Raw genomic sequence first — 115,343 nt, forward strand, 5'->3', positions numbered from 1 at the left:
CTCTTATCCTGATGAACCTCAATATTCACCAGCATTGCCCGTGACCGAGTGTGAAATGGCCGATGAGCAAGGCAATATTCTAGCAACATGGACCAGTATTGAGCCTTCTAATACTGTCGCACTTGAAATGCCTTTGGCAAAAAAACCTCAGTGAGTTAAACCATGCGTGAAAACTTAGATGATTTGGTTAAATACCTGACACCATTACTGAATAAACTCAGTAATGGTGAGATGTCTAAACTGAATAAAAAAGTCGGTGCAGATTTAAGACAGAGCCAACAGCAACGGATTGCTGCTCAACTTAACCCCGATGGTTCTGGCTATACTCCAAGACGGTTACGAGACGGCAAACGGATCCGTCGCAAAATGTTTACCAAATTACGTGCTCAACGTTATTTCAGAAACTTCTCCAATGCCGACAAAGTCAGTGTTGGGTTTTTAACTAATGTCGTTTTTGTGGCACGTATTCATCAAGAAGGTTTACGTTCTCGCGTCAGTCAAAATGGTCCTACTATTACCTACCCCAAACGTGAACTGTTGGGTTTCACACCAACTGATATTCAATTGATTGAAGACTCTGTAATGCGGCACTTAAAGACTTAACTTTGTCGCTAAAATGAAGAAGTTCTATTTGTAGTATCCCCTCTTACAAATTGCCATTAATGCAAGACACACTGCCTTAAAGCAAAGTAGGCACATGAGTGCTGAAATCCATCGTCGCTTAGAAAATTTGATCCGTTTAGGTCGAATTAAAAGCGTTACCCCTGCTAAACCTTTTCATACAGTCACTGTCGATCTAGGCGACATCGTGACTGATGAATTACGTCTATTCAATCTACGCGCTGGTGCTGATCTTAGCCATGACTTACCCAGTATCAATGAAGAGTGTGTGGTCTTTAGCCCTACAGGTGAGCTGACGCTCGGTATTGTTTTGGTGGGTTTAAATAATGAAGCCTTTCCCACTCCGTCATTGAATCCCAACATCAAATTAAGAGTCTATGAAGATGGTGCCATGATCAGCTATGACACAAGCAACCATTCCTTACAGGCAATTCTTCCCAATGGTGGTACTGCCATTCTGACCGCCACTGGAGGTATCACCGTGAATGGTGACACCACTATCAACGGAAATTTGCAGGTAAATGGCAGCACAGCAATGACTGGCAACAATACTGTAGGCGGTAGCCAACTCGTTCAAGGCAGCAGTCATTCTTCAGGTAACTTTAGTACCGAAGCCGATGTGAAAGCTGGAAGTATTAGCTTGAAAAATCATAAACATGGTGGGGTTCAAGCGGGTGGCTCTGATACAGGAGTATCCAAAACATGATGTCACGCGAAACTGGTCAAAGCCTTAATGTAATTCCCCACATCAAACAATCTATTCAGGACATTCTATTCACCCCAATTGGGAGTCGGGTTATGCGTCGTGAATATGGCTCCATGATTTTTAAACTGATTGACCAACCCTTTAATGATGCTGTCCGTCTGCAAGTCATGGCAGCCAGTGCTACAGCCATTATGACTTGGGAAGACCGAGTCAAACTGACCAGTGCCAAGTTTTCCAAAGCCGAAGATAGTCGCTTCCAGATTGACCTAGAAATGCAGCTTGTCGGTACAGATCAAACCAAGAAACTTTCTATTCCATTAAATTACGGGTCTTCGCTATGAGTGTTGATTTTTCGCAACTGATTCAACCTGACATCATCGAAGAAATTGACTTTGAAACACTGTATGCCGAGCGTCAAGAAGCGCTTATTAATCTCTGGTCAAGCGAAGAGCAGCCCACGATTCGCCAAACACTGACACGTGAAAGTGAACCTCTGGTTAAGCTGCTTCAAGAAAACTGCTATCGGGAAATGATTTTACGGAATCGGATTAATCAAGCTGCTCGTGCCCTGTTATTGGCTTATGCCACCAAAAATGATTTAGACCAACTCGGAGCTAACTTCAATGTTAAACGTCTAATAGTTTCGCCAGCCGATAACTCAACCACACCACCGACTGAAGCTATCATGGAATCAGACGATGCTTTTCGTGAACGGATTCAATTGGCTTTTGACACTCTATCTGTCGCAGGACCTGAAGCAGCATATAAGAAATTTGCCCGTGATGCCGATGGTCGTGTAGGCGATGTTTCCGTCATTTCACCACAGCCTGCATATATCACTTTAACCATTTTACAGGCGGATTCTTTAACTGGAGCAGCTTCTCCAGAGCTGATTCAAATTGTCTCAAATGCGGTGACCGCAGAAGATGTGCGTCCTATTGGAGATAGGGTCACCGTTCAGTCCGCATTCATCGTCAACTATGCCATTAATGCCAAACTCTACATTGGTAAAGACCCAGAAGCAGCAACACTGTTGCAACAAGCAATTACCAATGTGACTGCCTATGCCACTAAACAAAAGAGATTAGGCCGATCCATTCGGATGTCAGCGATTTATGCAGCTTTACATATTGATGGTGTAAATCGGGTCGAATTGATTAGCCCTACGGCAGATGTTGTATTAACCTCTGCACAAGCCTCCTATTGTACCAATATTTCAGTAACGATCGGAGGGATTGAATGAGCCAATTACTCCCCCCAAATAGCACTCAATTTGAACGAAATGTCACAGCAGTCACATCACAAAATAGCGCTTTACCTGTTGCAATCAAAACATTGGTGTCAATTGATGAGGCTCCAGATCAATTCCTGTCATTTCTAGCATGGCAATATTCGGTCGATTCATGGGACACCAACTGGCAACCCTCACTACAACGCCAACGGATTAAAAAATCATTCCGACAACATCAAATTAAAGGAACGCGTCAGGCAGTTCGTGAAGTACTGGCACAGTTTGGCTATCAGTGCATTTTCAAAGAATGGTTTGAAGCCACACCGATTGGTACACCAGGAACTTTTATCTTAGAACTGGATCTCAATGGACTGGAACTGACCGAGGACACCTATGCCGAAGTGAATCTACTTGTGAAAGATGCAAAACCTGCCAGTCGGCACCTCACCAATTTAATAATTAACGTTCAACCCATCTGTATTCCGCGAGTTGCTGTCGGCACTCATGGCGCGGAAACAGTCACCATTTATGTCGAGTAGAATATGGCAGCAACCTACAAAGGTATTTTAACCAATAACGGTAAAGCACTGATTGCCAGTGCAACCCTCAATAATAAAATCAACTATTCCCATATTGCGGTTGGGGATGGCAATGGCTCAGTACCTACGCCTTTAGAAACGCGAACTGCATTAGTAAATGAAAAAGCTCGTATCGCTCTCAATGTCGTCGAGATCAATCCAAATAACACCAATCAAATCGTCTGTGAAGCTATTATTCCTACAACTACAGGCGGTTTCTATATTCGAGAACTTGGGCTTTTCGCAGGTTCAACCATGGTGGTGAATGCCAACTATCCACCAACCTACAAACCTTTAGCCGATGAAGGTGGCGCACGTGAAATTGCGCTTAAGCTCGTTATTAATATTCAAAATGCCGATGTGATTGCATTGTACTTAGATGATTCATTAATTTACGCGACTAGAGCATGGATCGATACTAATTATATTCGTCGTAATGAATTGGTGGATAACTTGACCACCAGTGATGCAACAAAACCACTAACGGCTAAGCAAGGTAAAGCACTTCAAGACTATAAATTAGATAAAACAGAAACTGCCGTTGCTGCTACAAAACTCGCAATTGCACGTTCTGTGAGTTTTTCAGGTGCAGCAACAGGTTCATATTCTTATGATGGATCTGGAAATAGTTCTTGCATTTTAACATTGGCCAATTCAGGTGTATCAGCAAATACTTATGGCTCTGCACTTAAAATTCCGGTTATTACTGTCAATGCCAAAGGATTAGTCACCGTTGTATCTGAACAGAATCTTCAAATTGTAGATAACCTAACAACAGATGATTCAGCAAAGCCAGTCTCAGCCAAACAAGCTAAAGCACTCCAAGACAATAAATTAGATAAAAACACCGAAGCCAGTACTGATATTGCAGGTATTGTTAAACTGGTGAATGACCTTACAACTGGCGGAACAGATAAAGCTTTGACGGCTGAGCAAGGAAAACTTCTACTGGCTGGATTAACATTTTCAACAACAGAGAATGGATATTTGAAGCTACCCAATTGGATGGGGGGATTAATTATTCAATGGGGAACCATTTCTCTTGTTGCATCTAGTGGTGGAACGCTTATTCAGCCCGTAGTTTATCCAATAACCTTCCCTAATGTTGTATTACATATTTTCCCCTCTCTTAGAGAATCATCAGGTTCAAATGCAGATTCAATTTATACACAAGATAGAACAGCAACTGGATTTAAAATCGGGCAAACGGCTGGTGAAGCACATACTGCAAGTTGGTTTGCAATTGGCTATTAAGGGTAATTAAAATGATCAAATTCAGTGAAAAAAATCAAGCATTTTATGATAGCAATCTAAAGTACTCAGATTTACCTGATGATTTAGTTACTATCTCCGCTGAGCAGCATCAGATTATGTTAGATCAGATAAATGGCAGCTGTATAATTTTTTCTAATCTAACAGCATCGCCCCCACGACCTAATCAATTTCATACATGGAATGGTACAGATTGGATTGATCACCGAACAACAGAAGAAATTGAAGCTCAACGTCTAAAGCAATTCAAACCGCTCACCCGTTACCAATTCTTTCGGGCACTTCTAGAGAGTGGCTACAAATCTGCTGACATTGAAGTACAGATCCAAACCATTGAAGATGACTATCAACGTGAACTGGTCATGTTAGGTTGGCAAATGGCGACTAACTTTGTACGCACCGATGAAAGTGTCTTGCTAATGCAAAATATGTTGGGTTGGACTAGAGACCAAGTCGATGAAATGTGGTTTTATGCCTCTACTCTCTAAATTCGAATTTGTAGCATACCCTCTTACAAAACCCCACGCTTAAAACGTGGGGTTTTATATGCAAGCCTTTTGTTGAACTAGAACATCAACAAAAGGTTGCCCTATGGCATTAGATGAATATCACCACGGTGTCCGAGTTGCAGAAGTCAATAACGGTACACGTTCCATCCGAACGGTGGCTACCAGTATTATCGGCTTAATTGCAATCGCTTCAGATGCCGACGCTACGCTGTTTCCACTAAATACACCTGTGCTTGTCACCAATATCCAAAGTGTAATTGGTAAAGCTGGCGTACTTGGTACATTAAAATCTTCACTACAAGCAATTGTCGATCAGACTAACACCACCGTGGTGGTAGTCCGTGTAGATAGTGCAGAAGCCGAAGCAGAACAAAGCTCGCTTGTCATTGGCACCACCACGGCATCAGGTCAATACACAGGCTTAAAAGCTTTGCTTACAGCCAAAGCAAAACTTGGTGTCACCCCTCGCCTCATTGGTGCACCAGGACTTGATACCCAAGCTGTGACCACTGCACTTGTGAGCACTGCACAAAAGCTACGCGCATTTGCTTATGCATACGCCTATGGCTGCGAAACAAAAGAAGAAGTGGTGGCTTATCGTGAATCCTTTGCTGCCCGCGAGCTTATGCTCATCTGGCCACAGTTCATCCGCTTCAACACAGAAACCTCCCAAAATGAAGCCATTTCCCCTGTCGCCTATGCTTTGGGTCTACGTGCCAAAATCGACAACCTTACAGGTTGGCACAAAGTCATTTCCAATGTTGCAGTTAATGGCGTGGTGGGTATCAGCAAAGACGTCTGGTGGGACTTACAACAAACAGGAACCGATGCCGACTACCTCAACTCAAATGGCATCACCACACTGATCCGTGAAGATGGCTTCCGCTTCTGGGGCTCACGTACCTGCGACACTGATGGTCTATTTCCATTCGAGAACTATACCCGTACCGCGCAGATTATTGCCGACACAATTGCCGAAGCACACATGTGGGCTGTCGATAAACCATTGCATCCTTCATTAGCAAGTGACCTGATAGAAGGCATTCGCGCCAAACTCAGTGACCTAACGACAAACGGCTATCTCATGGGTGGTGAGGCCTGGTATGACGAAACCAAGAACCCAGTAGAAAACCTCAAAGCAGGCAAATTCCGTCTGTCTTATGACTACGGTCCTGTTCCACCTCTCGAAGATCTAGGTTTTTACCAAATGATCACAGACGACTACCTCGCAGATTTTGGCGCACGGATCACGGCATAACGCTGTGATTTGTCCGCCCCTTATTTGAGTAAAACACATGGGACTACCAAACAAACTTAAAAACCTGAACCTGTTTAATGATGCTGAATCATTAGTGGGTGAAATCGCTGAATGTACCCTACCCACCCTAGGACGTAACTTTGAGAACTGGCGTGGTGGTGGCATGAATGCTCCAGTCGCGATCGATCAAGGTATGTCTGAAGAGTCTATCGACTTTGAATGGAAAGTTGGTGGACTCAACCTGACCTCAATTCGTCAATACGGCATTACCTCTGCCTCTGGCGTCTTGCTGCGCTTCGCAGGTGCTTACCAACAAGATGACACGGGTGCAGTCACTCCTGTCGAAGTGGTACTTCGCGGCCGTCATGAAGAAATCAACATGGGGACACAAAAGCCAGGTGATGACACAGAGCAAACCATCAAGACCAAATGGACCTATTACAAGCTCACAGTAGACGGCAAGAAAGAAATCGAGATTGATATTTTGGCGATGAAAGAATTCGTCAATGGTGTCGACCGTTTAGAAGCGCAGCGCAAAGCCTGTGGACTGTAATGCCTTACCTACTGCATCGCATCATGCAGTAGGACTCTTTTCATATTCAGGAAATTATCAACATGACCACGCAACAACAAGCTGAAAACCTAGCTGCTATTCAAAACCCAAATGAAGCCAAATACACCCTTGAAACTCCTCTTCAAGTCGGTGGGCAAACCATTACCGAAGTCATCATTCGTAAACCAGGCACAGTGGCACTTGCGGGATTATCCCTACAAGACATTTACCGTTCTGATGTCAATGCCCTTTGCCAAATCATTCCCAAATGTGTTTGGCCACAAATCCCTCGTGAAGCCATGCCACTGATTGACCCTGTCGATCTCGGACAAATTGCAGGACACATCATCTATTTTTTGATGCCGAAGTCGCAGCGTGCAGCGACCGATATCCAGTTATAGACAGTATTCCAGATGTCATCGCTAACATCGCTCTGATCTTTCATTGGTCGCCACGAGACCTCGCAGATATGAGTTTAAGTGAATTGTTCATGTGGCACCAAAAGGCTTTAGAGCGTAACCAAACCCACGAGTAAAGGTAACACCCACCAATGTCGACCTTAAATTTACAAGTTCTTTTTGATGCAAAAGACAGAATCACAGGACCTATGAAGGCGATTATTGGGGGTTCACATGACCTCAGCAGTGCCTTCAAACAAACCCGTACCGAACTTAAAGCCTTGCAAGATCAGCAAGGCAATATCAACCGTTATAAAGAAACCCAAACGGCATTAGAAGCTACAGCCAATAAAGCAAAAGAATACCGTAGCGAGTTAAAACAACTACAAACTTTGCAGAAAAGTGGCAATACACTGACAGAAACTCAGCTCAACAAAATCAAGAATCTTGAACAAGGCATTCGTCGGCTTAAATCCACCGAAGCCACTCAACGTAGTGAATTACAGTTACACATCCAAGCCCTACAAAAGTCTGGGATGAATGTCGATAAGCTGTCCAAAGGTGTAGATCGTTTAAGTGATGAAGAAAGTGCCCTTAAAGACAAAATCCACCAAACCACAATGGAGTTAAATAAACATCGCAATGAACTAGACAAAAATAGTGAGGCTCAAAAGCGTTTTGCCAAAACCCAAGCCATCCTGCAAAAAGGTTCGGATTTCGCCAAAAAAGGCTTAATGGTCGCAGGTGTTGCAACTGCAACCATGACCGTACCTGTCAAACTGGCGATCGACTATGAATCATCCTTGGCCGATGTCAAAAAGGTTTTTAACGGCACAGCAGCCGAGTTCAAAACCATTAACAATCAAATTGTCGAAATGTCGACACGCTTGCCCATGGCAGCCAAAGATATTGCGGCTATTGTCGCAGCAGGTGCACAGTCAGGCATTGCCAATAAGGAATTGACCACCTTTGCTGAAACAGCCGTGAAAATGGGCGTCGCTTTCGATATTTCCGCAGAAGAGTCAGGTCAATCCATGGCAGAGCTACGGACAGCCTTCCGTATGTCACAAGCCCAAGTCACCACCCTTGCCGACCAGATTAACTATCTTGGCAATAACACACCTGCCGCAGCCAAAGGCATTTTGGAAATTGTGCAACGGATTGGACCTTTAGGTGAAGTGGGTGGCTATGCTGCTTCCAGTATTGCTGCACTTGGGGCAACTTTGCGAGGCATGGGCATTCAAGAAGAAATTGCCGCAACAGGGATTAAAAACACCATGCTGGCTTTGGTCGCGGGTGAGTCTGCAACGAAAGGACAAATCGCAGCCTATAAAGAACTTGGTCTAGATTACGGCAAAGTCGCAAAAGACATGCAGCAAGATGCCAATGGCACAACCCTCATGGTACTCAAGAAAATTGCGACCTTAGAGAAATACAAACAAGCTGCTGTGCTTTCCGATCTGTTCGGCAAAGAGTCTTTAAGTGCAATCGCTCCACTACTTACCAACATGAGCGCCCTAGAAAAGAATTTGGGCTTAGTGGCAGACAAAAGAAAATATGCAGGCTCTATGGAGCAAGAATATGCAGCTCGTGCAGCCACTTCTGCCAATAACATTCAATTGCTTAAAAATAGTGTCGCTGCTTTAGGTATAGATATTGGCAATGTCTTACTTCCTCCACTGAATAGCGTGATTGTTAAAGTCCGTTCATTTACCAATGATGTGCGTAACTGGGCAAAAGAAAACCCAGCTTTGGCGGCTACACTGACTAAAGTTGCCGTCGCTGGCATTATTTTATTAGGAGGTATCTCAGCCCTCGCTTTAGGCATAACCACCTTACTAGGTCCACTCGCCATTTTAAAAATGACCTTCAGTGCCCTTGGCTTAGGCTTCGGTGCTTTGGGTGCAATTTTCTCCCCTGTAGGACTCATCATTTTAGGTGTAGTTGCTGCTATCGCAGGTGCAGCCTATCTCATCTACAGAAATTGGGAGCCTATATCTGGATTCTTTACAGATATTTGGTCCACTATCAAAACTGCTTTTAATGGCGGTATTTTAGGTGTTACTGCACTCATCCTGAACTGGTCGCCTTTGGGCACTTTCTATTCTGCCTTTGCCAACGTTCTTTCATGGTTCGGTATCGATTTACCTAAGCAATTTACAGGCTTTGGTTCAATGATGATCAAAGGGTTAATCAATGGCATAGAATCCATGTTTCCAGGGCTTAAAAATATCTGGTCTAAAATCACCAATTACATGCCCGACTTCATGCGCAAGAAAATGGATATTCACTCCCCCAGCCGTGTCATGGCAGGTATGGGTGGTCATATTGTCGACGGCATTGGGGTTGGGCTAAATAACCGTACCCCTACTTTACAAACCCAGTTTAAGCAAACCCTCGGCATTTTCGATACCTCCATGCCTACTGTTGGCTCTGGTATGAAACGCCCCTTTCTAGACACCGTTGGACTCACTGAAAAACCAGTACCTGCAAAGCACCTAAATGGACAAAGTGACCGCAGCCAACAAGCCCCAAAATTTCAGCGTGTTGCTGCTATTCAAAGCCCAAAAAGTATCAGCATTACCAACAGTGACAGCATTCAAATCCACATCAATACCAGTGGACAAGGGCCTCTGCACAATGCAGCCAATGAAGTTCGCCAAGCCTTAGAGCAGCGTGATCGGCAGCGCAATGCTCAACTTCGTCGTATGTTGACCGATCGGGAGTAATACACATGATGATGGCTTTAGGATTATTCGTATTTGAACTTTCTACCGTTTCCTATCAAGAGTTACAACGTACGACCGCTTGGCGGCATCCAAGCAATAGCCGTGTAGGAAATACCCCTGCATATCAGTTCACAGGGAAAGATGAAGAAACCATTAACCTATCGGGTGTCATCTATCCTGAAATTACGGGCTATCAAAACTCGTTGGATATGCTGCGTAATATGGGAGACACAGGCAAGCAATACATTCTGATTGAAGGCACAGGCAAAATTTACGGTCTGGTGGTGATTAAGGAAGTTCAGGAAACTCGTTCCAACTTTTTCCATAATGGCGGTACCCGAAAAATCAGCTTCAGTGTTTCTCTGACCATCACGGAAGATACCACCAAGAAATTGATTGGTCCTACAGGTCAGGCATTGTTAAGTTTAGGAGGCTTATTCCTATGAGCCTCCTTCCATCAAATACAACGCCCTATTCAAACTTGAGTAACTACCCGCATGCCATTTACCGCATTACTGTGAATGACATTGATATTTCATCTACTCTTGCTTCACGCTTGATTGGGCTGACCTTGCAAGACAACCGAGGCATGGTTGCCGACAGTGTTGATCTGACTTTAGATGACAGTGACCATGCGTTAGAAATTCCTTCCGTCGGTGCTGAAATGAAAGTCTGGCTCGGTTGGTCAGATACAGGTTTAGTCTATAAAGGTGCTTATCTGGTCACAGGTGGTTCACACTCTGGTGCACCCGATGTACTCAGAATTTCGGCAGAAAGTACCGACCTTGCCGAAGCCTTTCGTCAAAAGCGAGAACGTTCTTTCCATCAACAAACTGTGGGAGAAATTTTTCAGGCATTGGCGTTTGAATATGGTCTAAAGGTATTGGTACATGCCAGTTTAAGCAGCCGCTTGGTTTCACACATCGACCAGAACGATTCCGATGCCAACATCATGACCCGCATAGCCGATGAACACGATGCCATTGCCACAGTCAAAAATAACACCCTACTTCTACTGCCTATTGGTGAAGCTCAAACCAGTTCAGGATTAAGTCTGCCCGCAGTTGAATTGGTCAGAACTGATGGTGACCAGCACAGCTATGCTTACGGTCAAAGTCACGACAAAGTGGAATGTGTGAAAGCCTATTATCACAACCCTCAAAAGGGTGAAAAACTCTATGTCATTGTGGGTAGCCATACCGACAACCCGAAAGAGATCCGCTTTATTCATCGGGACAAGAAAACTGCTGAGCTGGCTGCTTTGGCAGAGTTAAAACGTTGTAAACGCGCAGAGCTTTCGCTGTCTTATACCTTGGCAAAAGGTCGACCAGATTTACTCCCGGAACAAGAGTTTTCTTTTGTGGGTTTAAAGGCACAAATTGATGAAATTGTTTGGTTAGGCAAAACCATCACCCATGATTTAAACGAGTCTTCTGGCTATACCACTCGCATAGAGCTAGAGGTGCAATTGCCCAATGCAGATGATGTGTCTGTTTTATTTGATGACACCACTAAAATTGAGCAAGAGAAAAAAGCCAAGACTAATTCAGGGCAAAGAAAGGCGAAAAACTATAAGACCTATACAGGCGTGAAAACTTGGTACTCGGCAAAACCTAAACCACAGGTCTTAACGGTGGGTGATCAAAGCCAGCCTTTAATTTTGGTACGTACTTATAAATCTAAAAAAACCGCACAGGTGGCAATGAAGCGTGAATGGGCACGTATTCAAAAAGCCAAAGGCGCGGCATAAAAAAAGCTGCCAGTGGTTCACAGGCAGCTATAAAGAGGGTCTATTTAAAATAACGTTATTTAATACATTTATCAATATAAAAGCACTATATTTAATACTTTTATTATACAATTAAAAATATAAACCTATAAAAGGTACTTCATGGCAAATACAAGAAATCAGAACACCTGTCCGCATTGCGGTTCTAAAGTCATCATCCGTCATTCTCACATTGAAAATGCCCTTTTAAAAACCCTATACGGTCAGTGTCAAAACCTAGAGTGTGGTTGGACTGGTCGGGCGCATATGGAGTGGGCTGCCACTATTTCCCCTTCTGCTATGCCTAACCCTGAAGTCATGCTTCCCCTTGCCCCATGTGCTATTGCTAAATCAGTCGTTAGCCATGATCCACGTCAACTTCGGAGTCGTCATGGCTGACATTATTGATATCGCGCAACAACGCCAGTTAGAACAAGTTCAAATTCAACCTAAAGATTATTCAAAGCCTTCTCTTACAGAGTGTGAAGAATGCGGCAATAACATTCCACCAGAGCGTCAGAAGTATGGTGCTGTGACTTTGTGTGTGGCTTGCCAGAGTAATTTAGAACTGAAACGGAGTTTATACCGATGATGCCTTTTGCAGTACTGTTCATTGTTTTGTTTGTGGTGGCTTTGCTGGTTTTATGGATGATGCTGGATTACCAATACATTCGTATGCAAAGCATGTTGAAACAGGAATATAGAGTGATAGATCAATTAACTAATAAGGTGCGTACAAATGGATTCTAAATTTTGGGAAACAGCAATATTTTTAGTGCTTTGCATTCTGGTTTGGCGACTTCCAGAAATTATTACTGCACTTAGGTGGATGAAAGTATGTGGCTTTACCCCTTCCTAATAGGATTTCTTAGTGGTTGTATAACCGTTTGCTTATATTTCATTAATTAAAAATGATCCTCCTCATGAGGATCAAAGTTTTCATAACTCTCCCGAGCTTCTTGGTATTTTTTTGCTTCACGCCCACTTTTATCATTTGGTAAGTGCAATAAACATATTGGCATATGTCGTACTTTATAAGGATACCCACTTACATGATGCATCTGGCTTGTAACTAAACATCTTGGATTCAAACTACAATCTTCAAAATTTAAATCTTGTATTTCTGTAGCTTTAGCTTCTAGATATTCACGCCACTTTTGCATAACGGATCGTTCAGTTTCTTCTCTTCCTCGTGGTTTTATATAAATCAACATACCACCACAAGTCGCATTAGCCTCACCTTTACTATATCTTGTCGTGAGCTGCTCATACCCTCCGTATAAATACGGATTGCCATAGTTATCTTTACCACCAAATATTTTTGCTTCGCCAATCCATTTAAAAGGCTTCTGCGTTACTGAAATATCTGCATTACCATTTTTATCACTATCTAACTGAGCATCATAATTTTTAGCTCTTAGATTACTCCAGATATGCCATGAGATACCTGTTTCGCCCATAGGAAGCAAATGCTCAGTGCCATCGATCATGTCAGAAAAAATACAATCTAAGTCGTTATATAGCAGCTCTATAAAGTTTTCATATGAACTTCGAGATGCAACATTATGAAGAGATAAATCCTGTGCTTCAGGTAAATCATTAAACCCTCTCATGATACTCTCTCAATCAGACACAATAGCTCATTAGAAGGTGCAAAATATGGAAGGACTAAATCATTAAACTCTTCTTTTTCAATCTTATTTTGAGTTACAGGGTGGTAAAAATCGTTGTTTTTATATGAGATATAGATAATGTCTAAATCAAAATCATGCCAAAAACCATCACTAGCTTCGTATTGAAACTTTTGAACAATAAAATCAATATTTGGATGTGCCAAAATATATACACTATCAGCAAACTCTTGTTTCTGATTCATATTGAGCTTAGACATTTTGAATAATGCTGAAAAATTGAAGTACGATGTGTCGTCTAAATTTTTATGTAAAATTGAAAAAATAATGTTAGAACAAGTACTTTCCAATACCTGTTCTAGTTGTTTGCCTTCTATATGTTTTTTTATTCTTTCCAGATATATTTCTGAAATATTTGACTCAGAGCCTATCATAATTAGTCACTTTTTAAGTGCTCCATAATCTTATCAACACAAGCCTGAAAATTTTCAAACTGGGTAACATGATCAAGTATAGCAAGTTTAATTGGTGAAAAAGCAGATTTCTTGTACTCACCAAGCCCCATTTTAATTGTAATAATTGGGTTATCGTTACCAAATGGGTATCGTTTACTTACACCATAAAAATCCGCATCAAGTTCTTTCATCCCCTTCTCAAAGAACTCATCTTTACGCGCATCCTTTCTTAATGTCGAACTGCCAGCAGTATAGTTAAAAGCTCCATCTTCAGTTGCAAAATAATGTTTAACTACATTACCTAACTCTTCATCTTCCATTTTCTGAACGCAAGGCAACAAATTTTGAGGCGTGAAATGTTCTGAACCGAACAAACTTTGAAATAAATCTTTCAGTTGACCATATGCCTTATTCATCTCAGCATTAGTGAACTGAGAATCCAAATCAAGTCCAAGAACTAGACAACTATTTTTTAAATCAATCGCAACGAAATCAAAAACACACACTGTATGACGAACTATTTTAACAACATCAATTACTTGACTTGTTTCATCTGTATTTTCAATGTTTTCAATTAAATTTGGTACAGATGCTTTCTCAAAATAAGACCTCACATCTTTAATATAGTAAAGACTCAAACTGTCAGAAGGCTCAACCATTAAACTCATTTGACGAGGCGTATTAAGTGTTACCTCATAGTTAAAAATCGTCGTATACCCTTCATCAAGGTCTTCGCAGATATAACCATTATTATCAAAGTTTTCTTTAATTTCCAGCAACTTATCTTCTGCTAAATTAAAAATGTAAATTCGTTTGGAAGCAAGAGTCGTATGTTTATAAAGTTCAGCCTCAGAAACTCTTAAAATCTGGGTAATAGTTCTTTCAATATCACCACTCTCAAATTTTCTAACTTTTGCACAAATACTATCAAAACCTGTTGATGAACTAAGCCCTGCTTGTTGCATCAAAGAATTGAACTGAGGAAAACTATATCCCCTTTTTTTAAGTTGCTTAATATTATAAATTGCTGAATCTTTAAGGGTATCAATATCTAAATCTATCTTTTCTGGTTGATTCATAATGCTATAAATTATACTTAAGTAATTTGTTCAAATTATAGTATCTAAGTATCCCCTAAATTTCTATCACAAAAACCCAATAAAGTTTGCTTTATCACACAACCTTAGTCGTAAACATTGGACCACTCTTACAGGTATTACACCCTTTTCTTATCCCCCAAATTTATCTTGTTACGTCCAAAGTAAATGCAGAATACATTAGTCAAAAAGATCGCAAGGTAAAACATGAGATGTGCAGACGTACCCTCAATAGACTTTATGACAGTTTCAATGCCTAAACCTAAAATCATAAACAACAGCAAAAACGCCAAGAAATGATGGGTAAAAATGGCTAAACGTGAAGGTGTTTCACCGTGAGAAGTAATGAAGTAAGTGTTTGGTTTTATTAAGTACCAGATCATCAGTACTGGAACCATTAGCCAAATACCTAAACCAAACGTCAAAGCGTAAATCATGTATCAATCCTTTTAAGCAGCTTCATCTAAAGCATCACTTTCCTGCCGATCTACTTCAATCTTCTCTAATTCTAAAAACCTCATAGCCTTCCACGGTTTTATCATTGGTGAAAGAACCATCATTGCTAAAATGATACCCAACACAAACAATAGAAATTGAGATGCTACAAAAGAAAGAGGAATACCTTTTAAACTTGCACCAGTTGTAAAAGCAATATAAAAGGTTAGTACTGTTGGATATAAAGTACCAAAGCTAATCCCAAAATAAAGAAAAGTACCAAAACCATTCAAAAGCTTTATCCACCATATCTTGCAAAAACTCTTCAATTTATATGCTTTCGTACTTTCATCTTTTTCTAAGAAAAAGTTTCCAGAATCATAATAGTTCATAGCTAAACGACTATTTTTACAAGACAAAATATATTCCAATAAGTCCTTATCATGGTGTGAATACTTGAGAAGTTTATTTAGTTTCAGAACATCAAGATGATACTTAATTTGATGCTTATACTTCTTAAATGCTTCATCTTCCAACAAGTCTTCTTGGTCTTTAATTTCCTCTTTAACTCTTCGGACTTTATATTCTTGATGTTCTCGAATACTCGTCAGAATTCCAGACTTTGAAATAGAAAAGAATAAAATAATGACCGATGCAAGAACAACGATACCGATGACAACCGCTACCCCATAAGGGTTGTCGAGTATTCTTTCAATTAAGGGGTTAAGATTTAAATCTGTATTAAGGTTGGCTGCCACTTGAACCACCTGTCTTCGCATTCAAATTTTTAACTGCTTCAGTCGTTGCCTTTACCAACTCAGTTGTATTTTTCATTTGATCAGTAATAATATTACTAGTTTCCCCTTTGTCATTATTAAGCAAATCACGACCAAAATATTTCAGAGCAAGCTCTTTTCGAATCTCAACAATTTTAGGGTCTTCTGTTGAAAAACTTGCAACAAATGATGGAAATGCTTCAAGCTCTAACTTCGTCTGCTCACATTGATCCGCAATGTTTTGATATTTTGTTGATAGCTTTAGATAAAAAGTAATTAAAGTAACTGACGTGATTGCTAGTGTAATTTTAAAAAACCAGTAATCATATTGATCTAGTCCTAGTGACTTTTTTAATACTGCCGAGAACCAAACAAGAATAACGACTAAAACTATTAAAACTAAAAAAACAACCCTATAACCATATGATCTATCGCTATATTTTTTTACTGCTAAATCATAAATATCATGAGTGTTTGTATTTTTTTCCTTTTCGATTAATTGATTAAAATTTTGAATACTTTCATTCTGAAGCTCAATCTTTTTATTTAATATTTCTATATACTTACTTGACTTATAATGAAAATCTTTCAACTGTTCAATATGCAATGTTTTCTGAACACTACTGATAATTTTCTTTAAATCCTCATCAAAATAACTAATATACGAATCTAAAGCATCAAATGTTCTGAAGCTTTTTAAATTTCTTTTTTGCATATTAATAAATTCATAAAGCTCTCTTACTGTTGAATTTTCTAATTCACCTAATTCAGCAATACTATTTAAAAGCTCATCAATTTTAGAAACTATATTCTTTTTCTTTTCTTCAATTAATTCTAAACTTTCTTTTGGCTTTTCTATACTTTCATAAATTTTATAAAATAATATTTTCAAAGAGTTAATTTCTCTTTGAATTATTACATTCTCTTCCGTCCTTAACTCTTTATCTTTGAGAAAATCAAATCCCCCAGCCATCCAAAACCCCACCCAATTCATAATTTTTTATAAAGTATTGACTCACTTATAGTATCTAAGCTACTCTAAATTTACCACAGCAAAATCTGTGGTCAGGCCTAGGAAACCTGCATAATCTAACAGGCGTAAAAAAGTCCGCCCATGCGGCTATTTTTTTGCGTAAAATTCGGCTACGCCTTTTTTGGTAGGCTGGATGAGGCAGCTTCGCGCTGGCCGTTACTGTTAGAACGGTTTTCCTAGCCTTGTTCAGTCTGCCACCATTACCCTAGGAAAGTGATGGTGTCAGGTTTAAAACTTGACTAACAGGACAAGCCAATGAAAACATTCGCTTCTACGCATTCGTGCACGCAAAATAAAGTAAAAGAACACACCCCCATCGACGATCTAAACGCGTACCTCCTACGCCAAAGAAAACTCAAACACAAAAAGCTGCTGAAAAACTTTGTCGAAACCACAGTATTTATAAGCATGGCTGCTATGACCTTCTCCATTCTATTTTGGGGAGCATAGTCATGAATGAAATCATCGACATCGAACATGCCGTCTATATACAGAATGACCTTATCAAAACCGACAGCCTAAAAGTAGCCAAATACTTTAATAAAAGACATTCACACATTTTACGTGCAATAGAAAACCTAGAATGTTCACCTGAATTTGCGTCAGCCCAATTTTGGGCTCACGTGCAACCTATTCAAGCTGGAGCTGTAACACGCGATTCCAAATACTATGAAATGACCAAAGACGGCTTTATCTTTTTGGTCATGGGTTTTACTGGCGCAAAAGCAGCCCAAATAAAAGAAGCCTACATCCAAGCCTTTAACCACATGGCAACCCAACTGCAAAACCAACACATCTGTGGAGATGACCTTAAAACAGGTGCCATCGTCCAACTGGTGTCGGGCGGTCCACAACTTAGCGTCAGCCAACTCTTGACTAATGCTCAAGGCATTATCGAAACTGCCGAAGTCCTTTGGTTTCATCAGCACAAACTACAAAAGGAAATTGTGCCTATCGCCTGCCTGTGTCCTTTGGGTACGTCGCCAGTACTGCAAAACATCTGGTCGCTCATTTACGACTACGGCATAGACCAACTCAACCATAGTGCAAAGCCCAACACCATTGCGCTAAACCTCAGCCAACTTATTGCCTGCATTCCAACTTTGCCACCCAAAAAGCAACTGATGCAGCAGCTAAAAACCAGTACTGCGCCATTCCCCCAGTGTATAGACCACTCTGCCGCTGTGCGTAGCACCATTGACCGTACACTGTACCGATGCTTCGTATTCCAAGGTAGCGCAAAGCCACACAGCGCCTTGCTTATGTAGTAAATTTGAATTAGTTACATATTCATGTTGTAGTGCGACACTACAGGTCGCACTACCCTATATTTCGGTACAGATTTTTTAGAAAATAAACCCATGATCAATAGACAGGGGGAGCAATGCATTCAACAATCGAAATTAACAGCCATAAAGATATGACTGCCGAACAAATACTGGAAGAAATTCAATATCCACTTGAAAACTTAGAACACTTCCTTTACGCCATGACCAAAATGAAAATTGATGACACTTTAAAAGATGAAGAGTTTACAGCCATCATTAACACCTTGCACTATCAGGTCTTACAGATCTCTAAAGCGGTACGGAACAAATAAACAAAAACCCCAGCTTAGGCTGGGTTTTAATTTTCTAGAAAACATTAGATACGCCAATAAATTGAAAAATGCCAAATACAGGTTTAGATTATAAATTGAACAAAAAACAATCTCCCTAAAAATAATAATTCTGAGGGCTTGGGCATGACTTCATCGAATGATATGAAATTATCAGACTTAATTATGGAAAATACCCGTATTCATAGCAATGATGGGTATATTAGTCAGATTAAAAAGCAAATTACAGAATTCCCTATTTCCGACATTGTAGATGATAAGGGCAACCAATACGTTGACCTTGTTATGCAAGGTGGCGGTGTATGGGGCATAGCTTTAATTGGTTTCACTTATACCCTAGAGCAGGCAGATATTCGGTTTCTAAACTTGGGTGGAACTTCAGCAGGTGCAATTAATGCTTTATTACTTACTGCATTAGGTAAACCCTCAGAAGAGAAAAACACAGAGCTTCTAGATATTTTCGATTCTATGCAGTTAGAGAAATTTATAGATGGAGGGTTTATAGCAAGAAGTCTAGTAAAGGACTTACAAAAATATGAAGATGATCAATCTATATTCATGAAGTCTAAAATTATTTTAAAAATTTTAGGTGCCGTTGCAGCACGAAAATTATGTCCCAAGATTTTAGGCTTAAACCCAGGTCATAAATTTGAAGAATGGTTAGAAAAGACATTAAATAAAAAAGGGATTTCAACAACTAAAGAATTATTCAATAACCTACAAAACAGTAATCTTAAAATTCGAGATATTGATATTCGGAAATTTCGACCTTTCGATGAATCTCGCTTTGAAAATGACTTTAAGAACAACGTACTTGCAATGGTTACTTCTGACATCACTACTGAAAGTAAAATAGTATTACCTCAAATGGCTCCTTTGTATTGGGAAAATCCTCTAACTACTCACCCTAAAGAATATGTTAGAGCTTCTATGTCCATCCCTCTTTTCTTTGAACCAGTTAGACGTCCACAATTAAAAGAGTACCCTAAAGATTCTTGGAAGGTTTTAACGGGTTATGAAGGTCCACCACCAGAATTAGCTTATCTGGTTGATGGGGGTATTACCTCAAACTTTCCGATAGATGTCTTTCATTCACGTGACTGTATTCCCTTATGCCCTACTTTTGGTGTGAAATTAGGTGTGGACCGTGAAAAATCATTAAAAATTGATTGGATTTTGAACTTTGTCGGTGCAATGTTCGATACAGCCAGACATAATTCAGATTACAGCTTTGTATACAACAATGAAGACTACAGAAAAATTATTACATTCATAGACACTGCAAAAATATATGATCCAATTAAAGAAGCAAAAAGCTATATAGATGGTACTTACGCAAATTTGCCACCAAAAAATGAATCCCCCAAATACGGGTGGCTAGAATTCGGTATGTCCACTAAAAAGAAAGCTGCTTTGTTTGCACTTGGTGCTAAAGCTGCACGCGACTTTATTTGTGGTAATCAAGTATTTGAAGTAGACCCAAATGAAAAAGTAATCGAACCTTTTGACTGGAGAGTATATAAAGTATTAAGAGAAAGTCTTGTCGTACAAGACCCACCAGCATATAGAAAATGGAAAGATGAAATTAGACAACATTCATTATTTCCATAAATTTTGTCTTTCAAAGCGGTACGGAACAAATAAAGAAAAAACCCAGCTTAGGCTGGGGGTGGTGGTATCACTAAATTCCGTTTCTCGTGCCTATCAAAGGCTTCAGCCCATTGTTGTGAATTAAAGGCAGTTCTTATATAAAATTTACAACCGTATTTTTCATAAAAAATATCTCCAGTCCCAAATAAATTGAACAAATAGCTGTCTTGTAGCGAATTGTGTAAGCCTGGCCAAATTGGTGCTAAATAAAAAATCGAGATTTGTTCAGATGAAGACATAGAATCACGAATTAAAGTCCAAAAAAATAATTTTTCATGCTGTTGAATAGTTGCCATTCTAACCAGTTGAATTATAGAATTATAGATTGAGAAATAAGAAAAAATTTCATAATAGCTATTATTGTTATTTAAATTTATACAAGAATGCTCGAACATTTCTTTAACTTTTAAGGAGTCTAATTTATCTATATTATCCTTGTATGTGTTGAAGCATATCTTAGAATACTCTGAATTTAAAGTCGGAAATATTTCATATCCTGTTCGTGTTACTCCACTCAAATCTGTTAATTTTAGAGAGTTTAATCTTTCATTTTTATAATTTAATAATGCAAAAAATTGATTTGAAAAAAAAGTACTTCGACCCTCTTGAACTTGCACTTCATGCGTTTTCTGCGCAAACTCCATTTGTTCTAAAGTAGAACTCCTAGTTTGTTGCATCTGATTATGAGCCAATTCTTTTGCATTTGTTATCTGTTGGTCAGTCAAAATTCTAGCTTGATTTAACTGAGCATCAAGAGCATCACGTGCCTGTTGTAATTGTTCATTTGTAGCATCTTTTGCTTGCTGCAATTGCTCCGCAGTGGCATCTTTTGCTTGTTGCAATTGATCAGTCACAGCATCACGTGCATCTTTATTTGCTTGACGCTGTAAAAATACAGAATAAAGGACTATCACTAGGGTAACTGAGGTAAATAAAGTATTAAGGCTGCCGTAAATATCACCTATTGGACCCAAATCCCCAATTTTTCCTAATTCATTACTCGGCACATGCCATATATTCAATGCCCACCAATTAAAAATGGTTGGGAAAAACAGCCAAATTAAAACTAACAGTCCCGCCAGAACAACCCATAAAATTTTCATTTTATTCTTCTAAAGTTAATTATTTAAACTGATTCGCATAAGTCTCAACAAGTGAAACCAATCCCCCACGCATTTCTTCACGCGTCTGTCTGTACAGCTCTAGCAGTTTCACTTCTTCATCAGAAAGCTCACCGCTTTTAACTGGTTGTTTGCCCCACAAAATAAACGGAATGTTAAAGCCGTGGTCTTCTAGCTTGTCTAAATAGTCCGTGTTCAATGGCTCGTTATGCTTCTCAAAACGCCCAACCGAGTTCTTTTTTACCCCAAGTATTTCTGCAAGCTCGTCCTGAGTATGTATCCCCAAACGCTTCCGTTCTGCTTTTAAACGACCACCACGAGTCAATAAATCATCATTTTTCATACTTTTCCCTAAAAAAGCACTTGTAAAACACCATATTTAGTACTAAATTTAGAAACACTAAGTATCTAAGTACGATTAATGGTGATTTTCGCATGACTTCAACAAACATTCAAACAAAACCAAAGCACACAGAACTAACCCAAGTACGTTGGACTAAAAAACAGCTCAAAGCCCTAAAGAAAATTGCATTCGAGAAAGACACAAAAATTGCCATCTATATCCGTGATTTTATGGTCAAGCACCATCCCGAACTGCAAGACACCCCAAGCGACACGCAATTGTAATCAAAGCAGTTTTTATGCACATCGCATTGCTACAAAAAAGCAAAAAAGTACACAAACTCATACAGTTAAGTCGTTAAATTTTAGTGGGTCTACATGTCAAACATTCACGTTCTCATCGACGAAAAAATAAATCAGCTCTTCAGCTTTAAGCGGGTTGGAGACTGGTATCGTCAGGGAATCTGCCCCAACTGTGGTAAGAAAGAACTCTACACGCACGCAGTCAATCCACGTGTGGTCAAATGTGCCCGTCTTAACAAATGTGGCTATGAAGAACACGTCAAAGAAATCTGTGAAGACCTATTCAAAGACTGGTCTAAAGACTTCCCGCGCACCAAAGAAAACCCACATGCCGCAGCAGACGCTTACCTGCTCCATGCTCGTGGTTTAGACCCAAACCTACTCAAAGGTTCATACACCCAAGAACTATTCAGAAACGACCTCAAATATCCAAACGAAGTCACCGCAACCGTCCGCTTTAAACTGGCAGATGGCATTTATTGGGAACGCTTTATCGACCGTCCAGAACGTTTTGGTCGTCAAAAAGCAAACTTCATTGGAAAATACGAAGGTCATGCATGGACTTTAGACAAGCTTGATGCCCTGTGTAATGCACCTTCTATCTGGATTACCGAAGGTATTTTTAATGCTATTGCACTGAGTTTTAGCAAACAGCCCAGCATTGCTACGCTTTCAACCTCTAACTATCCAAGCATCATTCTCAAACAAATTGCCGACCGTTGTATCGAACTCAAAAAAGACCGTCCGCGTCTACGTTGGGCATTCGACAACGACAAAGCAGGTAAAAAGGCCATCAAGAAGTTTCACCTTCGTGCCTTACAGGAAAAATGGGACTCTACCGCAGCCCTACCGTCTGGTCAGTTAGACTGGAACGACCTTTACCAACGCGACCAACTGCATTCCGAATACCGCGACCAGTACAAACACTATGGCGAACTGCTTATCGCCGAGTCTCCAGAGCAAGCAGGCTTGCTCATTTACAATTATAAGGATGCCCGCAGAAAAACCTTCTGGTTTAACCACAACTTTCGCTTGTACTGGTTCAACCTCGACATGGACAAATACACCAAAGAACTGGAACGCATAGAAGCAGATCCAGAGCGTGATTTATTACTCGATAACCAAAAGCGTGAACTGGCTTTACAGCAATGTGCTGCCGTTTCCGAAATTTGTAATCGTCAGCTCAACCCTCTGTATTTTCAGCGCAATGAAATTACCGATGAGTCCTGGTACTACTTCCAAATTTTGGACGCAGAAAAAGAAATGAAAGCCACCTTTACTGCGGACCAAATCTCGGCAAAAGGAAAGTTTGGTCCACGCCTATTGTCAGTTCAAGTTGGTGCATGGTGGACAGGTAACGACCATCAGCTTTTAACCTTCATGAAAAACCAAACCGAGCGTTTACGTGAAGTTAAAACCATCGACTTTATTGGCTACAGCAAAGAATTTCAGGCGTACATTTTCAACAAACATGCTGTCTACAAAGGACAAGTGATTGAGATTAACGACCATGACTTCTACAAAGTCGGTCGTATTGAATTAAAGACGTTGGCAAACAGTCCAAATGTTCAGCTCAATCCCAAATCCACCTTTAAACCAACTTGGTGGAAAGACTTCTATCGTGTCCGTGGCGCAAAAGGACTCATCGCTCTGGCGTGGTGGACTGGCTCATACTTTGCTGAACAAATTCGTGCCATGCACAGCTCTTTCCCTTTTATTGAAATTGTCGGGGAAGCTGGTGCAGGTAAATCACGCCTTATCGAATTTATGTGGAAGCTCTCAGGTCGCCAAGACTATGAAGGCTTCGATGCCAACAAATCCACCAATGTTGCGGTGTACCGTAATTTCGCCCAAATCTCGAACTTGCCTGTCGTACTGATTGAGGGTGACCGCAATGACCAAAATGGCAATACCATCGGTAAACCCAAGTTTTCATGGGATGAACTGAAAGATGCCTACAACGGTCGTGCCATTCGCTCAAAAGGATTAAAAACCGCAGGGAACGAAACCTATGAGCCACCCTTTCGTGGTGCCATCATGATTAGCCAAAACACCGCTATTCAGGCATCCGAAGCGATTTTGACCCGTACCTTACACCTCTACTTCGACCGTAAAGGACAGTCACTCGAAACCAAACGCATTGTTGATGAACTCGACCGCATGAACATTGAAGATGCCTGCACTTACATGACCCATTGCCTACGTCATGAAACAGCTTTTCTTACAACCTATGCGGAAAAGCTCGATCAAATAGAAAAAGAGTTCCATAACAACGGCATTACCCATACCCGTATTGCGCTATGCCATGCCCAAGTTTCAGCACTGATAGATGCCTTGGCAAAGCACGTTTTGCACGATGTTTTAGACCTTGAAGATGTCTGTGCAGCCAAAGACATGCTGTTCGACATGGCACACGAACGCGTCAAACAGCTCAATGGAGATCACCCGTTGGTTGAACAATTCTGGGACGTTTACGAATACCTCAATTCAAGCCGTTCTAGCGACTTCTCGATTAACCATTTTGACCATGATGCACACCAAATCGCTATCAACCTAAATGAAGTCTACAAAGTTGCAGCCAAGAACTATCAGCAGCTCCCAGACATTAAAGAAATGAAGAATCTTTTAACCTCCAGCAGACGCTATAAGTTTATCGACAAAAGCCGAGTGGTCAAAAGCCACCGCTACCCTGCGGACGAAGTAAAAAACGCACTGGAAGACCGAACCCTACGCGAACACACCGTTCGCTGTTGGATATTCCAAAATCCTGCCATTTCAGGAACACCCAACTCATGAAAATACAAAACAACAGTAAATATAGAAACTTAACTCATGCAAAATTCAAAACAGTGGCACATAAGGGAGGCATAAATGGCTGAGTACGTGATTACGGTTGAAGCAGACCGAGCACCTGAAATTTTACTGGGTCAAAAACTCTTTGGTGGCAAAGTCACAGCCCTAAATTTAGGTAAACGTAAACTCGTATCTGCCTCCGAACTTGCCGAAAAATATGGCTTATCCAACACCACAGTCCGAACAAAACTGGCAACCATTAACCAGGGAACCTGTGGCAAACATTTGTATGACCCAGAACTGGCAGATGCCATGCTGTCCAAAACCTCACGTACTCATAGACGCAGAAAGGAATAAGTGAAGCCAATTAAATCACCCGCCTTGTGCGGGTTTAATTATGCCGGTTAAACGCTTCCACCAAATCATCCGCATTGGGGTTGTAATAAGTATTCACCAACACATCAATTTTCTTATGCCCAGTAATTTTGGCCAACACCTCTACAGGCAATTTACGAATCCGAACCATACGCGTAATGGCTTCATGTCGGGTATCGTGAAAATGTAGACCACTTAAACCCACCGCATCCTTTCGTCTTTCCCACATTAACCGAAAAGCATTTTCAGACTGTGGAATCACCTTTTTACCATCGTGCTTAATTAAATCCAGCAAAGCCCGTGCTTCTTCAGTCAAAGGTACATTACGAGGTTCGCCATTCTTGGTTTTTGGCAGGTGAATATGATGCTCATGCACATCTTTTTTCTGTAGCGTAATTAACTCACCCCGACGTACAGCCGTTTCCAAAGCAAACAAAAAGCCCCATGCAACATAATGCTGTGGCAAAACTGGAGTTTCCCCTACTTCATAATCCAACGCTTTCAGCATTAACTCAATTTCAGACTTATGAATACGACGCGATCGCGCTTTTGGCTTCTTCGGCTTGGTAATTAACATCCATGGGTTTTCATCGATTAGAAACAGCTCTTTTTGTGCATAAGTAAAAATAGCACTATAAAAAGAGATCTCTTTTAATAACGTATTTGCCCCAACCTCTCCAGATCGGCGGTTGCGCCAGTTGGTCAGTTGCTTTGGAGTAATATCATGCACAGACGTACCGGACAGAAAACCAAACTTTTCATCAAATATACTGACCTGACCTTTAATCCATATGCGAGAACTTTTAGATTCTTTATATTGGCCAACATGCTCGTAGTAGTGATCGACCAACTCTCTAAAGGAAAATTTAGGCTTAATGCCTTGCTCTTCTTCTCTGACAGCAATTTTAGACTCTAATATTTTTTTCGCAGCCCACTGTTCACATTCTCGACTGGTGTCACGGGTGCAAGATACACGTTTTCCATCAATTTGAAGCTGAATACGGTAAACATCGCCTCTTTTAACGGGCTTTGGCATTTTCATTGGTGTAATTCTTGGTGCATTTCTGGGGAAGTTTATTAATTATTTCTACTATTTTTTAAAATATCTAGGCAAAACAACAAAACTCAAACCATAAAAAAAGGGCTTACAAGTCGTTGAAATTGCTTGTAAACCCTTATTTTGTCTTGGTAGGCATATCCAGACTCGAACTGGAGACCTCTACGATGTCAACGTAGCGCTCTAACCAACTGAGCTATACGCCTATATGCCACGCATAATATTCAGTTTTTTTCACTTAGACAAGATCTTTCTTTTATTTTTCAACACAAATGCACAAGTTTTAAGCATTTCACCAAATTGCACTATCTCTTGTTTACTGTGCTGCGGTGCATACATAATCTTTTGATGCAATTGAGCAGTATTTTTAAATATCTGAGTATCAACTAACTCCTTTCGCTCACTAAGGCGTTGCATCCAAACAGTGATGGTTTCAAATTCCTGCTTACGTAAATCATGCTGTAATCCTTTAGAAAAATGCCAAAGTAAACGCTCAATTTCAGAGGTTCTTTTCCATCTCAGATAAAAAATAAAGAGAAAATACCCTGCTAAGAGCGATAAAATACTCAAGACCAATACCATGACCATCGTATAAGTTGAACGAATACCCAACTTCGTTAACCAACTTTGTTGTGATTCAGCATTATAGCCAACCACCTTACTTTGCCACTGATAGCTTGCATAATCGCTCCAGATTCGCATTTTTTTAAGTAAAGCATACTGCTGATAACTCACGTTAGATCTTTCGGCTCCCCAAACATTTTGTTCAGCGTCCATATAGTTTTGCATTCCAGTATCTATACGCTGTGGTGCAATAATCGCAGTCGGATCAATCCTCATCCATTTACCTTTCAACCCTACTTCTGTCCACGCATGAGCATCGAGCTGCCTTAATTCCCAACTTTTGCTATCGGGTGCTAATTCTCCCCCCTGATAACCAACGACAATACGTGCAGGTAGCCCCACATATCGCATCAATAAGGCGAAACTCGAAGCATAATGTTCACAAAAACCTTGCTTTGATTGAAATAAAAAATCATCAATGCGGTTATGCCCAAGTAATCCTGGTTGTAGGGTATATGCAAAATGTTGGTGCTTATACCAGTCTATAACGTTATAGATATATCGTTCTGGATCACGACCTGCTTGTTCAAATAATTGCTGTGCTAATTTTTGTGCACGAAGATCCAAATGCACTGGATACTCGGTAGTCATTTTACTAACCGTTAGATGATGGTTAGAAATATCCTGCAACCCACTTTTTCCTAACCATTGTAAATCTATGGGTTCATTCAACTGTACGGCTCGATTTGGCACGATACTGCCATCATTTTTTAAGGAATATTGGGGATTATTCGGAATAGATTGATCCAGCCCCATTACCCAACTGCTCTGCGGATCCGCTGCTAAATATCGATATGTAAACTGCTTGTGCTGCTCCAATCGTGTCTGATTTTCAGAGCTATAATTTTGCTGATTAAACGGGCCACTGGTCCACATTTGACCATCATAATGATCAAGCACCATAGCTCGCCAATACAATTCTGAACGTGGTGGTAGCTTCGACATATCACCCAAAATACGGAACGCTAACGCACTGGATTGGGATAATTCTGCAATATCCCCAGGTGACATGCGATCACTCATGCCTGTAACAGCTTTATTTTCAGGAATCGGGATATGCCATAACGGCGGCAGGCGCGGAAAGAATAAAAATAACAACACAAAAAAAGGAACTGCAAGTCCAATGAACTTTGCAACATGTTTTAAATCCTGCTGAAACCCACCTCTTATTCTATCTTGGTGCTGAAAACCTGCGGTTTGAAGCCGATATAGCCCCATAAAACTACTAACTAAACAGGCAAGTACAATACTTGCCATCCAAACGGATTGACTAAATAAAAACGAACTCGCAGCCACAAATAAAGCAAAATTGAAAATAATAATGACATCACGTGTATTTTTAATTTCTAAGGCTTTTGCAAATAGAAACGCGGTTAATATAGCCACTCCCGCCTCTACACCAATAAAAGTACGATAGCTAAAATAAATGCAGGCAAGTGCTGTGAGCACCCCCAAACCTGTCCCTAATTTTGAAAATGCTTGTAATTCGGTTTGTCCAAAATGAATAGACAAAGTTACAATCGTAATCAGTAGAAGTACCGAAAGCATGATTGGCAAATACACAGCTTGAGCCATCAAAATTAAACTCAAGCTCAATAAAATGGTCAATTTAACAGATGAGTTCACTGTATTTTTCATTATTTAAGCCTGTGCCAGCAGCCGTTTGGCTTGCAGCATTTGTTGCTCCCCAACGCCGTTTGCCAGTTCAGCATGTGGTAAAAGTAAACGATAAGCATATTGCTGTTGCTCACATTGTTCGATCAATCCCATCATCAAACTCAACTTCTCTTCATGATCTGTGCTCGGCATATGTAGATAATCAATTTCTACACTATGCAAATTATCATGCTGCTCAAAAACTTTCACATAAAGCCCTTGCCCACGCGCCACCTGCTTCCATGAAACCGTTTGTATAGAATCACCTTGTCGGAAATCACGTAACTCGCGAAATTCATCCAAATCTAATTCCTGCGCTTGCCGCAAACGCTGCTGTTGCGTTACTGAATATTGAGCATGTGGTGCAATCCAAGACTGTCTTTTTAAATACATATAAGTCCACGCCCGAACCAATCCAAATGGATAGACTGAAAAAAGCTGCACAGTAGGATATTCAAATACCCCACGTTTGTTGGGGTTCAATTCAACGGTATGACAATATCGAAGGTCTGCAAACATAATCTGATGCATCTGTGCATCGACCTTGATCCACAAATATCGCGCTTGAGCTTGAGGCTGTTTAAAGTAGAGTTCTAAGCTTAAAGGTTGTCCCACTTGCCCCAGTTCTGTATAGGAAACTTCAATATGCAAACCGTGCAACTGCTTAAAGGTAATGTAAAAACTAATACATAAAATGGCACTAATCAGAAAGCAAAAACCAAGAATTAAGTTATTGGCATAATTCACACCTGCAATAAAGGTAATTAAAATCAACACCAGATATAAATACCCCTGCTGATACATAAAAACCAACACATCTTTTTGCGTCAATCTTTTATGTTGCTCAAAACTAAATCTTTTTTTTGTCCATTTCGACCACAATGACTGAATCAACGTAAATTTCCTTGCCATTAACTGATCGGAATCTGTCGCATCAGTTGTGCAGTTTCAACTTCACTTAAACCTATTCGATGCGCCGTAACCGCAACAAAAATGGCTTGAACATCATCCGCAGTAACAAAACTACGCTGCTCAATTAAAGCATGCGCTTGTGCTGCCTTTTTCAATGCTAATAATCCACGCGTTGACAAACCGTGACGCTCTTTACGACTTTCTTGTGCCAAGTCCAAAAGATAATCCATGATCACATCGCCCACATAAACTTGTTGCACCAAATGTTGTAATTGCAATATCTCATCTTGCTGAAAGACTTGCGCCAAAGTTGAAATTAAAACTTGTCGTGAATCTTGCTGTAATAACAACTTCTCTGCTGAACGTGAAGGATAACCCAGAGACAGTCGCATTAAGAAACGATCCAACTGAGATTCAGGCAATGTATAAGTTCCACTCTGGAATAGCGGATTTTGCGTCGCAATCACCCAAAAAGGCTGAGGTAAAGCATAGCGAGTTGCGTCGACAGTAACTGCACCTTCTTCCATCGCCTCGAGTAAAGCACTTTGCGTTTTCGGACTACAGCGATTAATTTCATCAGCCAAAAGAATTTGAGTAAAAATTGGGCCTTGTTTAAACTCAAACACATGCTCTTTTTGATTAAACATATTGACGCCAATCACGTCACTCGCCAACATATCATTGGTAAACTGAATACGTTGAAATTTCAGTCCTGCGATATGCGCCAAAGCACTTGAAAGTGTGGTTTTCCCTAAACCAGGTAAATCTTCAAAAAGTACATGTCCACCTGCCAACAAACAGCTCAGTGCCAATTTAGTTTGTTGTTCTTTATCTAAAATAATTCGATTAATTTGAGTCAAAAAAGTCTGAACTTTACTGGCATAGGCTTGAATTTTGGCATCTATTTTTCGTGTGTCTTCTGCTAAGTGTTGCTGTTCTTTCTGTTTTACCCAAATCACAAATGTTCCCCAATAAAAAACGGCGCATGATTAACATACACCGTTTTAGACTTTTTCCAAAGGAATCAGTGACTTTCTATATGTCCATCAACATGGACATTTCTTTAAATTGCCACCAGCCGTTGGATAACGTGAATCTATACAATGACGATAAAAGGTTTTCGCATCCATTGGCGTTAAATCCGGATGGTGCTTTTTCATGTGCTCCACATAGTTTTCATAATCAGGAACACCAACCATCAACCGAAAGCTTTGTTGTAAACCCTGCCACAGTGCTGCAATTCTTGACCAATTTTTTGGCGAAAAAATTAAGTCTTTTTGCGACATGATGGTCATTTTGATGATTTTATAAATCACCGTTTTACCACCTTTAGCAAATCTAAGATTCATCTTACTCACCTCATCTTATTTACTTGTAAAGTCATATCGCAAAACATTAATGTGACTTAGAAATACTTACTTCTTCAGGGTCTGCATACACAGCTGGCGCTTCATTGACTGTTGGCACTGGGCTTGCCAATGCACGGCGAATCACACCAATCGCAGCAAAGATCATCACCACCGCCACAATCATAAAGAATGCGCAAAGCGCAGCATTGATTTGATTCGACAATACAATCGTTTGCATTTCTTCAAATGTTTTCGCTGGTTTTAAAATCTCACCCTTAGCAATAGCAGCTGAGAATCTATCTGCTTGCGCCAAGAAACCAATTTTTGGATTTTCATGGAAGATTTTTTGCCAACCTGCTGTCATACAGGTAATGATTAAGAAAACCGTTGGGATAATGGTGACCCAAACATATTTCTCTTTCTTCATTTTAAACAGAATGACAGTACCCAATATCAACGCCATAGCTGCCAACATTTGGTTACCAATACCAAATAACGGCCATAAACTGTTAATACCACCGAGCGGATCAACAACGCCTTGATAAACGAAGAAACCCCATCCTGCAACAGCAACTGCTGTACCGACCATGTTTCCAAAAAAATTGTGTGTGTTTTTAAGTGAAGGAACCACAATACCTACAGTATCTTGCACCATAAAACGACATGCACGTGTACCTGCATCCACCGCAGTTAAAATAAACAGTGCTTCAAATAGAATCGCAAAGTGATACCAAAAAGCCATCATCGAACGGTTATTAAAAATTTCCGTAATGATATGTGCCATACCAATTGCAAAAGTCGGTGCACCGCCCGTACGCGAAAGAATGGTGGTTTCGCCCACTTCTTTTGCAAGTAAACTTAAGGTTTCAGGTGTCACCACAAAGCCTAAATTTCGTACTGCTTCTGCCGCGGATTCTACCGTCGTACCAAGCACAGCAGCAGGTGCATTAATTGCAAAATACACCCCTGGTTCTAGCACAGTCGCACAAATCATGGCCATAATGGCAACAAATGATTCCATTAACATGCCACCATAACCAATCACACGAATATTTACTTCGTTATCGATCAATTTAGGCGTGGTTCCTGAAGATACTAAAGCATGGAAACCTGAGATTGCACCACAAGCAATGGTAATGAAGAGGAATGGGAACATTGAACCCGCGAATACTGGGCCAGTACCATCAACAAAATGCGTCACTGAAGGCATTTTTAACATCGGCATTGCAATCATAATACCAACTGCAAGCCCTGCAATAACCCCAATTTTCAAGAACGTAGATAAATAATCACGCGGTGCTAACAATAACCACACAGGTAAAACAGACGCGACAAAACCATAAATAATCAAACACCACGTTAACTGTACGCCAGTTAAAGTAAAAAATGGTCCCCAGTATGGATCTGCAGCAACATTACCGCCATAGACAATTGCCGCCATCATCAATACAAAACCAATGATGGAAACCTCTGCGATCTTGCCTGGGCGCAAGTAACGCATATAAATACCCATGAACAACGCAATCGGTATTGTTGCAGCAATAGTGAATACACCCCAAGGACTATGTGCAAGTGCTTTGACCACCACCAAAGCTAATACAGCCAAAATAATGATCATTACGCCAAGCGCACCAAGCATGACCACAATACCGGCAAAGGAGCCTAATTCCTGCTTTGCCATTTCACCGAGTGATCGTCCATCGCGACGGGTTGAAATAAACAAGACCAAGAAGTCTTGAACAGCCCCTGCAAGAACAACACCCACTAACAACCAAATCGTACCAGGCAAATATCCCATTTGCGCCGCTAGAATCGGCCCGACTAAAGGACCTGCACCCGCAATTGCCGCGAAATGGTGACCAAAAAGAACGTATTTATTGGTCGGTACATAGTCCAAGCCATCATTTAAACGATGTGCTGGAGTTAACCGTCTTGGATTCAGTTCAAAAACTTTGGTTGCAATAAATAAACTATAAAAACGATAAGCAATACTGTATACACAGATGGCAGCTAAAACCAGCCAAACTGCATTAACATGCTCGCCGCGACTAACCGCCAATATTCCAAAAGATACCGCGCCTATAATCGCGACTAAACTCCAGATCAATTTGGAAGGGAGTGTAGATTTTCGTTGAATCGTATCCATTCATGACCTCATTTAATATTCATTAAGCAGTTTGATTTTTTTGTTCACGTTATATCTGCCGAATTCCTTGTCGACTTTACTCCTTATACTTTGTCTGCCACTACGACTTTGGCATAAAAAAAGGGATGATTTTCATCATCCCTTCGATAATAGTCTATTTTTAAACTATTATGCACGCTCTAAATAATCACCCGTACGAGTGTCTACACGAACGCTTTCTTCTTGCTGTACGAATAATGGAACACGTACTACAGCACCAGTTTCCAATTTCGCTGGTTTACCACCACCGCCAGAAGTATCGCCACGAACGCCTGGATCCGTTTCAACAATTTTTAATACAACAAAGTTTGGTGCATTTACATTTAACGGTACGCCATTGAACAACATAATTGTGCAAAGTTCGTTAGAATCATCTTTTAACCATTTTGCAGCATCGCCCATTGCTGTTTTATCAGCTGCGATTTGCTCAAAAGTTACAGGATCCATAAAGTTCCACAATTCACCATCGTTGTACAAGTAGTTCATTTCTACTTCTACAATGTCTGCACCCTCAAGTGAGTCGCCAGACTTGAATGTTTTTTCTAATACTTTACCTGTTTTAAGGTTACGTAATTTAACACGGTTAAATGCTTGACCCTTACCAGGTTTTACGTATTCGTTTTCCATGATTGAACATGGGTTACCGTCAAGCATAACCTTAAGGCCTTGCTTGAAATCATTTGTAGAATAATTGGCCATGACTGGCACACTCCAAACTTGCTAACTTAAAATCTATTAATGCTAGAATAGTCTATTAATGCTAGACTAGCACTATTTTTAACACGTGGCATGATAAACTATTTGTATCAAGAGCAAAACTGGCAATCTCAACTGAGTGACTTAATAACAGACCCTTTAGAGTTACTTGAAACGCTCCAGTTATCACCAGACCAATTATTATCAGGGGCAATCTTGGCTTCTGAACAGTTCAAATTGCGTGTTCCACGTGCGTTCGTCGGAAAAATGATCATTGGTGATGCCCTAGACCCACTTTTACTGCAAGTACTCCCTCATCATTTAGAATTGCATGATCATCCCGAATTTGTAACCGATCCATTGGGTGAAGAACAAGCCAATCAACAGCCAGGCGTATTACATAAATATAAATCGCGTTTTCTGCTCACGTTAACAGGCGCATGTGCTGTCCATTGCCGCTATTGTTTTCGACGTCATTTTCCTTATCAGGAAAACTTACCAAAGAATGAAGATTGGATCAATATTCGTAATTATATTGAAAGCCAACCTGAGGTGAATGAAGTCATTTTAAGTGGTGGTGACCCACTTACTTTATCGAATCGCAAGTTAAAACTCTGGTTGGAACGCTTAGAATCTGTTCCGCAAATTAAATTTTTGAGAATTCATTCACGGGTTCCTATTGTAATCCCCAACCGTGTCGATGAAGAGCTTGTTTCTTTATTAAAAAACAGTAGGCTACGCATAATTCTGGTGGTACACTCAAATCATGCAGCAGAATTAGATGATTTTACCTGCGCCAAACTTGCAACATTGGTTCAGAATCAAATCACCGTTTTAAATCAGTCAGTGTTATTAAATGGGGTTAATAATTCTGCACAAGTTTTAGTCGATTTAAGTTATCGACTATTTGAAGCTAGCGTGATGCCTTACTATCTGCATGTTCTCGATAAGGTAAAAGGTGCACAGCACTTTGATTTGGCTTCAAATGAAATCGATGAAATTTACAAAGAGGTTTTAGCAAGCTTACCGGGATATTTGGTACCTAAACTTGTCAGGGAAATTGCGGGCGAAAAAAACAAAACACCGCTTTTTGGAGTTTCAACTTTCTGAGTTAAATAACAATTATGAATATGAGCACTGCAGAAATGTTTCAAACGCCGACTGAATTAAAGTTGGATGAATTGAGTTTTTGCCAAAGCACGGTGACGGACATTCAGGATTGGGTGTCCAATTTATCTATTTTACAATTAGGTGATTCCTCTCGTGCGCTATTTAATGCCCTACTTGAAATTTCTGAACTTCAATGTAGTGAAACTCTCCGCTTTGATTTAATTCATGCTATTCATCCAACCATTGAAAATGTATTAACCAGTTTAGAAAAACATTTTTTTAATCAAGGATTAATAACAACAGATCGGAATGACCATATTATTGAATTGGCTATGTTATTGCGCAGTTGTTTTGCAAAAACATATATTGATATTGCGAAACGCTGTGACCAACAACTGAATCAGCAAAAATTCTCCCTTTTTGCTTTTAGTCAAAAGAAAAATTTACAAACTGCACGTATTCTCTCCAGCTATTATGGTTTACAGCAGCTTGCTCAACTCCTGTATCAACAGCAAATTCTTTATACTAATCCACTGTCTGGTCAATGGTTAGTCACCCACCAGTTAATGGAAAGTGCAATTCAACATAATTTTAGTCAAACTAATATTAATCAATTGCAAGGTACGCAGCACCAACTACAAACGATTAGTCAAATCTATGCACAAATTATTCTTTTAGATATCTTAAACCCGCATCAGATTCGACCATCAGAAATTCAAGGGCTATTCTTATGCAGTTATGATTGGGCAAAGTTAATTCAGGTTTTACCTAAAGAAACGACCTTATCACGCTATATTGTGGATACTTCATTAGACCATCCGCCTGTATTTAATGCGCATCAAAATAGTAGTTTTAATCCGACAATTTATATCTCTACTCAAAATTTATTAGACCATCTTACAGAAGCTCAAGGTAAGCATGGTGAATATCTTTCTCGGAATGAGAAAATTTTCCTCACCCCTGCTTTACATTTCCATATTCATAGTTTACTCACCAGTACTGCTGAACGCCGCCATGAGCGTTATGAATATTCTGCCCAGTTGCATATCTGCTTCGGTTTAAATATCGCTCATTTCTATTTGTCGAAAGGCAAAAACTTTAATGAGACACTGAACCTAGAGGCACATTATGGTTTGCAATCTGAAAGTAATATTTTTAGCTCCATGAATGACAATAATCCGTTAAGTACGAGTAATATTAAAACTTTAGATCGCGAAGCAAAACAAATTTATCCAGCTGAAGTCCTTGATATTAGTGTCAATGGATACCGTATTAAATGGTCTGGAAATACCCCAAAAAATTTAAAAACAGGTGAATTTATTCTGGTGCAGGAAAATGCACAAAGTGAATGGCGTGGTGGCGTTGTTCGCTGGATCAAACAGTCGACCGAGAAAAGTCTTGAACTTGGACTCGAAATGCTAGCGCAAGACATTTTCCCTTGTGCAGTCTATGTGAAGAATGATCGTAATACGGGCAATTACTATCCAGCCTTATTGGTTCAAACAGCCGAGTTAAATGAAGTATCGACCACGCTTATTTTACCTGGTTCACACTTATTCAGAGAAAAACAAACGATTCATTTACGCTTGGAACAAGATGAACTGAAAGTCTATTTGCTAAAAGCGCATTTAATTACGCAAAGTTTTATGCGGTTCGATTTTGAATTACTGAATGATCAACAAGAACATTTGATCAAAAATTTTATTCAAAAACAAACCAATGAAATTAAGAATCATGATTTATGGGAAGCATTGAAGTGAGAAATCCACTATTGTCCAAAAAATTAAAACGTACGGAAACTCGTTTACTCATAATCGATGACAACCAAATTCGTTTTAACAAAATCTGTGATTTATTAACGGCAAGCGAACATCAAGTACACGCTTTTTTATTGGATGACTTACAAACTTTCGAAAAACAACTTCATTTAAACTGGGATATTGTTATTTTCGGTCGTGCCTACGATTTAAAATATGAACAAGCCTTAAGTCTTATTCGCCTGTCTAAGCAACCTGAATTACCGCTTATTCTACTCAAACCTGATGATTATGAGCCGAGCCAATATGTCACTTATATCCGAAAAGGTGTCTATGATGTTGCCAATCTAGATTATCCTGATCGATTCTACTTGTCTTTATTGCGTGCACTCTCTTTAAGCCGCCTGAATCAAGGGCAACAACATCTCATGCAAGAACTCGAAAATGTGCAGACCCAAGCTCAGGCATGGGTAAGCGAAAGCAATAAAGCGGTAGCTATTATTCAAGAAGGAATTCATATCGGAGCCAATGAGGAATACCTCCATCTGTTTGGTTTAAAAAGTGAAGATGAAATTATTGGCTTACCTTTACTGGATGTACTGCAACCGCAAGATCTGAATGATTTTAAACTCCGCTTTAAGAAAATCTCGCAAGGTCAATTAGATCAAGGGCGTTTTGAGCTGACTACGCTCAATAGTCATGTCCAAACAAATCCGTTAAAAATTGAATTCTTAGCAGCCGTTGAAGAGGATGCCCTACAAATCACGATTGAGTTAAATCAAAGTGAAAACACTACATCAGCTCAGCCTACGGTTGCACACGTTGAAGCCCCTGCCGCAAAGCCAAATGCATATCAACTCATTAATAGAACCATTGCCAAGCAACCTGCTGATTGCAATGCACTTGTGCTTTTCTCACTTGCATCTTGTCCTGAATCTATATTCCAACAAGACTGGGCAACCTCAAATGCCTATTTTTCGAATATTCATAGCTTCTTAAAAGAACAAACCAATGTTCCATTGTTTAAGGTCAACCATGCCTTATATGCAGGTCTATTCCAAGGCTCTAGTGAAAGTGTGTTGGAATCTAAACTTATTGGATTAAGTGCTTTATCTAAACCACAATTATTAGGCGTCAACCAACAAACCTTCCCATTAAATTTAAGAATGGGTTACACGTTGATTCAACACAATATAAAGGATGAGCAACAGTTCCAACAATTAATAGAACAAGCGTACAACACAGCTCTACCATCTGGGCAACAAGAAAATAATATTGAACTTAACCCAATAGCCCATCCTCATATTGAATTAATTGATTCTCATCTGAATCTACAAGAACACTCTAGCTTATTAAAAGCATTGCAGAAGAGTTTAGAGCGTGGGGAAATTCATCTTAAATATCAACAACTGTATGATAAACAAGATAGCAACCTATACACCTATGAAGTTACCAGCGGCTTCATTTATAATAATGCTTGGCAAGATATTACATCAATTCGTGAACTTGCAGATGACCCAGAATTCTCAATTAAACTGGATCGTTGGATTTTAGTTGAGGCGTGTAAACAGTTACATAACTTTATTACTCAATATCCTGATGCCAAAATTATTGTCAATTTAAACAAAGACGTTCTCTTCTCTGACCGAACATTCCCTGCATTTATCACTAAATTAATTACGATCGTTGGCAGCAAACAAAGCCACCCACTCATTTTACAATTCTCTGAAGAAGATATTGCCAAGAATCTAAATGACGCACAGAAATATACAGCTCAGTTAATTCAGAGTGGTGCAGAAGTATCATTACGAGAATTTGGTAACTCGATTTATAGCGAATCTATTTTAAATCAGATGAATATTAATCATGTTACCTTACATCCTCAGTTAACGAAGATGCTCGATTCAGATAAATCTACAGAAGATTTACAAGAACGTATTAACCATTTCCATGAAATTAAAGCAACGCAAATGTTATTACATGAGCTGGATAATATGACGATGTTCGCCAATGCATGGAATGTTGAAGCACGTTATCTACAAGGCGATTATTTCCAGAAAAAACTGGATCATTTAATTGATGTACAAGACCAATAGGTCTTGTACTTTTGTAGAATTTTTAAGATTTCTACAGGCATAAAAAAACGAGCCATTGGCTCGTTTTTTTCAACTGGGATATTAGTCGCGTTTGATAGAACGAGACATACCAGAAAAACGTTGCTTGAATTTGTCGATACGACCACCAGTGTCAACGTTCTTTTGCTTACCAGTGTAGAATGGGTGGCATGCAGAACATACGTCTAGGTAAAGAGCTTCTTTACCAACAGCTGAACGAGTTTCAATTACGTTACCGCAAGAACAAGTAGCTACTAATTTTTCATATTTTGGGTGAATATCGGCGCGCATGGTCGATTACTCCTAAGTGTAAGAAAGGCTTATGCTGTCATCGCAATTGACCGCTCTTGCATATTGCAAGGAAAGCTTTAAATTAAAGCAGATCAATACCACAACAGACCATTCTCTTGGCCCACCGAGACGGATACCGTCAGAGCTAAGCACAACAAGTGGACAGTATTATACGCCAAATAAATCTAGATAGCGAACTATTCTCCGCTTTCATCTGGATTTTGTTTAGACCAACGATTTGCAATAATACCGCAGACCATCAACTGTATTTGGTGAAAGATCATAATTGGCAGAACAATCATCCCGAGTGGTTGTCCAATAAACAGAATTTGAGCCATTGGGACACCACTCGCTAAAGTCTTTTTTGAACTACAAAAGAAAATCGCGATTTGGTCTTTACGGTTAAAACCGAATAACTTCGGCAGATAATACGCCAATAACATAATTACAGTTAAAAACACCGAACATGCCAAGACTAAAATCAACATAGTTTGCCAACTGACTTCGTTCCACAGCCCTGCAACAACTGCGCTACTAAAAGCACCATAAACCACCATCAAAATAGAACCTTGATCAAAACTTTTAACCAAGCGCGGTACTTTCATCATATGTGGGTAAACGAGTGGGCGAAACAGTTGTCCCAATACAAACGGCAGTAACAACAATAAGGTAATTTGAATGATGGATGCTGTTGGATCAAATCCATGTTCTGATTTGCCCAGAATAAATACACTCACCAATACGGGTGTAATAAACATCCCAATGATATTAGAAAATGAAGCACTACACACTGCACTGGCGACGTTACCTTTAGCAACTGAAGTAAATGCAATTGAAGATTGCACCGTCGAAGGTAGAAAACACATGAACAAGAAACCCCAATACAGTTCTTGCCCCAGCATTGGTAGCAGTACAGGTTTTGCAAGCAAGCCTAAAATTGGAAATACCGCAAAGGTAAAAGCAAACACCAAGACATGAAATTTCCAGTGCATAATCCCTTGAACAATTGCTTCACGGGAAAGTTTCGCACCGTGTAAGAAGAATAAAATTGCGATTGCGATCGTAGTAATAACACTGAAAAAATGGGCGGCCGAACCAGAAACAGGAAGAAACGATGCCAGTACAACCATGGCAACTAAGAGTAAAGTGAATCGATCCAAGGCAAGAAGCTTGAGCATGTTCATTGCTTAACATCCTGTTATATATATTTTAAAAAAGTAAGACGAAATAAAACCCAGTAGACAAATTGTACCCGCAGGCCGCCTTCATCTTACTGGGCTGTTCAAATATTGCTAGCTTTTCAACTGCTATATTCAATATTTAGTTAATCAATAACACGATGCTTAGTTATTGCGTGCGTTTGAATCTTGCTGAATCAATTCAACTTTATAACCGTCAGGATCTTCAACAAAAGCGATTACGGTTACGCCACCTTTCATTGGGCCTGCTTCACGTACAACTTTACCACCACGTGCTTTAATCTCTTCACATGCTTTATAGGCATCTTCAACACCAATTGCAATGTGACCATAAGCATTCCCTAAATCGTACTGATTCGTATCCCAGTTATGCGTCAATTCAAGCACTGTGGTATTGGCTTCATCACCATAACCAACAAATGCCAGTGTGAAACGACCTTCTTCATAATCACGTTTACGGAGCAAAGTCATACCCAGCACTTCGGTATAGAACTTTAATGACTGTTCTAAATTGCCTACACGTAGCATAGTATGGAGCATTCGCATATTATTCATCCTTCAGTTGAAGTTGTTTGTTTTGATGATCACGGAGTAACTTCGCGACCCAAACCACCAAAATTAAAATTGGAATTCCAATTAAAGTGGTCATCAAGAAAAATTTCGGATATCCAATGTTAGTCACTATAGTACCCGAATAGCCCCCTAAAATTTTAGGTGTAAGGGTCATCAGTGAACTAAAAATAGCGTATTGAACGGCAGTAAAAGAAACGCTGGTCAAACTAGAAAGAAAGGCAATAAATGCCGCCCCTGCCAGTCCTGAAGCTAAATTGTCGACAATAATGGCAAAATAAAGCCATAAAGTACTATATGACTTAATTACTTTGCCCGTAATTTGTACGTCTTGCTTTGAATCTGCTGAAGCGCCTATCGGATCTATCGTTAATTCTAAAGCAGATTGTTGCTTAGATAGTTGATAAGGATGGCTAATCTTGACTACTTCTGAAGCATTTAGCGTATTTAATTGAGCTATCACCTGTTTATTTTTGGCATGTTCTAATAACTTGCCATCAATTGCTCCACTAAAAATGCCTTGTGCATCGAGTTTTGCAGGATATTGCTGACCATCTAACCATAAGCTGACGGGTTGCTCTGGCTGTAATTGAGCAGCATCAACACCCTGAATTTGACCTTTGACCACAACGGATTGCTGAACCTCTTTCGGGCTTAAAGCATTATCCGCAGTTAACGGAAATAAGATAATGGCTTTAGTTGCTGAACCCATTAAATAAGGCATCTCTACAGATGATTTTTCATCAGACTTATCAGCAAATGCAACTGAAGCATGAATTTGATTGGACTGATTCAGCACTTGAGCTGGAACATTCAGCTTCCAATAACCCACTTCATCTGCCTGAACTTGATAATGCTGTGCACCAATCGAAACTTCGACTTGCTGCAAAGGTTGACCTGATTTTACCAAGCCAATAAAAATAAGATTGGTTGAACTAGCAAGAATGGCGCCAACAAACATCAGTTTCATGATGTTCATCCGCTGCGCCAATAAACCGCCTAAAAAACCACCCAAAAGGCTAAAAATAACACCGTAAATTTTCACGGCTTCAGCAATTTGCTCTTTGGTGAAATTCAAATCTTGATAAAAGACATTGGAAATCACACCAGCAATAATATCTGAAATACGATAAAAACCAATCAATAACAAGAGAACTAAAGCGAGCTTTACCCCATAACGTTTGAAGAAATCCGCAATCGGATTGACCCACGTTTCAAATGCCATTTGCTTATTCACGGCACCCATTTTGACTAACACTGCACCGACAATCAGCGCTATAGCCCCTGAAGCCAGAAAACGTAATGCCTCAAAACAAAACAATAAAAATGAGTCTTTGATCGCCAAAGATGCAACTAAAGCTTCAATTAAAGTCCCTGAATAAATATAGGACAAGACAAAACTAATCACAGCAACAAAGAACACCATGACCAAACGATAATAATCTGAACGTTGATATTCTTTATAAACACGATTGACCTGTGGTTCACGAATAATCAAGGTCGTTAGAATACCGACCACCATCACCGCAGCCATGGCTAAATAGGTCGTTTTCCATGCACTATAGATATAATTGCCTTTCGCTGTACCTAATGACGCTGCCAGAAACAACGCCCCTGCACCCGCCACAATCATTCCGATTCGATAACCCGCATTATAAGTCGATGCCAAAACCGTTTGCATTTCTGTTTCTGCTAACTCAATACGATAGGCATCGATGACAATATCTTGTGTCGCGGCAGAGAAACCTAACAATACCGCGCCAACTGCCATTTGGTACAAATAGCTTTGTCCTAAAGCAGGATCTGAAAATGCCATAATACAAATGGCACAAATAATGAGACATTGCGCAATCAGCAACCATGCACGGCGACGTCCCAAACGTTTGGTTAAAAATGGAACAGGAAGTTCATCAATCAAGGGAGCCCAAACAAACTTAAAGGAATAACCCAGAGCTGCCCAACTAAAAAAAGTCACGGCACTTTTTTCAATACCTGCTTCACCAAGCCATAAAGACAGACTAGAGAAGATCAATAAGATTGGAATACCGGCTGAAAAACCAAGGAACAGCATAATTGCAGCACGCCGATCGAGAAATGCCTGAAATGCAGCCTTCCATCCATTTGCTTGAGTTGTCATTAGGTTATTATTTTCTACAAAAAATCATGTGTGCTATTCAACCGTTTAAGTGCTCGGGTTTCAACAGTATTTATGAAATGTTTGCTGCATTTTGATGAGAAAAACAGCGGCTTTGCTTGAATTTTTCCACTAAACCTGTATACCTTAAACTTCTACCGCAATATTTTGTTTTGGATTTCACAGTGACCCAAAAACTTGAACAGATGAATTCTTCTTTATCCACCAACCTTTCAAATAATAAAGCACGAGATCCGAAAAACCACCTGATTACCGCCTTCGAGCAAACCAAAATTCAAAACACCTTCAATCAAACACGTTTAAAATCAGAACAACTCACGCATATTCCGAATTTAACCAACATTCCGACTTCAACAAAACGTATTAAACCGCTCAATAATTTTCTTGGACAAGACCGTGCGCGTGCGTCTGTAGAAGCTGGGATTGCTTTGCCATATTCTGGCTATAACATTTTTGCTGTAGGTACCGCAGGCTTAGGGAAACGCACCATGGTTAAACGCCTGTTGCAACAACACGCCAAAACCATGCCTACGCCTAATGACTGGGTTTATGTCAATAATTTCAAATCTTCACGCCAGCCCATCGCGCTTCAACTTCCTGCGGGACAAGCACCCAAATTTCAGGCTTTATTACACCAAACATGGCAAACCATTTTAAAGCAACTTGAACGTCGCTTTACCACTGAAACCTATCACAATCGTATCGAATTGATTCGCCAACAAACAGGCGATGAACAACAACAAGCTTTGGTTGAACTAACCAAAGAAGGTGAAGAACTCAGTTTAAAATTGGTCACACGCCATGACGAGCACTGCTTTATTCCCGTGCAATTTAAAGACGATCAACTGCAAGAGATGTCGCAAAAGGATCTTGATGCATTAAATAGCAAACAGCGCGCAGAAGTTGTCTCAAACATGCGCTATATGGATAAAAAGCTTGAGCGTTTAGGATTACATTTAGGTGATCTCGAAGATGATGCACGTGACAAAGTGCAAGAGCTGAATCGTGATATAGCCAATCAAGTGGTTATGCCGCGTATTGATCTGTTACTCAATAAGTTTTCTAAAGTTGAAGGTTTAGCCGAATACTTAAAACTGTATGCCGAAGACATTATTAACAATGTTGAAATTGTACTTGAGCAAGAAGAAGATGATTTCACACCTGGGCTGTTTAGCCGAGTACCAGCGCGCTACCAAGCCAATATTATTGTAACCTATAAGCCCAACAGTGGCGCACCTGTGATTTTTGAGGACTTCCCTACACATTACAATTTATTGGGACATGTCGAGCAACTGACCCAACATGGCACGATTACCACTGATTTCACCCTAATTCGCCCAGGTGCATTGCATAAAGCCAATGGCGGATTCTTAATGCTTGAAGCAGAACAATTACTCGAACAACCTTATGCATGGCAAGGTTTGAAGCGTGCTCTCAAATCTGGAAAATTAAAGCTTTCTTCGCTAGAACACATGTTAACGCTTACAGGCAGTATTTCTATTGAGCCTGAAGCAATACCACTGAATATCAAAGTCATTTTATTGGCAGAACCCGAAGTTTATTACGAAATTTTGGAACTCGAACCTGAACTGGGTAGTGTTTTTAAAATTCGTGCCGATTTTACTGACACACTGCAACGTAATGACGCCAATGAACAAGCTTATATGCAGTTGATTGCAGATTATGTACAAGCCGATAAATTGTTACCTTTTGATCGTTCAGCCTTGGCTGCTTTGCTTACAGACTCGAGTCGCCAAGCCGAAGACCAAAGCTCTCTCTCGCTCCATGCGTTGACGTTGGGTGACTTAATTCGTGAAGCTCACCATCATGCTGCGCAAGCGGGCGATAAAATTGTAGCTGACAAACATATTAATACGGCCTTACAACATCGTCAGTATCGCTTAGGCTATTTACGTGAACTGTATTGGCAAGATCTGTCCCGTGGCACACAACTGATTGAGACACGTGGGCATCGTCTTGGTCAAATTAATGCTTTATCCGTCATTCACTATGCAGATGTTGAATTTGGCTTACCTTCTCGTCTAACTGCCTCCGTATATCAAGGGGGTGGTGATATTCTTGATATTGAACGCAGTGTTGAACTGGGTGGCTCATTACATGCCAAAGGCGTGCTATTAATGTCGAGCTTCTTAAAAGCACATTTTGGGCGTGAGCAAATACTGCATTTCTCTGCTGCCCTCGCCTTTGAGCAAAGCTATGGTCAGGTCGATGGTGATAGTGCGACCGTTGCTGAACTGTCAGCTCTCATTTCTGCAATTAGCCAATTACCAATTGATCAGTCATGGGCAATTACTGGCTCTATGAACCAATTAGGTCAAGTACAACCTATTGGTGGCGTCAATGCCAAAATTGAAGGCTTCTTCGATGCCTGTAAACTGCAAGGACTTACAGGGAAACAAGGGGTTATTATTCCACGTCAAAACATGCAACACTTAATGTTACGTTTGGATGTTCGCGAAGCTGTTGAACAAGGTCAATTCCATATTCATGCGATTGAAACCATTGATCAAGCCCTTGAAATTTTAATGGCTCGACCAGTAGGTACACTCGATAAAAAAGGTCGCTATAGCAAAGGTTCAATCTATGCAGCAGTCATGGAGCAACTAGAATATTGGCAAGCCATTGAAGATGGTGCTGAAATTGAAGAAGTGACAAAGAAAAAAAAGAAAAAAGAAAAAAAAGGTAAGAAAAAAGCCAAAGCTCCTGAGCAATTGACAGATGAATTACTCAAAGAAGGGAGTGAAGCGGTAGAAGTGTCTGCAAGTGAGCCAAATCTTCAACATTAACTCAATCTGAACCCTAAAAAATAACCAGTCTTTCGAGGCTGGTTATTTATATTCTCTTTTGAACAAAGGTATAAAAATCATCCAATATAATGAATAAAAATAATATAAGTGACTTTATTCAAATATTTTTTTGCTATTGTATGACCTTATAAATCTCTAATAAAACTTGAGAATAAATCGTACATTTCATTTAAAAAAGCTGTACATCAAAATGACTTTTATACATAAAAATGAGGCAAGGATGAGCGAAACAGATCACGAAATTATTCAATTATTCAAACAACACATTCATCCACTATCGTCTAAACTTACCGAAATGCTCAACGAGCATTTTTCACATCAAACCGAACGCAGAGGTTGTGGCTACACGCAAGCCACCCGAGTATTGGCTGAATACATCAATACCACTCGATTGCCACAAGATTTTTCTGATTTAAAACTTTTTAATCAATTTGAAACCAAGGCACTCAAAGCTTTGCTTGAACAATCCCAGTTCGCAATTTCGGATTGGCATAATTTAGATCAAAATCATGCCGCACATACACTTCCCGACTCCACGCCTGAACAGCTTAAGTTTGAAGTACAACAGCAAATTAAACTCCAACAAAAACTTCGTGAAATTTCTTCCTACGCAAAACTCGAAGAAAGCAAACTGCTTTGTGGTCTAATTACCGATATTATTTTACCCAGAAATTCTACGCAAACAGGTATGGTGGAATTAAAGGCTTTAGAAGAAAAGCCTAAAGTGGGATCATGCCCAATGGCAGAAAATTTTTTCCTTAAAATTGCGCATGGTCGTATGCTTCGACAAGGTGAAATCAATATTTTTGTCGATGAACAGCAGCAACCCATTTTATTAGAAAAATTAAATATGGGAGATAATCACTCCTGTATCAGCTTGAAACCCGTTTTAATGAACGGCGTTTGCCTACCCGCGGGATCATTATTTTCTGTGAACTATGACCGCACACTCATTCAAGAAAAAACACCCAATCAGAAATTTAAGGGATACATTATGCCTTATTCTGCAATCAATGGTTTCTGGTTTTTACGCCTTACTACCTTAGCTGTTTCACCAGAAAATCGTGCGCGGGCATTTACGACACATTATCAACAACAAGTTGATAATGGCTTATTTAGTCCAGGAACAACTCAACTTCAACAATTACAGGATATTGCTTTAATGCAAATTCAAGGTTAGTCCCATGCTACAGGTTTGTTACTCTCCACAGTACTTCGCACAAACTCATACCAATAGTATGGAGAAATTAACAGCGGTGGCTGAGGCATTAAAACCCTTAGGGATCACCCAGTTCCATGTACCTGATCCACTAACGATAGATATTTTAAAACAATTACATGCGCCTGAATATGTAGATGCCTTTCATACAGGCATGCCTGAGAAAATGGCGACATTTCAGGGTTTTAAACCTTGGAATACGCAACTTCGCGATGCGGTATATCAAATTAATGCAGGTCAAATTCTTGCGGCTGAATTGGCGTGGAAACATCAAATTTCTGCCAATATTGCCCAAGGATTCCATCATGCAATTTATGAATTTGGTAGCTCATTTTGTACGTTTAATGGTTTAGCACTCATCGCCAAAAAATTCCCCAATAAGCGTATTTTTGTGCTCGATTGTGATCAACACGGGGGGAATGGTACTGCTGAATTTACCAAGCGATACGAAAATTTATTTAATTATAGTATTTATGGTCTTGCGTTTGGCTGCCCAACCTATGAACGTTCTGAAACCAGTCACATACATAAGCATAATGGTAACTTTAGCCAATATATTCTCGCCATTCACCAAGCCTTTAAAAGAGCAATTGAATGGAACGCCGATCTGATTGTTTATCAGGCTGGCATGGACTGTCATCAAGATGATCCTTGCGGTTCTGCTTGGTTTAGCACAGAGTTGATAGAAAAACGTGATGAGATGATTTTCCGACTAGCTAAAAAGCATCAGATTCCACTGATGTTTGTCTTGGCTGGCGGATATCAAGCTTTGCCCGAATTAGTACAGCTCCATTTAAGTACCTTTAAAACTGCACACCAAATTTATTATTGAAATAAGAACCAAAAAATGCCAATGTGAATTACATTGGCATTTGAATCGCTTTGATTTTATTAAGAAAAATCAAGACCTTTTTCAAAGCCTTTTAATTCGTAACGCGCCATAGCCAAGTTTGATTTAGAGCGGTCAAGTACCAAGTACAAAAATAATGTTTCATTGGTATCTAATGGACGAATTAAGTGATACTGCTTCCCCAATGTAATAAGAATATCTTCAATATTGTCATTAAGTTGCAATGCTTTTGCCACTTTACGTTTAGAGCGAATCACTTCAGTATTACCCGCAGCTGCAAGCTCTAGATCTACACCATTCCCCTGAGTAGCCAAAGCTAAACCACTGTCGCTATCAACTAATGCTGCTGCGACAAAACCATCTAAACTTGTTAATGCATCTAGACTAACACGTGCCATTTATTGTTTCCTCTTGATATGGGAATTACCCCGTTTAAATTATGAGTAGGCGCAGATTATTTATAAGCCAAGTTTTTTGCGCAATTTTCCAATAAAACTACGGAGCTTATGTCCTTGACCAGATTCTACTTGTTTTGTATCTTCCTGAAACTTCACTTCATTTTGATTTACAAAACGCCCCAATTGCAGTAAAACAGCACAGGATACAAAATTCAATATCTGATCATGACTTAAATTCAAAAAATGCTTTACATCTCTTATTTTTGCACCCTGTGAGAAACATGCTGCCATTTTTAAAAACTCATTTCGTTTCAAATCACGTTCAAATTGAGGCCAAATTTCAAGTTTGAAATTCTTATTTAGATCAACCATAGGTAATTTTAAATCTGTTGACGCATTTACCACTTTCCACAACCATACGCGTAAATCATAGACTTCTTTATGCTTTGTTATTTCTTGCACAAATTGCGCTGTTGCATACGTTTGATTCAAAGTTGAGTTCAGTTGAATAGTTTTACCTGCATCCACCCATACTCTTTCTGTTCGAGTATCAATCAATGCTAAAAAACCGCTGGCATCAAATAATTGAATAAAACCATTTCTGGGGGTGAATATTTCGGTAAATACCCGCTCGATTGATATGTCAACTTGAGGAGTAATCGCTGGAAAAATTGGGGGTACTTTCATCTCTCTTGCGGGTAACGAAAAAGGCATAGCCGTGACTTGAACCAATTTTTCGGACAGCCATTCATGTAAATGCTCTAAATTTGAAAATGGATAAAACAGCTGATCACCAATAATACGCCCAGCATATTCGACCTTTTTGACTAAGCGCAAATAGGTAATTTGAGGATTACTCAAAATTTTCTGAATCCCTGGTGCATTAAAGAACACATCATTGACCAGCAACAGATCAATTTTTTTCTCTGCCAAATTTACCCATTGCACCTGAGTAGACGATGGCAACGCAAGTAAAACCTGCGTTTTAATATGATCTAGGGTGCTTAAACTTAGCCCAAATACTGCAATATTTAAAATGCTCTTCATTCAGAATTAACCATAATTTCAAGATTTAAAACATATCCTTACACTGACAACTCCATCAATTATTCAGTGATTCCCACAATAAACTGACGCTTAACTTTGATGAATCTGAACCTGCTCTGCTGTTCATTTAATTTTGGAAAGTAATAACGTCTTTCATCAATTAAAATATCTTGATAGACAACAACCATCAAAACCATTAGAGCGCTCAAATGGTTCAGCGCTAATAAAAAACTTTCCGATTTTCTGTACCTAAACGAATAGCCTGATAATACGCTAAATGGCTTTCGGTAATAACCGCAGAAACAATTGCTAAAATTGAATGACTGACCACTACAATTTCACCTTGATTCTCAATGATATTTTTCGATACTGTGGCCAGTGCCAAGCCATCTAAAATACAAAACATAATTAACACTAATCCAGCAATACTATTTATAAAATCATATCATTATGCACAAATAAAACCCTTAAATGACGATGGTATTTCACCTACATTAGACCTTTTACTCGCGACTCAAATAGCTATAAGGTTTTGACTTGCAAGCATTGCAATTAATGTCTCAATTAAAAGTAGCACATCATCTTTTTCACGTGCATCCACAGCAAATATAGGATAATTTTTTTGATGGACGTGCATCCAATCTCTGTAAATTTTCAACTTTAACTCATGTTCCACATCTATATGTGTGATACCCACCACAATATTGGAACCATAATTTTCAAATGTTTTTAAGTAAAAGTCTAAATCGAGCAGCCGTTCAGAACTACTATGATCAATCAGCAGTACAATTCCTATCGCTCCTTTACAGACAATTGACCACATAAAATCAAAGCGGTCTTGCCCAGGAGTCCCATATAAGCCTATTTGTGTACCGTCATCTAATCTAATCTCACCATAGTCAATTCCAACTGTGGTCAGAAGTTTAGAATGAGCTTGTGTATCTGTATTCACAGCTTCTGTACTAATCACCGCTATGTCTGAAAGTGTTTTAATCGCAGCAGACTTGCCTGCTCCCATGGTCCCGCCAAAAACTATTTTGTATTGTTGTAAAATCATGATTTAACCCAAACAACAAAAAGTGTGACTTATCACACATTATAATGTTTTTAATTGACATTAAACATCATTTTTTTAACATTTAATAAAAAACCAGATGATAGAATCACTTAATATTTTTATGTATTTAATCTAATTCAACGCTCAAAATCTCATAAATAAGATTTAAATAATTGTTTTAAATGATTATTAAATAATGAACTCAAATCTATTTTAATTAATACTGGATTTTCATTTTTGCTTAAAACATTATTTATATTCAAAATAGAACTCACTCACTCCCCTTTAAAAATGAGACAAACAGTGCAGAAATTCATTCTTCGTAATCACTTTATACAATAAAACGTATCTGAAATTTCTAATATTTTAACGCGTTCAAATCACATCACTGACTTTTTACATAATACACGCTCTATGTTTCAGACCTACATCTGACTATTAATAATAATTACAAATACTTAACATTTTTTGATCATACTTTCACTAAATTTACTTTATATTTTGTCTATCCCTTCGTCGGATAGAACAAATAAAAAGGAAACTTCTTATGAATAAATTGCTTATTGCTTTAGGTCTAGCTGCTGCTGTGACTTTAGTTGGATGTAGTAAAGAAAAAGCCCCAGAAACTGGTGCTACGACAGGTGAGCACTTGGAAAATGCTGCTCAACAAGCGAGCCATGATATGGAAAATGCGGCTAGTGAGGCTGCTGCCAAAACTCAAGCTGCAACGAATGAAGCCGTAAATAAAATTGATAATGCAACGGATGAGGCTGCTGCTAAAACCGAAGCTGCTGCAAAAGACGTGAAAGATGCCGCAAAAGATGCAACAGCACATGTTGCGGGTGCTGTTGAGCAAAGTGCTGGTGATGTAAAAGAAAAAGCACAACAGTAATCTTTAATAAAAAAACACCCTGCTATAGGGTGTTTTTTTATTGCTTATAATTTTTTTTGATTTAAAGCTATGTAATATAGCCCCATAAATCATAAAATTACATTCAAAATCAGTATTTTCTAGCCCATATTTTTAGATTAAATAGTGAATATTATTTGCTTAATTTATTCAGCTTGGGCACAGTGAAGTAAATACATGGAGCCTGATTATGTCTTTACTAGAACAACTAGAAATTAAACATCCTATTTTTCTAGCCCCAATGGCAGGAGTTTCCACGCCGACATTGGCAGCAGAAGTTTCTAATCAAGGTGGATTGGGTTCATTAGGCTTAGGCGCAAGCTCTGTAAATTCTGCGCGCGAACAAATTCTTGCAACTCAAGCCTTAACAGATCGTTCATTTCAAGTGAATTTTTTCTGCCACCAAAGCCAAGTTTTAGATCAAGCGATTGCAACGCAATGGATCGAATATTTAAGCCCACAATTCTCGCGCTTGAATGTCGCTGCTCCTCAGCAGCTAGAATGTATTTATCCCAGTTTTTTAGACAATGATGATTTTTTGAATCTTGTGCTTGAAACACGACTTAAAGCTGTAAGCTTTCATTTCGGTATTCCGCATCCTCATCAAATAACAGCATTAAAAGCTGCGGGCATCATCACTATGGTCTCTGCGACTAATTTGCCTGAAGCGCTTGCAATTGAAGCAGCAGGAATAGATGTCGTGATTGCACAAGGAATTGAAGCAGGTGGTCACCGAGGTATTTTCAACCAAAATATTGATGGTGCAATTAAAACCTCCGATTTAGTACAACTGCTAAATCAACACTGCCATATACCCGTGATTGCAGCAGGTGGAATTATGACGGGTCAACAAGCATATCTAATGCTACAGCTTGGCGCTCAAGCTGTTCAGCTCGGTACAGCGTTTGTACAGTGTAAAAGTTCAAATGCCAATCCCGCTTATCGTAAGGCATTATTGGATACCCCAGTTACACAAATTACAGACAGTATTTCTGGTCGTCCTGCCCGTGGATTAGTGAACACTTGGCATACTGCAATTGATCAACCTAACCGTCCTGCCGTACCCGCTTATCCATACACGTATCACTTAGCCAAACAATTAAATGCCGCAGCAAGTCAACAAGGTGACCATAGCTATGGCGCATTCTGGGCAGGCTCGAACGTGGCTCAAATCCGTGAATTGGAAGCTGCTGATCTCATCAATCAACTGGTCTTAGAATTAAGTCAGGCACAATAAATACAAAGCCCAGCAATCGCTGGGCTTTTGATATAAGATGTCTAGACATCAAGCAAATTAATCTGTTCGACTTGCACATCGTGCATGGTTTGCCCTTCTCTCAATAATAAGTTGAAATAGTTCTCAACGACTTGAGCCTGCTCTGCTGTCGTTTCAACTTTATACATGTTCTGACGAAATTCATTACTTGCTCGTAGTCCTTTGGTATACCAAGCAATATGCTTACGTGCAATGCGACAACCCGAATATTCACCATAGAATTGATAGAGTTCGGCCAAATGCCCCAACAGAACTTCTTTGACTTCAGAAATCTGTGGTGCAGCCAAGTGCTGCCCAGTTGTTAAATAATGTGCGATTTCTCTAAAAATCCAAGGTCGACCTTGTGCAGCACGCCCAATCATAATCGCATCTGCACCAGTATAATCCAATACATATTTGGCTTTTTCAGGGCTATCAATATCGCCATTGGCAATCACAGGAATATTCAGTAATTGTTTGACTTGTTTGATTAAATCGTAACGTGCCGTATTTAAATACATGTCCTCACGGGTCCGCCCATGCAATGCCAAAGCAGTAATACCTGCTTGCTCAGCTCGTTGCGCCACACGCAAAATATTTTCATGCCCATTTAAAAAGCCCAAACGTGTTTTGAGCGTGACAGGGACATCTACCGCAGCAACAACTTCATCTAAAATCCGCGCAACCAAATCTTCATCTTGTAATAAAGCTGAACCAGCCAACTTATTACAGACTTTTTTGGCAGGACAGCCCATATTAATATCGACGATTTGTGCCCCATTTGCGACTTGATAACGTGCGGCCTCTGCCAAATCTTTCGGATCGGAACCTGCAATTTGTGCTGAAATTGGTGCCAATTCCCCATCAAAGTTAGCTCGATACAAACTTTTCTTACTCATACGTAAGGTTTTATCTGCTGTCATCATTTCACTGACCGCATGACCAGCACCAAAGTATTTACACAGCGTGCGAAACGGGCGGTCTGTCACACCCGCCATAGGAGCGACCCAAAGTTTCTTATCTATTGATCTATCAAACAATTCTTTAATAGTGTTGTTTTGACTCAATTTCTTAAACCTCGTTTAACTTCGTTTAATCGCTTCTAGTCGAGTTTTAATGATTTTTTACTACACCCTTATTCACACCTTATCAAAATTATGGTGTAAATTGCATGGGAATAATCACTAAATGCCAACTCGCAAACGTTACAATACACGATAAAGCTCAAGTCTGAGTTCAATATGAAAACTACTCACTATTTAAGACTTCAAAGAATTTCAGTAAGAAATCACGTGCAGATGCGTGGATAACACGAACTGAAACAGAAATTGAATGAAATCCAGAAAGAATACTTAGCTCAACGAGTGAGCTTAAGCACAAAACATTGGCTGGATTTATTGATCAATACCAGGAAGGGATAAATAGTTTCGCGAGAACAAAAACAGGTGCTTTAAAATTGATGGCTAGTGTAGAGATTTCAGCGAAAAATATCTATTCATTAACATGACAAGATTTTTCAGACTTTTAAATTGTGCATGATAAAAGTGATCAAATCACTGGTCATGATGGGATTACCCCTAAAAGCTGGACGGATTTTGAAGTGTAGCCTACATGTTATTGCAGTCTTTGAAAAAGGTGATGATTGGGTTTAACCCATTGCAAAACCGCTATCCATTAAAGATAGATTTCAAATAGGTTTATCTAGATCGTTGAAGTTATGATTTGATTTTCGTGAATAACATCTAAATTTGGATAAAATGAATTCTATTTTGTTTCAAACAATCAGCAATGCCACGCCACAATCGAATAGATTTCACAGCAGAATACTCACTGTAGATGAGCTATACGCAAATCAAATATGATTCATGACTGCTCAAGAAAATTTTTAAATTATTTCTTAAAACAGTGAGGGATTTGCTCCCCCACTTCTAGCTGATCTAGAATTTTACCAAATCCCCTTTCAATGCCACGCCTGCTAGTGCCGTACCTTTCGCACATTGGTAGGTGGTGGTGCTACGTGTTTCATTCGATTTATAGAAACTCACCAGATTAGTCACAGCATTTGCACCATTGGCTTTGGCGGTATTTTGGAATTGAATCAATGCTGAACGGAGTACATGATCACATGAAGTTTCCGCAGACTTGGCAAAACCATTGGTCTTTTTATTGGTCACTAAGCCCTTTTCAATCACCTTGCCGCCTGACTTGGTTCCTGCCAAATAGAATTTTACCGAGCCATCCAGCACACCATCTGCAACAGCACGATTCACTGCTTCTTTAAACTTAAAATCATACATTTGATCGGCAGCCTGAGCTGATGCAATCGCACCTAAAGACAACACAGCGACTACACAGATTTTTTTGAATAACATGGTTCTACCCTTATCTTATTAGACACGTTTAAAAATCAAGGAGGTATTAATCCCCCCAAAAGCAAAATTGTTGCTCATTATCATTTGCGTTTCTGCTGAACGCATATCTGACACGATATAATCCAGATCACCACAAGCACTGTCAATCTGATCTAAGTTCAGTGTAGGCACCAACTGATTGCGTCGCATCATTTCAATACTCAGCCACGCCTCAATGGCGCCACACGCCCCGAGCGTATGCCCAAAATAACTTTTTAATGAGCTGATCGGTTTTTTCCCAAAAATACGCGCAGTCGCTTGTGATTCAGCAATATCCCCCTGATCAGTCGATGTCCCATGCGCATTGACATAATCAATATCCGCGGCAGTCAACTGGGCATCTTTCAGTGCCAACTGCATACAACGGCCCATCATTTCAGAATCAGGTCGAGTCACATGCTGACCATCAGTATTACTACCATAACCGACAATCTCGGCATAAATGGTCGCACCGCGTGCTTGGGCGTGTTCATATTCTTCTAAAATCAAACAGCCTGCCCCTTCACCGACCACCAAACCATCACGGTCTGCATCAAACGGGCGTGGCGTGGCCTCAGGTTGATTATTTTTCATACTGGTTGCTAACAACACATCGAACACGGCTGAACCCGCGGCACTGAGTTCTTCTGCACCACCTGCAATCATCACAGTTTGCTTGCCATATTTGATCGCTTCATACGCCTGACCAATCGCCATAGAACCTGAAGTACAGGCACTTGAGGTCGGCAGCGTCAAACCTTTTAGGCCAAAATACACCGTCATATTGACCGCACTGGTATGCGACATCATACGAATGTAGGTCGTGGCATTCAGTTGGCTCATATTGTGCTCAATCAACATGGCGCCAAACTCACGTACGGCATCCACACTGCCCGCAGAGGAACCAAAGGCCACGCCTGCATCACCACTTTTTAAGATATCGGCATGCAGTAAACCTGCATCTTCCAATGCCTTTTCAGCACATACCGTAGACATTAAAGCAACACGCCCCATGCCACGGGTGACTTTACGGTTAAAATGCTTCGGTACAGTAAATGACTCCACCGGGCCAGCCAATTTACTGCGTAAATCAGGATAAATTTCCCAGTCAGGCATATAGCGAATACCGCTTTTGCCTTGTGCAAACTGCTCAAAAATTTGTTCTGCGGTTTCACCCAAAGAGGTAATCCCAGACATGCCTGTTACGACAACACGTTTCATTAGATTAGGCCTCCATTGACTGAAATCACTTGGCGGGTGATATAACTGGCATCATCACTACATAAAAACTTCACCGCTTTAGCCACTTCTTCCACCTGTCCCATGCGTTGCATCGGGATCATTTTCAAGGCGTGTTCTTTAACTTCTTCCGTGACCATTTCGGTTTCAATCAAGCCCGGAGCAACACAGTTCACCGTGATTTTACGTTTCGCCAACTCTAACGCCAGTGCTTTGGTCGCACCAATCAAGCCCGCTTTGGCAGCACTATAGTTCACCTGACCACGGTTACCCATGATTCCTGACACTGAAGACAAGGTCACAATACGCCCACCTTTTTTCAAGCGGATCATTGGCATCATCAGGGGTTTCAGCACATTATAAAAACCGTTCAGAGAGGTCGAAACCACCTCATCCCAGTCTTCATCGGTCAATGCAGGAAATGCCCCATCTCTGGTCAGTCCGGCATTCAACACCGCACCGTAAAAAGCGCCATGCTGTGCCATATCTTGCTCCAAAATGGCGGCAATCTTTTCACGCTCATTCACATCGAACATCAGTACATGACTCGCCTGCCCAAGCGCTTGAATCTCCTGCGCCACTGCTTCGGCCTCAGATTGTCTTGAGCGAGCATGGACCGTGACATCAAAGCCTGCCTTTGCCAACTCTAAAGCGATCGCTTTACCTATTCCACGACTCGAACCCGTGACTAAAACTCTTCTGTTCACACTAATTTTCCAATGATTTCATTCATATTTTCAGGCTCAAAGACACTCAACATGGCACTGAACCGATGTTCTTGATATTCAATTTCACAATGAAACTGCCCTAAACCCTCATGCAGATAACTTTGTTCGACCCGAATCCGCACGGTTGTGCCCAAACTAAAATAGGCACAAGGCAACTGCATTTTACGCGTTCCCAATAAAAAACCAATTTTCGGTGGCAATCCCTGAGTTTGTCCTTTATAGCCTGCATAGACACTGATGGTCTGCGCCATCAGCTCAATGCTGCTCCATGTGGGCAAGCCTTCTGGCTCACAAAACATCAAATCAGGCGTGATATGAAGTTCTGCAATGGCAAACGTATCATTGGCTTCAATCAGATGACTCACGAAAACCATCGGTTTCACATGTGGAATAAACTGTACTGCATCCATCATGACAAAGCTGTCCCGAAAATTAAACTGATATTGCTCCCCCCAAACGCAAACGAATTACTCATCGCATAGCGCATCGGTACAGCCAAATGCGGAGTAAGCACATAATTTTGCCCAGCCAACGCATCGTCCAATTTGCCTGCATGATGTAATGGCAGCCAGGATTGATCCAATAGAACCTGCTGGCAAATAAAGGCTTCGATTGCGCCCGCTGCCCCTAAGCAATGTCCCGTTTTATGTTTGGTACTGCTTAATGCCACAGTTGCATCTGAAAAAACGGTCTGTACTGCCTTAATCTCCATCGCATCATTTTGCGGTGTAGAAGTCCCATGTAAGTTCAAATAACCAATATCGCCTGCTCCAAGCTGTGCCATACCTAAAGCTTTTTGCATCGCCTCCGCAGCCCCCCGTCCTTCTGGATGCGGCGCTGAAATATGCCATGCATCCATTGACTCACCACTCGAGAATAGCATCACAGGTGCAGGCGCTTTAGAGAGTAAAAACAGTCCTGCAGCTTCACCAATATTAATGCCGTCACGGTTGGCACCACAGGGCTGACAAACTCCGCTCGATAAGCTTTCTAAACTATCAAAACCATTTAAGGTCAGCTTGCATAGGGTGTCGACTCCACCGACTAAGACAGCATCGGCCAAATCGACATTCAGCAAACGTTGCCCCGCCGCCATCGCTTTGGCTGCCGAAGAACAAGCGGTAGAAATGGTATAGGCAGGCCCTTCCCAGCCCAAATACTGTTGTAAGGCTTTCGCTAAACTGCCCATTTCTTGTTTTTGGTGCTGTACAGACTGCGGTGCTGGCTGTTGAAACTGGGCTTTTAAGACCGGCTCATTATCCGCGATGCCTGAGGTTGACGTACCGATAATCACAGCGAGACGTTGTTTAGAAAACTGTGCAGTATAGGCACGAATCTCGGTTTCAATGTGTGCCAAAGCCGTCAGGGCAAAGCGTAGATTCCGTGAATCTGCACCGCTCAAGCTTTCAGGCACTGTTTGGAGCAAGGCTTGATCCGATGCGCCGACCCATATCGTACGCCCTGCAATCAGATCCTCTCGTTGCGATAAGGTATTTTCGGTGCTTGTTAAGGCATGTTGAAGCTCAGCGGCATTTTGTCCCAAAGCCGACAGCGCCGCACTGAACTGAATACCGACGGCTGAAACATGCTGTAGATTTTTAGTCATGATTGTCGCCTTGATCATCTTCTAAAGTATTGCTCACGGCACTGATCACCATCTGATACGGCACTTGCAGATTATCCAGCTCAATTACCCCTTCATTTTGCTGAATTTTCAACACAGGCTGCTGCTGTATATAAATGGTATCGGCTTTCTGTACGACAGCATTTTGAGCAGCATGTAACGCAGCAAAATTTGGATAAGTTGCATACAGAATATCACGCACCACATAATCAAAAGGCAACAGTTTCATTTGATCAATCCGCTGTTCCACATGTACGTTTTGACCATCAAAACTCAACTTAAATAACTGCTGTCCCGTAAGGCTAAGCGCCAGCATGTCAAGCGACTGTCCCCGTTGCTGCTGGTACAGTAAGAAGCTGAAACTCTGGGTTTTCCACTGCACTTCGATTTGGTCTTGGCGCTGGTAATTTTGTGCCACCCACAGCGGAGTCGCGAGTCCTTGCGCTTTGGGAATCCAACTTTGGCAGGCACTACAGAGCAAAGCACTGGCTAAAACCCAACTGATGGTCTTTAAACACAACTTAAGTTTCATCAGTCAGCAACTCTTTCTGTTGTTGTGCTTCTCGGCAATATTCTGCCAAGGTGCTCAAGCGTTGCTTGGCATTACGATGAATCGGGTTGCTCGTATCCCATGCATAACCTGCCAGTAAAGATGCAATCATACGGCGGATTTTTTCATCCTGCTGAGTCGAAAACACCACATCCTGAAACTCTCCTGAATACCATGACTCGACATAGGCACGGAATACTTGAATGCCTTTACGCAGTGGCTTTTCGTATTGCTCCATCCAATCTACTGCCTGACCTTGCAGCACTTGCTCGACCAATGGCACCGCTAGACTGGAAGATTTCAATGCAATCGTTACACCTGAGGAAAAGACAGGATCTAGAAACTCACCGGCATTACCGAGTAGTGCATAGTTTTCAGATGCCAAATGTTTCACATCGGCAGAGTAGCCCACCAAAGTACGTACAGGAGTATCATGTTTGGCATGGCGCAGCACATGCGACAAGCTAACATCATCGGCTAAAATACGTTTCTGCAAAGCTTCTAAATCATAGTCGGCACTGCCGTCATAACCGTATTTTTCAAAGAAATCTTGCTCCGCCACAATACCAAATGAAGAACGTCCATCAGCAAAGGGAATCAGCCAATACCACGCACGATGGTCTTTTTCATGTACGGTAATTAAGATTTTCTCACGGTCAAACTCAGGGTCATCCAACAAACCGTCTTCAATATGGGTAAAGACCGCACGGCGCACAGGAAAGTCCGACGGGCTTTCTAAATCGAGAAACTTCGGCAAAATGCGGCCAAAACCACTGGCATCCAAGAGGAATTTGCCTTGAATTTGGTAGCTATTGCCCTGTTCATCTTTCACCGTCAAAATCGGCTGTGTAGATGCCACATCGACGGCCAAAACTTCATGACCAAAACGGATATCTGCGCCCATTTTCTCGGCTTGCTGAGCTAAGAGCTGGTCAAAGTTGGCTCGTCGTACCTGCCATGTGGTGCCTGGGCCTTCACTAAACTTTTGGGTAAAGTCATAAAAACTGCGCTGCGTGCCTCTTAAAAAAGCCGCACCATTTTTAAACTGAAAGGCATATTCGTCGGCATGGGCACGCACCGTCTCCAATAAACCCGCTTCTTCTAAAAACACCATACACTGCGGCAATAAAGACTCGCCGATGGAAAACCGCGGAAAATATTGCTTTTCGATGACTGTGACTTGATGGCCTTTTTGACGCAGCAAAGCCGCGGCCGAGCTACCTGATGGTCCCGCCCCAATAATTAAAACATCTGTCTGTTGCATGGTGCTCATTGCACTGTACCCTTTGACTCAGCTCTTTGGCTGATATTGTTGAACCACCACATGTTTTGCATCGGAGGATGTAAAAAGTGTGGCATAAATAAATGAAAAAATAACGCCCAGTAATACCGTTAAGCCGAAACTGTGAATGGCGTAGGTATGACTGAAAGACAACAAGCCAAAACTAAAGAAAGTCGACATCATACACAGGAACAAAGCCATACCCACCACCTGCGGGTGATCATGTCCGTGACGGTAGAAAATCGCATAGTCCACCCCTATTCCAATGATTAGGAAGGTACCCATAATGCTGAATAAATTAATCTCGACACCCAGCCATGCTTGAATCGCAAACGTGGTCATTAAGGCCATACTGACAGGTAACACTAAAGGCAGAATGGATTTTTTGCCATACAGTGCCCCTAAGCCAATGGCTAAAATCAGCAACGCACTGAGTAATAGCCACTGTGCCTGCTCACGGTGCTGTTTAAACAATTCAGACAGTTGATGAACGGGACGTAACAGTTGTACATCAGCATTTTCAAGCTGTTGCACGGCTTTGACGTCATGCACATTTTGCAGCATCACCAAACGCTGCGTCGGACTCATCTGCAAAAAATGCAGGGGGTGATCTTTAAAAACTGCTTCGGTCAGCAACGGTTGGTCTTTTAAATGGGTTTGCCAGTTTAAAACATCGACTGCGTTGAGCTGTAATGCTTGCGCATATTCCACCAAAGCGGGCTGAGGAATCGCCTGCAACATCACAATATTGTGTTTTTGCTGCTCAAGCGATGGAATCCACTGCCCTAAAGCTTGTACAGCATCCAACTTGCCAGCCTGCTGCAAGGGCACAAGTTTTGCCAGTAGCTGCTGTTCATGCTGCTCTAATTCTGCTGGGGTTCGGCCCTGTACCACAAAGTATTCACTGCTTTGCTGTTGCATAAAACGCGTACGAATATATTGATCTTCCTGCTTTAAGGTGGCATCCATACTTTGTAAATTACGGATGTCATCATTGCTTTTCAGGAAGAAGAGGCTGCTACCGGTCAGCAGTAGAATCAGTGCAATCATGCCATAACGTAGCGTGTTGCGGCTCTGCACATAACTGCGTGCTTTGCCAATAAAGCCCAAAGCACGTATTGCAGGTTCCGCATTTAGCGCAGGCAAACGTGGCAGCAATAAAATACTGGTCACCCATGCGGCGCTCAGTCCAACCATGGAAAAGACCGCAATCTGCTTAAAGCCCGGAAATGGGGTAAAACTCAGTACCACATAGGCCAATAGCGTGGTCATCAACCCCACAAATAAACTCGGCAATAATGGTTTTAAAACAGTAAATCCATCGATCTGTCGGTGCTGAGACTGCATGGCCATAAAGTAAAATGAAAAATCGACACAGACCCCAATCAAACTGGCACCAAAGACCAGTGTCATCAGGTGAATTTCACCAAAAACCCAATACGTCACCGCAAAGGCCACCAAACTGCCTGTACCGACCGCAACCATTTCCGTCAGCATCGGGCGTATCGAATGGAAGCCAAACCAGACCAGCAGTAAAATCCCGATGGTCGAACCCACGCCAATAGTCGAGATTTCCTCTTTGGCAGAATTGGTGCCAAACTGTGCAAACAGTAACGTGCCTGTCCAGTGCGGTTTAACCTGCAACTGGTTGAGCTGCCGATTGATATTCTGAATAAATGCAGCAGTCTGCTCTTGGTAGGCAATGTTATAGGGACTGCTATTGAGCTGAAGCACCATCAGGCGCGAGATGCCCTGCTCATCACGAAGCGTGGCAAAACCCTGCTCTAAATTGATATCGGCATTGTTTTGTAAAGCACTTAACCCCACTGCATAACGCGGAAACAGCAATAAAGGATCTTGCTTCAGCATTTCAGCCGTGATTGGCATGCCCGGACTCATCAGTTGTAATAAGCCCTGCTCCATCAACGCAGCAGTATCCTGCCCTTGCACAATCTGTTGATCTGTCTTGGATAATAGCCCTGCTTTGTGCTGATACAGCGCTTGGGCAAATTGATCAGGATCAAGCTGTGGACGAACAGGTAAAAATAGCTGACTTTGGTCGGCTTGGGTTTTGAATACTTGCGTTGCCTGTTCTAATTGCTGATCCGTTTTGGCATCCAACACCACAAAAACTTTGTCATTTAACTGCTGACTGACATATTGCTGTGCTTGTTCCAGATGAGCATCTTGATGGGCCTCAGGCAGCAAAGCAAAAATATTGGTCTCAATCTTGATGCCTTTATTCAGCCAAGCCACGCCCAGTGCCAAAGCAATGACACACAGCACCAACAGCCACAGGGCGCTAAACTTATTTTGCCAATTGGAAAAGCGCATTTTCCGCAGCCGTTAAAGTTTGAGGTTGAGCCGTTTGCTGGCTAAAACGAATGATGGTGCGGTTATTGGCTTGTTCCAAAATCGTAATACGGTCTACATAACGCTGACCTTGCGCATCGACTTGGACAAAAAGCTTTTTAAATAGACTGCTTTTCGGCGTCAAGCTGACATTCCACTGCGTCGGACTGTAATTGGCAGACACCACATTAAAGTTTTTAGCGAGGGCCGCTTCATTGCCTGACATCAACTGTAAAAACATCGTTGCAACAGAGCCATACGGAGTTTTGTCAACTTCAATTTGAGTGGAAGTACGCTGCGTCTTTTGTACCAACTTACGCGGTGTCACCACCAAATCGGCTTTGACTGGACTTTGAATCTGCCACAGCACACCTTGGTTTTTGCTGAACAGCACCGTGCCTTTGGACACATAGGTTTTATTCAAAGAGGCCAGTTTTTTCTGCTGCTCAAATTGGGCACGCACCACAGGCGTTGCACCGAGCTGAGTAAACACCTGCTTCAATTCAGTATTTTGTGCATTCACTGTGGGAGCAAGCAAAGTCATCGCACTGGCTGTACACGCAACCAAAATCGACTGAGGGAATTTGTATCGAATCATGCTTACATTACTCCGCTTTAAACTCAGGCCATGCATTTAAACAGTCCAACAACACCTGTGGGGATTGGAAGCACATTTCACGTTTTTCAATATGTACCGCCACTTGCGAAGTAAAGCCCTTAGTCAACTTTCTGCCCGAAACCGCATCAAAAATCAGATATTCAATTTTTAGGCGATTTTCCCACTCTTTCAGAACGGCGCGCACACGAATTTTTTGCTCAAACTCAATGCCTTGCACATAACGCACATAGCTTTCAATTACCGGCCATGCATAGCCTGAGTCACGCATTTGATTATAGTTATAGTGAAATTGATCCAGCAGTTTGCAACGCGCAATTTCAAAATATTTTAAATAATGACCGTGCCACACCACATGCATGGTATCGACATCATGAAAAGGCACCTCAATAATTACATCAGCATACATGCTCATTTCCTATGAATATTGAACAGCAATGCTGTCTAACAGTTCTAAATGCTCAAAGCGATTGACCAATGCTTGAAGCTCTTGTTGTAAAGGACGATCTTCCGCTACATAGGTGAAGCTCTGAAGCACCCACTGTTGAAATGCTGTTAAAACAGGGCTGAGTTCTGTATCTACAGCTTTAAGTTTAACCGCCTGAACCGCTGCACAACTGAGTGCCGCAATCACTTGTTCGGTCAGGGTAATCACACGGCTGGCATCACGCGCAGCAATGGTACCCATACTGACTTTGTCTTGATTATGACATTCGGTTGAGCGTGAGAAAATCGACGCTGCGAGTGTTTGTTTCAAGGCTTCTGCCGTCCATGCCGAAACCCCAATTTGCACCGCTTTAAAGCCATGATTCAGCGGTAAACGCTCAGGACTGGAACCGGTTAAATTGCGCGGCAAACCATTGTTCATTTTATAGTCGACCAACTGCGCCAACTGACGATCCATTAAATCGGCAATATTCGCGATCATAATTTTCAGGCTGTCCATGGCTTGGGCAATATGTCCGCCATAGAAATGGCCACCATGCAGTACACGCAGGTTCACTGGGTCAATCAATGGGTTGTCGTTACTTGAATTCAGCTCATTTTCAATAAACTGACGCAACCAGACTTTAGAATCTTCAAACACCCCAATCACATGCGGTGCACAGCGCAGTGAATAACGGTCTTGCAGGCGCGAACTTTGATGCGCGGTCTGCACTTCACTGTTTAACCAGTCACGTAATTGAGCTGCAATATGTTGCTGTCCCGGATGTGGTTTTTGCGCAAACAAGACTTCATCAAAATGGCTTGGATTCCCTTCTAAAGCCAAAACATTCAGTGCGGTAATCAAGGTACTGGCAAAAGAAATCTGTTCGGCTTTTTTATAGTTCAGGCAAGCAATCGCGGTCATGACTGCTGTACCATTCATCAAGGCCAACCCTTCTTTAGGACGCATTACCAAAGGCTGCAAACCTTTTTCGACATACACTTGTGCAATCGGTACGATCTGACCTTGATAGTACACGTCGCGCTCACCGACCAAGGCCCCAGCGATATAAGACAAAGGTGTCAAGTCACCACTGGCACCCACCGAACCTTCTGAGGGAATCACAGGAATTACATCTTCATTCAGCATCCAGACTAAACGCTGCAACAAGGCATGCGAAACACCCGAATAGCCACGCGCCAAAGAACATAAACGCACCACCACAACAGCACGTGCGGTAATTAAGTCTAAGTTTTGTCCCATGCCACAGCCATGAAAACGCGACAAATGTAGTGGTAGCTCATGCACTTGATGGGCTGGAATTTCGACTAAGCACGAGTCTCCATAGCCCGTGGTCACGCCATAAATGACGCCTTCGTCTTGCAACAGTTGATCGAGGAAATCTGCGCCACGTTGAATCAATGCTGTCCATTCAGCAGAGGCAGGCAATGCCACCAGTTTTTCCTTACGCGCTACAGCCACAACATCTTCAATACTGAGCGGAGTTTCCCCAACAATTAACACAAGACTTATCCTTTATTCCAAAAATTATAAAAATTAAACCATTGATAGGGCGAGCGTATGCAATGCTGTTCCAACAACTCCACATACTGTCGTGTGGTCTGTTGCATGGCCTGTAAACGCTCTTTACGTGGCCAATTTAATTGCTCCGCCACGGAGTGAATATGCACTTCAAAATGTGCATCGACTCGATAGCAGAACACTGCCAACACAGGAGCTTTCAACAAACTGGCCAAAATCCATGCGCCTTGCGGCCACAGCGCTTGCTCACCTAAAAAAGCAACCGATTGTACCCGATCCGACTGCACGGGTACGCGGTCAGCCGCCACAATCACCCATTCACCCTGATCCAATTTATCCTGCAAAATCAATGCTGTTTCGATTCCCAACTCATCCACCGAAACCAAATTAACATCGGCATGTTCATTTAGTTTTTTTAAAAATGCATTGAACTTGGTGGCATGTTTTTGATACACCAACACATTAATTTTCTGCGAATGCTCAGCTTTGATGGCACGTAGCAATTCAATATTGCCAAAGTGCGACACCACAATTACTGCACCTTTTTGATAGTGCGAACGAAAGTGCGCATGACCATGCAGCTTTAAGTTCTGCTCAGGAATATGCCCGAGCCAACCTTCAATTTTATCTAAAATACATTCGCCAAATTGCATCAAATGCGTATAGCTGTGCCAAAGCTGTGGCTCAGCCTGAAACGGTGACTGTGCACCTGCAAAATGATGCAGTTTTTTTAAGTACAACAGAGAAGCCTGACGCGCGGTATTGGAAAAAAGCCAGTACCATAAAATCACAAAATACAAGATGACCCGGCACAGCCAGCGCCCACCCAAACGGTAGAAACCCAGCATCAGCATCAGCGGCAACATCCCGCCCCGCTCTTTTACGGCGCTCCATTTCTGCATATGCGTCTCTGACCCTTAGCCTTTGACTTTCTGATAAATCAGTTTGGGGAACCTCAGCAGCATGCCACCTAACAAGCGACTATGCGCACGCGCCATGCCCAGATTGTCCCGCCAAACATCAAAATGTGAAATGCCACCTTCAGGGTAAACCACATGCGTAGCCAGATTGATAAACGGCACATTATCCCATTTCAACCGCACCAAAATCTCCGAGTCAAAGCCCATCCGCGGTTGAAACTTGGCTGTGTTTAGAATGTTCACTGTCTGCGACAGAGGATAAACGCGGAAGCCACACATGCTGTCTTTAATCTCAAAAGACAGGCTGTTAATCCACACCCAAATGTGCGTTGCATAACGGCCATAGAGACGTTTTTTCGGAACAGTCGCATCAAAAATCGGCTGACCAATAATCATGGCTTCAGGATGCTGGATAGATGTGTCTAAAAAGCGTTGCACATCCTGCCAGTCATGTTGTCCATCGGCATCCAGTTGCAAGGCATGACTATAGCCACATTGAAAGGCATGCTTGAGCCCTGTGATCACCGCCTGCCCCTTACCCTGATTATGGGTATGTTCAACCAAATCAACCACTGGGTAGTTATGTGCGAGCTGATGTAACACTGCTGTACAAGCGGCATCACTGCCATCATTCACCATAATAATGGGTAGCTCAAAAGAGCTTAAATGTGACAGTAACGCAGCCAAATAATGCGGATGGTTATACACAGGGATCACAAAGCAGTGTTTCATTTTTTCTCTCGGCTTAAACGTCTACAGGGACAGCAAACAGCAAACGTCCTGATGCCAATATTTTGTCATGATTTTTCAGTTCAAAACTGATCTTATGCGCTTTACGGCTGAGCACCAGTTCCACCGTTTGATAGGGTTGGATCAGTCCTTGAAATTTTAACTGCTCAAAACCATTGCACCACAGTAAATCTGCCCAGTTTTGTTTGGCAAAATGTTGAATAAATCCAATTTGCCCTACACCTGGATAAATCGGGAAGTTTGGGAAATGCCCTTTAAAGCACTCCAGCTCAGGAATAAATTCCAAAGCATAACTGATCTGCGTATCCTGAGATTGCTGCATCAACACCACAGGCAAGCTCATCGGTTGAAAGAGCGATTTTAAATACTGTTTATTCAATTTCGATTGTGCATTTTGTGGCATTTGCGTTAAGAAACGCCACTGCCGCGGAATCGCGATACTTTCCAGTTTCTGTTGCAATTGTTTTTTCAGTTGTGCGGTAAAGGCGGCTTTGCCCTTTTCAGTGAGCAGCGCCCGAGCATCCTCGGTCAACACTGCCACCACCGCCAACATCTGACGCTGTTCTTTTTCATGAATTAAGACATGGCACTGCTGTATTTCAGCCAACTCAGCGATTTTTGCTTCAATCGCATCGAGACTTAAACGCTTTTCTTCAAGTTTGACAATGCGATCCAAACGCCCCAACAACTGAAACGAACTTTTGGGATTATCTGCATCCACGACCTGTACTTTATCTCCGGTCAAAATCCAATCCGCACTAAAGGCATGGTTGGTTTTGACGGCTAACTCTTGCTGCTCAGTGCACTTAATTTCGACATTGGCGAAGGGTGCCCATAGCGCATCATCTGCCTGACGGTGAGCAATCCCGCCTGTTTCAGAACTACCAAATACTTCAGTAATCGGACGGTTCAGTAAAGGACGCACGCCTGCATCCAACTTTCCACCAGAGGAATAGACCCTATAGCAGTCTTGCAATACCACATCTGTGGTCCAGCGCTTCAGCAAAGCGGGACTGGAAATTACATAATTGGGCAGCTGCACATGGGCAATTTTCTTTTGAAGATCGACCACATCTTCAGGGAAAGCCAGTTGTTTTTGGTAAAAACTGCGTCCACTGGCTAAGGGCCATAACAACTTAAACAACAAACCATAAATATGTTGATGGCTCACCGTAGCAATCGCAACCGCTTGCTCAGGCAAATCAAAACTGGCTTCCAAACCACTAACTTCATTGAATAATTGTTGCAAGCTGCGCGGAATCTTTTTCGGTTGCCCTGTTGAACCCGAAGTATAGAAATACAGCTGTGCCTGATTGAGAAAGGCCGCATCAAATTGAAGCTCGAAGGTTGACGCTGCTGTCGACGGCAAACGCTTTAAAAAATAAATCTGCTGTTCAGCCAGTTCTTTTTCTAAGTCGCTGACCCGATGTGGGGGTAACAACACTTGCTTGCCTGCTTGTAAGGCCGCAAACAACAACACTAAAAACTCATAACTGTCTTGTTGCCAAAGCGCCCATACAGGCTGTTCCAACTGCTGAATTTGCGCAGCTTGCTCAGCCACATCCAACCAAAAAGTGTGAAAGGACACAAAACTAGAGTCCGCCTGAATACACAGGGGACGCGATGAATGCAGATGGTGCTGAAAATGACAAGACATATAATTTGTTTTTAAAACCGTATTTCTAATCGCGATAGTTCGAGGCCACTGTTTCAGTTGCCCTGACCGAAAGGCTGTTATTTCTGTGCCTGATGTAGTCGCTGTTGACGTTTACGCAACACAAACTCACCCAGTAACAGTCCACCCATCAAGACGTAAGAGATCAAGCCGTTATACAACACCCAAATCTTCATTGGTGCGAAAAAAACAGTGATCAACGCGATGACTGCATTGATGCAAAAAAAACCACACCAAACTTTGGTCACTTGACGGGTCCATTCTACCCCTTCTTTGGGTAGATTGGGCTCTACCAAACGTGCAAAACGTTCAATCATTGAAGGCGGTCGAATCAAGGTGCTGGCAAAAATAAACAGCGCCCCAAGACTCATAAAGACAGGATAGAGTTTCAGCCACGCATGATCTTTTAAAATCAAACTCAGCCCGCCACATAAAATGGCAAAACCTGTCAAGGGCCACAGCAAAGCATTACCCTTACTTAATAGACGCAGGACGCCCAGTGCAATCAATACAGCACTGACCCAGACATACTGTCCATGTGCCAAAGCATAAGCCACAAAAAAAGGATAGAGGATCAATCCGACTCCTACTACCCCTTTTAAAATGTTGTTCATGCAGCAGACATATTCTGAATCACGACCACCACATCTTGCACGGTACGCACATTTTTAAAGTCTTCAGGATTGACTTGTTTACCTGTCAGTTCTTTAATTTTAACAACTAAATCAATGGCATCAATACTATCAACATCAAGATCTGAAGCTAAGTTTGATTCTAACTGCACCTCTTCAGGTTCAATTTCAAACAGATCTTCCATCCATTCACGTAATTTTTCTAACACGGTTTCTTGTGCAAGCATAGCAACCTCTTATGCTGTTTTCTGTGCTTCAACCAAAGCCACTAAACTTTGAATTGATTTAAAATATTCTTTGGTATCTGCTGACTCTGCATTCAGATGAATGCCATAACGCTTTTTCAATGCCAAACCCAATTCTAAAGCATCAATCGAGTCCAAACCCAAACCATCACCAAACAAAGGCGCATCTGTATCAATATCTTCAATACGGATGTCTTCAAGGGCAAGGACATCAATAATCATTTGCTTTAATTCGTCAGCAAGATTGCTCATTTACGGATAACTCTTGGTTAAAAAACCACTGTAATTGTTGATTTAATTGACGCACATTTTTGGGATTGACCGTTACATCATCCAATACGTCTTCCACTCGGATCGCATCCAACACTTTCACATGGATATGGAAAGGCTGTTCTGGAATGTGATACCACTTTTCATTTTTGGTCAGGGTTGATGGCGTGCAGGTAATCAACACAGGGCGAATCGGCACCCCTGCACGCAGGGCAATATTGGCCGCACCACGCTGAAAGTCATTCAGCTGCTCACCTTTTGCTGTCCGCGTCCCTTCAGGAAAGATCAACAAAGACGCCGCATGATCCTGCTGTAGTTTGTGTACGCAGTCCTGAATAAATTGTTCAGAACCTGCATTTAAAATATAGCCCGCACTTTGCACTGGGCCTTTGGTAAATGGATTCGACCACAGCGCCTGCTTGACCACACAGTTTGCTTGTTCCATTAAACCAATTAAAACCACTACGTCAATCAGTGTCGGATGATTGGCAATCACCAACTCCTGCTGGCTGTGCTGTAGTTTATCTAAGCCTTCAACCGTATAGGTCATGATGCCCAGTTTCACCATCATTTCGGTGAAACCTTTAAAACTGTGCTTAATCACCTTCTGAGTGCGCTGCTTTCGAAGTTCAAGGTCTGCTGAACTCAGCTTGACCAGCGGTGCAATCAAACCACCAATCGCCACGCCGCCTAAGCCAAAACTGGCAAAACTAAACCCTGTCGCCCCAACGCGCCAGACATAGTTGGCTTTTTGCTTGATTCGATTTAATTTCAGCATTTCGTCCACGCTTCAGATTCAGTTTGCTCAGGATTATTCCAAAACGTGTTAAATGCTAAAGCCTGCTGATAAGCTGGCGTTGAATCCGTATGCTTTGGCGTCAATATCAAATTGGCAGGCGCTAACGAAATAATCGCTACCATCGCAAAAGTAGCAAATGGCTGATGCTCGATATAAATTTCCGACAAGGCTTCATCATAATACAACAGCAAAACATGACGGGCTTCAGGCATTGTTTTTAGCCACGCATAGGCTTCAATCAGCCCATCATTCCACGAACCTGCCAAACTGGTCGCAGGTGTCGTATCCTGACATAAAATGGAATAGAGGCCTGAAATTGCATTATGTACCGACGTTGAAAATTGAGTCGGTGAAGGGGTTTGCTCGCTTAACACATCTTCTAGAATATTCAGTGTTTTTGCTTCATCGCCATATTGTGACACCCAAACAATATAATCGACATTACGGGTGTCCAAAGTCTGCATGGCACTATTCAACGCCAGTTTTGCAAGATTCGATAAGCGTCGGCGTTGCATCGCAGGAATTTTTTCTATAGCTGGTAATTCTTGATCAACCGAACTCATATTCAAGCGGGATATGTGGAGTTGCATCATAATTAGCAGTATTAAGAATGAAATATTATCAATGCCAAATTATAGCATTTACAAAAAAATAACACAAAACAACAACTTTAAGCATTAACTTAAATAATTCAATCAAGTTAAAGCAACGGAATTTTAAAATAAATCGACTAACAAAAACTAGCCAGCATTATTCTATCAAATAGTCTTTTCAAATTGAATAGTTTTCCATAGCTGCGTATTAGTTAAATTTTTTTATACCTACTAAATCCATATAATCCAACCACTTAATACAAATATAAATGATATCAATCGCAGCAGGTCGCAAGTCTTTTAAATTTCAATTATAAAAGCATCAAAAGAATACAAAATCAGTGCATAACAAAATGCTGTTTAAAATTTGATAGTACATATTTGATATTAATCAAACTTCAGTCATCTTGACTATCTGGCATGATTAATTCTGAACATTAACTTCTTCGCACGCCATATAATAAATTTTGATCAAGCCTATTCATTTACTGTTTTATTTAAATAGCCGAATCAGCCCACATCATCAAAGCAATACGATTAAGTCCTCTTTAGAGAAAATCAATCTACGTCTCTTTAAACACTTAAAACGATAAAAATTTGTAATATATCAACTCTTAAACAGACTTACGCACTCACTGTCGTGGGAGCAACAATTAAATTATTTGACAGTTGATAGGGACCAATATACATATATATTCATAACTTTTAATCAGCAACATAGTATACTGCACCTGCTCTATTTGCTCACCCCTTACCTACTGCCCAGAGACTATGAGAAAAACTGCTTTTCATGTATCCCTAATTCAATCACTAAAGCCATTCAGTGTATTAGCACTCTCATTTAGTCTTATTGCCTGTGGTGATCACTCATGGTGGAAGAATGACGAGCCAACATTAGACAGTGATCAGATTAAAGGTCTCATTCCATCACGTGCGAAAGACCGTAGTTCTTGGGCTAAAGATATTTTCGACATTACCGAACAGTTGGGTATTCCGCAAACCAAAGAGAATATTTGCAGCATTGTGGCCGTAGTCGATCAAGAATCTAACTTTGTTGCCGATCCTAAAGTGCCAGGTTTGGGTGAAAAAGCAGTGAAGGAGGTGCAAGACCGCCTCACTGAAAAATTTACTGATAAATTGGGTGAAACTATTGGTGGCACCGTCGCTGGTTATTTTGAAGAAGTTTTAAAAACACAACCAAGCCCTGAAGATAACTATTTAAGTCAAATGCGCCGCGTACAAACCGAGCGCCAATTAGACGAACTTTACCGTGAAATTTTCGACTATATGTCGCAGCATTATCATGTTAGTGCACTTACTGGCGCGGCCAAACTGGTTGGACAAGATGTTGGTGAAAAAATGAATCCAATTACCACATTAGGTTCTATGCAGGTCCACATTGGTTATGCCAAAGCACATAAACGTCAAGGTGGCAATATTGCGGAGTTACGTACCGATTTATACAGCCAATACGGCGGACTATATTACGGTATTCACCGTTTAATGATGTATCCAACGGACTATGACAAGTCAATTTACCGTTTCGCCGATTACAACTCAGGGATGTATTCAAGTCGTAATGCCGCTTTCCAAAGTATGTTAAATGACTTGACTGAAGCCGAACTCAGCCTTGACGGTGACCTATTACTTTATAATAAAGATGGTTCTGTACGTTCAGCAAACAGCGAGTCGGAACGTGAGTTAATCAATGTATTTGCTCAAAATAATGTTTTAGTCACGCCTCGCCAAATTCGCAGTGATTTGAAAAAAGAAAAAGAGAAAGATTTTGAAGAAACCGCGACATACCGCGCAGTGACCAAATTATATGAAGAAAAAACAGGCAAAAAGGCATTTTATGCCATGATGCCTCAAGTGGTCATTTCTGGACCCAAATTAAGCCGTGATTATAATACCAACTGGTTTGCCAGCCGTGTGAATGGACGTTATGAAACATGTATGCAACGGGCGAAACGCATAAAAATCTAGCATTATTCGATTTTGATGGCACTTTGTACAAAAAAGACAGCTTTACTGGCTTTATTTTTTATGCACTCTCCACGCGACACATTGTTAAACAAGGCTTGAAACTCCTGCCATGGATTCAAGCTTATTACCTCAATGTTTATCCAGCACATGCCATGCGACCAAAATTATTTTATGGCATGTTTAAGGACGCAGATTATGCTGAAATTCAACAAATTGCTAAAGAATATGCACATCAACTGATGCACGAATTAGACCCTAAATTTATTGAGCAATTGCGACAGCATCAAGCACTTGGGCATGATGTGGTTTTGGTTTCAGCATCAGTCGATTTATATTTAAAACCATTATGCCAATTATTGTCGATTAATCTTATTTGTACTGAAACTGAAATTCAAGATGGTCGACTTACAGGATATTATCAATCTGCCGACTGTAGTCGAATTGAAAAGAAGAAGCGTATTTCTCAGCAATACCCCGTGGCTGAATATGCCAGCATTTACGCTTATGGCAATAGTGAAGAAGATCTCGAAATGTTCAGCCTGGCTCAATACACCTATATGGTAGGACGAGACCAGAAACTTCCAGCTTTGCCAGCTCATTTAAAAATGGCTTAAGCTCCAATATCAGTTTTAATTTTCAAGCATAAAAAAAGCCAACTAACTGTTGGCTTTTTACCACATCCAATTACTTATGCTTCTGGTGCAGGGCTGTATTGCTCAACTAAAGGCTTCAATTCACCTTTTTGGAACATATCAAGCATAATATCGCTACCACCGATCAACTCACCGTTAATCCACAATTGTGGAAATGTCGGCCAGTTCGCAATACGTGGTAATGTTGCACGAATATCTGGGTTTTCTAGAATATTAACATAAGCAAATGGACGACCAATTTGACTGAGTGCTTCTACCGCACGAGCAGAAAAACCACACTGTGGAAATTGTGGCGTGCCTTTCATATAAAGAAGAACTGCGTGTTTAGCAATCTGGTCACGAATTAACGCTTCTGTATCGCGTGTTTGTTCAGTCATTGATGAATCCTCAACTAATCTGCCTTGCATTATACCCAAAACACAACAAAACAGTATGCTTAAAGCAATATTTCCAGTTTTATTTACATTCAGGCTTTAATTCTAGATGAGATTTTGCTTATATAGGGTTTGTTTTTCAGTTCTACCCAGAATTGTAAAATCAATCCACTAACATCGCCCTACTTTCGGTAAGCCGATGCTAGTGAAGTCTATTATTTCTTTTCAAATACGAGTTAGTTATGAATACCTTTACTCAAGCCCCTATACAAACTGATCAACCATCTCATTTGATGCCTGTATTTGGCCGTCAGCCGATCAGCTTTGTCCGAGGTCGAGGAACGTATTTATACACCGCAGACGGAACTGAGTATTTAGATGCCTTAACGGGTATTGCTGTTTGCGGTTTAGGGCACTCTCATCCCGAAGTAACTCAAGCTATTGCAGAACAAGCGGGTACGCTTATTCATACCAGCAACTTATTTGAAGTCCCTTGGCAAACTGCTGCTGCACAAAAACTTGCACAAGTTGCAGGCATGGAAGAAGTATTTTTCTCGAACAGTGGTGCAGAATCGAATGAAGGCGCAATCAAAATTGCGCGTAAATTCGGATACTTACAAGGTATTGCAACACCTAAAATTATTGTCGCAGATCATTCTTTTCATGGTCGTACCTTAGCGACTTTATCTGCTACAGGAAATAAGAAAGTCCAAGAAGGCTTTGGACCTTTGGTTACAGGTTTTATTCACGTACCTTTTGGTGACGTAGAAGCCATTGAAGAAGCTGCAATTCAACACCCAGATATCGTGGCTATTTTGATTGAACCCATTCAAGGTGAAGGTGGTGTAAATACTGCACCGCAAGGCTTTAGTTATTTAGAAGATATTCGTCGTATCTGTAATCAACACAATTGGTTAATGATGCTTGATGAAGTTCAAACAGGGAATGGTCGTACAGGTAAATATTTTGCCTATCAACACACCAATATTGTGCCAGATGTGCTCACCACTGCAAAAGGCTTAGGCAATGGCTTCCCTATTGGTGCTGTCATGACTCAAGGTCGTGGTGTAGGTGTGCTCACTGCTGGAAACCATGGTTCAACGTATAGTGGCACGGCTCTAGGTTCACGTGTGGTTTACACCGTGATTGATGTCATTGAGAAAGAAAACTTACTTGAAAATGCAGCAAATATGGGAAGCTATATTGTTCAGCAGTTGGCACAACAGCTTTCTGATCAAAAAGTAGCAGTGCGTGGTTTTGGATTGATGATTGGTATCGAGTTACCAAAACCATGTGCAGAATTGGTTCATATTGCACGTGATGAATATCAACTCATTATTAATGTCACTGCCGGTTCAGTGGTACGTTTATTGCCCCCATTAAATATCACGCAAGAGCAAGCCGATCAACTGATTCAACGTTTAGTGAGTATGATTCAAGCTTATCTTGCTTAATGACACGGCGATGTAAAACACATTACATCGCCTAACAAAAAAAGCCGCGTTTAGCGGCTTTTTTATTTCAGCTTTTTATGAAGCTTCTTGATAAATTCTGCCACCGGGTAATTGGCAAAAATATTGTTTCAATGCATCTAAACAGCGGTGAATTTTCATAGGCTGTTGTTCACGTTTAGATGTAATTGCATATAAGTAGAAATTAGGTAATTTCCACTCAGGCAATACCTCTACCAAGGTACCATTGACTAAATCTTTTTGAACATCAAGATATAAAATTCGAGAAATTCCATGTCCTTGTAGACATAAAGACTTGGCAACCAACACATTATTGGTGGTCAAACGCGAGTTCATTTCAATACTCACAGATTCACCAGACATGCCATGCTGGAAAGCAAAACTTTCATAGTTTTTCATTAAGTTAACGGGAATCAAATCATGATTCTTTAAATCTTCTGGCCGCGAAATAGGTGCCGTCTGATTTAAATAACTCGGTGAAGCAACTAACACTTGTTCAACGCGGGCCAGTGGAACCGCATGTAAACTTTGATCTTCAATTTTCGGACTCATGCGTAACGCAATATCAATTCGACCTTCAATCAAATCAATATAATGATTGTCCGCTTCCAAATGAACAGCTAAACCTCGATGGGCCGACATCCAATGTGATAATGCAGGAATAACGTGATTTGCACCTAACTCTGGAGTTGTCGCAATACGCAACTCCCCAACCAGGTCATCGCGTAATTCGTTAATACGAATCTTCCCACGCTCTGCAGCAGCTAGCATCTCTTGGCAGCTATGAAAAAAAGCTTGTCCAGCTTCAGTCAAACTCAATTTCCGTGTCGAACGATGTAGAAGGATCACTTCCATCTCGTGTTCTAAAGAACGAATCTGTTGGCTTACAGCACTTGTAGTAATTCCTAACTCTCGTGCGGCTCCGCTAAACGAACATTTTTCCACAACACAAGCAAACACTCCCATTGCTCGAAGTTGATCTAACATAAATTTCCCTCTAAACTTATGAGATGCTCCTACCTTTCGATAAAAGCAACTCATTGGATTATACGGTGAAATTTAAAAGTTGTAATGATCTTAATTTAATTTATTGGTAAAACATTAGTCGGATTGATTGGTTTACCATTTAAGCGTACCTGAAACTCAAGCATAGTACGGCTTGTACCAGAAGAACCCATCTCTGCAATTTTTTGACCAGCCGTTACATTTTCTCCGCTTTTCACAATCATCTTGCTGTTATGTGCATAAGCCGTAATATAACCATCAATATGCTTAACTAAGATTAAATTACCATATTCTTTCAGCCCATCAGCAGCATAAACCACTTGACCATTTGCAGCAGCGTACACTGGGTCACCCACATTGCCACTATAACGAATACCTTTCACATTATTGGTTAAATTGAAGTTTTCAATTACAGCACCATTCGATGGTTTAACCCAGCGCAAAGAACTCGCTTGCGCAGGAGTCACAGGTACAGAGTTAGTCGAAGGCGTTGTCGTGACTGCTGGAGTGGTTGGTAATGTGATTGCCTGACGTTGAATCGGAGCAGTTTGTGTGACTGCTTGAGTCGTGGTGGTACGACGATTATTTCCAGAACCTTTCAGCTTGAGCGACTGGCCTACATATATTCGATAGGGTGGCGCAACATCATTCATATCAGCTATGCTGATATAGCTCAGTCCATAACGTGCCGCAATTCCACTTAAAGTATCGCCAGAACGAACAGTATAATAGTCTGGAGCCGTCGCGTAACGGGTCGGATTATTAATCTGAGGTTTAGATGCACATCCACTTAAAATAACAGTGGTCACAATAGCAGTTGAGATTACTAGGGTTTTCAACAATGCTGTTGGCGTAGCAAAGATCCGATTTTGCGACATCGCAGGCATTTATCTTCCTCTCTTTATGTCTTTATTGGTTTTCATGCGCGTAAGAGTAGCAAAAATATTTTGAAAAAATCCGCATTCACGGACTTTTTCACAAAGTTACAACATTTACAAGACTTTTGATGTTTTAGCGATACTGTTCATGCAAGTTCTGTAAAATTTCATAATTGGTCGCATCCATTTGAATGGGCGTAATACTGACAAAACCATTTGCAACAGCAAAAAAATCAGACTCAATCCCAGCAATCCCTTGTTTTGGTTCAGCCACTGCCTCACCAGACAAGCCAATCCAATACACTTGACGACCGCGTGGATCGACATGGCTGGTAATCGGTTTGGATTGATAGCGGCGACCTTGATAAGTAATTTTCTGACCTTGCAACTCGACGACATCAGGAATATTAATGTTCAAAATATGACGCGGTGGTAATTCTGGCAAGCCTGCCTGAATAAAGTCATGTACCCATTGTGCTGCAACCGCGTAATCGTCTGGATGCTCATAACCACGTACATTGCTTCCTGCTAAAGAAACTGCGATTGCAGGCTGTTTCATTAAACGCCCTTCAAATGCTGCACCAACTGTTCCTGAATACAGCACGTCGTCACCGAGATTGGCACCGCTATTAATACCACTGACCACCAAATCAAACTCAAAATCGAAGAGTCCATTCATTGAAAGATACACACAATCCGCTGGTGTTCCATTCACTGCCCAGACATCGGGTGCAATAGAGATAGGGCGCAATGGTCGATCTAAAGTTAAAGCACTGGAAAAACCACTTCGTTCACTTTCGGGTGCAACAATGACTACACGACCTAATGGTTTTAGCGCACGTGCTAAAGCTTGTATCCCTGGCGCAAAAACACCATCATCGTTGGCTATTAGAATATTCACAAAAAACTCGCTTAAAAAAGTGACTGACTAGAACATTTCATTGAATTATATGTGAAATTATATATATTAGCGCTCAATATCTATCACTAAATGAGTGCCTTATAATGATTAAAACTTTATCATTTCGTAGTGTTTTGGGGTTCGGTCTTGCAATTTTATTTACTCAAGCAGTCAACGCAAATGATGGTTTAAGCCCAGAAGAAGCCAATAGCATTGTAAAAGAAGATATCGCTTCTACCCAAATTATGGCTGAAGTCTGCCCTGCGGTTATTGGGAAAAATGCAAAATTAGATGCCAATATAAAATTACTCACGCAAATGTATTTAAAAGACTACTCTGGCTCAATGACGATAGATCAACTTCAGTCTGACCCAGAATATAAATCTATTTTGCAAGAAACACGCAAAGCTGCTCAAGAAACCAGTCAAGAAGAACAACAAGCTGTATGTATGGATGTTGTTGAATATCAAGCGTAATTGCTGAAATTACTTACGAATGACTTCAAGTCGAGTTGTTCGTAAGCTTTAATTGTGTTTTACCAAGCCCACAACTTCTTCACTATTTCAACCATTTATATACATTTCCCCCCTTCCATTTCTACATAATCTGTTTAACCTTAGCTCAAATAGATTGATCTTTTTGAGTTTATTGTTTATGAAATTCGCTGCTTTAAAAACAACATCTTTAGCTTTACTCACCGCGTTTACTTTTTCTTTCACTCATGCTGAACAAAGCAAAGACGAAAATATTGAAGTCACACCAAACCAAACCATTACTCAACAAGAACTTGCTGCCATTTATGTACTTTCAGAAATTTGCCCAAGCCTAGTTGACAATAAAAATGGCTTTGAACAAGGCTATGCCAAACTCGCACAAGAACATCTTCCTGAAGAAAAAGATGCTGTTTCTGCCTTAGCTGAATTAAGTAAAAATAAAAAATTTAAGCCAATTTTAGCTGAGGCAAAATCTGATGCTCAAACTGCTGGTGATGATAAAAACAAAGAAATCTGTCAAGAATTGACCACCTATAGCAATTGAAACAAATTGGTTACAATACTTTTGAAATAAGCCGATTTCACAGGTAGAAGTCGGCTATGCTTTGTCCTAGAATGCTAAGTTCTTTGTGCTTACATCAAGATATTGGAACCCGCTAGAAATGATCCGTAAAAGCGCCCTTGCTGCAACATTACTATTACCAAGTTTCTCTTTCGCAGCAACTGTCTTATCTACGCCGCCAGAACTCAATAATAAATCTTATGTTTTGATGGACTATGAGACGGGGCAAATCCTCGCAGCAAAAAATGAAAATGAAAAGTTAGCACCTGCTTCAATGACAAAAATGATGACCAGTTACATCATTGAACAAAAACTGTTGAAGGGTGAGCTCACTGAAAATGAAAAAGTTCGTATGAACGAATCTGCATGGTGTCGTGGCAGTAGCACAGAATCATGTATGTATGTACCACTTAATGGTACGGCAACTGCTCTAGAAATGTTGCGTGGTATCATTATCCAATCAGGTAACGATGCTTCTAAAGCAATGGCTGAGCATATTGCTGGAAATGAAGGTACTTTTGCTTACATGATGAATGAAGAAGCAAAACGTATGGGCATGACCAATACCCACTTCATCAACTCGACTGGTATGCCTGCGGATGGTCACTATTCAACTGCAAAAGATATGGCAACGCTAGCACAACATATCATTCATGACAGTTCAAAATACTACCCAATCTATTCTGAAAAAGAATTTGCATTTAATGGTATTAAACAAGGCAACCGTAATGCCTTGCTTTATACAGACCCAAGTGTTGACGGTTTAAAAACGGGTCATACTGAAGAAGCAGGTTACTGTGTCACCACTTCGTCAAAACGTGGTCCAATGCGCTTGATCTCTGTTGTATTTGGTACCCCAACGATACAAGAGCGTGCGACCCAAACACGTAGCTTATTGGCTTGGGGCTTTGCAAACTTTGAAACCGTAAAAGTACAGCCTGCAAACCAAGTTTTAGCTAAAGCAAAAGTTTACTTTGGTAAAGAAAACGAAGTTCAAATTGGCTTAGCCGAAAACTTCAATGTGACCATGCCTAAAGGCAAAGCAGATGCGATTAAAACGCAACTTGTGGTTCAACCTAAACTCACTGCACCTTTACAAAAAGGTCAAGTGGTTGGTAAGTACGTTGCCAGCTTAGATGGTAAAGTGATTTCAGAGAAACCATTGGTTGCATTACAAGCGGTTGAAGAAGCTGGATTCTTCGCACGTTTAATCGACCATATCAAACAATTCTTCGCAAACTTATTTTAAGATTTAACGACTTAAACTAAAGTTAAAGCATTCGTATACAAATACGGATGCTTTTTTCTTTTATACTCTGCTGTAAATTGCTGAATGATGCTGTATGAACATGAAAAAAAATATCCGTCCTTATCTAGATAGCAAACCGAAGATTGATGCAAGCTGCTATGTTGATGATGCCTCTATTGTGATTGGAGATGTCGTACTGGCTGATCATGTTTCCGTATGGCCTTTCGCTGTGATTCGCGGCGATGTAAACAGTATTCGCATTGGCAAATACAGTAATGTGCAAGATCACTGCATGCTGCATGTTAGCCATAAAAATGATGCTAAACCGAACGGTTCTCCCCTGATTATTGGGGAAGATGTCACGATTGGACATCATGTCACTTTACATGGCTGCACCATTGGCAATCGTGTATTGGTCGGAATCAACAGTATTGTTTTAGACGATGTGATTATCGAAGATGATGTAATGATTGGCGCAGGTAGTTTAGTTCCGCCACGTAAACGTCTGGAAAGTGGATATCTCTATGTCGGTAGCCCCGTGCAAAAATCACGTCCATTAACCGATAAAGAAAAAGAGTTTTTAACTTACTCTGCACGACATTATGTGAAAGTGGCAAATAATTACCGAGAACAAGATTAATATTCAGCGTAAAGTTTATTTTAAATAGCCCCTGAATTTGGGGCTATTTTTTAATGTCTCATGTATCAATCATGATGTTATGTGATCATATGCAGTATAGAATCGCTTCGTAAGCTTAGAAATTAAACTCAGCGCTTGTAGTAAGTTTAGCAAAAGCTCCATTTAACGTTGAATTATGGTGCATTATAATTTGCTGAGCTGAGAGTTGCTCAGAATCAAAAGTTGTATGTGCATCCGAAATAAGGCTTACACTAAAACCTAAATCAGCCGCAGCTCGTACAGTTGTATCAATACAATACTCTGTTTTCATTCCAACAATTACCAACTCTTTAATCTTAAGCTCAGTCAAAATTTTATGTAAATTTGTCTCTCTAAAACAATTTGGGTACTGCTTTTCTAAAATATTGTGATGATTGCCCATTTTCAACTCACTAATGAGCTGAGTCATTGAACTTTCTGGACTTAAAGGCGTTTGAGCTAAGCCAACATGACGCATATAGATCACAGGTACCTGTGATAGGTCTGCTTTTTCTATAAGAAGATTAATATTATTCAATACGTGATTATTATTGAATGGTGCAACAGCTTGTTTGAATAAACCGTTTTGCATATCAACTATAATTAGTGCTTTACGTGCAATTAAATTAGACATTTAGAGCTCCATTCTTACCAATAATGAACAGAGCATTACCCTAGCCATTATTGGCTGAGGGTTGGATTATAGAATTATAAGATAAGTTCTAAAATTTACACACAGCCTTTTAAGAAGGTTGTGGTCATCGTCGATGAGATATTGTGAAGAAATTTATTCATTTTTGATGTGATTAAAATTAGAATTAAACCAACATATCACAGATTTATTTCTAGAACAGTGCAACTGAACGAGAAACATTAATTCAAAGCGTAATTTGGTTTGATATATCGTTAGATCTTTTGAAAATAACACAATACCCTAAGACCATTTCATGAATTAGTGGGGGTTTAAGAAATAAAATGGCATGATTAAAACAACAGAGGATCGATCCCCCCCGAAGAAAACTGCCTGTCAACATAGCCACCGCCTTCTAAATTTTGTAGAATACTCCTTTTATTCCATGGTACTTTTTTATGACCGCTTGGGCAGCTCACGTCACTGTAGCTACTGTCGTTGAAAAAGACGGAAAGTTTCTATTTGTCGAAGAACACAGCGAAGGCATTACACATACGGTGTTTAATCAACCTGCTGGGCATGTTGAATGTGGTGAAAGCATTATTCAAGCAGCTGTTCGTGAAACCATGGAAGAAACAGGTCATGCAGTTGAAGTAGATGCTCTATTAGGCATTTATACTTACACTCCGCCTATGTTCCCTGACCGTACTTATTTTAGATTTTGCTTTTTAGCACATGTTTTAGAGTATTTTCCTGAAGCTGAACTCGATCAAGGTATTGTTGGTCCGAAATGGATGACCTTAGACGAACTTCAAGAAACTGCTCGTGCACGTAGCCCTTTAGTGATTAAAGCAGTGAAAGATGCGCTCGCTGGGCAACAATACCCTTTATCGCTCGTTTATGAGCACCAAAACTCTCCTCTTATCTCAAATCTGGATGCTTAATCCTATGCAACAACGTGTCATCGTCGGTATGTCTGGTGGTGTAGATTCTTCTGTATCTGCAGCACTTCTTCTTCAACAAGGATATCAAGTTGAAGGACTTTTCATGAAGAACTGGGAAGAAGATGACGGCACGGAATATTGTACCGCAATGGAAGACCTTGCCGATGCGCAAGCCGTTTGCGATAAAATTGGAATTAAATTACATACTGCCAATTTCGCTATGGAATATTGGGATCGAGTGTTTGAACACTTCCTTGCCGAGTATGCTGCAGGTCGTACCCCAAACCCAGACATTTTATGCAATAAAGAAATTAAATTCCGTGCCTTCCTCGACCATGCAGTCAATTTAGGTGCGGACTTTATTGCCACAGGTCACTATTGCCGTCGTGGTGAAACCATGACCAATTCACGTGGTGAAGAATACGCGCCTTTACTGCGTGGTTTAGATCAAAATAAAGATCAGACTTATTTCTTACATGCCGTACATGGTCGTGAAATTAATAAAACCTTGTTCCCTGTGGGTGAAATTGAAAAACCAGAAGTTCGTCGCATTGCCGAAGAACTTGGCTTGGCTACTGCAAAGAAAAAAGATTCAACCGGTATTTGTTTTATTGGTGAACGCCGCTTTAATGACTTCTTGAAACAATACTTACCCGCTCAACCCGGAAAAATTGTATTGGATAACGGGAAAGAGGTTGGTGATCATCACGGCTTAATGTACTATACGCTCGGTCAGCGTGGCGGTATTGGCATTGGTGGTATGAAAGGTGCTGACGAAGGTGCTTGGTTCGTCTTACATAAAGACATTGAACATAACCGCCTTGTGGTCGGTCAAGGTCATGATCACCCATTAATGCAAAGTACAATGCTTTGGAGTGAAGTGATTGACTGGGTTGCAGGCGAACAAGACATTCCTGCTTCAGGTTTCCGCTGTACGGCAAAAACCCGTTATCGCCAACCCGACCAAGCTTGCGTATTATATAAAGATGACACGATGCCAAATGGTGTTCGCGTTGAATTTGATGAATCACAACGTGCTGTTACCCCAGGTCAAAGTGTTGTGTTTTATCTAGATGATATTTGTTTAGGCGGTGGCGTCATTCATCACACCAATGCACCTAAGCCAGATTTTATTGCATAAAAGGATTGTTCGGTATGGTTGAGTTACCGTTTCAACAGCCTCAAACTTTAAGTCAACGCCAAAATCGCGCATTGGCGCTTGCGGCTGTGTTTCAGGCAACACAACTCACCCATATGACTGCTATTTCTGGGCGACAGAGCATCGGAGATAGCGGGAATTTCTATTTAGAACAGCTCATTAAAGCCAGCCTAAATATTCGTCCGACTTCCAATCAATCCTGTCAAACTTTAGATTTTTTCAATCAACTTGCTGATATCTCTCTGGGATTGAAAACCCTAGAAAGCAGTATTACCCAACCGTTTAATCCTGCACCGAAATCCCGTTTACCCAAACTCTCTAATGCCAAGCTTCCGATGTCTTATGCCATGGCATTATTACAATTAGAAAAAAAGGTCTATAGCAATCCAAAGTTTGTTGAAATTATTGAAAAATCACAGCAAAAAATTCTGAAACAACTCTCTTTTTTCGACAATAACTATACGCATCCGAGCATTCTTGCCAACTTAGCCCAAACCTATGTCGATACCGCAGGACAAATTAATCCTCGTATTATGGTACGTGGCAATGCAGAAGCATTTAAGGATACAGCGCATACCAACCGAATTCGTGCTGCCCTCTTTACTGGTCTACAAATGGCACATTTGTGGCGTCAGCATGGAGGAAGCTCTTGGGGCATGATTTTCAGCAAACGAAAACTGCTCCAAGACATTCAAGATCTCGCTCGTTTACAGTATCAAGTGGTCTAACCACATGCTGTACGAAATTTTCGTTTTACGTTTTATTCCAAAGTTTAAGGAATCACCATGAACGCTTTAACTGCACTTTCTCCATTAGATGGACGTTACGCCAGTAAATGTGATGCTTTGCGTCCTTTCCTCTCTGAGTTTGGTTTAATCCATGCTCGTGTGACTGTTGAAGTGCGCTGGTTGCAAGCGCTTGCGAACCACCCTGAAATTGTTGAAGTTCCAGCGTTTAGTGCTGAAACAAATGCAGCTTTAGATGCTATCGTTACTCAATTTTCTGAAGACGATGCCAACCGTATTAAAGACATTGAACGCACAACCAACCATGATGTAAAAGCGGTTGAATATTTCTTAAAAGAGAAAATTGCCAATATTGATGAACTTAAAAATGCGGGTGAATTTATTCACTTTGCATGTACTTCTGAAGACATCAACAACTTGTCTCATGCATTAATGCTCAAAAGTAGTCGTGATGTATTGGTTGCATCTATGCAACAAATTATTGATGCAATTGCAGCATTGGCTGAAAAACACGCTGAACAGCCTATGCTTTCTCGTACGCACGGTCAAACTGCCAGCCCAACAACTTTGGGTAAAGAGATGGCGAACGTTGCATACCGTTTAGCACGCCAAATTAAGCAATTCCAAAATGTTGAATTACTAGGCAAAATTAACGGTGCTGTAGGTAACTACAATGCACATTTATCTGCCTACCCAGACATCAACTGGCCTGCACACTCACAAGCTTTTGTTGAATCTTTGGGTTTAGACTTTAACCCGTACACTACACAAATTGAACCACATGACTACATGGCGGAACTTTTTGATGCATTACGTCGTTTCAACACCATTTTGGTCGATTTTAACCGTGATGTATGGGGCTATATCTCTTTAGGCTTCTTCAAACAAAAACTTAAAGATGGTGAAGTCGGTTCTTCAACGATGCCTCACAAAGTGAATCCAATTGACTTCGAAAACTCTGAAGGTAACTTGGGTCTTGCCAATGCTGTATTGGCACATTTGGGCGAAAAATTACCAATCTCTCGCTGGCAACGTGACTTAACTGACTCAACTGTTCTGCGTAACATGGGTGTTGGTTTTGCTCAAAGCTTAATTGCTTTTGAAGCTTGCTTAAAAGGTATTGGTAAACTTGAATTGAATGCAGCTCGTATTCTTGAAGATTTAGACAATGCCCAAGAAGTACTTGCAGAGCCTATTCAAACCGTGATGCGTCGTTATAATGTCGAAAAGCCATACGAAAAGTTAAAAGCGCTTACTCGTGGTCAAGCCATGACTCGCGAGATGATGCTAGACTTCGTGAATGGTACTGAACTTGAAGCTGTGCCTGCTGCGGATCGCGCACGTTTAGCGGAAATGACGCCTGCAAGCTACACAGGTAATGCTGCTGAACAAGCAAAACAAATTAAAGATTTAATTGCTAAAATCTAATTTACTGTTAATTTAAAAAGCGAAGCTTAGGCTTCGCTTTTTTATGCTTAACTATTTATATGAATAAATTTAATGATCGAATACCAATTTACTTTTAAACACTGGATTTGTTTAGCGATTGTTGCTGTTACAATTTTAATTGCCAGTATTCACCCATTAGAATTTGAATCGTATTTACTTCATCAAGCAGGAACCATTTTTATGCTGCTTGTGTTGTACATTACCTTGAAAAAAATAGGCTTAAGCTTTGTCAATTTTGCGCTTTATTTAGCTTTTCTTTTGATCCATATTTTAGCAGCACATTATCTATATTCCTATGTGCCTTATAACGAATGGATCCTACAAATTTTGCATTTTGATTTAAATCAAACTATGGGCTGGACTCGCAACATGTATGATCGTTGGGTGCATTTGACTTATGGTCTTCTGCTTTACCCTTTTTTCTATCGTGTATTTCAAGTTTGGTTAGCTAGCCTTAAACCCTATATGCTTTTTCTATTGGTAATTCAATTTGTAATGGCAACCAGCCTGATCTATGAATGGATTGAATGGTTAATTGCTATTCAGCTTTCACCCGAAGATGCTGAAAACTACAATGGGCAGCAAGGTGATATCTGGGATGCTCATATGGACATGCTGCTTGCAACTTTAGGTGCCATGATCACAGGCGGTATTTATTTGCTTCAACAATCCAAAGCTAAGAACTAATTTATCTGACTAATGAAAATCAATGAGCATGAAACTTAAATAAATCATTTACGCTACCAATCAATCCATCTTAGAAGTTTAGACTCAGCCAAATCAGTATTTTTAAACTTATCCAGATATTCGAAACGGACGTATTCTCCTTTTAATTTTCTTAGCAGTTTTTCATCAAATAACAGATGCCTATGGTATTCAGAATACTCAAATTGAATAGCTATTCGTTCAAAATGGTCACGCTTAATTGCATATTTTTATAGAACTTGACCACTCCACAGGCCTGTAATGTTTCGATCGGATGATCAGCTTTAAATACACAGCCAAAATCAAAACAAGGATGCTCGGAATAACCGCGAGAAAAAATGTCATCTTTTTCCAGTCCCCATTCTTCTCGGTTGCTTCCATATACGTAGCACAATATATCGGACAAATAAGCAAAATTAGAAAACCGAGAAATCCCAAAAATGTACTCATAACCGTTTAAATTGTGATGTATTTTTATTGATTCAAAGTACTATAGCATTTCTCAGCCATCAAAAAAGCCCACCGAAGTGAGCTTAAAAATCATAAGTTTAACAAAATCTTATAATTTAGGATCACGCATTTGCACCAAATTCGCATTTGCATTGCTTAAACTTTCCATCACTTTATGCATCACACTTGGAACCAAGTGGTCTGCAATTTGTGCTGCCTGTAAACCAATTTTTTCACCCAATGTTGGCTTACGACGTGTTTGAATCACATACACATCATGTTGTGGTAATAAATTAAGCAAGTATTCATCTGAAGTCTGTAGTTTATCCACCAAATTCAAATCTAACGCATCACGACCATACCAATGTTCACCTGTTGCAACTTTTTCAACATTCAATTGTGGACGATATTTCTCTACAAAGTGCTTAAATAACTCATGAGTTTGTTGTAATTCTTCTTCAAATTTTGCTTTACCTTCAGGTGTATTTTCACCAAACATGGTCACTGTACGTTTAAATTGACCTGCCGTGTACAACTCAAAATCAACATGATGCTCTTTAAGTAAACGGTTAAAGTTTGGGACTTGTGCCACAACACCAATAGAACCAACCACTGCAAAAGGTGCAGCAATAATTTCACTGGCAATACATGCCATCATATAACCACCGCTTGCAGCAACCTTATCCACACAGATGGTTAAATGAAAGCCTGCATCACGTAGACGTACCAACTGTGCAGCAGCTAGACCATAGCCATGTACCATACCACCTGGACTTTCAAGTCTTACAACAACACGGTCACGGCCTGCTTTTGCAGTTGCCAAAATCAGGGTAATTTCTTCACGAATGTTGTCTACAGCAGATGCGGCTGTATCCCCTTTAAAGTCTAATACATAAACTTTTTGATTGTTCTTTTTACGTGCCCGTGCCTCTTTCACCAATTGTTGTGTCAGTTGTAAAAGCTCTAATTTTGAAGCAGTTGTTTGCGCAATTTTTTTTCTTTGTTCATTTACGCGTGCGTTTAAGTGACTAACTCGAATATCCGCAGGCAACTTCGGTAATTGAAATAACATATGTAAGTAATTCTCAATTTTGTTTGGGTTGAATCTAAGATGGGGCTTTTATGGCAAAAATTCAATATCGTTTTTGCAAGAATATCAACATAAAAAATTGCCTTGAAATCATTTACTTTCTTAATTTAAAGCAAGAAAAAGTTTAAAGGCAAAAAAAACCGCAAATTAAAATTTGCGGTTGGATTGCAGAACGTTTGATTAACCAAAACGACCTGTAATATAAGCTTCCGTTAATTGATGATCAGGTTGTGTGAAGACTTTTTCAGTCGAGTTCACCTCAATTAAATCACCTAAATGGAAGTATGCTGTGCGATCTGAGACACGTGCTGCTTGCTGCATCGAGTGAGTCACAATGGCAATGGTGTACTGCTTTGAAAGTTCAGAAATCAATTCTTCTACTTTTGCGGTCGCAATTGGGTCAAGTGCAGAACATGGTTCATCCATCAAAATCACTTCTGGACTCACCGCAATGGTACGTGCAATACATAGACGTTGTTGCTGACCACCCGATAGACCTGTGCCAGGTTGATTCAAACGATCTTTAACTTCGTCCCAAAGACCTGCTTTACGCAAGCTATTTTCAACAATTTCTTCTAGGTCATATTTATCACGTGCTAGCCCATGTAGTTTTGGCCCGTAAGCAACGTTATCAAAAATAGACTTTGGGAATGGGTTTGGCTTTTGGAACACCATACCGACTTGAGCACGAAGTAAAACGACATCTAGATTTGGATCATAGATATCCTGATTATCAAGCAATACTTTACCTGTCACGCGACATGAATCAATCGTGTCGTTCATACGGTTTAAAGTACGCAAAAAGGTCGATTTACCGCAACCCGAAGGACCAATAAAAGCGATAACTTCATTCTGATAAATCTGCAAATCAATGCCTTTAATCGCTTCAGCATCACCATAATAAACATGCACATCAGACGTACTAAGCTTTACTTTGGCAGTTTCATTTTCTTTTTTTGCAGATGCTTGCGTATCAAACTGTGAAATAAACGACGTTTGACGCTTTGAATCAGTTTCAGGAGATGTAAATTGAGTCTGTTGTGGATTCACTGACTTGTCCTGCTCTAAAGAGTTATTTACAACGGTATTCATATATTGCCCTCAATTACCAGCGGACTTCAAATTTCTTACGTAACCAAATTGCAAGACTGTTTAATCCAATCATTAATGCAAGAAGTACGATAATGGCTGCCGCAGTACGTCCTTCAAAGAAGTTACGTAACTCATTACCCTGCCATAAATAGACTTGTACAGGTAATGCTGTGGCTTGATCTAATGGTGTACTTGGGATACTGGCAACAAAAGCACTCATCCCAATTAATAATAATGGTGCAGTTTCACCTAATGCATGCGCGACCCCGATAATTGAACCGGTCATGATCCCTGGGAGTGCTAAAGGAAGCACATGATGGAATACAGTTTGAATACGCGATGCACCCAAACCTAATGCAGCTTGACGAATGGATGGTGGAACTGCTTTTAAAGATGCACGTGTGGTAATAATTACCGTTGGCAAAGTCATTAAACTTAACACCAAACCACCGACCAGTGGTGCAGACAGTGGTAACTGCATCCAGCCAATAAAGATTGCTGCACCTAGCAAACCAAATACAATCGAAGGAACGGCTGCAAGGTTGTTAATGTTCACTTCAATAATATCGGTGATGATATTTTTGGGTGCAAATTCTTCAAGATAGATTGCTGATGCCACCCCAATTGGAATCGAGATAAAGATCACAATCAACATCATGAATAGCGATCCCATAAATGCACCCGCTAAACCTGAAGTTGCTGGCGCACTACGTGAATCTGGATTAGTGAAAATATTGGTGTTAAAGGTATTTTCAATAATTCCTTTGGCTTCCATAGAATCTGCAAGCTGACGCACTTCTGGACTTAATTGTTGCTGGTCATCTGGAAGACTGCGGTCAATATTGCCCGCCAACCACACATCGACATTGGCGTCGGTTAACAGCTTTATGTCTTCAGTTTTACCAATCAAAGCTGGATTGGCCAAGACCATATCACGCAAACGATACGATTCTGAATCGGTATAAATACTCGGTAGCTCATCACGCTGCGCTGCAAGTGTCGGATCCTTTTTAATCAGACCATTCACCAGTAAAGCATCCCAATCAACCATACCCATTTCGGTTTGCCAAGCGACATAACGCTCTTGGAACTGAGCTGGAGACTCACCTGCACGTTGTACAGGTTTAGCACCTACGTTCACAATCGTTGGGTCAAAATAGACGGGTACTGAAATACTGGTTTGCCAGAAAGCTGGTAAACCTTTGGCTAAAATACTACCAAACAGTAAAACCACGAAAAATAAGCCAGAGATTACTGCCGCCAAGCCAAATCTACGGAAGAGTTTTTCCTTGCGGTGACGTTTAGACAAAGAACTTTCTATCATTCTTTTACGTTTTTCGCGCAATTCAGCAGCCGATTGTGAATCAAAGGATTGATCCAGAGGAGAAGAATTCGATGTGCTCATTCGTATTGCTCGCGATATTTACGCACGATGTAGAGTGCAATAATGTTCAGACCCAAAGTAATGACAAATAAAGTCAGACCCAATGCAAAGGCAACCAATGCTTGAGGACTGGCAAAATCCGTATCCCCTGTCAATTGCTTTACAATCGTCACTGTTACCGTAGAAACTGCTTCGAGTGGATTTGCATGAAGTAATGGACTATTGCCTGCCGCCAGAACAACAATCATGGTTTCCCCCACCGCACGCGAAACAGCCAGTAAGAAAGCCCCTGTAATGCCAGGTAAAGCTGCTGGTAAAACCACTTTTCGGATTGTTTCAGACTTGGTTGCACCTAAGCCCAAAGAACCATCACGTAATGCACGAGGGACCTGAGTGATAATGTCGTCTGAAAGTGAAGATACGAATGGAATAATCATGATGCCCATCACGAAACCCGCAGTCAGTGCACTGGTCGCATTGATGTTGATACCGACTTGCTCACCGAGCATTCTAAAAAATGGACCAATGACCATCATCGCAAATACACCATAAACAATGGTTGGAATACCTGCGAGTACTTCAATGGCTGGTTTTGCCCAAGAACGAAAACCTGAAGAGGCATATTCTGCCAAGTAAATCGCAATCATGAGGCCTAAAGGTACAGCAACCAGTAGTGCAATACCACTGACCATGAGCGTGCCCCAAATCAATGGAAGCAAACCATAACTACCTTCTGCATTGCCAGAAGTACTAAAACCTGGGTTCCATTCGGTGCCAAAGAAGAAGTCCATTGGACTGACAAAACGGAAAAAATGCATCGCTTCAGTAAACATGGACATGACAATACCGACCGTGGTCAGAATCGCTACACCAGAACACAAAGCCAAACCAATATTGATGATTTTTTCAACTTGGTTACGTGCGCGATACTGGCCTTGTACATGTTTTTTCGCCCAAACTAAACCCACCAAAGCCGCACAAATCACCACAGCCAATTTCGCAAAAGCACCAATACTTTCTACTTTTGCCAATTGCTGTGCCGCTGCGATTTCGTAAGGCGCTGCTTGGTCACTCACCCCAAAGCCTGTTGCTATTGCCTGTACACGATCTAGCAATACTTCAACACCCGCAGCATCTAAACCGCTCAACACATTTGCAGGCACATTGTTCATTACAATGTGACGCAAAATATTTGGCTCAACGATATTCCAAACAATCAAAATTAAAAAAGCAGGGATACCACACCACAACGCAACCAAGGCCCCATAATATCCTGGGCGTGAATGCAACATTGCTGAGTTATTTCCCTTACCTGCTAAGTTACGACTTTTTGCGAGACCAATTTGGTAAGCGATCGCAATCAACGCCAGTAACACGCCTATAAGTAGCAGATTCATGTATTCTCCACCGTTTTTTCAATTTTCATTCTTTGAAAAAACTCACTAAGTACAAAAAGCCAATGGTGGGAGATCCCACCATTTGCCTATTTCACCGAATTACTTAACCGCTTTGCCTGCTTTAAAATCAGCAAGGATTTTTGCACGCTCTTTGTCTGACATAGAGATCAAGCCAGCTTTTTCTAACTTAGAACCTTTACCCGATACTTTCTTGCTTAAGAAGTACTCTGTGTATTGTTGTAAACCTTTGATTGATTGAAGGTGTTCACCTTTCACGTAGAAGAATAATGGACGTGAAACAGGGTAAGAACCATTCAAAATTGTCTTCTCAGATGGCGCAACATTGTTCACTGTTGCTACGCGTAATTTGTCACGGTTTTGATCGTAGAAGCCTAAACCGAAGACACCCACTGCACTTGGAGAAGTTTTCAAGCGAGCCAAAGTTTCAGTGTAATCACCCGCAATTTCAATAACTTTGCCATCTTTACGGAAAGCTGAACATGCTTTCTTCTGAGCATCTTTATCTAACTTTTTGAAGTAATCGTAAGATTCACAACCTGCTTCAACCATTTTCTCTTGGAACACTTCACGCGTACCGTGGTTAGAAGCCGGAATCACTAGCGTGATTGGTTCGTTTGGCAGTGTTTTGTCAATTTGGTTCCAGCGTGTATATGGGTTTGGAACTAACTTGCCATTTGATGGTAATTTCTCAGCTAAAGCAGCAAATACATGGTAAGGCTTTAACTTGTATGCTGCTTTGTGTGAGTTTGATGCAAACACAATACCGTCATAACCGATTTTAATTTCTTGAATTTTATTTACGCCTGCTTTTTTACAAGCAGCTAATTCTGTATCTTTAATTTTACGTGATGCATTTGCCACATCAATCGTATTGTCACCTACACCCGCACAGAACTGTTTTAAACCACCTGAAGTACCACCAGAACCCACTACTGGAGTTTTGAATTGTGGGAAAGTATTACCAAACTCTTCAGCCACAATACTTGCATAAGGCAATACTGTTGAAGAACCAGCGATTTGAATTGTGTCACGTGCTGCATTTGCAGTTGTTGCTACAACTGACCCTGTTACTGCCAATGCAAGTGCGATGTGGTTTAAGCGCATGCTCATCTCTCTTAATGTGTGCAATTTGAAGTACGTCACTTTTTTATTCAGTTTTGTACTTTTTTCGATATATGCATTTTGATTTTAAAATATGACAAATAAGTTACAGCAATATGACGCTTTTATGATAATTACAGCTTGATGAATGATTTATTTAAAATTCTTTGATATTCAATATGTAACACAAGTTATATTCTTATTTTTATGATTTTATTCTGATTAGTAAAATGTAACAATTCATCTTAATGTCATTCAAGCATGCTGCTTCATGCACAATAAAACCTCAATGCACGAGCTAAAAATTTAAAAAAATGCATTTTGATGTGCATAAACTGCTCAAAATTTCTAACGATATGCAATACAGGCTCGACTTAAAGCATGAAATTCGATCATTAAAAAATCATGATAAAAATAATGGGCTAGCTAATTTTCATTAACTAACCCACACATTTTTTTTAAATTTGAATTATGGACTTGATTGCACTTCAGGCAATACCGCCGCTTTGCTTCTATATTTAACTACGTACAGAATTGCCAAAGCAACCATCCAAATTGGACCTAAAATAACCGCCAACCTCATGTCAGGTGTAAACGCCATAATCAACAAAATGAAACATACAAAACCAATGGTTAAATAGTTACTCCATGGGCTAAGAATGCTTTGGAACTTGGTTTGACGACCCTGTAACTTCATGACTTTACTGAATTTTAAATGCGTAACAGAAATCATGAGCCAGTTAATGACCAGAGCAGCCACCACCAACATCATAAAGAGCTGAAAAGCTTGACCTGGAATCAAATAATTCACCAAGACACAGAGTGCCGTGATTGATGCCGAGACAATTGTAGCAGGGACAGGAATACCGCGGCTGTTAATTTTTTTCAATATTGCAGGTGCATTACCCTGCTCCGCCAAACCATGCAGCATGCGAGTATTGCAGTAAATACAGCTGTTATAGACAGAAATTGCAGCGATTAACACCACAAAGTTCAAAACGTTCGCAACACCATTACTGTTCAACGACTGGAAAATTAATACAAATGGGCTACCGCCTTCTGCCACCATATTCCATGGATAAAGACACAGTAAAATACCAATGGCACCAATATAAAAAATCAAAATACGATAGACAATTTGATTGACGGCTTTAGGAATAGTGGTTTCTGGCTGTTTGGTTTCTGCTGCTGCAATTCCGATCAATTCTAAACCACCAAAGGCGAACATAATGACCGCCAATGCCATGACAAAACCATGCATACCATGTGGGAAAAATCCACCATGCTGCCATAAATTGGCAATACCTGCTTGTGGCCCTGCCGAACCCGATAACAGTAAATAAGCCCCAAAGCCAATCATACTTAGAATGGCAATAATCTTAATAAAAGAAAATATAAATTCTGATTCGCCAAAAAAGCGGACATTCACCAAGTTAATGCCATTCATTAAAATGAAGAAAAATAACGCAGTAAGCCACGTTGGAATCTCAGGCCACCAGAACTGAATAAAGGTTCCTATTGCACTTAATTCCGCCATGCTAACCAGTACATACAGTACCCAATAATTCCAGCCTGACATAAAGCCAGCCATCTTGCCCCAATATTTATTGGCAAAATGACTAAATGAACCACTGACTGGCTCTTCAACCACCATTTCCCCTAGCTGACGCATAATTAAAAAGGCAATGATCCCTGCAATTGCATAGCCCAACAAAATAGAAGGCCCTGCCAGTTTAATGGTTTGTGAAAGTCCTAAAAATAGTCCTGTACCAATTGCGCCACCTAAGGCAATCAATTGAATATGTCGATTCGACAAGCCTTGTTTCAAAGCATGCTGATTGTGTTCATCCATACATTCTCTCCATTATAAGTGTCACATCCTGTACACCATTATCCAGCACTAGACCGAAGATCTATAATTGACCTTCGGACTGAATATGCTTTAATTTAATTCCATTTTTTAACAAGACGCTGCGGTCTTCAGCTTAAAACGAGCTGGCATTCTTACATTCCATCGTATTGGAACGCTGGGTTAAAATTTCATAACCACGATCACCATAATCAAATCGTGCAATTACATTGGCGAATTTTTTCAGACTCAAGGGTGCATCCATAGCAGGTAACTTTAATTCCACAAAAGTCAGGCTATCTTGAAGATGGATATTGTCTAAGACTGACTGCAATTGCCCCACTGTTTCTACCACACAAGACTGATAAGCTTGTGTTCCATTGAACACTGCAGGAATTTCTGTATATTTCCAGTTTTGAATATCGTTATATACGGCATTTTCCCCCATGATTAAGCGCTCGATGGTATAACCGCCATTATTAAGTAAGAAAATAATCGGTTTTAAACCATGACGAATAATCGTGGAAAGTTCTTGTACTGTTAATTGAAATGAACCGTCTCCAATAAACAGAATTTGTCGACGCTCAGGCGCAGCCAACAAACTTCCGAGTAAAGCAGGTAAGGTATAACCAATAGAACCCCAAAGTGGCTGAGAAATATATTTCGCAGTTGCGGGTAGCTTTAAACCCGATAGTGCAGAATTTGAAGTTCCAACTTCTCCGATAATCACATCATCATCTTTGAAGAAACCCGAGATAGCATTCCAAAGCAGTTCTTGACTCAGTTTTTGCTGCTCAGCAACTTCATTTTTTCTTTGTGCAGCCTGCTGAGTCACAACAGGTTGCGGTGCTTTACGTGGTGCCACTTTTTTATTTAATTCAACCAACAATTGACCAATTTCAATACCCGGCACATCCTGTCCAAAAATATTCAAACCATAAGGTTTAATTTCAATGTAATTTTTAGTGGCTATTTGATGCGTAAACACTGCTGAGCCTACATCAGTAAAGCGAACCCCAATCCCAATTAAACAGTCCGATTGTTCAATCACATTTTTTACATGTGGCTGACTCGCCCCACCCACATAAGTTCCGATATAACGCGGTGAGCCTTCATCCATGATATTTTTTGCTGTATTCATACCAGCAAATGGAATCGAGCACTTGTTAGATAAATCATGTAATAGAGAGGTCACCCCAAAGACAGCTGCTTCATTGTCAATCAACAATGCTGGGCTTTTTGCTTTTGCCAAAATGCTACACAACTGATCAACTACACTACTGAGTAAATCGGGTTCAACCGATGGATAACTGAGATCAAGTGGATGCTCATCTACTTCGATTTTTACATGGGTAATGTCCGATGCAAGCTGAATATGTACTGGACGACGCTCCAGAAAACACTGACGCAATACACGATCAATTTCAAAAGCTGCATTGGCAGGTGTTAAACGTGTTTGCGCCACAGTAAATTCTTTCATGCAATTCATAATATTGTCATAGTTACCATCGACCAAGGTATGGTGAACCAGAATGCCTTTTTGAACTACATGCAAAGGAGGAATACCTGAAATATGTACCATCGGTACATTTTCCGCATAGGCTCCTGCAATGCCATTAATTGCGCTTAAATCACCTACACCATAGGTGGTTGCCAATGCTGCAAAACCGTTAATTCGTGCATAACCATCTGCTGCATAGGCTGCATTTAACTCATTACAATTGCCAATAAATTCTAGCTGAGCATCTGCTTCAACTTGTTCTAAATAAGAAAGATTGAAATCACCAGGTACACCAAAAAGATGCTGTATACCCATTTGTTTTAAACGAAGATTTAAAAACTCACCAATTTCTATGAACATTGCTCGATATCCTTTGAGACCAATTTTTTATTCCATAGAAAAATAATATTTCATCTAGCCCGTAAATTTCGTGCATAATGAAACCGAATTTTAATAAAAATACAAGATTTGTGTATCACAAAGGGATTTTATGCATGGATAAGTTCGATTGGCAAATCATTCAAGCACTACAAAAAAATGGACGGCTCACCAATCAAGAAATTGGCGATTTAATTGGTTTATCTGCATCGCAATGTTCGAGAAGACGACAGCTACTAGAGCAAAAAGGCATTATTTTGGGCTATACCGCTCGCATACAGCAGCAAGCGTTAGGTATGGAAGTGACCGCCATGATTCATATTAACTTAAGAACACATGAAGCATCTTCCCAACAAGCCTTTCAAGAACTCATCGAAGCGGAAGACAATATTCAGGATGCTTTTTCGATCAGTGGTGATGCAGATTTTATTCTGAAGGTCGTGGCTGAAAACTTAGAGCAACTTTCCCATTTTGTGACAGAGCGCTTATTAACCTATTCTTTTATTGGGCACATTAAATCTTACATTGTTTTGAAAAAAATCAAGGAACAGAATCACTTTTTGCTGAAATCGAAAAGTTATAACCATCATCATGTACATTCGGCTTAACTATTTTTCTCTCTATTACAGATAAAAAATAAAAAAGCCTGGAATTTTCCAGGCTTTCTTTGAACAACATGACAATTAGTCAATCGCTGGCGTATAAGTACCTGCCTGAATCGGATCTTTAATACGATCCGCTTCTGCAAGCACAAGAGACAGCAAGTTCTGTACGTTTTCTAATGTAGCCACAGGGCTTAGCGTCGTCATTTTCAATGATTGCACTTGACCCACTTTAGTTACACCAATATTCGCTTCACCACGTGCAAACAGTTCATCAGCAACGTTTTGGTTCAATGTATCCAACAACTCTACAGGATAGTTTGCTGGCACTACACGGAACAATACAGAAGCAAATTGTGGTTCAACTAAAAGCTCAAGACCCTCGGTTGCTTTAATATAATCTGCAACATCACGTGTCAATTTAACACCGTGATCGATCATTGAACCATACAGCTCTTCACCTAAAGCTTCTACTGTCATCCACAATTTCAACGCATCAAAACGACGAGTTGTTTGTAAAGATTTCGATACTAGGTTCGGAACACCATGCTCTTCATCATAGGCTGAGTTTAGGTATTCAGCTTCATAATGCATGAAACGATAGTTCGCTTCATCTTTAAGCAAGAATGCACCACAAGAAATGGTTTGGAAATAATGCTTATGGAAATCAAGCGTAATCGAGTCAGATAACTCAATCCCATCTAACATCGAACGGTAATCGTTCGATAAAATCAGTGCCCCACCCCATGCCGCATCGATATGCATCCACGCGCCAAACTTGTTGGTGATTTCACGAATTTTCTTCAATGGGTCAATTGCACCTGCATCGGTTGTGCCCGCAGTTGCAACCACACATGCCACGATTTTGCCTTCTGACTGTAAATGCGCCATAGTTTTTTCTAGGGCATCAACATCCATTTGGGCATTTTCGTTTACAGGAACCGTCACAACAGACTGGAAGCCCATACCCATCATTGCCATGTTCTTTTGCACAGAGAAATGTGCATTTTCAGAACAGATGACTTTAACGTTTTTCATGGCTTCTGCAGGAATACCATCGCGCTGTACAGACCACGGCTTGCCGTTTTCGTCTTTCCAGTTTTTCGAGATGCAAGCATCACGCGCAAGTAGGACACCCATCAAGTTAGATTGTGTACCACCAGAAGTGAACACACCTGCTTGACCTGCACCATAACCGACTTTTTGACGAAGCCAATCAATCAATTGAACTTCCATCAAAGAACCCGCTGGGCTTTGATCCCATGAGTCCATAGATTGGTTGGTTGCATTAATCAAAACTTCTGCAATTTGGCTTGCAACCATGGTTGGGCAATGCAAATGTGCGAGAGAATGAGGGTGATGTACTTTTAAGCTTTTGTTCAAGAAAAGCTCAACCATACGATCTAATGACTTTTGTACACCCAAACCTTCTGGAGTTGGATTAAAAGCAATTGCATTACGTAATTCTTTAATGCTACCGCCTGTGTACATTTTGTCATTTTGCAACCATGCCGCTACCGCTTTGGTAGCTTGCTCCATTGCTGACTCATAGTCAGCAATGGATTGGGCATCATTGCAGAGTAACGCTTTACGGTGTTCTGCAAAATCAACCATTATTGAGCGCCTCGCACAGCAACAAGTGCTTCAGCAATTGCTTTCTTAAAGCGAGCAATCACTTCTACACATTCTTCTTGCGTAATGATTAATGGGCAAAGTAAACGAATCACGGTACCGTTACGACCACCTTTTTCTAACAAGAGTTTGTTATCAAAAGATGCCGCTTGAATTGCTGCTGCCAATTGACCGTCTGCTGGTAAAGAACCCATATGGTCAGCTGGTTTACGCTCATCTACAATTTCGACACCGATCATTAAGCCACGGCCACGAACGTTACCAATACATGGGAATTCTTGCGCCATTTTTTTCAATTCAGCTTGTAAGAAATCACCACGCTCTTGCGCATTTTGAGCTAAGTTCTGTTCAGTAATCGTTTTTAATACGACTAAGCCAGTACCCATTGCCAACTGGTTACCACGGAAAGTCCCCGTGTGACCTGCTGGTTGCCATGCATCAAACTTACGTTTAATACCTAGCACTGCAAGCGGTAAACCACCACCAACAGCTTTTGACATGACAACAACATCTGGCTCAATACCCGCATGTTCATAGGCAAACATTTTACCTGAACGTGCAAAGCCTGCTTGAACTTCATCAAGAATTAACACGATGTTGTGTTTTTCAGTCACTTCACGGATTTTCTTCAACCATTTGGTTGGCGCTGTCACAACACCGCCTTCACCTTGAATCGCTTCAAGAATAACTGCTGCTGGCTTAGTGACACCGCTTTCTACATCTTCAATGAAGTTTTCGAAGAAATACGTTAACGCATCAACACCCGCTTCACCACCTAAACCCAGTGGGCAACGGTATTCATGCGGATATGGCATAAACTGTACCCCTGGCATTAAACTATTCACAGCGTTTTTAGCAGACAAGTTACCTGTCATTGCTAAAGAACCGTGGGTCATACCATGATAACCACCAGAGAAGCTGATTACTGAGCTACGACCTGTATAAGTCTTCGCTAGTTTAATTGCTGCTTCAGTCGCATCTGCACCAGATGGACCACAGAACTGTAAACAGTACTCTTCTTTACCGCCTGGAAGATACGAAAGCAATGCTTCCGTGAAAGCATCTTTCAACGGTGTAGTTAAATCTAAAGTATGTAATGGAATGCCACTTGTCAGTGTATCTTGAATACTTTGAACGACCGCAGGATGATTATGGCCTAATGCCAATGTTCCTGCCCCAGCTAAACAATCAAGGTACTCTGTACCTTCAACATCGGTAACCCAGCAACCTAATGCTTTTGCTATCGCTAACGGTAATTTACGTGGATAGCTACGAACATTGGATTCCATCTGACTTTGGCGAGTCAAATAGTATTCGTTAGTAGAATTAGTGGCAGGGTTTACAGAAGAAACGCTCATATCGAATTACCATCTCTGATATGGGTTGAAAGAAATAAGTCTGGTGACTTGCGGTCCTTTGACTCGGTGCTTTATAGAATCTAGTTAGACAATATTTAAATAAATAACTAGGAGCGGCATGATACCGAATTTTTCAGGAAAATAAACAACTTTTAGCAAATATCCACCCTAATTTTTTTAAAAAAACTCTACACCTAACCAGCTCTTTCATTATCATCTTACATTGTGACAAGTGAAAGAAAATATGAGTTTTTTTACTTTTTATGAATTTTATTATTTTATTATTTTATTTATTGCTCTTTATAAAATTAAACCATTGATTTAATAATGTTTAATTTAAGTATTTCTAGCTTAATTTTAATGCAAAAAATTACAAACTCACCACAATTCCTGCAAAAGTTCACCATGAACTGCCTTTACCATTGACCTAATCAAATAAGTTTGAAAAATTCAAATAAAGGTTACTTCTTATGCGCCATTTTGTACTTTCTTCCCTCCTCTTAGGTGGCTTATTCAGCAGCACTGCTTTTGCGCAGCAAACAGAAGCTTTGAATTACAATTTAGTTAACGTGCAAGCCGAAGCATCACGTCAAGTTTCTAATGATGAAATGCATGCTGTACTTTATATTGAAAAGAGTAATAAACAGCCTGCCGAACTGGCAACTCAAATTACTCAACTCATGAATCAGGCCATTTCGACTTCACGTAAGTACCCAAATGTAAAAGTCGAAACTGGGTCTCAAACGACTTATCCAATTTATGACAATGATAGTCGTAAATTAAAAGAATGGCGTGGTCGTGCTGAAATTCAAATTGAAAGTACCGACTTTAAAGCTGCGAGTCAGTTAGTGAATGAGTTACAGCAAAACTTCCAGACCCAATCCATCAACTTTACCGTTTCAGATGCTCAACGTAAAAAAGTTGAAAATGAACTCATGGTTGAAGCCTCTAAAAACTTCCAACAACGCGCACAGTTATTGAGTCAGTCATGGAATAAATCAGGCTACAACTTAGTCAATTTAAACTTAAACACCAGTAACAACTACCCTCAACCCATCATGATGCGTAGCAGTATGGCAAAATTTGCCGATGCAGAGGCAGCACCGATGCCTGAAGTTGCAGCAGGTGAATCTAAAATTACTGTAAATGCAAACGGTACGGTTCAGTTTAAATAATTGTAGATTTAACTTAAAAACCATGTTTGATCAACAATATTTCAACCGACTCAACAGGTGGAAAATATGTAGGTCAGCCATGCACCTTCTACCTAGAAATGTCATTTGATTTTTAAAGTTAATCACGCCTGACTCCGGCATCATGCAACATTTAAAAAAGACTACAATTCTGTGGTCTTTTTTATTTTAACAATATGACAAAATTATGACTCTCTTTTGTACTTTATAAACACCATCCACTGTCATGACTCTTTCTGAACTTAATTTATCGCTTTTTTCGTGGATTAATGCATCTCCTGAAGCCAGTAATGCCAGCATTAATTTTGCCATTTTCATCGCCAATGACTTACTCTATTGCATGATTGCACTTTTTGCTTGGTTTTGGTTACGCGGTGACTATCAAATAAAAAAACAAATTCTTAAAGCTTTTATTTTTACCAGTATTGCCATTTTCATCAGTCAGTGTATTTCACACATCTACTATCATCCACGCCCTTTTGTGATGGATGTCGGACGAACTTTGATTTATCACTCACCCAATGGCTCTTTCCCTAGCGATCATATGCTCATTTTTAGCAGTATTGCTTTTTCTTATTTCTTTTCAACTTACCGTAAACTTGGCATTTTCTTAATTATGCTGGCTTGGCTGGTCGCATGGTCACGCATTTATGTAGGGGTTCATTTCCCTTTAGATATGCTCGGTGCCTTTGTACTGGCTTTTGCGCTGAATTTGTTTGGTTTAACACTCTGGAATCGCTATAAAGAAAAACTGATGGAATGGGTACTGACCCTTCATTTCTACTTGTTTAAGCACCTAATTCAAAAAGGTTTTATTAAATAAGTCCTTCTCAAAATAAAAAATCCCGCTCTAAAGCGGGATCTTTTTTAAATCATTTAGTAAATCGCCATATGATCACGATGAATCATCTCAAGCGAACGTGCTTCGCCCAGAACTTGATAAACCTTATCTGAAGACAAGCCTTTGACTAATTCAGCCGAACGTGAACTAAAATTAACACGCCCAACCGCCACGCGGTAACCAGAAGGATCAACACACTCCACAACATCACCACGGTCAAAATGACCTTCAACGGCTTTCACACCGACAGGTAGCAAACTACGGTGATCGTCTTTAATGGCTTTAACAGCGCCATCATCTAAAATCAAACGTCCTGCCGTTTGCAAATGTGCAGCCAACCATTGCTGATGTGCTGTAATACGATCATTATCGGTAATAAACAAAGTACCCAACATCTCACCTGCCATTAAACGGGCAAGTACTTGATCACTTTCACCGCTCGCAATCAGGGTTGGACAACCGGACTTGGCCGCCAGTCGTGCTGCACGAACTTTGGTGAGCATACCGCCACGACCAAATCTACCTCCGCCACCAGCCATATCAAATAGACTTTCATCTAAAGCCCGTACGGTATGGAACAGTTTCGCATTTGGATTTGAACGCGGATCGGAATCAAACATGCCCTGCTGATCTGTCAAAATAATCAACAAATCGGCATGGACTTGCCCTGCAACCATTGCAGCAAGCGTGTCATTATCACCAAAGCGAATTTCGTCAGTTGAAACTGTGTCATTCTCATTAATGACTGGAATCACGCGCCAATCAATTAGATTCTGCAAAGCATCACAAGAGTTTAAATAACGACGACGATCCGCAAGATCATCATGGGTTAAAAGTACTTGTGCTGTTTGAATGCTGTGCCGTTCGAGTACACTTGACCACGTATGGATTAAACCCATTTGACCAATGGCAGCACATGCCTGAAGACTGGGTAGATCGGTGGGTCGATTCTCTAGCTTCATTCGAACCATACCTTCAGCCACAGCACCTGAGGAGACAAGAATAATTTCATGTCCAGCTTGATGTAGATCTGCAATTTGTTTCGCCCAATGCGAAATTGCATCTAAATCTAAGCCTTGCCCATTTGCTGTGAGTAAAGATGATCCGATTTTAACAACGATACGTTTTAAAGCCTTGAGCTGACGTTGCCCATCTACCACTTCTATCATCTTGTCCTCAGTTACATGTTGTTCGCTTGGAAATTAACGAACGTAAAACACTTCCATATCGCTATCGTCGCCATCATCATCGTCTTCATCATCATCACCCAATAGACCAGCAAGACGCTGTTGACGACGCATTTCACGATAAGCTTCTTTAGCGGCAATGGTTTGTTCACGTGTTTCAGCTTCTAGCTGATCACGGAATGCTTTCACTTCTGCTGCGTACTCAGGATCTTCAAGCTCGCGTTCTCGTTGTTGCTCAATTTGATCCATTAGATAGTACACAACTGGTTTTGTCCCTTCAGACATCAAACCTGAAGTTTTAAATACAGGACCATCCCACTGCATTTCATCTAGGATATGCTGACACCATTCATCACGTGTATCTTCTGCGAGCTGATCGACTTTGTTTAAAACTAGTACGATCGGTAGCTTTGAAAGTGTCGGAGAGAATTTTTTCAACTCAGCCAAGATCGCTTTAGCATTATATGCAGGATCTGAACCATCGATGGGTTGTACATCTACAATGTGCAATAAGATACGGGTACGTGCCAAATGCTTAAGGAAACGAATACCCAGACCCGCACCTTCCGAAGCACCTTCAATTAGCCCTGGAATATCCGCCATGACAAATGAACGGTGGCTATCCGCATCGACTACACCTAGGTTTGGAACCATAGTTGTAAATGGATAATCTGCAACTTTAGGTTTTGCTGCTGATACTGCACGAATAAAGGTTGATTTACCTGCATTTGGCATACCCAATAGACCAACGTCTGCCAATACTTTAAGTTCTAGGCGAATTTCACGGAATTCACCTTTAAAACCATGGGTACATTTACGTGGTGTACGGTTGGTTGATGATTTAAAGTGCGTATTACCTAAACCACCATCACCGCCAGCTGCAACAAGCACACGCTGACCATTTTCAACCAAGTCACCAATAATGTCGCCAGAGTCTGTATCAACAATGGTTGTACCCACAGGAACCATTAATACAGTGTCTTCACCACCACGGCCTGCACAGTTTGCACCACGGCCATTTTTAGCACGTTCCGCACGGAAGCGGCGGGTATAACGGAAGTCTACAAGGGTACTGGTATTATCATCAGCTTGAATATAAACACTGCCACCACGACCACCATCACCACCGTCTGGACCACCAAAAGGTACGAATTTTTCACGGCGAAAACTGGCTACGCCATTGCCACCGTCGCCAGCCTCTACGGTAATGACTGCTTCATCAACAAAGCGCATACTGCCAATCCTCTAAAATCTTTAAAACCGCTTATTCTGCCACATTTTAAAGCATTTCTCGAATAGTATTATTCAACTAAATATGAATTTCCCTCATTATTTTTATAGTCCTGCTTATTTTTATATTTGTTTTACATTGATTTATTGAAAATAATCTTTAAATAACCGAACCATTCAATTTTAATTTAATCAATGTACTCAAAGCCGAACGTATTGAGTGTCATACACGACACTCAAGGATAAATTACTAAATGAGCCATGAATTTAGATATCTACTTTAGGTTTCTGTTCTAAAATTTCAGGCAAATTTCGTTCTATCCAATGAATGAGTTCGTTGACCTTTGCCGCGACCTGCGAACCTATAATCGTCAATTGATACTCCACTTTCGGTGGTACAATCGGGTATACGGTACGTAAAATAAAACCATCTTGTTCTAATGTTTTAAGGGTTTGCGACAGCATTTTTTCACTAATCCCCTCAATTTTTACTTTTAATTCACTGAAGCGATGCACACCTTCACTTAAACAATGCAACACCAACAGCGACCATTTACTGGAAAGATGCTCAAGTATTTCGCGGGAAGGACAAGCTGTCGACAAAACTTGACCCAATAACTTACTGGTTACATACGTACTCATAAACTCCCCTCAGTGCAGTAGCTGCTTACTTTTTTATCTGTACTTTCATTCGGTAAGCTATCAGATTAATCTTTAACCATCAAGGAAGTGATTCATTCTTTTCCAAGCCTAGAGTGGATAAGTCACATCTAGAATATCGATTCAAGTTATGAATATTGGGCTTTGTTCAAGGATGAATATGATGTACCGGCAAATGCATATTCAGCTCTAAATTGACTAAAGTTTTTCGTACGGCGTTGTACATAGTGGCATCAAAACTGGCAATACGATCCATTTTCATTGGGTCATTCAAGTTCAGTTGCGGTGAAAAACGGTGGACTACGTGTAAACCAACGCGTTCATCAAACTCGAAGTAAACAGGTCCATCAAATTGAATCTTCACAGGAATGCTGTAAGCACGTTTAAGTTCAAATGGCACATCCAACTGAACAGGAATATCCAGTTTCAAAGGGAACTTGGGCAACAATTGATTTTGATAAATTAAATCGGTCGTCGTTTCTACAGGCATTAACTGATCAATACGTATCATGGTTTGATAGTCAATATTCACGGTAATCGGTGTTTCTATTTCAAATTTTAAATCTGCAAGATATTTGCCTTTTAAAGGTAGGTTCAGTTGACGATCAATATCTATTTGCGTATTCAACTTGCCTTGGAGTAAATATCTAAATAGTTATCTACATGAATTTTGGTTGCTAAAGCATCTGGCAACATGATTTCCGAACGATGTGTCGAAATTTGCATAGAGGCAATCACGTTCAAATACAACCAGAACAAAATCGCTATCGCGACGACCAGCCCAATAAAACTAAAACACCAAAAACGAGAGGAAGAAAACACGGCTTACCCCCTATTCAGCTCGAACCAACTGCGGTTGTGCAAACTGTGCTGATGAGAGTTTTAAAGTATTCAAAGGAACTTTTAATTCTCCCTTCTGAATTTTCACAGGCAAGGTATTTTGTACGTCCACTGTGGCATTTAAAGCAGTCTTGATCGGGACATTCAATTGTCCTTGTACAGGGATTTCTGTCCTTAACGTGGCATTTAACGGAATATGTAAATTCTCTTTCAGTACCGTTCGTACGGGTGCATCAAATTTTAAGTGCACCTTTTGTTCTAATGGCACATTAATATGAATCGGCACATCTAGATTGATTGGAATCGAGCCTTTTAACGGTAAACTGATGTTTTGCCCCATAATCACTACATTTACACGCGTATCGATGGGTAAATTTTGCTGTACCTTTAAGGTTTCCTGCACAGGAATCGTGGTTTTAATGGGGACTTGGCTGTCAAAATAAACTCGTGGAGTCAACGTTTGTGTTAAAGGAATGTCTAACTGTTCTTGAATTGGAATTTCAGCACGAATTCGCCCTGAGACATTTACATCTAAAGCATCATGAATTTTAACTTTCGCTTGTAGTGGTTCTTGCAAATCAATATTCACAGCTTGATTATTCAGAGGAATATAAATATTAAAATGTTGAAACACCCAAATTGCGAGTAAGACACCGCTGAGAGTTGCTAACCCCAAAAATGCCAAAGCAGCAAGCACTCTTTTTATTTGCAATGACTTAATCCTTTAAGTTCGTTTTTTAATTGACTCAATTCATTTAAGCCATTCTAGGGACAATCACTTTACCCAGCTCAGACCGAGCAATCATCACATTTATGTTGATATGCCTGATCAGCGCCAGCATAGCCTATTAAATTTAATACTACTAATTTTGTCGGAATTGTTGCATTGACCTGATTTGAATATCTGTTGCTATTTAGGTCAACTAAAAGAACTATTTTTGGACATTTAAGAACTATAGAGACAAAAAAAGAGCTTCATTACTGAAGCTCTTTTTTCTTAACCGAACAAATTATGCATTTGTTTCAGCAGGAACTTTTGGATAGCTTACGCCGCCCATTTGTTCAGCAATACGTAATACTTGGCAGCTATAACCCACTTCGTTGTCATACCATACGTATGCAGTTAAGCGGTTGCCTGAAGTGATGGTTGCTTGCGCGTCAAATACACCTGCAGTACGCGAACCAATGAAGTCAGAAGATACAACTTCTGTCGAGTTGGTATAACCAATTTGACCTTGAAGGCTTGAACTGATTGAGATTTGACGAATGTATTCATTCACTTCATCACGATCCACTTCTTTATCTAAAGTTAAGTTCAAAATCGCAAGTGAAACGTTTGGTGTTGGAACACGTACAGAGTTACCTGTTAATTTACCTTGAAGTGCTGGAAGTGCTTTCGCAACTGCTTTCGCCGCACCAGTTTCAGTAATTACCATGTTCAAAGTAGCAGCACGACCACGACGATCCGCTTTATGGTAGTTGTCGATTAAGTTCTGGTCGTTTGTGAACGAGTGAACTGTTTCAACGTGACCATTTAACACTGTGTATTTGTCATGTAATACTTTCAATGTTGGCGTGATTGCGTTGGTTGTACAGCTTGCAGCTGAAATGATTTGATCTTCATCCAGAATGTCTGCTTGGTTCACACCAAACACCACGTTCTTCATGTCGCCTTTACCAGGTGCAGTTAAAATTACGCGTGCAGCGCCTGGGCATTTAAGGTGTTGCGCAAGACCTTCTGCATCACGCCATTTACCAGTGTTATCGATAACTAACGCATTGCTAATACCATAATCGGTATAATCAACTTCAGTTGGATTAGACGCATAAATAACTTTGATGAATTGACCGTTTGCAATAATTGCTTCGTTTTCTTCATCAACAGAAATCGTACCAGAGAATGGACCATGAATTGAGTCACGACGTAATAAAGACGCACGTTTCTCTAAATCACCATCAGATGACTTACGAACCACAATCGCTTTAAGGTTTAAACCACGACCAAGACCAGACTGACCAATCATTAAACGTGCAAGGATACGACCGATACGACCAAAACCGTAAAGTACAACGTCACGACCTTCAACTGAAGTCGCACGACCTTCTAAAGATTGAACTGCATTTGCTACAAATGCATCTACGTCACCGCCTTGTGCTTTGTATTCAACAGCAAGTTTACCTAGATCAATTTCAGCAGTACCGATATTCTGGATTTTCGCCAATGCTTGAAGAATTGGAAAAGTATTTACTACAGAAAGTTCTACATCCATCACACGGGTAAGACGGTGTGCTTTCAAAATCTGAATAACAGAACGGTTAACTAAAGAACGACCATAAACTGAAGTCACGATATTTTGCTCACGGTAAAGTTTACCGATTAAAGCAATCATTTGTTCCCCGATTTCTTCACGGTTTTTCCAGCGACCTTGGTGCTCGGCGTGTAGGGCGATAATAGTCTCTTTGCTCACAGATACGTCCTCTAATTAAATTGTATATCTAGGCATAAATTTCAAAACGCGACAATTGTAAAGGAATTGTCAGCAAGATTGAATCAAAAGCTGGTGCAGCCGCTGCTATTTTCCTACATATTCATTATAAATTTACAAAATAGTTGTAATTCTTCATGTGATTTTACTTGAGCCACCAAATTTTAAAAAAGCAACTACAACCTAAAGAGAGAAGAAACAGCACAAATGGATATTTTCCCTGTAAAAGCGCATCAACTTAAATCAGATTTTACAACGACTTCTCTTCTCTTATGATTGATCATTTATGCGTGCATTGGTTTTTGCAATATTACGTCCAAGATTGCGCTTTTGACGCTGCTGCTTGTACAAATGCAAACACCCTTCAATCACCAAGACCAATACCGCGCACCAAATTGGAATATAAGTCAGCCATTCTTCTGGGGCAACTTGCTCCCCCAAAGCAATTGATGCAGCAGCCAATAACACGGGTTCTAAGTAACTGAGTAGACCAAATAAAATAAAAGGTAAAAAACGGCTCGCCAGAATATAACTTCCCAAGCCAAGCGCACTTAAAAAACCCAAACCAATAATCGCCCAGATTAAATGTGGGTAGTGCAATACAACACTTAAAGCTTCCGCATCAGATAACAGATAAAAAGCGATGGGTAGAATTAAAAATAAATCCCACCAAAAACCACCTAAGTGATCTGATTTAAATAGTCGGCGTAAATAAAAATATAAAGGGTATGCCAAAGCAACATACAGTGTTTCCCACGCAACACTACCTATGCGCCAAATCTCATGTATGACACCTAATGCTGCCAAAATAACAGCCAGTAATTGCCAACGGGAAAGTTTTTCTTTATGTAATACACATCCGATCAGTACCATCACCAAAGGCAATAAAAAATATCCTAAAGATACCTCTAAACCACGCCCATTGATGGGTCCCCAAAGGAATAGCCATAACTGAGACGTACACAATAAAGAACTGATGAACAACCAAAGCAGATAGATTGGATTTTGAAAAACTTTTTTGAATAATTCAGCAATAAGCTTGAGTTCGCCTGACCACCACATAAACAGGGTTAAAAAAGGTAAGGTCGCCAACATACGCCAAGCAAAAGTCTGCTCGCTATCTAAGGGTTTTAAAAATTCAGTATAGCCGTAAAGCACGCCAAAAGTGACAGATGCCAATACCGACAGTGCTACGCCCTTATACATTTTTTCACCCAAACAATTTGCTGGACTTAGTATACCGATAAGTTAAATAAAATACGTCGTCATTAAAATAACTTTCACACAAACCACGGTTTTATGCGGGCTTGGATGATCTATCTTCAAAACCTATTTTAAGCCTTAAAATTATTTTGGTTTGATTTTACTGTGTGCTGTTCGGATTAAATCACTCAAATCATAACCCAGTGTTTTGGCATATTCTAAATATTCATTGATGACTTCAGGCTTCGCTTCTGGTGTACGCGAGAGTACCCACATGTATTTTCGGCGTGGCTCACCCACTAAAACAGTTTGATAGTCATCATCCAATTTTAAGATCCAATAATCCCCTCGTGCAACAGGGATCCAACGTGCCGCTTCTGGTAGGAAACTTACCTGTAGCTTAGAATTAAACGGCGGATTCTTAACAAAAGCCTCGCCTATCGCCTGCTGTAAGATGCCATCTTTTGAATAACACTGATTATCGACACTTACATTACCATTTTCATTTAAGGTATAGGTTGCTGAAACATCTCTTGCACATTTGTTTTGAAAATACATGGGCTTGCGTGCAACTTCATACCAAACACCCAAATAGCGGTCTAATTCAATCTTTTCCACCACTGGCATAGGCTTGGTGTGTGCATAAGCCATAGTCGCAGCACCTAACCCCACCAAGATTGCCCCACCAATAACAATTTTTATAATACGCCAGCTTGCTTTAGGAAGATTATTTTTACGCATAACTACATCCTTTAAAAAGATTGATTTAGTCAAAGCCCAAATTTAATTTCTTAAAAAATAACGGGCTTTGATCCAACACACTGTAGTGTTATGTAATAATTTTGCAGAACATGTGTGTGAACTCATCGTAGCAATTGGGCTTTAAGGCGTAAAATTTCATCTCGCAAACGCGCTGCCTGTTCAAACTGCAATTCTTTCGATGCTTTTAACATCTCTTTTTCCAGTTTTGCCATGTGTTTACTGAGCAATTTTGGATTCGACAAAATATGTTGTTCATCCGCAGACAAGGCTTGAGCCTGATCTGCGATCTTGGCATCAATCTGATCATCATTGAATACTTCACCAGTGTCAATTTCCCTGACAACCTGACGTACAGCACTACGCGGAGTAATACCATGCTCCAAATTAAACTCAATTTGTTTAGCACGACGACGGTCAGTTTCATCAATCGCCTTTTGCATAGAATCGGTGATACGATCGGCATACAAAATAGCCTTACCTTTTAAATTACGTGCGGCACGACCAATGGTTTGAATCAAGGCACGTTCTGAGCGCAAGAAACCCTCTTTATCAGCATCCAAAATTGCGACCAAAGACACTTCGGGCATGTCTAAGCCTTCACGCAGCAAGTTAATCCCCACCAAAACATCATGAATACCAGAACGCAATTCGTGAATAATTTTAACGCGCTCAACCGTATCAATATCTGAATGTAGATACGCGACTTTCACACCATATTCTTTTAAATATGAAGTCAAATCTTCTGCCATACGTTTAGTTAAAGTTGTCACCAAAACACGCTCATTCAATTCTTTACGAATATTAATTTCAGACAGTACATCATCCACTTGGGTCAGCACTGGACGGATTTCGATTTCAGGATCCACTAATCCTGTTGGTCGTACCACTTGTTCAACCACTTGTTCCGATTTTTCTAACTCATACTTTGCTGGGGTTGCACTCACATAGATAGTGCTCGGAACAATGCGCTCCCATTCTTCAAATTTCATTGGGCGGTTATCTAGCGCACTTGGCAAACGAAAGCCATAATTCACCAGATTCTCTTTACGCGAGCGGTCACCCTTATACATAGCGCCAATTTGCGGCACAGTCACATGTGATTCATCAATAATTAACAAGGCATCATCGGGGATATAATCAAACAAGGTGGGTGGTGCTTCCCCTGATGGTCGTCCAGATAAATGACGTGAATAGTTTTCAATACCATTGGTATAACCCAACTGTTGCATCATTTCCAAATCGTAACGGGTACGTTGTTCAATTCGCTGTGCTTCCAGCAATTTGTCGTGTTCACGGAAAAATACCAAGCGCTCTTTCAGTTCTTCTCGAATCGTACCAATCGCACGTTCAAGATTCTCTTTGGGCGTCACATAATGGCTTTTCGGATAAATCGTGACGCGTGGAACTTTTCTAATCATTTTCCCCGTTAATGGATCAAACCAACGGATCGAATCGACCTCATCATCAAATAACTCAATACGAATTGCATGTTGATCCGATTCGGCAGGGAAAATATCGATGATTTCGCCACGGATACGATAAGTCGCACGTAAAAATTCCAATTCGTTACGGCTGTATTGCATTTCGACCAGACGACGAATAATCTCATCTCGGTTGATTCGGTCGCCCTGCACAATATGCAACAACATACTCATATAGGCATTGGGATCACCCAAACCATAGATGGCAGAAACCGAAGCTACAATAATGGCATCCCGACGTTCCAGCAAAGCCCGCGTTGCGGACAAACGCATCTGATCAATATGATCATTAATTGCAGCATCTTTCTCAATAAAAGTATCTGAAGATGGTACATAAGCTTCAGGCTGGTAGTAATCGTAATAACTCACGAAATACTCAACCGCATTATTTGGGAAAAATGCTTTAAATTCACCATAAAGCTGCGCAGCTAAGGTCTTGTTATGTGCCATGATAATGGTCGGACGTTGCGTCTGAGCAATCACATTTGCCATGGTGTAAGTTTTACCAGATCCTGTCACCCCAAGTAACAATTGATTGCGATAACCTTGTTCAACACCATGTACCAGTTTTTCAATTGCCTGTGGCTGATCCCCAGCAGGTTGAAACTGAGTCACCAAATCAAAAGGTTGTTGGCTATCTTGCACAGGTTTTTGACGCTCTTGCATGGTTTCCATCTTCAGCACACTTATGACTTAACATAGTATGGGGGCAGTTGAGCAACATGCAACAAGCATTCTTGGACTTTCGCATGAAGCAGACTGAATATTTAACGTCTCGTTTACATGAACCCTATAAATAATCTATTTAAAAAAGCATAGCCTGCTACTTGACCCATGCCCTATTCAGTTGCAACATGAATCAATAATGATGATTAGATAAAATACCTATGCGCTACCATTACCACGATGAAACCATTGTTAAAAGTTTACCTGAAGATACCATTTTTGTTTTTGGCAGTAATATGGCGGGTACGCATGCGGGTGGTGCTGCCAAAATCGCTTTGTTACATTTTGGTGCCATGAAAGGTGCAGGACGTGGCTGGGCAGGTCAAAGCTATGCCATTCCCACCATGAATGAGCATTTACAACAAATGCCACTTTCACAGATTCAACATTATATTGATGATTTTAAAATTTATACCCAGCATCATCCTAAAACCAAATACTTCATTACTTCGGTAGGTTGCGGCGTTGCAGGTTACAAAGTTGAAGAAATTGCACCGATGTTTAAAGGCATTTCTCATAATGTCATTTTTCCTGTCTCATTCCGCCCTTTTGTAGAACAAACCTTACCTAAATTACGTCAAGCATTCTTAAAAGCAGTCTTGCAAGACCACGTCATTTTCCCAAGCGAACCCCTTGATCAAGTGATTGAACAACTCCCTTTGGCAGACAATGAAAAAAGTCTGGCACAAATTATTTTGAATACCCCAATGTATCCAACCGATAGCAATGGACGAGATCGCATTTTCGAAATTGAAGATATTTTACACAACCTAGATGAAAAAGAATTTCGTATCGACTCACCTTTAGAAAGCCGTATGATCATTGGCGGTGTAATACTTGCACTACTCGAGCTTTACAACATCAATGAACAAGATTTCCTCGATGTTTGGAATCATCAACGCGAAATAGCCGCCCCCAAACCAGAAAATAAAGCCCGAAGATCAGCTCACTAATTCAGCACCATCAACATGGGGATGTGCTGAAAATAAAGTTCAGACACCCCCTTTTTATGGCAAGTTTAATGCCAAAATCATCACAAAATAAGATTTAATACTTTTATTAATCACATGATTTAAAAATGAAAAAATTATCCCTATACTAAGCTCAACTTAAATAATAAATATGAGCGATTCATGGAATTACTCGATTCCTCAATTTTTGAATTATCTCCCATCGCCATGTGGCTAGAAGACTTTAGTGAGGTCAAAAAACAATTTGATCTTTGGCGAGCGCAAGGCATCCAAGATCTCCAACAATTTTTACTCGAAGATGAGTCACGCGTATTAGACTGCGCGCATAAAATTAAAATTCTGAAAGTCAATGCAAAAACTTTGACGCTATTTCAAGCCCACGACTTAACGCACTTACAACAAAATCTGGATCTGATATTTAAGCAAGATATGGCTAAAACCCATATTCAAGAACTCCTGTGTTTATGGGAAGGACAGACCGAATTTATCAGTAGTACGGTCAATTACACCATTTCAGGACAACGCTTAGATATTCAGTTGCGAGGTACTGTTATTCCAGGGCATGAACATGATTTATCCCTGCTATTAATCACGACTGAAGATATCACGCCATACAAAACCGCCTGTCGATTAGAAGAAAAAAATCGATTACTGGCAGAATCAAGATTTAAATATTCACCAACCTCTTTGTGGATAGAGGATTTTAGCCGGATCAAATATCGGCTTGATCAACTTAGAAGCATGGGAATTCAAGACTTTCAAACCTTCTTAGATGTGCATCATGATTTTATTCTGCAATGTATTCAAGACATTATTATTGTTGATGTGAATCAAGCAACACTTGATTTATTTGGCGCGGCTGACAAAGATACTTTGTTCAAAAATACTCATAAAATTTTTGCGAAAGAAATGGTACA

The 115,343-nt window shown here is 40.6% G+C and carries 113 protein-coding genes, 1 tRNA gene and 2 pseudogenes (2 of these 116 cut by a window edge); 49 read left to right on the forward strand and 67 right to left on the reverse strand.

Annotated elements, in window-relative coordinates; all coding sequences use genetic code 11:
• The 17 genes from E0H94_RS03765 to E0H94_RS03845 form a co-directional block, all read left to right on the forward strand.
• A protein-coding gene (locus tag E0H94_RS03765) for a phage tail protein (RefSeq protein WP_131325194.1) crosses the window boundary here: on the forward strand, positions 1-154 show its final stretch. 377 nt of this gene lie to the left of the window's left edge; only the last 154 of its 531 coding nucleotides appear in the window; the start codon falls outside the window, past its left edge; the stop codon is at positions 152-154.
• A gap of 8 nt (positions 155-162) precedes the next feature.
• Complete coding sequence (locus tag E0H94_RS03770; RefSeq protein ID WP_131325195.1) at positions 163-603, forward strand: phage virion morphogenesis protein; 441 nt, start codon at positions 163-165, stop codon at positions 601-603.
• A gap of 94 nt (positions 604-697) precedes the next feature.
• Positions 698-1,327, forward strand: coding sequence for a phage baseplate assembly protein V (locus tag E0H94_RS03775; protein WP_131325196.1), 630 nt, complete (start codon positions 698-700; stop codon positions 1,325-1,327).
• On the forward strand, positions 1,324-1,668 hold the full coding sequence (locus tag E0H94_RS03780; protein ID WP_131325197.1) for a GPW/gp25 family protein: 345 nt from the start codon (positions 1,324-1,326) through the stop codon (positions 1,666-1,668). Before E0H94_RS03775 ends, E0H94_RS03780 begins: the two co-directional genes overlap by 4 nt.
• Positions 1,665-2,570, forward strand: coding sequence for a baseplate J/gp47 family protein (locus tag E0H94_RS03785; RefSeq protein WP_131325198.1), 906 nt, complete (start codon positions 1,665-1,667; stop codon positions 2,568-2,570). Before E0H94_RS03780 ends, E0H94_RS03785 begins: the two co-directional genes overlap by 4 nt.
• Complete coding sequence (locus tag E0H94_RS03790) at positions 2,567-3,097, forward strand: phage tail protein I (protein WP_131325199.1); 531 nt, start codon at positions 2,567-2,569, stop codon at positions 3,095-3,097. The genes E0H94_RS03785 and E0H94_RS03790 overlap by 4 nt, the downstream gene beginning before the upstream one ends.
• Before the next feature lie 3 nt (positions 3,098-3,100).
• Positions 3,101-4,390 carry a phage tail protein gene (locus tag E0H94_RS03795; RefSeq protein WP_131325200.1) on the forward strand — a complete coding sequence of 430 codons (1,290 nt, stop codon included), beginning with the start codon at positions 3,101-3,103 and terminating at the stop codon, positions 4,388-4,390.
• An 11-nt stretch (positions 4,391-4,401) separates the two neighbouring features.
• The gene (locus E0H94_RS03800; protein WP_131325201.1) at positions 4,402-4,896 is read left to right on the forward strand and encodes a hypothetical protein; all 495 of its coding nucleotides are present in this window, start codon (positions 4,402-4,404) and stop codon (positions 4,894-4,896) included.
• A gap of 103 nt (positions 4,897-4,999) precedes the next feature.
• Positions 5,000-6,175, forward strand: a complete 1,176-nt coding sequence (locus tag E0H94_RS03805; protein WP_131325202.1) for a phage tail sheath protein — start codon at positions 5,000-5,002, stop codon at positions 6,173-6,175.
• 37 nt (positions 6,176-6,212) lie between these two features.
• On the forward strand, positions 6,213-6,728 hold the full coding sequence (locus E0H94_RS03810) for a phage major tail tube protein (protein WP_131325203.1): 516 nt from the start codon (positions 6,213-6,215) through the stop codon (positions 6,726-6,728).
• A gap of 62 nt (positions 6,729-6,790) precedes the next feature.
• A complete protein-coding gene (locus tag E0H94_RS03815) occupies positions 6,791-7,129 on the forward strand; it encodes a phage tail assembly protein (protein ID WP_131325204.1) in 339 nt (112 codons plus the stop codon).
• Positions 7,130-7,155: 26 nt separating this feature from the next.
• Entirely contained in the window at positions 7,156-7,263 is a 108-nt protein-coding gene (locus E0H94_RS03820) for a GpE family phage tail protein (protein WP_264757541.1), read from the forward strand.
• A gap of 15 nt (positions 7,264-7,278) precedes the next feature.
• Entirely contained in the window at positions 7,279-9,855 is a 2,577-nt protein-coding gene (locus tag E0H94_RS03825) for a phage tail tape measure protein (RefSeq protein ID WP_131325205.1), read from the forward strand.
• Positions 9,856-9,860: 5 nt separating this feature from the next.
• A complete protein-coding gene (locus E0H94_RS03830; RefSeq protein WP_131325206.1) occupies positions 9,861-10,301 on the forward strand; it encodes a phage tail protein in 441 nt (146 codons plus the stop codon).
• The gene (locus E0H94_RS03835) at positions 10,298-11,605 is read left to right on the forward strand and encodes a contractile injection system protein, VgrG/Pvc8 family (protein ID WP_131325207.1); all 1,308 of its coding nucleotides are present in this window, start codon (positions 10,298-10,300) and stop codon (positions 11,603-11,605) included. The genes E0H94_RS03830 and E0H94_RS03835 overlap by 4 nt, the downstream gene beginning before the upstream one ends.
• A 141-nt stretch (positions 11,606-11,746) precedes the next feature.
• Positions 11,747-12,022 (forward strand): ogr/Delta-like zinc finger family protein, encoded by a 276-nt coding sequence (locus tag E0H94_RS03840; protein WP_044738551.1) that lies wholly within the window; start codon positions 11,747-11,749, stop codon positions 12,020-12,022.
• Positions 12,015-12,215 carry a TraR/DksA C4-type zinc finger protein gene (locus E0H94_RS03845; RefSeq protein WP_131325208.1) on the forward strand — a complete coding sequence of 67 codons (201 nt, stop codon included), beginning with the start codon at positions 12,015-12,017 and terminating at the stop codon, positions 12,213-12,215. The genes E0H94_RS03840 and E0H94_RS03845 overlap by 8 nt, the downstream gene beginning before the upstream one ends.
• Positions 12,216-12,528: 313 nt before the next feature.
• Here the strand turns inward: E0H94_RS03845 and E0H94_RS03850 are convergent, their stop codons facing one another.
• The 6 genes from E0H94_RS03850 to E0H94_RS03875 all read right to left on the reverse strand — a co-directional run bounded on the left by E0H94_RS03850 (position 12,529) and on the right by E0H94_RS03875 (position 16,990).
• Positions 12,529-13,236 carry a hypothetical protein gene (locus tag E0H94_RS03850; RefSeq protein WP_131325209.1) on the reverse strand — a complete coding sequence of 236 codons (708 nt, stop codon included), beginning with the start codon at positions 13,234-13,236 and terminating at the stop codon, positions 12,529-12,531.
• Positions 13,233-13,688 carry a hypothetical protein gene (locus tag E0H94_RS03855; RefSeq protein WP_131325210.1) on the reverse strand — a complete coding sequence of 152 codons (456 nt, stop codon included), beginning with the start codon at positions 13,686-13,688 and terminating at the stop codon, positions 13,233-13,235. The genes E0H94_RS03850 and E0H94_RS03855 overlap by 4 nt, the downstream gene beginning before the upstream one ends.
• Before the next feature lie 2 nt (positions 13,689-13,690).
• A complete protein-coding gene (locus E0H94_RS03860; protein WP_131325211.1) occupies positions 13,691-14,788 on the reverse strand; it encodes a hypothetical protein in 1,098 nt (365 codons plus the stop codon).
• Positions 14,789-14,925: 137 nt separating this feature from the next.
• Positions 14,926-15,243, reverse strand: a complete 318-nt coding sequence (locus tag E0H94_RS03865; RefSeq protein WP_131325212.1) for a hypothetical protein — start codon at positions 15,241-15,243, stop codon at positions 14,926-14,928.
• Between the two features lie 12 nt (positions 15,244-15,255).
• Positions 15,256-15,999, reverse strand: a complete 744-nt coding sequence (locus E0H94_RS03870; RefSeq protein ID WP_131325213.1) for a hypothetical protein — start codon at positions 15,997-15,999, stop codon at positions 15,256-15,258.
• Positions 15,983-16,990 carry a hypothetical protein gene (locus tag E0H94_RS03875; RefSeq protein ID WP_131325214.1) on the reverse strand — a complete coding sequence of 336 codons (1,008 nt, stop codon included), beginning with the start codon at positions 16,988-16,990 and terminating at the stop codon, positions 15,983-15,985. Before E0H94_RS03875 ends, E0H94_RS03870 begins: the two co-directional genes overlap by 17 nt.
• A gap of 512 nt (positions 16,991-17,502) precedes the next feature.
• Between E0H94_RS03875 and E0H94_RS03885 the strand changes: the two genes are divergently transcribed.
• The 3 genes from E0H94_RS03885 to E0H94_RS03895 all read left to right on the forward strand — a co-directional run bounded on the left by E0H94_RS03885 (position 17,503) and on the right by E0H94_RS03895 (position 20,279).
• Entirely contained in the window at positions 17,503-18,318 is an 816-nt protein-coding gene (locus tag E0H94_RS03885) for a Rha family transcriptional regulator (RefSeq protein ID WP_131325216.1), read from the forward strand.
• Positions 18,319-18,434: 116 nt separating this feature from the next.
• Positions 18,435-18,650, forward strand: a complete 216-nt coding sequence (locus E0H94_RS03890) for a hypothetical protein (protein ID WP_131325217.1) — start codon at positions 18,435-18,437, stop codon at positions 18,648-18,650.
• Between the two features lie 144 nt (positions 18,651-18,794).
• The gene (locus tag E0H94_RS03895; RefSeq protein ID WP_131325218.1) at positions 18,795-20,279 is read left to right on the forward strand and encodes a patatin-like phospholipase family protein; all 1,485 of its coding nucleotides are present in this window, start codon (positions 18,795-18,797) and stop codon (positions 20,277-20,279) included.
• 47 nt (positions 20,280-20,326) lie between these two features.
• Here E0H94_RS03895 and E0H94_RS03900 read toward each other — a convergent pair whose 3' ends face one another.
• Positions 20,327-21,421 carry a DUF1542 domain-containing protein gene (locus tag E0H94_RS03900; RefSeq protein ID WP_131325219.1) on the reverse strand — a complete coding sequence of 365 codons (1,095 nt, stop codon included), beginning with the start codon at positions 21,419-21,421 and terminating at the stop codon, positions 20,327-20,329.
• A 19-nt stretch (positions 21,422-21,440) separates the two neighbouring features.
• On the reverse strand, positions 21,441-21,782 hold the full coding sequence (locus E0H94_RS03905) for a helix-turn-helix domain-containing protein (protein ID WP_131325220.1): 342 nt from the start codon (positions 21,780-21,782) through the stop codon (positions 21,441-21,443).
• A 92-nt stretch (positions 21,783-21,874) separates the two neighbouring features.
• Between E0H94_RS03905 and E0H94_RS03910 the strand changes: the two genes are divergently transcribed.
• The 3 genes from E0H94_RS03910 (at position 21,875) to E0H94_RS03920 (ending at position 25,234) form a co-directional block, all read left to right on the forward strand.
• Positions 21,875-22,066 (forward strand): hypothetical protein, encoded by a 192-nt coding sequence (locus tag E0H94_RS03910; RefSeq protein ID WP_044738561.1) that lies wholly within the window; start codon positions 21,875-21,877, stop codon positions 22,064-22,066.
• A gap of 93 nt (positions 22,067-22,159) precedes the next feature.
• Positions 22,160-24,880, forward strand: coding sequence for a toprim domain-containing protein (locus E0H94_RS03915; RefSeq protein WP_131325221.1), 2,721 nt, complete (start codon positions 22,160-22,162; stop codon positions 24,878-24,880).
• Between the two features lie 75 nt (positions 24,881-24,955).
• Complete coding sequence (locus E0H94_RS03920; RefSeq protein ID WP_044738563.1) at positions 24,956-25,234, forward strand: HTH domain-containing protein; 279 nt, start codon at positions 24,956-24,958, stop codon at positions 25,232-25,234.
• 34 nt (positions 25,235-25,268) lie between these two features.
• Here E0H94_RS03920 and E0H94_RS03925 read toward each other — a convergent pair whose 3' ends face one another.
• The 8 genes from E0H94_RS03925 to efp form a co-directional block, all read right to left on the reverse strand.
• Entirely contained in the window at positions 25,269-26,294 is a 1,026-nt protein-coding gene (locus tag E0H94_RS03925) for a tyrosine-type recombinase/integrase (RefSeq protein ID WP_131325222.1), read from the reverse strand.
• A 144-nt stretch (positions 26,295-26,438) separates the two neighbouring features.
• Positions 26,439-26,515 (reverse strand) — tRNA-Val (locus E0H94_RS03930).
• Between the two features lie 28 nt (positions 26,516-26,543).
• Entirely contained in the window at positions 26,544-28,571 is a 2,028-nt protein-coding gene (locus tag E0H94_RS03935; RefSeq protein WP_171462036.1) for a transglutaminaseTgpA domain-containing protein, read from the reverse strand.
• Between the two features lie 3 nt (positions 28,572-28,574).
• The gene (locus tag E0H94_RS03940) at positions 28,575-29,501 is read right to left on the reverse strand and encodes a DUF58 domain-containing protein (protein WP_131325223.1); all 927 of its coding nucleotides are present in this window, start codon (positions 29,499-29,501) and stop codon (positions 28,575-28,577) included.
• Positions 29,501-30,460, reverse strand: a complete 960-nt coding sequence (locus tag E0H94_RS03945; protein ID WP_131325224.1) for an AAA family ATPase — start codon at positions 30,458-30,460, stop codon at positions 29,501-29,503. The genes E0H94_RS03940 and E0H94_RS03945 overlap by 1 nt, the downstream gene beginning before the upstream one ends.
• A gap of 87 nt (positions 30,461-30,547) precedes the next feature.
• On the reverse strand, positions 30,548-30,850 hold the full coding sequence (locus E0H94_RS03950; RefSeq protein ID WP_131325225.1) for a YbdD/YjiX family protein: 303 nt from the start codon (positions 30,848-30,850) through the stop codon (positions 30,548-30,550).
• A 46-nt stretch (positions 30,851-30,896) separates the two neighbouring features.
• Positions 30,897-32,996 (reverse strand): carbon starvation CstA family protein, encoded by a 2,100-nt coding sequence (locus tag E0H94_RS03955; RefSeq protein WP_131325226.1) that lies wholly within the window; start codon positions 32,994-32,996, stop codon positions 30,897-30,899.
• 168 nt (positions 32,997-33,164) lie between these two features.
• On the reverse strand, positions 33,165-33,734 hold the full coding sequence (gene efp, locus E0H94_RS03960; protein WP_116759278.1) for an elongation factor P: 570 nt from the start codon (positions 33,732-33,734) through the stop codon (positions 33,165-33,167).
• Positions 33,735-33,824: 90 nt separating this feature from the next.
• Between efp and epmB the strand changes: the two genes are divergently transcribed.
• From epmB to E0H94_RS03975, 3 genes are read left to right on the forward strand one after another with little or no spacing between them, the layout of a single operon-like run.
• Positions 33,825-34,841: an EF-P beta-lysylation protein EpmB gene (gene epmB / locus E0H94_RS03965; RefSeq protein ID WP_131325227.1), complete on the forward strand. Its 1,017-nt coding sequence runs from the start codon at positions 33,825-33,827 to the stop codon at positions 34,839-34,841.
• A 14-nt stretch (positions 34,842-34,855) separates the two neighbouring features.
• Positions 34,856-36,601: a GTPase gene (locus tag E0H94_RS03970; RefSeq protein WP_131325228.1), complete on the forward strand. Its 1,746-nt coding sequence runs from the start codon at positions 34,856-34,858 to the stop codon at positions 36,599-36,601.
• The gene (locus E0H94_RS03975; RefSeq protein WP_131325229.1) at positions 36,583-38,694 is read left to right on the forward strand and encodes an EAL domain-containing protein; all 2,112 of its coding nucleotides are present in this window, start codon (positions 36,583-36,585) and stop codon (positions 38,692-38,694) included. The genes E0H94_RS03970 and E0H94_RS03975 overlap by 19 nt, the downstream gene beginning before the upstream one ends.
• 81 nt (positions 38,695-38,775) lie before the next feature.
• Here E0H94_RS03975 and rpmE read toward each other — a convergent pair whose 3' ends face one another.
• From rpmE to E0H94_RS03995, 4 genes are all read right to left on the reverse strand, one after another.
• Positions 38,776-39,003 (reverse strand): 50S ribosomal protein L31, encoded by a 228-nt coding sequence (rpmE, locus tag E0H94_RS03980; protein ID WP_116759274.1) that lies wholly within the window; start codon positions 39,001-39,003, stop codon positions 38,776-38,778.
• Between the two features lie 197 nt (positions 39,004-39,200).
• Entirely contained in the window at positions 39,201-40,187 is a 987-nt protein-coding gene (locus E0H94_RS03985) for a bile acid:sodium symporter family protein (RefSeq protein WP_131263264.1), read from the reverse strand.
• A 159-nt stretch (positions 40,188-40,346) separates the two neighbouring features.
• The gene (gene gloA, locus E0H94_RS03990; protein ID WP_131263266.1) at positions 40,347-40,748 is read right to left on the reverse strand and encodes a lactoylglutathione lyase; all 402 of its coding nucleotides are present in this window, start codon (positions 40,746-40,748) and stop codon (positions 40,347-40,349) included.
• Position 40,749: 1 nt separating this feature from the next.
• A complete protein-coding gene (locus E0H94_RS03995) occupies positions 40,750-42,909 on the reverse strand; it encodes an AmpG family muropeptide MFS transporter (protein ID WP_131325230.1) in 2,160 nt (719 codons plus the stop codon).
• Positions 42,910-43,091: 182 nt separating this feature from the next.
• On the opposite strand from E0H94_RS03995, the gene E0H94_RS04000 reads away from it, so the two are divergent.
• The 3 genes from E0H94_RS04000 (at position 43,092) to E0H94_RS04010 (ending at position 47,806) form a co-directional block, all read left to right on the forward strand.
• Positions 43,092-45,734, forward strand: coding sequence for a Lon protease family protein (locus tag E0H94_RS04000; protein ID WP_131325231.1), 2,643 nt, complete (start codon positions 43,092-43,094; stop codon positions 45,732-45,734).
• A 241-nt stretch (positions 45,735-45,975) separates the two neighbouring features.
• Positions 45,976-46,935: a hypothetical protein gene (locus E0H94_RS04005; protein WP_131325232.1), complete on the forward strand. Its 960-nt coding sequence runs from the start codon at positions 45,976-45,978 to the stop codon at positions 46,933-46,935.
• 4 nt (positions 46,936-46,939) lie between these two features.
• A complete protein-coding gene (locus tag E0H94_RS04010; protein ID WP_131325233.1) occupies positions 46,940-47,806 on the forward strand; it encodes a histone deacetylase in 867 nt (288 codons plus the stop codon).
• Positions 47,807-47,865: 59 nt separating this feature from the next.
• Here E0H94_RS04010 and E0H94_RS04015 read toward each other — a convergent pair whose 3' ends face one another.
• The 4 genes from E0H94_RS04015 to E0H94_RS04030 form a co-directional block, all read right to left on the reverse strand.
• Positions 47,866-48,222 (reverse strand): roadblock/LC7 domain-containing protein, encoded by a 357-nt coding sequence (locus E0H94_RS04015; RefSeq protein ID WP_131325234.1) that lies wholly within the window; start codon positions 48,220-48,222, stop codon positions 47,866-47,868.
• 60 nt (positions 48,223-48,282) lie between these two features.
• Positions 48,283-49,269 (reverse strand): hypothetical protein, encoded by a 987-nt coding sequence (locus E0H94_RS04020; RefSeq protein WP_131325235.1) that lies wholly within the window; start codon positions 49,267-49,269, stop codon positions 48,283-48,285.
• A 220-nt stretch (positions 49,270-49,489) separates the two neighbouring features.
• A complete protein-coding gene (locus E0H94_RS04025; RefSeq protein WP_131325236.1) occupies positions 49,490-49,675 on the reverse strand; it encodes a hypothetical protein in 186 nt (61 codons plus the stop codon).
• Positions 49,676-49,783: 108 nt separating this feature from the next.
• The gene (locus E0H94_RS04030) at positions 49,784-50,326 is read right to left on the reverse strand and encodes a GTP-binding protein (RefSeq protein WP_131325237.1); all 543 of its coding nucleotides are present in this window, start codon (positions 50,324-50,326) and stop codon (positions 49,784-49,786) included.
• A 547-nt stretch (positions 50,327-50,873) separates the two neighbouring features.
• On the opposite strand from E0H94_RS04030, the gene E0H94_RS04035 reads away from it, so the two are divergent.
• Positions 50,874-51,218 (forward strand): hypothetical protein, encoded by a 345-nt coding sequence (locus tag E0H94_RS04035; RefSeq protein WP_131325238.1) that lies wholly within the window; start codon positions 50,874-50,876, stop codon positions 51,216-51,218.
• 208 nt (positions 51,219-51,426) lie between these two features.
• On the forward strand, positions 51,427-52,473 hold the full coding sequence (locus tag E0H94_RS04040; RefSeq protein ID WP_131325239.1) for an NAD(P)H-dependent flavin oxidoreductase: 1,047 nt from the start codon (positions 51,427-51,429) through the stop codon (positions 52,471-52,473).
• A gap of 41 nt (positions 52,474-52,514) precedes the next feature.
• On the opposite strand, the gene dusB is transcribed toward E0H94_RS04040, so the two are convergent.
• From dusB to E0H94_RS04140, 20 genes are all read right to left on the reverse strand, one after another.
• Entirely contained in the window at positions 52,515-53,531 is a 1,017-nt protein-coding gene (dusB, locus tag E0H94_RS04045) for a tRNA dihydrouridine synthase DusB (protein WP_264757542.1), read from the reverse strand.
• An 897-nt stretch (positions 53,532-54,428) separates the two neighbouring features.
• A complete protein-coding gene (locus E0H94_RS04050; RefSeq protein WP_131325241.1) occupies positions 54,429-54,863 on the reverse strand; it encodes an excinuclease in 435 nt (144 codons plus the stop codon).
• A gap of 18 nt (positions 54,864-54,881) precedes the next feature.
• A complete protein-coding gene (locus E0H94_RS04055; RefSeq protein WP_131325242.1) occupies positions 54,882-56,102 on the reverse strand; it encodes a beta-ketoacyl-ACP synthase in 1,221 nt (406 codons plus the stop codon).
• Positions 56,102-56,827, reverse strand: a complete 726-nt coding sequence (locus E0H94_RS04060; RefSeq protein ID WP_131325243.1) for a 3-ketoacyl-ACP reductase FabG2 — start codon at positions 56,825-56,827, stop codon at positions 56,102-56,104. Before E0H94_RS04060 ends, E0H94_RS04055 begins: the two co-directional genes overlap by 1 nt.
• Positions 56,824-57,261 (reverse strand): 3-hydroxylacyl-ACP dehydratase, encoded by a 438-nt coding sequence (locus E0H94_RS04065; protein WP_131325244.1) that lies wholly within the window; start codon positions 57,259-57,261, stop codon positions 56,824-56,826. Before E0H94_RS04065 ends, E0H94_RS04060 begins: the two co-directional genes overlap by 4 nt.
• Positions 57,258-58,454, reverse strand: a complete 1,197-nt coding sequence (locus E0H94_RS04070; protein WP_131325245.1) for a beta-ketoacyl-[acyl-carrier-protein] synthase family protein — start codon at positions 58,452-58,454, stop codon at positions 57,258-57,260. Before E0H94_RS04070 ends, E0H94_RS04065 begins: the two co-directional genes overlap by 4 nt.
• Complete coding sequence (locus tag E0H94_RS04075; protein ID WP_131325246.1) at positions 58,447-59,004, reverse strand: DUF3261 domain-containing protein; 558 nt, start codon at positions 59,002-59,004, stop codon at positions 58,447-58,449. Before E0H94_RS04075 ends, E0H94_RS04070 begins: the two co-directional genes overlap by 8 nt.
• A complete protein-coding gene (locus E0H94_RS04080; RefSeq protein WP_131325247.1) occupies positions 58,994-60,295 on the reverse strand; it encodes an NAD(P)/FAD-dependent oxidoreductase in 1,302 nt (433 codons plus the stop codon). Before E0H94_RS04080 ends, E0H94_RS04075 begins: the two co-directional genes overlap by 11 nt.
• An 18-nt stretch (positions 60,296-60,313) precedes the next feature.
• On the reverse strand, positions 60,314-62,638 hold the full coding sequence (locus E0H94_RS04085; RefSeq protein ID WP_131325248.1) for an MMPL family transporter: 2,325 nt from the start codon (positions 62,636-62,638) through the stop codon (positions 60,314-60,316).
• Positions 62,613-63,200, reverse strand: a complete 588-nt coding sequence (locus E0H94_RS04090) for an outer membrane lipoprotein carrier protein LolA (protein WP_227548548.1) — start codon at positions 63,198-63,200, stop codon at positions 62,613-62,615. Before E0H94_RS04090 ends, E0H94_RS04085 begins: the two co-directional genes overlap by 26 nt.
• Before the next feature lie 61 nt (positions 63,201-63,261).
• Positions 63,262-63,681, reverse strand: coding sequence for an acyl-CoA thioesterase (locus E0H94_RS04095; RefSeq protein WP_005090845.1), 420 nt, complete (start codon positions 63,679-63,681; stop codon positions 63,262-63,264).
• 9 nt (positions 63,682-63,690) lie between these two features.
• On the reverse strand, positions 63,691-65,223 hold the full coding sequence (locus tag E0H94_RS04100) for an HAL/PAL/TAL family ammonia-lyase (protein WP_131325250.1): 1,533 nt from the start codon (positions 65,221-65,223) through the stop codon (positions 63,691-63,693).
• Between the two features lie 5 nt (positions 65,224-65,228).
• Positions 65,229-66,143, reverse strand: a complete 915-nt coding sequence (locus tag E0H94_RS04105; RefSeq protein ID WP_131325251.1) for an acyltransferase — start codon at positions 66,141-66,143, stop codon at positions 65,229-65,231.
• Positions 66,144-66,158: 15 nt separating this feature from the next.
• Positions 66,159-66,893 (reverse strand): glycosyltransferase family 2 protein, encoded by a 735-nt coding sequence (locus E0H94_RS04110; protein WP_131325252.1) that lies wholly within the window; start codon positions 66,891-66,893, stop codon positions 66,159-66,161.
• A gap of 13 nt (positions 66,894-66,906) precedes the next feature.
• The gene (locus E0H94_RS04115; protein ID WP_131325253.1) at positions 66,907-68,568 is read right to left on the reverse strand and encodes an AMP-binding protein; all 1,662 of its coding nucleotides are present in this window, start codon (positions 68,566-68,568) and stop codon (positions 66,907-66,909) included.
• A gap of 77 nt (positions 68,569-68,645) precedes the next feature.
• A complete protein-coding gene (locus E0H94_RS04120; protein WP_131325254.1) occupies positions 68,646-69,200 on the reverse strand; it encodes a septation protein IspZ in 555 nt (184 codons plus the stop codon).
• Positions 69,197-69,445: an acyl carrier protein gene (locus E0H94_RS04125; RefSeq protein ID WP_131263320.1), complete on the reverse strand. Its 249-nt coding sequence runs from the start codon at positions 69,443-69,445 to the stop codon at positions 69,197-69,199. The genes E0H94_RS04120 and E0H94_RS04125 overlap by 4 nt, the downstream gene beginning before the upstream one ends.
• Positions 69,446-69,454: 9 nt before the next feature.
• Positions 69,455-69,715, reverse strand: a complete 261-nt coding sequence (locus tag E0H94_RS04130) for a phosphopantetheine-binding protein (RefSeq protein WP_004983939.1) — start codon at positions 69,713-69,715, stop codon at positions 69,455-69,457.
• Positions 69,699-70,511, reverse strand: a complete 813-nt coding sequence (locus tag E0H94_RS04135; protein ID WP_116759246.1) for a lysophospholipid acyltransferase family protein — start codon at positions 70,509-70,511, stop codon at positions 69,699-69,701. The genes E0H94_RS04130 and E0H94_RS04135 overlap by 17 nt, the downstream gene beginning before the upstream one ends.
• Positions 70,505-71,125 (reverse strand): beta-ketoacyl synthase chain length factor, encoded by a 621-nt coding sequence (locus tag E0H94_RS04140; protein ID WP_131325255.1) that lies wholly within the window; start codon positions 71,123-71,125, stop codon positions 70,505-70,507. The genes E0H94_RS04135 and E0H94_RS04140 overlap by 7 nt, the downstream gene beginning before the upstream one ends.
• A gap of 771 nt (positions 71,126-71,896) precedes the next feature.
• Here E0H94_RS04140 and E0H94_RS04145 point away from each other — a divergent pair.
• Together E0H94_RS04145 and E0H94_RS04150 are read left to right on the forward strand one after the other, a co-directional pair.
• Positions 71,897-73,111, forward strand: a complete 1,215-nt coding sequence (locus tag E0H94_RS04145; RefSeq protein WP_131325256.1) for a DUF1615 domain-containing protein — start codon at positions 71,897-71,899, stop codon at positions 73,109-73,111.
• Positions 73,078-73,725 (forward strand): HAD-IB family hydrolase, encoded by a 648-nt coding sequence (locus tag E0H94_RS04150; RefSeq protein WP_131325257.1) that lies wholly within the window; start codon positions 73,078-73,080, stop codon positions 73,723-73,725. The genes E0H94_RS04145 and E0H94_RS04150 overlap by 34 nt, the downstream gene beginning before the upstream one ends.
• Before the next feature lie 74 nt (positions 73,726-73,799).
• On the opposite strand, the gene grxD is transcribed toward E0H94_RS04150, so the two are convergent.
• A complete protein-coding gene (gene grxD, locus E0H94_RS04155; RefSeq protein ID WP_016166729.1) occupies positions 73,800-74,141 on the reverse strand; it encodes a Grx4 family monothiol glutaredoxin in 342 nt (113 codons plus the stop codon).
• 239 nt (positions 74,142-74,380) lie between these two features.
• Here grxD and E0H94_RS04160 point away from each other — a divergent pair, with 239 nt between their 5' ends.
• Positions 74,381-75,592 (forward strand): aspartate aminotransferase family protein, encoded by a 1,212-nt coding sequence (locus E0H94_RS04160; RefSeq protein ID WP_131325258.1) that lies wholly within the window; start codon positions 74,381-74,383, stop codon positions 75,590-75,592.
• A gap of 75 nt (positions 75,593-75,667) precedes the next feature.
• Here E0H94_RS04160 and E0H94_RS04165 read toward each other — a convergent pair whose 3' ends face one another.
• The 3 genes from E0H94_RS04165 to surE all read right to left on the reverse strand — a co-directional run bounded on the left by E0H94_RS04165 (position 75,668) and on the right by surE (position 78,394).
• Positions 75,668-76,597 (reverse strand): LysR family transcriptional regulator, encoded by a 930-nt coding sequence (locus E0H94_RS04165; RefSeq protein WP_131325259.1) that lies wholly within the window; start codon positions 76,595-76,597, stop codon positions 75,668-75,670.
• Between the two features lie 95 nt (positions 76,598-76,692).
• Positions 76,693-77,502, reverse strand: a complete 810-nt coding sequence (locus tag E0H94_RS04170; RefSeq protein WP_131325260.1) for a peptidoglycan DD-metalloendopeptidase family protein — start codon at positions 77,500-77,502, stop codon at positions 76,693-76,695.
• Between the two features lie 124 nt (positions 77,503-77,626).
• Positions 77,627-78,394 carry a 5'/3'-nucleotidase SurE gene (gene surE / locus E0H94_RS04175; RefSeq protein ID WP_131325261.1) on the reverse strand — a complete coding sequence of 256 codons (768 nt, stop codon included), beginning with the start codon at positions 78,392-78,394 and terminating at the stop codon, positions 77,627-77,629.
• 104 nt (positions 78,395-78,498) lie between these two features.
• Here surE and E0H94_RS04180 point away from each other — a divergent pair, with 104 nt between their 5' ends.
• The 4 genes from E0H94_RS04180 to E0H94_RS04195 all read left to right on the forward strand — a co-directional run bounded on the left by E0H94_RS04180 (position 78,499) and on the right by E0H94_RS04195 (position 81,339).
• A complete protein-coding gene (locus E0H94_RS04180) occupies positions 78,499-78,870 on the forward strand; it encodes an MCR_0457 family protein (RefSeq protein ID WP_131325262.1) in 372 nt (123 codons plus the stop codon).
• Between the two features lie 178 nt (positions 78,871-79,048).
• Positions 79,049-79,432, forward strand: a complete 384-nt coding sequence (locus tag E0H94_RS04185; protein ID WP_131325263.1) for an MCR_0457 family protein — start codon at positions 79,049-79,051, stop codon at positions 79,430-79,432.
• Positions 79,433-79,550: 118 nt separating this feature from the next.
• Positions 79,551-80,699, forward strand: a complete 1,149-nt coding sequence (gene dacC, locus E0H94_RS04190) for a D-alanyl-D-alanine carboxypeptidase PBP5/6 (RefSeq protein WP_131325264.1) — start codon at positions 79,551-79,553, stop codon at positions 80,697-80,699.
• A gap of 100 nt (positions 80,700-80,799) precedes the next feature.
• A complete protein-coding gene (locus tag E0H94_RS04195; protein WP_116759287.1) occupies positions 80,800-81,339 on the forward strand; it encodes a gamma carbonic anhydrase family protein in 540 nt (179 codons plus the stop codon).
• 115 nt (positions 81,340-81,454) lie between these two features.
• Here the strand turns inward: E0H94_RS04195 and E0H94_RS04200 are convergent, their stop codons facing one another.
• The gene (locus E0H94_RS04200; protein WP_131325265.1) at positions 81,455-81,991 is read right to left on the reverse strand and encodes a cysteine hydrolase family protein; all 537 of its coding nucleotides are present in this window, start codon (positions 81,989-81,991) and stop codon (positions 81,455-81,457) included.
• A 455-nt stretch (positions 81,992-82,446) separates the two neighbouring features.
• Between E0H94_RS04200 and E0H94_RS04205 the strand changes: the two genes are divergently transcribed.
• From E0H94_RS04205 to E0H94_RS04225, 5 genes are all read left to right on the forward strand, one after another.
• Positions 82,447-82,932 carry an NUDIX hydrolase gene (locus E0H94_RS04205; RefSeq protein WP_131325266.1) on the forward strand — a complete coding sequence of 162 codons (486 nt, stop codon included), beginning with the start codon at positions 82,447-82,449 and terminating at the stop codon, positions 82,930-82,932.
• Positions 82,933-82,936: 4 nt separating this feature from the next.
• Entirely contained in the window at positions 82,937-84,073 is a 1,137-nt protein-coding gene (gene mnmA / locus E0H94_RS04210; RefSeq protein ID WP_131325267.1) for a tRNA 2-thiouridine(34) synthase MnmA, read from the forward strand.
• A gap of 14 nt (positions 84,074-84,087) precedes the next feature.
• Positions 84,088-84,819 (forward strand): high frequency lysogenization protein HflD, encoded by a 732-nt coding sequence (hflD, locus tag E0H94_RS04215; RefSeq protein WP_131325268.1) that lies wholly within the window; start codon positions 84,088-84,090, stop codon positions 84,817-84,819.
• A gap of 57 nt (positions 84,820-84,876) precedes the next feature.
• A complete protein-coding gene (gene purB / locus E0H94_RS04220; protein WP_131325269.1) occupies positions 84,877-86,265 on the forward strand; it encodes an adenylosuccinate lyase in 1,389 nt (462 codons plus the stop codon).
• Between the two features lie 72 nt (positions 86,266-86,337).
• A complete protein-coding gene (locus E0H94_RS04225) occupies positions 86,338-86,973 on the forward strand; it encodes a DUF2238 domain-containing protein (RefSeq protein WP_131325270.1) in 636 nt (211 codons plus the stop codon).
• Positions 86,974-87,550: 577 nt separating this feature from the next.
• Here the strand turns inward: E0H94_RS04225 and sohB are convergent.
• The 7 genes from sohB to E0H94_RS04260 form a co-directional block, all read right to left on the reverse strand.
• The gene (sohB, locus tag E0H94_RS04230; RefSeq protein ID WP_131325271.1) at positions 87,551-88,513 is read right to left on the reverse strand and encodes a protease SohB; all 963 of its coding nucleotides are present in this window, start codon (positions 88,511-88,513) and stop codon (positions 87,551-87,553) included.
• A 198-nt stretch (positions 88,514-88,711) separates the two neighbouring features.
• Positions 88,712-89,623, reverse strand: a complete 912-nt coding sequence (gene pstB, locus E0H94_RS04235; protein ID WP_131325272.1) for a phosphate ABC transporter ATP-binding protein PstB — start codon at positions 89,621-89,623, stop codon at positions 88,712-88,714.
• Between the two features lie 13 nt (positions 89,624-89,636).
• Positions 89,637-91,028 (reverse strand): phosphate ABC transporter permease PstA, encoded by a 1,392-nt coding sequence (pstA, locus tag E0H94_RS04240; protein ID WP_131325273.1) that lies wholly within the window; start codon positions 91,026-91,028, stop codon positions 89,637-89,639.
• Positions 91,025-92,404 (reverse strand): phosphate ABC transporter permease subunit PstC, encoded by a 1,380-nt coding sequence (gene pstC / locus E0H94_RS04245; protein WP_131325274.1) that lies wholly within the window; start codon positions 92,402-92,404, stop codon positions 91,025-91,027. Before pstC ends, pstA begins: the two co-directional genes overlap by 4 nt.
• Before the next feature lie 99 nt (positions 92,405-92,503).
• On the reverse strand, positions 92,504-93,529 hold the full coding sequence (locus E0H94_RS04250; protein WP_131263361.1) for a substrate-binding domain-containing protein: 1,026 nt from the start codon (positions 93,527-93,529) through the stop codon (positions 92,504-92,506).
• Between the two features lie 466 nt (positions 93,530-93,995).
• Positions 93,996-95,378 (reverse strand): amino acid permease, encoded by a 1,383-nt coding sequence (locus tag E0H94_RS04255; RefSeq protein WP_131325275.1) that lies wholly within the window; start codon positions 95,376-95,378, stop codon positions 93,996-93,998.
• A gap of 133 nt (positions 95,379-95,511) precedes the next feature.
• Complete coding sequence (locus E0H94_RS04260) at positions 95,512-97,236, reverse strand: alpha-keto acid decarboxylase family protein (RefSeq protein WP_131325276.1); 1,725 nt, start codon at positions 97,234-97,236, stop codon at positions 95,512-95,514.
• Between the two features lie 134 nt (positions 97,237-97,370).
• Between E0H94_RS04260 and E0H94_RS04265 the strand changes: the two genes are divergently transcribed.
• Entirely contained in the window at positions 97,371-97,862 is a 492-nt protein-coding gene (locus E0H94_RS04265) for an Lrp/AsnC family transcriptional regulator (protein ID WP_116759222.1), read from the forward strand.
• A 75-nt stretch (positions 97,863-97,937) separates the two neighbouring features.
• On the opposite strand, the gene E0H94_RS04270 is transcribed toward E0H94_RS04265, so the two are convergent.
• Together E0H94_RS04270 and E0H94_RS04275 are read right to left on the reverse strand one after the other, a co-directional pair.
• Positions 97,938-99,470, reverse strand: coding sequence for a pyridoxal phosphate-dependent decarboxylase family protein (locus E0H94_RS04270; RefSeq protein ID WP_131325277.1), 1,533 nt, complete (start codon positions 99,468-99,470; stop codon positions 97,938-97,940).
• Entirely contained in the window at positions 99,470-100,846 is a 1,377-nt protein-coding gene (locus tag E0H94_RS04275) for a diaminobutyrate--2-oxoglutarate transaminase (RefSeq protein WP_131325278.1), read from the reverse strand. The genes E0H94_RS04270 and E0H94_RS04275 overlap by 1 nt, the downstream gene beginning before the upstream one ends.
• A 470-nt stretch (positions 100,847-101,316) precedes the next feature.
• Between E0H94_RS04275 and E0H94_RS04280 the strand changes: the two genes are divergently transcribed.
• The 3 genes and pseudogenes from E0H94_RS04280 (at position 101,317) to E0H94_RS04285 (ending at position 102,862) form a co-directional block, all read left to right on the forward strand.
• Positions 101,317-102,021: an SIMPL domain-containing protein gene (locus E0H94_RS04280; RefSeq protein ID WP_131325279.1), complete on the forward strand. Its 705-nt coding sequence runs from the start codon at positions 101,317-101,319 to the stop codon at positions 102,019-102,021.
• A 41-nt stretch (positions 102,022-102,062) separates the two neighbouring features.
• Positions 102,063-102,137 (forward strand): annotated as a pseudogene (locus E0H94_RS18995) (hypothetical protein); the annotation flags it as partial.
• A gap of 128 nt (positions 102,138-102,265) precedes the next feature.
• Positions 102,266-102,862 (forward strand): phosphatase PAP2 family protein, encoded by a 597-nt coding sequence (locus tag E0H94_RS04285; RefSeq protein WP_131325280.1) that lies wholly within the window; start codon positions 102,266-102,268, stop codon positions 102,860-102,862.
• 53 nt (positions 102,863-102,915) lie between these two features.
• Here E0H94_RS04285 and proB read toward each other — a convergent pair whose 3' ends face one another.
• The 9 genes and pseudogenes from proB to uvrB all read right to left on the reverse strand — a co-directional run bounded on the left by proB (position 102,916) and on the right by uvrB (position 113,395).
• Positions 102,916-104,049 carry a glutamate 5-kinase gene (gene proB, locus E0H94_RS04290; protein WP_131325281.1) on the reverse strand — a complete coding sequence of 378 codons (1,134 nt, stop codon included), beginning with the start codon at positions 104,047-104,049 and terminating at the stop codon, positions 102,916-102,918.
• 33 nt (positions 104,050-104,082) lie between these two features.
• Entirely contained in the window at positions 104,083-105,300 is a 1,218-nt protein-coding gene (gene cgtA / locus E0H94_RS04295) for an Obg family GTPase CgtA (RefSeq protein WP_131325282.1), read from the reverse strand.
• 264 nt (positions 105,301-105,564) lie between these two features.
• Positions 105,565-105,939, reverse strand: coding sequence for a winged helix-turn-helix transcriptional regulator (locus E0H94_RS04300; RefSeq protein WP_131325283.1), 375 nt, complete (start codon positions 105,937-105,939; stop codon positions 105,565-105,567).
• Between the two features lie 166 nt (positions 105,940-106,105).
• Positions 106,106-106,779: pseudogene (locus E0H94_RS04305) on the reverse strand (hypothetical protein).
• 10 nt (positions 106,780-106,789) lie between these two features.
• Complete coding sequence (locus tag E0H94_RS04310) at positions 106,790-107,509, reverse strand: MFS transporter (RefSeq protein WP_131325284.1); 720 nt, start codon at positions 107,507-107,509, stop codon at positions 106,790-106,792.
• Between the two features lie 298 nt (positions 107,510-107,807).
• Complete coding sequence (locus tag E0H94_RS04315; RefSeq protein WP_131325285.1) at positions 107,808-109,265, reverse strand: glyceraldehyde-3-phosphate dehydrogenase; 1,458 nt, start codon at positions 109,263-109,265, stop codon at positions 107,808-107,810.
• A 288-nt stretch (positions 109,266-109,553) separates the two neighbouring features.
• Entirely contained in the window at positions 109,554-110,489 is a 936-nt protein-coding gene (rarD, locus tag E0H94_RS04320; protein WP_131325286.1) for an EamA family transporter RarD, read from the reverse strand.
• A 141-nt stretch (positions 110,490-110,630) separates the two neighbouring features.
• On the reverse strand, positions 110,631-111,227 hold the full coding sequence (locus tag E0H94_RS04325; RefSeq protein WP_131325287.1) for a lipocalin family protein: 597 nt from the start codon (positions 111,225-111,227) through the stop codon (positions 110,631-110,633).
• A 122-nt stretch (positions 111,228-111,349) separates the two neighbouring features.
• Complete coding sequence (gene uvrB / locus E0H94_RS04330) at positions 111,350-113,395, reverse strand: excinuclease ABC subunit UvrB (RefSeq protein WP_131325363.1); 2,046 nt, start codon at positions 113,393-113,395, stop codon at positions 111,350-111,352.
• Between the two features lie 221 nt (positions 113,396-113,616).
• Here uvrB and E0H94_RS04335 point away from each other — a divergent pair, with 221 nt between their 5' ends.
• Both E0H94_RS04335 and E0H94_RS04340 read left to right on the forward strand, forming a co-directional pair.
• The gene (locus tag E0H94_RS04335; RefSeq protein WP_131325288.1) at positions 113,617-114,408 is read left to right on the forward strand and encodes a hypothetical protein; all 792 of its coding nucleotides are present in this window, start codon (positions 113,617-113,619) and stop codon (positions 114,406-114,408) included.
• 180 nt (positions 114,409-114,588) lie between these two features.
• On the forward strand, positions 114,589-115,343 hold the 5' portion of the coding sequence (locus tag E0H94_RS04340; protein WP_131325289.1) for a diguanylate cyclase domain-containing protein. Its footprint extends 688 nt past the window's final position; only the first 755 of its 1,443 coding nucleotides appear in the window; the start codon lies at positions 114,589-114,591; its stop codon lies beyond the right edge, outside the window.

Origin of the sequence: Acinetobacter sp. ANC 4173, from assembly GCF_004331255.1 — a bacterium.
In the GTDB taxonomy this organism is placed as follows: Bacteria; Pseudomonadota; Gammaproteobacteria; order Pseudomonadales; family Moraxellaceae; genus Acinetobacter.

Bases quoted from the DNA above. Each gene is read 5' to 3' on its own strand.
- E0H94_RS03955 (WP_131325226.1), bottom strand. From the start codon at position 32,996: ATGGATACGATTCAACGAAAATCTACACTCCCTTCCAAATTGATCTGG.
- E0H94_RS03950 (WP_131325225.1), bottom strand. From the start codon at position 30,850: ATGAATCTTAGATTTGCTAAAGGTGGTAAAACGGTGATTTATAAAATC.
- E0H94_RS04225 (WP_131325270.1), top strand. From the start codon at position 86,338: ATGATCGAATACCAATTTACTTTTAAACACTGGATTTGTTTAGCGATT.
- E0H94_RS04110 (WP_131325252.1), bottom strand. From the start codon at position 66,893: ATGAAACACTGCTTTGTGATCCCTGTGTATAACCATCCGCATTATTTG.
- E0H94_RS04265 (WP_116759222.1), top strand. From the start codon at position 97,371: ATGGATAAGTTCGATTGGCAAATCATTCAAGCACTACAAAAAAATGGA.
- E0H94_RS03810 (WP_131325203.1), top strand. From the start codon at position 6,213: ATGGGACTACCAAACAAACTTAAAAACCTGAACCTGTTTAATGATGCT.
- epmB (WP_131325227.1), top strand. From the start codon at position 33,825: ATGATAAACTATTTGTATCAAGAGCAAAACTGGCAATCTCAACTGAGT.
- E0H94_RS04135 (WP_116759246.1), bottom strand. From the start codon at position 70,511: ATGCTGAAATTAAATCGAATCAAGCAAAAAGCCAACTATGTCTGGCGC.
- E0H94_RS03785 (WP_131325198.1), top strand. From the start codon at position 1,665: ATGAGTGTTGATTTTTCGCAACTGATTCAACCTGACATCATCGAAGAA.
- E0H94_RS03905 (WP_131325220.1), bottom strand. From the start codon at position 21,782: ATGAAAAATGATGATTTATTGACTCGTGGTGGTCGTTTAAAAGCAGAA.
- E0H94_RS04275 (WP_131325278.1), bottom strand. From the start codon at position 100,846: ATGAGCGTTTCTTCTGTAAACCCTGCCACTAATTCTACTAACGAATAC.
- E0H94_RS04035 (WP_131325238.1), top strand. From the start codon at position 50,874: ATGAATAAATTGCTTATTGCTTTAGGTCTAGCTGCTGCTGTGACTTTA.
- E0H94_RS04115 (WP_131325253.1), bottom strand. From the start codon at position 68,568: ATGTCTTGTCATTTTCAGCACCATCTGCATTCATCGCGTCCCCTGTGT.
- E0H94_RS04050 (WP_131325241.1), bottom strand. From the start codon at position 54,863: ATGTTATTCAAAAAAATCTGTGTAGTCGCTGTGTTGTCTTTAGGTGCG.
- E0H94_RS04015 (WP_131325234.1), bottom strand. From the start codon at position 48,222: ATGGCACGTGTTAGTCTAGATGCATTAACAAGTTTAGATGGTTTTGTC.
- E0H94_RS04140 (WP_131325255.1), bottom strand. From the start codon at position 71,125: ATGATGCAACTCCACATATCCCGCTTGAATATGAGTTCGGTTGATCAA.
- E0H94_RS03830 (WP_131325206.1), top strand. From the start codon at position 9,861: ATGATGATGGCTTTAGGATTATTCGTATTTGAACTTTCTACCGTTTCC.
- E0H94_RS04300 (WP_131325283.1), bottom strand. From the start codon at position 105,939: ATGAGTACGTATGTAACCAGTAAGTTATTGGGTCAAGTTTTGTCGACA.
- E0H94_RS04170 (WP_131325260.1), bottom strand. From the start codon at position 77,502: ATGCCTGCGATGTCGCAAAATCGGATCTTTGCTACGCCAACAGCATTG.
- E0H94_RS04180 (WP_131325262.1), top strand. From the start codon at position 78,499: ATGATTAAAACTTTATCATTTCGTAGTGTTTTGGGGTTCGGTCTTGCA.
- E0H94_RS03795 (WP_131325200.1), top strand. From the start codon at position 3,101: ATGGCAGCAACCTACAAAGGTATTTTAACCAATAACGGTAAAGCACTG.
- mnmA (WP_131325267.1), top strand. From the start codon at position 82,937: ATGCAACAACGTGTCATCGTCGGTATGTCTGGTGGTGTAGATTCTTCT.
- E0H94_RS04080 (WP_131325247.1), bottom strand. From the start codon at position 60,295: ATGAGCACCATGCAACAGACAGATGTTTTAATTATTGGGGCGGGACCA.
- E0H94_RS03935 (WP_171462036.1), bottom strand. From the start codon at position 28,571: ATGAAAAATACAGTGAACTCATCTGTTAAATTGACCATTTTATTGAGC.
- E0H94_RS04010 (WP_131325233.1), top strand. From the start codon at position 46,940: ATGCTACAGGTTTGTTACTCTCCACAGTACTTCGCACAAACTCATACC.
- E0H94_RS03865 (WP_131325212.1), bottom strand. From the start codon at position 15,243: ATGATTTACGCTTTGACGTTTGGTTTAGGTATTTGGCTAATGGTTCCA.
- E0H94_RS04200 (WP_131325265.1), bottom strand. From the start codon at position 81,991: ATGTCTAATTTAATTGCACGTAAAGCACTAATTATAGTTGATATGCAA.
- E0H94_RS04105 (WP_131325251.1), bottom strand. From the start codon at position 66,143: ATGCAGAAATGGAGCGCCGTAAAAGAGCGGGGCGGGATGTTGCCGCTG.
- E0H94_RS04255 (WP_131325275.1), bottom strand. From the start codon at position 95,378: ATGGATGAACACAATCAGCATGCTTTGAAACAAGGCTTGTCGAATCGA.
- E0H94_RS03790 (WP_131325199.1), top strand. From the start codon at position 2,567: ATGAGCCAATTACTCCCCCCAAATAGCACTCAATTTGAACGAAATGTC.
- E0H94_RS04125 (WP_131263320.1), bottom strand. From the start codon at position 69,445: ATGCTTGCACAAGAAACCGTGTTAGAAAAATTACGTGAATGGATGGAA.
- E0H94_RS03825 (WP_131325205.1), top strand. From the start codon at position 7,279: ATGTCGACCTTAAATTTACAAGTTCTTTTTGATGCAAAAGACAGAATC.
- E0H94_RS04160 (WP_131325258.1), top strand. From the start codon at position 74,381: ATGAATACCTTTACTCAAGCCCCTATACAAACTGATCAACCATCTCAT.
- E0H94_RS03985 (WP_131263264.1), bottom strand. From the start codon at position 40,187: ATGAACATGCTCAAGCTTCTTGCCTTGGATCGATTCACTTTACTCTTA.
- purB (WP_131325269.1), top strand. From the start codon at position 84,877: ATGAACGCTTTAACTGCACTTTCTCCATTAGATGGACGTTACGCCAGT.
- E0H94_RS03770 (WP_131325195.1), top strand. From the start codon at position 163: ATGCGTGAAAACTTAGATGATTTGGTTAAATACCTGACACCATTACTG.
- E0H94_RS04025 (WP_131325236.1), bottom strand. From the start codon at position 49,675: ATGTTTTGTATTTTAGATGGCTTGGCACTGGCCACAGTATCGAAAAAT.
- E0H94_RS04085 (WP_131325248.1), bottom strand. From the start codon at position 62,638: ATGCGCTTTTCCAATTGGCAAAATAAGTTTAGCGCCCTGTGGCTGTTG.
- pstB (WP_131325272.1), bottom strand. From the start codon at position 89,623: ATGAATACCGTTGTAAATAACTCTTTAGAGCAGGACAAGTCAGTGAAT.
- E0H94_RS03995 (WP_131325230.1), bottom strand. From the start codon at position 42,909: ATGACAACTCAAGCAAATGGATGGAAGGCTGCATTTCAGGCATTTCTC.
- E0H94_RS03975 (WP_131325229.1), top strand. From the start codon at position 36,583: ATGGGAAGCATTGAAGTGAGAAATCCACTATTGTCCAAAAAATTAAAA.
- E0H94_RS04075 (WP_131325246.1), bottom strand. From the start codon at position 59,004: ATGAAACTTAAGTTGTGTTTAAAGACCATCAGTTGGGTTTTAGCCAGT.
- E0H94_RS03840 (WP_044738551.1), top strand. From the start codon at position 11,747: ATGGCAAATACAAGAAATCAGAACACCTGTCCGCATTGCGGTTCTAAA.
- E0H94_RS03895 (WP_131325218.1), top strand. From the start codon at position 18,795: ATGACTTCATCGAATGATATGAAATTATCAGACTTAATTATGGAAAAT.
- E0H94_RS04020 (WP_131325235.1), bottom strand. From the start codon at position 49,269: ATGAAGAGCATTTTAAATATTGCAGTATTTGGGCTAAGTTTAAGCACC.
- pstC (WP_131325274.1), bottom strand. From the start codon at position 92,404: ATGAATCTGCTACTTATAGGCGTGTTACTGGCGTTGATTGCGATCGCT.
- E0H94_RS03775 (WP_131325196.1), top strand. From the start codon at position 698: ATGAGTGCTGAAATCCATCGTCGCTTAGAAAATTTGATCCGTTTAGGT.
- E0H94_RS04040 (WP_131325239.1), top strand. From the start codon at position 51,427: ATGTCTTTACTAGAACAACTAGAAATTAAACATCCTATTTTTCTAGCC.
- E0H94_RS03910 (WP_044738561.1), top strand. From the start codon at position 21,875: ATGACTTCAACAAACATTCAAACAAAACCAAAGCACACAGAACTAACC.
- E0H94_RS03925 (WP_131325222.1), bottom strand. From the start codon at position 26,294: ATGAAAATGCCAAAGCCCGTTAAAAGAGGCGATGTTTACCGTATTCAG.
- dacC (WP_131325264.1), top strand. From the start codon at position 79,551: ATGATCCGTAAAAGCGCCCTTGCTGCAACATTACTATTACCAAGTTTC.
- E0H94_RS03780 (WP_131325197.1), top strand. From the start codon at position 1,324: ATGATGTCACGCGAAACTGGTCAAAGCCTTAATGTAATTCCCCACATC.
- E0H94_RS04150 (WP_131325257.1), top strand. From the start codon at position 73,078: ATGTATGCAACGGGCGAAACGCATAAAAATCTAGCATTATTCGATTTT.
- E0H94_RS03805 (WP_131325202.1), top strand. From the start codon at position 5,000: ATGGCATTAGATGAATATCACCACGGTGTCCGAGTTGCAGAAGTCAAT.
- E0H94_RS03860 (WP_131325211.1), bottom strand. From the start codon at position 14,788: ATGAATCAACCAGAAAAGATAGATTTAGATATTGATACCCTTAAAGAT.
- E0H94_RS03900 (WP_131325219.1), bottom strand. From the start codon at position 21,421: ATGAAAATTTTATGGGTTGTTCTGGCGGGACTGTTAGTTTTAATTTGG.
- pstA (WP_131325273.1), bottom strand. From the start codon at position 91,028: ATGAGCACATCGAATTCTTCTCCTCTGGATCAATCCTTTGATTCACAA.
- rpmE (WP_116759274.1), bottom strand. From the start codon at position 39,003: ATGCGCGCCGATATTCACCCAAAATATGAAAAATTAGTAGCTACTTGT.
- gloA (WP_131263266.1), bottom strand. From the start codon at position 40,748: ATGCGAATGCTCCATACTATGCTACGTGTAGGCAATTTAGAACAGTCA.
- E0H94_RS04130 (WP_004983939.1), bottom strand. From the start codon at position 69,715: ATGAGCAATCTTGCTGACGAATTAAAGCAAATGATTATTGATGTCCTT.
- E0H94_RS03800 (WP_131325201.1), top strand. From the start codon at position 4,402: ATGATCAAATTCAGTGAAAAAAATCAAGCATTTTATGATAGCAATCTA.
- E0H94_RS04260 (WP_131325276.1), bottom strand. From the start codon at position 97,236: ATGTTCATAGAAATTGGTGAGTTTTTAAATCTTCGTTTAAAACAAATG.
- E0H94_RS03815 (WP_131325204.1), top strand. From the start codon at position 6,791: ATGACCACGCAACAACAAGCTGAAAACCTAGCTGCTATTCAAAACCCA.
- E0H94_RS04145 (WP_131325256.1), top strand. From the start codon at position 71,897: ATGAGAAAAACTGCTTTTCATGTATCCCTAATTCAATCACTAAAGCCA.
- E0H94_RS03890 (WP_131325217.1), top strand. From the start codon at position 18,435: ATGCATTCAACAATCGAAATTAACAGCCATAAAGATATGACTGCCGAA.
- E0H94_RS04335 (WP_131325288.1), top strand. From the start codon at position 113,617: ATGCGCTACCATTACCACGATGAAACCATTGTTAAAAGTTTACCTGAA.
- E0H94_RS04195 (WP_116759287.1), top strand. From the start codon at position 80,800: ATGAAAAAAAATATCCGTCCTTATCTAGATAGCAAACCGAAGATTGAT.
- E0H94_RS04205 (WP_131325266.1), top strand. From the start codon at position 82,447: ATGACCGCTTGGGCAGCTCACGTCACTGTAGCTACTGTCGTTGAAAAA.
- E0H94_RS03855 (WP_131325210.1), bottom strand. From the start codon at position 13,688: ATGATAGGCTCTGAGTCAAATATTTCAGAAATATATCTGGAAAGAATA.
- E0H94_RS04120 (WP_131325254.1), bottom strand. From the start codon at position 69,200: ATGAACAACATTTTAAAAGGGGTAGTAGGAGTCGGATTGATCCTCTAT.
- sohB (WP_131325271.1), bottom strand. From the start codon at position 88,513: ATGTTATTTCAATTACCGAAGTTGCCTGCGGATATTCGAGTTAGTCAC.
- E0H94_RS04095 (WP_005090845.1), bottom strand. From the start codon at position 63,681: ATGTATGCTGATGTAATTATTGAGGTGCCTTTTCATGATGTCGATACC.
- E0H94_RS03850 (WP_131325209.1), bottom strand. From the start codon at position 13,236: ATGAGAGGGTTTAATGATTTACCTGAAGCACAGGATTTATCTCTTCAT.
- proB (WP_131325281.1), bottom strand. From the start codon at position 104,049: ATGATAGAAGTGGTAGATGGGCAACGTCAGCTCAAGGCTTTAAAACGT.
- E0H94_RS03915 (WP_131325221.1), top strand. From the start codon at position 22,160: ATGTCAAACATTCACGTTCTCATCGACGAAAAAATAAATCAGCTCTTC.
- E0H94_RS03885 (WP_131325216.1), top strand. From the start codon at position 17,503: ATGAATGAAATCATCGACATCGAACATGCCGTCTATATACAGAATGAC.
- E0H94_RS04090 (WP_227548548.1), bottom strand. From the start codon at position 63,200: ATGACTTTGCTTGCTCCCACAGTGAATGCACAAAATACTGAATTGAAG.
- E0H94_RS04285 (WP_131325280.1), top strand. From the start codon at position 102,266: ATGACTCTTTCTGAACTTAATTTATCGCTTTTTTCGTGGATTAATGCA.
- rarD (WP_131325286.1), bottom strand. From the start codon at position 110,489: ATGTATAAGGGCGTAGCACTGTCGGTATTGGCATCTGTCACTTTTGGC.
- E0H94_RS03970 (WP_131325228.1), top strand. From the start codon at position 34,856: ATGAATATGAGCACTGCAGAAATGTTTCAAACGCCGACTGAATTAAAG.
- efp (WP_116759278.1), bottom strand. From the start codon at position 33,734: ATGGCCAATTATTCTACAAATGATTTCAAGCAAGGCCTTAAGGTTATG.
- E0H94_RS04250 (WP_131263361.1), bottom strand. From the start codon at position 93,529: ATGCGCTTAAACCACATCGCACTTGCATTGGCAGTAACAGGGTCAGTT.
- E0H94_RS04055 (WP_131325242.1), bottom strand. From the start codon at position 56,102: ATGAAACGTGTTGTCGTAACAGGCATGTCTGGGATTACCTCTTTGGGT.
- E0H94_RS04280 (WP_131325279.1), top strand. From the start codon at position 101,317: ATGCGCCATTTTGTACTTTCTTCCCTCCTCTTAGGTGGCTTATTCAGC.
- cgtA (WP_131325282.1), bottom strand. From the start codon at position 105,300: ATGCGCTTTGTTGATGAAGCAGTCATTACCGTAGAGGCTGGCGACGGT.
- E0H94_RS04165 (WP_131325259.1), bottom strand. From the start codon at position 76,597: ATGTTAGATCAACTTCGAGCAATGGGAGTGTTTGCTTGTGTTGTGGAA.
- E0H94_RS03835 (WP_131325207.1), top strand. From the start codon at position 10,298: ATGAGCCTCCTTCCATCAAATACAACGCCCTATTCAAACTTGAGTAAC.
- E0H94_RS04030 (WP_131325237.1), bottom strand. From the start codon at position 50,326: ATGATTTTACAACAATACAAAATAGTTTTTGGCGGGACCATGGGAGCA.
- hflD (WP_131325268.1), top strand. From the start codon at position 84,088: ATGGTTGAGTTACCGTTTCAACAGCCTCAAACTTTAAGTCAACGCCAA.
- E0H94_RS03845 (WP_131325208.1), top strand. From the start codon at position 12,015: ATGGCTGACATTATTGATATCGCGCAACAACGCCAGTTAGAACAAGTT.
- E0H94_RS03940 (WP_131325223.1), bottom strand. From the start codon at position 29,501: ATGGCAAGGAAATTTACGTTGATTCAGTCATTGTGGTCGAAATGGACA.
- E0H94_RS04185 (WP_131325263.1), top strand. From the start codon at position 79,049: ATGAAATTCGCTGCTTTAAAAACAACATCTTTAGCTTTACTCACCGCG.
- E0H94_RS04325 (WP_131325287.1), bottom strand. From the start codon at position 111,227: ATGCGTAAAAATAATCTTCCTAAAGCAAGCTGGCGTATTATAAAAATT.
- E0H94_RS04005 (WP_131325232.1), top strand. From the start codon at position 45,976: ATGAGCGAAACAGATCACGAAATTATTCAATTATTCAAACAACACATT.
- E0H94_RS04270 (WP_131325277.1), bottom strand. From the start codon at position 99,470: ATGGTTGATTTTGCAGAACACCGTAAAGCGTTACTCTGCAATGATGCC.
- uvrB (WP_131325363.1), bottom strand. From the start codon at position 113,395: ATGCAAGAGCGTCAAAAACCTGTGCAAGATAGCCAACAACCTTTTGAT.
- E0H94_RS04070 (WP_131325245.1), bottom strand. From the start codon at position 58,454: ATGACTAAAAATCTACAGCATGTTTCAGCCGTCGGTATTCAGTTCAGT.
- E0H94_RS03920 (WP_044738563.1), top strand. From the start codon at position 24,956: ATGGCTGAGTACGTGATTACGGTTGAAGCAGACCGAGCACCTGAAATT.
- grxD (WP_016166729.1), bottom strand. From the start codon at position 74,141: ATGACTGAACAAACACGCGATACAGAAGCGTTAATTCGTGACCAGATT.
- E0H94_RS04065 (WP_131325244.1), bottom strand. From the start codon at position 57,261: ATGATGGATGCAGTACAGTTTATTCCACATGTGAAACCGATGGTTTTC.
- E0H94_RS03875 (WP_131325214.1), bottom strand. From the start codon at position 16,990: ATGGCTGGGGGATTTGATTTTCTCAAAGATAAAGAGTTAAGGACGGAA.